Source organism: Syntrophomonas curvata (genome assembly GCF_052976825.1).
In genome coordinates this window covers 1,614,799-1,730,141 of record NZ_CM129641.1, presented here as the reverse complement: position 1 = coordinate 1,730,141, position 115,343 = coordinate 1,614,799, and the positions used below count along the sequence as shown (strand labels likewise).

Below are 115,343 nucleotides of genomic sequence, written 5' to 3'. Positions count from 1 at the left end.
GGCTCAGCAGGAGCTGCTGGCCATAGAAAAGCAGAAAATACGCATGTTGGAAAACCGCCAAGTAATTGCAAAAATGACCGTCGCCATTAACGAACTGGAAGCTAAAAGCAGTGAGATAAAAAAAGTAATGGATATTATTACCGGCATAGCCGCCCAGACCAATCTGCTGGCTCTCAATGCTTCCATTGAAGCCGCCCGCAGCGGAGAAAATGGAAAAGGCTTTCAGGTAGTGGCGGAAGAGGTCAGGAAATTGGCTGAAGCATCGGGGAAGGCGGCCTTTGAAATAGGCCAATTGGCGATTAATATTCAGGTGGGCGTAGCCCAGGTGATTAAAGAAGCTAACGCAGCCCGGCTGGCTGTTTCAGACCAGGAGAGGGCCATGGAGGAAAGCCGGAATTTCATTAAGATAGTAACCGACTGCTTCCGCGATATAACCTCTGATATGGAAGGCGTCACCAGCAGTTGCCGGGATATTAGCCGGGCGGTTGACCAGGTAACCGCGGCGCTGCAGGGGACCGACCTTATAACCCAGCATAGCAGTGCCAGGGCACAAGAGGTTTCCGTAATTGCCGACCAACAAGCCGTGTACATGGAGTCTTTACACAATGAAATGATTCGGTTTGATGGTATTCTCGCCAAGCTTAAGGATGCAGTCGGGAAATTTACCGTAAGTCCAATTGAGACGCAGAGATAATGGAGGTACGCAAATGAATACAGAGACTTCCGTGATCAGAAGAATTGCCCTTACCTATAAATTAAAGACCATGGCGTTTTCATCCATAACTGCCGGTATTATTCTGGGTTTATTACTGGCATATTTAGCAGATTGCTTTAATCCCCGGGGATTGACCGTATCATTTTTGTCCGCTTGCTTGGCCGGGCTGGTAGTAGCCTGGATCTCCACAACCAACAATGCGAGGAAGTTTATCTACCCAACCTGGTTGTTGGTGAAACAGTCGGAGCTGATTGCCAAAGGAGACCTAACTGCCGAGGTGCCCCCAAACCAGTCTATGGGGCAATTAGTACTCATGCGCGATGTTTTTAATCATATGGTAGAGGAACTGCGGGTGATTGGCAGTCAAATCAAAGAAGCCGGTCTTAAGATAGGCCATTCTGCTGACGAGGCTGTAAGAATAGCCGGCGTTACTTCGCATGGTATCAATACCATGACTGGCTTTATCAACGAAATCGCCCGGGGAGCCAATGACCAGGCAGTAAACATGCAGTCTACTTCCGAATCAGCAGCATTAATGGCAGAAGTAGCCCGCCAGGTTGCCGATAGCTCGTCAGTTGTTGCCCTTCATACTGAAGAGGCCGAAAACGTGGTAGCAGACGGCCTGAACAACGCCCGTTTCCAAAGGCAAAAGGTTATTGAAAGCATGGCTTCAATTACCCGGGTGAGCGAATCTATAAAGGAACTGGAAGAGAAATCGGCCATGATTGGACAGATTGTTGATGTCATAACCGATATTGCTGCTCAAACCAATCTGCTGGCGTTGAATGCCGCCATTGAAGCTGCGCGGGCTGGTGAAAGAGGACGAGGTTTTGCTGTTGTGGCGGAAGAGGTAAGGATACTGGCCGAAGAGACCTCCACCACTGCCCGGAGCATTTATGGATTAATAGAGGATATTCAAAACAGTACGGTACAGGTGGTGCATGATGTAGCTTTGGCCAGGGAAGTGCTGGAGAGTCAGACTGATTCCGTCTTGAATAATGAAAATCTGCTGCTTAGAATCAAGGAGCAGATAACACCGGTAAATCTGCAGGCTCAAAATACAGCGTCTGCCATCCGTGAAATTACGGATAGTACCGATATCATTAATAAAGAAGTCAGCAATATAGCCGCTGTAAGTCAGGAAACGGCAGCAGCCACTCAGGAGTTGCTGGCTTCCACCGAGGAGCAATCCAACAATATTTCAACCCTGATGCATTGGGTTAAGGAGATGTCCGGGCTGGCCGCCAAGCTGCAAAAACAGTCAAAAACAATAATACTTCCGGCCCATACCGAAGCTGAAACACCCTAGGAAAGATTAGATTTGTGCGTTGGTGGATGCTCTGTATTCAAACTCTCGTTAACGGGCTGGTCTATACTGTTCCTGAACTGCCTTACCCGCTCCCCGACACCCTGCTTGAACCCAGAGCATCCTATAGATGAGCTTCCTACGGACGAAGTTGGTTGAACTACATTTGCTGGGCCATTTTATCAAGCGTTTCGGACATTGCCCTAATTTCCTCGACACTGGCTGAAATTTCCTCTGTAGCCGCAGCCTGTTCCTGGCTGGCATCAAGATTAAGTTGACTTTTATGAACAGTATTGGCAACATTGCTCTTGATTTCGGTGATAAGCTCCCGAATACTTATTACCGTTTGCTTGGATTCATCGGACAGCTTTCTAATCTCTTCCGCTACCACTCCAAAACCACGTCCCGCATCTCCGGCTCTGGCTGCTTCTATGGCGGCATTAAGTCCCAGCATTTTGGTTTCATCCGCTATCTGCTTGATGAATGCCAGCACCTCGGTTATTTCATCTGCCAGCTTGTTAACCCCATCAATGGTATTATTCAAGTCTTGTTCATTAATATTGATTTGCGAAGCTGACGCAGCTAATTCTTGAATCACGGCTGACATCTCTTCCAGGCCGCTGGCCAGATTAGCTGCCAATTGGCGCAATTCCAGGGCCCTCTGCTTGGGCAGGATTATGTTCAGGGCAGCCACCACCTTGGTACTATCATCAGCGTCAAAGCAAGGGCTGCTCATTATTAAAACCGGTACCCCGTAAACACTTTTATTTACTTCGTTGACCGCCAGCTTACCTGTTTTAATAGCACTCCAATTCGCGGCCCAGCTTTCCTGTATGAGGTCGCCCACTTTTATGCTTGGAACATCAAACTGTTCTGAGGGTTGTCTATAAGCAACCTTCTCCAAGTCGCTCATATATAAAAACGCGCCCTCCGGAAACATATTAGCGATCATAGGGGCAAAATCATTAAATGAACGGGCGATGGAATGCAGTCGAGGAAGAATCAGTATCACGCTTCCAACTGCTTCTGCTTCATTATCATCCAAAATAGGTGCAGCATAGGTGTGTAATCTTATCCCATAGACGTTGCGTGGAATTTCGACTATCTCTTCCCGGCAGCTTTGCATGCATTTATAAGCCGCTCCGCCGGCTATAAGCCTACTGCCCGGGTTAAATTCCTCGACTTGCAAAACATCGGAGCCTGCGTTCCAGATAATTTTTTCCTGGTCAGATATTGCTGCCATGGCGCCGCCTGGAATTTTGCCGACCAGAAATGAGGAGACTTCTTTAAATACATCAATCTTTTCGATGGTTATAGCCACAGTTATTCCCCCTTACACTAGTTTGACTTTAAGCACTAATCCTTTCCGCTTTAAGGAATCCTCATTTCCTCCTTTCTGTTCCAGTCCGGTATCGCCAAAAGTCCAGCGGCTTTCAACGTTCAACCACAGCTAAAAATCAATTTTCTGCACCCCAGGCATCCTCCGCCGGCCTTTAAATTTCAAATACCTCAGGGAATGCCGGTGCCCTTTGAGTCTTTTTCCCGCTATGGCGAGTAGCATAAGGATTATACTTTTCCAAAAGAATCAGATTATATACTAATAAATTATACATCATAATACATTTCTTCCTAATAGGACGATAGGCCCTATATGTTAAAACTGCGGATTAGAGAGGATGGTTCTTTAGGCCCGCCGTCGGTTTTGACCAGTTTATCCGGCGCTATTATCTGGTAAATATAATAAACCGGGTGAAACAGGGGTTTACCTTAATAGGACTTTATCTCGTATTGTAAGCTATTCAAATAACTTGGTTGCTGAGTTATGCTTGGGTTTCCTCTGCTTTCCCATAGCTCTTGCGCCATGAACAATATGATTGGGAGAGGTATAATTAAATAAGGCCCCGGGAGCTATTATAATAGGAAGGTGAAATCATGGATGAACCAGCATGTACAATTGGGTGTGCTGCGGTTCAAGATATTCCAGCGATGATTAGTTTCGAAAAGAGGTATTTTGATACCTGCTGGCAGTCTAGGCCCAATACCCTAAAAAGTCTAATTGAAAAAAACCCGATGATGTTTCGATTATGTAAAGTGGACAATAACTTAAAAGGTTACTATGGAATTCTCCCGCTGCCCCATGACATATGGCAAAAAATTCTTAAAGGCCAAATTCTCGAAGAGGATGTTATGCCCTATATACTACCGTTTGAGGCCCCTGACGTTTACCTGTACGTTTATTCGGTAATCGTAGACCTGTCAGATAACCGGCATAAGAGCTATACCCGGGAGCTCATAAGCGACTTTACCCGGAATTTTATCCTGGGGCATAAATTTAAAGCGGTAGGAGCCTTTACCGTTTCCGAAGGCGGCAGGAGAATAGTGGAGCGTTCCAACTTTGTTTATAAAGGTGGCTTTCGTGGTAATAACGGCTTAGCTGTAAGGTCGTACGCCATAAAGAGAGAAAATTTAGTACAGCAAGTTCTAAGAATTAGAGGACAGGGTACCAAAAAACGTATCGCCTAAGAATAATATAATCTTACCGGTAAAAAGGGCTATCATTTGATGGCCCTTTTTTTCTTGACCTTTAAAGAAACTATTGGTATATCGGTTATGGTAAAGGCAAACACTAAAACATCATTTTATGTCCAATCGGAGGTGTCGTTGGTGATAAATAGTAATCCTCGGGAAATGTTCAACGCCTTTACCGGAGGGCTGCAAAGCATTTCTAAAACTAATGGTGAACAAGTAAGGGGGTTCATGGATTTGCTGGGGGCCTGTTACAAACCGGGAGCCCTGGACCTAAAAACCAAGGAACTCATGAGCGTGGCTATCGCCGTATACTGCCGCTGCGAATACTGTATCGTATTCCATGTCCATAAGGCTCTGGAAGCAGGCGCCGGTCGAGCGGAAATACTGGAAGCAGCTATGGTAGCCGTAGCTTTTGGCGGCGGACCTGCTATGACTTACTCGGTAACCCTGCTGAAAGAGAGTCTGGATGAATTTGAGCCCGATTTTACGAAATAAACCGATGAGAGAAAAATGGCGGCTATTAACGCCGCCATTTCCGCAATCAGTAAGATATATAATAATATTTCGGAAGCCTTCAGAACAATTGTATCGCGGTCTGAGCCAGGGCTGACAAGGGCGCCGGATAAACACCTATCAGCAGGGTAGCGGTGAGGCATATCCACAGTGCCACCCGGGTTGGGATATCGGGCCTAATAGGAGTCATATCATTGTTATCGCCAATATACATGGCTTTGGCTACCATCAAATAGTAGTAAACCGATACCATGCTCATTATCAAACCCACAAAAGCCAGCCAGAGATAGCCTGCTCCGATAGCTCCGGAAAAAAGATAGAACTTGCCTACGAACCCGGCCAGAGGCGGTATGCCCGCCAGTGATAACAGACAAACGGTCATAATGGCCGCCAGCATAGGCGAACGTTTTCCCAGGGCTTTAAAAGCCTCGAGGCTGGTACTGCCAGTCGCTACCTCCACTGCCGTAGCTACGGCAAAGGCTCCCAGGTTGGAGAAGACATAGAGCATGGCATAGAAGAGAACCCCTTTCAAGCCATATTCGTTTCCTGCTGCCATACCCACCAGGATATAACCGGCCTGAGCAATGCTGGAGTAGGCCAGCAGCCGTTTAATGTCGGTCTGTACCAGAGCCACCAGATTGCCCAGTACGATAGTAAAGGCCGCCAGTACTGCCAGCACCAGCCCCCACTCAAACTGGGGCAGGGGAAGGGCCAGCATAAATACCCGGACAAAAGCCGCAATTGCTGCCGCTTTGGAACCTACCGCCAGGAAAGCCGTGACCGGGATGGGAGCCCCCTGATAGATATCCGGTGCCCACATATGAAAAGGAACCAGCGAGATCTTGAATGCGAACCCTGCTATCATAAGGATTATTCCTGCCACCAGAGCCGGCTGGAATTGAATGTTGGCAGCAATTTCGCTGATAACCGTAGTCCCGCTCACTGCATAGACCAGGCTTATGCCAAAGAGCAAAACCGCAGAAGATATTGCTCCCAGGATGAGATATTTCAGTCCCGCTTCCACCGAAAGCTCATTGTTAAGCAAATAGGCGGTCAGAATATAGAAACTTATGGTCATAAGCTCCAGGCCAATATAGAGAGTTATCAACTCACCGGCTGAGGCCATTACCATCATGCCCAGAAGGGCAAAGACCAGGAAACTGTAGAATTCGTTAGCCCGCCGGTCAAAGCGTTTAATATAACCGGACGCGCTAAGGATAACCAGTAGACCGGCCAAAATGAACAGTATCTTAAAGAAACCGCCATAACTGTCTACCTGGTATACTCCGTTAAACAGCGCCTGTTCCCGGCCAAAGCCGCTGGTGCTAAGCAATAAGGCTACTACCAGTCCCAGGAAGGCAACCGTTCCCATAATCCCCTTGCCCTTATGGGGGAGCAACAGGCCAAGAACCAGCAGTAGAAGGCCCAGCAGGGCAATTTCCATTTCCGGTGCCAGCATGCCGATCTGCATTATAAAATCCCCCCTATCTGCATAAGCCCGGCCTGGGAAATCAGGCTGCCGACTCCGTTATTAATCAGATCCATCAAAGTGAAAGGCATTATTCCGCCGATAATTATAGCTGCCCCCAGCACCAGCAGGGGAACCATTTCCGGTCCTTGCAGATCCTGCAGGTGATCCCATTCCTTTTTGCGGGGACCGAACAGTACATTGCCCAGGGTGCGCAATATATACAGCGCGGTAAAGATGATGCCGGAAACGGCAATTATGGTAATAACCTTAAAAGCACCAAAGGCTCCGACAAAGATAGTAAACTCACCGATAAAATTAACCATGCCCGGCAAACCCAGGGAAGCCAGTCCGGCTATCATGAAGCCGGTAGCCAGACGCGGCATCTGATGGGCCAGCCCGCCAAAATCATCTACGTTACGGGTATGGCTCTTCTCGTAGAGATTGCCGATCATGGCAAAGAAGAGGGCTGCCATAACTCCGTGGGCAAACATCATAATTACCGCCCCGTTGATGCTGACCAGGTTCAAAGCGGCAATACCAATAAGCACATAGCCCATATGGCTGACGCTGGAATAACCCACGATATATTTCAGATCTTTCTGGCTCAAGCAGATGAATGCGGCATAAACCACATTGCCCAGGGCCAGAACCGCTATTATGGGAGCAATTACCTGAGCCCCGGCGGGAAGTATCATAATCCCAATCCTAATCAGACCATAGCCGCCGATTTTTTTCAGTACTCCGGCATGAATCATGCTGACGGCTGTAGGTGCTCCGGCATAACCGTCCGGCGACCAGGCATGAAAGGGAAACATCGACAGCAGGGTCCCAAAGCCAAGGGCCATCAGGGCAAAGACAAACACCTGGAAGCCTTTGGGAAAATCGGTTTGCGCCAGAGTCATTAGATCCATGCTGGGCACGCCGTTTATAGCCATGGACTCAACGAACAGCGCTATCAGCCCCACCAGCAAAAAGGCGCTCCCAATCAGCAGGTATATAGTCAGCTTCATACCGGCGTATTCCTTGGTAACCCGTTTACTGCTTCCCCACATGATTACCAGCAGGTAGATAGGGATGACTACCACTTCATAAAAAAGGAAAAAGATAAACAGGTCAGTAGTCAAGAAGGTCCCCATAACCCCGGTAATCAATATCAGCAGCAGGCTGAAAAACTCCTTCACCCGGTCACCGATTTTCCAGGAGGCATATACGGCGCTGAACCCAATCAAGGTAGTAAGCAGCAACAGGGGAATGCTGATGCCGTCAACTCCCAGGGCATAAGTGACCCCCAGGTCGGCCGTCCAGGGTATGCTCTCTATAAACTGGATGCCTCCCAGAGAACGGTCATAGCCGACTGCCACCCATAGCGACAGTATCAGGCTGATCAGGGTAGCAGCCGCTGCTACGTATTTAATAGCCCGTTCCCGCTCCCGGGGGAGGGTCATAATTATTATGGCGCCGATTAACGGCATAAATAAGGTCAAAGATAAAATCGGCCAGTTCATTTCTTCCACCCCCTACAACACGATAGCGAAACCGGCCATCATGACCAGCCCGATAATTATAATAATTCCGGCAAACATATACATGGCATAAGTCTGCACCTGGCCGTCTTCGGTATAACGCAGAACCTGCCCTGCCCTTCCGGTCAGGGCAGCGATGCCGTTGACCAGGCCGTTAACCACATAAACATCAAACCAGAACAAGACCTTGGCCGTTCCATCTATCAGGTGGTCTATCAGCCACTGATAAATCTCATCAATATAGTACTTGTGGTATAGCAACTGGTATAAACCGGTAAATCTTAATTTTACAGCTTCAATATCCACCATTTTCTTCTGGTAAACTGCCCAGGCCAGTATGATACCGGCCACCGCCACCAGAGAAGATATAACCATGATGCCCAGGCTGGGATGGTGGTGAACCGCCCCGGGATAGCTGACCCAGCGGGCAAAGACGTTGTTCATCAGCGGGGAACCTACAAAGCCGGCTATTACTGCCATAACAGCCAGTATTACCAGGGGCCCGCTCATTACCGCCGGAGATTCGTGCGCCTTGAGGCCGCCATCACCGGAGCCGAAAAAGGCTACGAAAATCAGCCTGAACATATAGAAGGCGGTCAGGAAAGCCACGATCGTGCCCAGAACATACAGTCCCAGGTGGCCGCTGGCATAAGCCCCCAGAAGTATCTCATCCTTGCTCCAGAAGCCCGATAGGGGAGGAATGCCGCTTAAGGCCAGGGCGCCGATAACAAAGGTCCAGGTAGTTACCGGCATCTTACCCGCCAGACGCCCCATTTTCCAGATATCCTGCTCATCATGCAGGGCGTGAATGACACTGCCCGCACCCAGGAAAAGCAGGCTCTTGAAAAAGGCATGGGTCATCAGATGAAACATACCGGCCGTCATGGCCCCGACCCCCATAGCCATAACCATGTAACCCAGCTGGCTTAAGGTGGAATAGGCCAATATGCGCTTGATATCGTTCTGCACTATGGCAATGGTAGCAGCAAAAAGGGCCGTGAATCCGCCGATAACAGCTATGGCCATCAAAGCCTGCGGGGTACTGCTGAAAATAAAGTAAGCCCGGGCAATGAGATAAACGCCGGCAGCTACCATGGTAGCTGCATGAATAAGTGCGCTGACCGGGGTAGGTCCTTCCATGGCGTCAGGCAGCCATACATGCAGAGGGAACTGGGCCGATTTGCCTACCGGGCCCGCCAGCATGAGAATCGCTATTCCGATTAAGATTCCACTATTGGTATAACCGGCGATTTCTCCTGCCAAGCCATTAAAATTCAGGGTTCCAAATAGAATCTGCAGGAAAAGGATACTTAAGAGAAACCCGAAATCTCCCACCCGATTGGTGATAAAGGCTTTCTTGGCCGCCTCTTTAGCCGAATTTCTTCCAAACCAGAATCCTATCAAGAGGTAGGAGGCCAGACCCACCAGTTCCCAAAACACGAAGATTTGTCCGAAATTATTGGCCAGAACCAATCCCAGCATGGAGCCGGCAAATACCGACTGATAGGCGTAATAACTGGCAAATCCCGGATCCCCGTGCATATATCCCAGCGAATAAATCTGCACCAGTAAAGCCACCGTAGTAACTACGATGAGCATTACGGCGGTAAGACCGTCCACCAGTATCCCCATATCCACCTGTAAACCAGGCATATTCAGCCAGCGGACCGCAGCTTCATACACCAGGGTACCTTCGCTGGAAAATACCGCCAGACTAACCAGCAGAGAAATAAAAAATGATATTCCTATGGCCAGGATGGATAGGGCCGCGGATAACCGGGGCCAGCGGTGCAGAAACAGTCCGATCACGGCAAAAGCAATGAAGGGCAGAACTGCTATTATCCAGGCATATTGTACACTTGTTTGCATCATTACTTTCACCGCCTTACCATTTAAGCAGATTGAAATCGTTCAGATCAACCGATTTCTTCTGCCTGAATATTGCTAAAATCAGAGCTAACCCAACTGCGACTTCCGCTGCCGCAACCACAATAATAAAAATTGCAAATAACTGACCTGCCATATGGCTGCTGGCTACGAATTTATTTACGGCAATAAAATTTATGTTTACCGCGTTAAGCATCAGCTCTACTGACATCAAAACTCCTACTGCACTGCGTTTGGATAAAACTCCATATATTCCGATGCCGAATAAAACGGCGCCTAACAGCAGGTATTCGGTCAGATTAATCATGTTCATCGGCTCCTTTCGCTAGAATAATCGCGCCCACAACTGCTACCAGCAAAAGGATGGCGGCAACTTCGAAAGCAATCGCATAATCACCCAGCAAGAGCCTTGCCAGCGCGCCCACGCCGTCTTCCGGCAACGAGCCTAAAGACTCCGGCCAGGTACTGCTGCCAATAGCTGCTCCTAAACCCAGAGTTACCAGCAAAGCTATAAGTCCGCCCCAGTATTTTTTCTTAGCGTGGGACAGGTTGGTTTCATCGGCATCCTTATCCATAACCAGCATGATAGCAAAAATAATAAGGACCGATATGGCGCCGGCATAGACCAGAATCTGTACCAATCCTAAAAAACCAGCCTCCAGTTGAAAATATATAGCTGCCACTCCTAAAAAGGAAAGAACCAGCGATAGGGCGCTGTGCACTATATTTTTAAAACCTACCACTCCTGCTGCGGCCGTTACCGTGATAAGAGCGGTGACTATAAAAACCAGATCCGCCAGGTTCATTCAGCGTTACCTCCCTCCGTTTTCGCCTGGTCTTTTTTCAACTCTTTACTAACCAGGGCCTGGGCTACTTTCCGAGCCTTGTCCTTATCATCTGCCATAATGGCCAGTATTTTTTCCGCCTTATTGCGGTCAGCTTGCAGCAACCGGGTCAGAACCTCAGCCTGTTCTTCGGTATCTACGTATTTTGCCAGCAGCTTCTGCGGGTTCTTGTCCAGTGCCGCCGTAAGAGCCTTAAGCTGTTTCTCCCTCCTGTCTTGAGCCTCTTGCCCGGCACTGCCGTCATCCGGGCCGGCTGAAAGGTCTGTGGCCGTCTGCTGCAGGTCCATTTCCGGAGGGCGGTGATAGACCGTCTTAATATCCTCCCGCCGGTAGCGGGAGAGTTCGAAATCATGGCTGAAATGCAGACAATTCTGGGTACAGGCCTCTACGCAGAGATTGCAGAACATGCAGTACTGGTGGTCAATAGTGTAGGACATCAATTTTCTCTTCTTGCTGACCTCATCCCGGGCATCTTCCAGACTCAAAACCCCGTTGGGGCAGGTTTTTACGCAGATTCCGCATACCTTGCATTTCTCAAATTCCAGGTAGAGGTGGCCGCGATAGCGTTCCTGCAGATAAGGCTGCTGTTCCGGATATTGAATGGTCAGCTTTTTGCCGAAATGGTGTTTTAACGTGATTCCTAAACCCTTGATTAAACCTTTGCCGTACATCTTAACACCACCCCATCCACTTAAATACATAAATACCTACGCCGGTAACCACAATATTGGCCAGGCTGACCGGAAGCAGAACTTTCCAGCTGAAGGACATCAGGTGATCCATTCTGATGCGGGGAAAAGTCCATTTAATCCACATGAAGATAAACATTATGATATAGGTCTTAATAATTATCCATAGCCAGGAAGGCAGCCACGGTCCCTGCCACCCGCCCAGAAACATGGTGGAAGCCATGGCCGATACCGCCACCAGGTTGGTGTATTCGGCCAAAAAGAACAGCGCCCAGCGCATCCCGGTATATTCGGTGTAGGCGCCGGCAGTCAATTCCTGCTCGGCTTCCGGCATATCAAAGGGACCGCGATTGAGCTCCGCCGTAGCAGCAATAAAATAGGTTATGAAAGCAATAGGTTGAAATACAATAAACCAGATATTGCTCTGAGCCGCTACTATATCCGACAGCCGCAGGGAACCGGCAATCATAATTACACCCAGCAGGGAGAAGGTCAGCGGTATCTCATAGCTGATCATCTGGGCCACCGAACGCATGGCTCCCAATAGAGACCATTTATTATTCGAGCCCCACCCCGCCATAAGCAGGGCTATAGTGCTCAACGAGCCCAGGGATATAAAATAAAATACCCCGATATTTAAATCCACAATCTGCATTCCGTCTCCCATGGGTATCACCAGGTAAAGCATTATAGCCACGGTAATAAAGAATAGCGGGGCGGTACGGAATATCCATTTGTCGGTCTGGCTGGGGATGATGTCTTCCTTGGTCAAGAGTTTTATGGCGTCAGCTATGGTCTGAAACACTCCCCAGGGCCCCAGACGATTAGGTCCTAATCGCAGCTGGATAAAACCCGATACTTTCCTTTCCAGCCAGATCAGAACAATGACATTTATGGTTACGATACCGGCGATACAGGCAAACTGAATTATCAAGAGTATCAGGTCTGCCCAAACCGCAGAAATCCCCAGGCTTTGCAGCCATCCCGTGAGGGCTCGGGCTATGTCTAAAAATAAGCTCTCCATTTGCAATCGCTCCTAAAAGTTATGATAGGGGAGTGACACCTGATGATTCAGGCAGCTCCCGTAATCTATAGAAATAAAGTACTGCCGGCCTTAACGGTCAGACTCGCCCAGTACCGGGTCCAGGGTAGCAATATTGGCGATTATGTCCTGCAGCAATCCTCCCCGGGAGATTAGCGGCAATACCGCCAGGTTAATGAATGAAGGAGCCCTTACATGCAGGCGGTATGGTTTTTCCGAGCCATCTCCGACGATATAATAGCCCAGTTCTCCTTTGGAAGATTCGATGCGGTGGTAAACCTGGGCGCCTTTTTCCGCTTTCAAAACCCGTGGGGTCTTGGCCTTGATTTCCCCTTCGGGCAGTCCGTTTAAAGCCTGCTCTATTATCCGGGCACTTTGGGCAATCTCTTCCGCCCGGACTATCATACGATCCCAGCAGTCGCCTTTCCGGGCTACCGGAACCTCGAAATCAAAACGGTCATAAATGCCGTAAGGTTCTGCCTTGCGGATATCGTAATCCACCCCGCAGGCTCTGAGATTGGGACCGCTGACCCCATAGGCAACAGCGTCCTGGGCCGTGAGACACCCAATCCCCTTAATTCGGGCCTGAAGTATCTCATTGCCAAAAATCAAGCCGTCATACTCTTTAAGCATAGCAGGCAGGTCTTTTAAGAACGAACGCACCGCCGGATAGAACTCTTCCGGCAAATCCTCGGCTACACCGCCGATACGCATATATGAAGCAATCATGCGCTGCCCGCTGGTCATTTCAAACATATCCATAATCCGTTCGCGGTCCCGGAAGCAGTATATCAGACCGGTAGTCGCACCCAGGTCCATAGCCAGGCTGCCGATAAAAAGGAAATGGGAGGCAATACGGGACAGTTCCGCCATTATCACCCGTATATATTCGGCTCTTTCCGGTACCTCAATACCCATCAGTTTCTCCACCGCCTGCACATATCCCAGGGTGGGCAGGTGGCTGGCTAAATAGTCCAGACGGGATGTGTAGGGTATGAACTGGGCATAGGTTTTGCTCTCGGCGATTTTTTCCACCGCCCGGTGGACATAACCCAGGTGGACAATGGCATCTGTCACTATTTCTCCGTCCAGAACTGCTTCCACATGCAATCCGCCGTGGGTGCTGGGATGTTGAGGCCCTATATTGATAGTCATAAGCTCGCTGGATAACAATGTTATCACCCCTTTATCTTAAAATCCTTGCGCAATGGGTGCCCTTCAAAATCATCCGGCAACAGTATGCGAATAAGATTGGGATGGTTTTGAAAACTAATGCCCATCAGATCGAATAGTTCCCGTTCCTGCCAATCGGCGCCGGGCCAAAGGAAAACGGCCGAAGGGAACTGAGCCTCTTCCCGGCTGACACTGCTCTTGACCATTATCTTGCGATTGTCGGGAATAGAATGAATATGATAAATCACTTCAAATCGGTCAGGATAATCCACTGCCGTCAAATTGGCCAGGTAGTTAAAACCATGAACTTCCTTGAGCCGGCTCAGAAGAGCGAGCAGGTTATCCGTTCCCGTACTTATACAGGTGTAGTGCTTATCCTGACTTATCTCAATGTTATCGCCCATGACCGCCTGTATATCTTGTAGCATCTGCCTCAACTTTTTCCCTCCACCTTTTTCTTAAGCTCCAGCAACCCATGAAACAGGGCTTCCGGGCGGGGCGGGCAGCCAGGAACAAAGACATCCACATCAAAAAGAGAGTCGCATCCTGGCAGTACACTGTAGCCATCCTTAAAAGGCCCGCCGCTGGTGGCGCAATTGCCCATGGCTACAACCCACTTGGGCTCGGGCATCTGGGCCCAAACCCTTTCAATAACCGGTTTCATTTTCAGGGTGATGGGCCCGGCTACGATCAATAAGTCGGCCTGTCTGGGTGACGCCCTGAAAACTTCGTATCCATAGCGGGCTATATCAAAACGGCTGGCACCAGCCGCCATCATCTCAATCGGACAGCAGTTGCAGCCATAGGTCAGAGGCCAGAAGGAGTGCGAGCGGCCCCAATTCCACAACTTGTCCAGGGTAGAGACAATAATATTGTTCTTCTCCAGAACTTTGATATCTTGTTCTAATGCCATTCCAACGCTCCCTCCTTCCAGGCGTACCAGAGGCCGATCAGCAGTATTCCTATGAACAGCAGCATTTCAATGAAGGCAAACAGGCCCAACTGATTAAACTTGACTGCCCAGGGAAACAGAAAAATAGTCTCTACATCAAAGGCCAGAAAAACCAGGGCATAGAGAAAATAATTAACCTTGAAACGGGACCAGGTACGCCCAATGGTATCCACTCCGCACTCGTAGGGCAGCAGCTTTTCATCGTCAGGCTTACATTTGGGTTTGGGGCGTACAGCCCAGGCCATACCCATAGCAGCCAATGGAAAGGCCATTGTGAGCATAAGGAAAATGCCAATGGTAGAATAATCAGACAACAACTTAAATCCTCCTCCAAAGGTGTCAGACACCATTTTTTCTTTTACTGCCAGCCTGGTTTCTTATCCTGTATGCGATAAAGCTATATTTTGTATATCATAACACCTCAGTTTATATCATAACATCTCCATAGCGGCCGGAAAACGGCTAAACATTGGTATATTGTATTCATAGCGGAAATTACTCGCCATACGGAGAAGTAAATGTGTGAAAAGTATTTTTAAGGAAGCAAAAATCCGATGGTTCTTCCTTTTTTAAACTCACCTCCTGCCTTCAGAATGATTTTTAGACCTTTATATTTTTATATAAAATTATGAGAAGCTTTTATGCAGAAAGCAGGTGTCCAGGCCGCAATTGACTGATGTTTGATTTCTTGGGCGCCACATGATAAATTCATTTTAGTATTATAACAAGGAACGGGATAAGTGCAAACAAACAGGGGAGATGGTGAAATACTGAGAATTACTTTAATAGCGATGAGTGTCCTGTTTATTGCCGCTATTCTTATCTTTACGGCATCTTTTGTTGCTGGTATCGTCTTTAATCGCCATGCCGCAGGGGAAGTAGAGGAACTGTTCGGCCAACTGAAAAGCGGAGGTGAAACAGTAGAAGATTCTGACCTTGCGGATTTACCCCCATGTGTTCAGAAATGGATGGAATATTCCGGGGTTGTCGGGCAACCGGAAATCCAGACGGTACGCATGAAAAAAAACGGTTTGCTGAGAACCAAACCAGGTCAGTCCTGGATGAAATTTAGTGATGAACAATACTTCAGGTTAGACGAACCGGGGTTCATTTGGAAGGCAAGAATTAAAGCGGCTCCGCTGATCTTTCTGATGGGAAGGGATAAATATTATGAAGGCCATGGCAACATGCTGATAAAATTCCTTGGGTTAGCCAAGGTTGCTGATGCCAGCGGGCCTGAAACGGATCAGGGTACTCTGTTGCGCTATCTGGCCGAATCAGTATGGTTCCCGTCGGCCGCTTTAAGCAGTTACGTTATCTGGGAGGAGATCGACGTCAACTCAGCCTGGGCAACTATGAACTACCGGGGTATAAGCGCATCAGGCGTATTTGAGTTCAACCAGAAGGGTGAGCCCGTAAGTTTTGTTGCCCAAAGATATATGGCAGCAAACGGGCAGTTTTCCCTGGAAACATGGTCGACCCATATGAAAGATTATGAGGCTTTCAACGAAATTAAAATCCCCGCTCAAGCAGACATAGTCTGGAAACTAAAATCGGGAGATTTCCATTGGTACCATGTTCAAGTCAATGAGGCGGAGTATAATAAGCCTTCGGTTTACTGATGCGTCATTCACCGCCAACCTGCCCCAAAGGCAACAAATGATCTTCAGCTTCAGCCAAGCCTGCCGTGGCTTCTGTAAGATTGCTGCCGAGATTTAAAATTTTCCCGTGCTATTCCAGTTTATTTGCCCGTATTTTTTCCTGATCATGCTTAAAAAAAACTGTACCTGTAACTTGTTTTTATATAGAATATAATTCGTCAAAAAAAACCGGTTTTCATACTGACCTTCTTTATACTTTGATTTTATTTTCATGGAGGTATCAATCAATGCAGGTTGCCCAAAGCATACGGGTGATGGATGTTGCCCAGGGGAAAGGCAGAGCGGATTTACTTATTAAAAATGCCCGGGTGGTAAATGTCTTTACCAAACAGGTAGAAGAAGTTGACGTTGCCGTTGCTGCCGGAACAATCGCCTGGCTAGGCCGGGAGGGTGAAAACGGTATACGGCCGGCCGCTATCGTTTATGATGCCGGCGGAAAATATTTAATCCCCGGACTAATCGACGCTCACTGCCATATCGAAATGTCTTTCATGTCTGCGGCACCCTTTGCCCAAACGATAATAGCCCATGGAACCACAACTGCGGTTCTGGATATGCATGACGTCTGTAATACCGGCCTTGACTGCATGCATAATTTTGCCCGGGAAGTAGCCGGCACACCTTTAAAAGCTTTCCTGATGGTTCCTCCCTGTGTACCGGGAACACCGAAACTGGAAGAAGCGGGAGCCAACATGACCCTGAAGGGCATGCAGGAGGCCTTTGCCCTGCCCCGCATCTGGGGAGTGGCGGAAGCTATGGATTTTAACCGCATTCTGGACAGAGAACCTGAGATAATGGCTATACTGGCCTGGGCCCGGGAAAAAGGCCTGCGTATCGACGGGCATTGCCCGGAACTTAGAGGCGATGATCTGCAGGCTTATCTGACCGCTGGGATACTGACTGACCATGAATCTGTTACTTTGGAAGAAATGCTGGAAAAATACCGCCTGGGGATGAAGGTGATTTTACGCCGGGGTTCCTTGGAAGAACCGGTTCGAGCCTCTGATTTTATCAATGCCCTGGCTGATACTTCCAATGCCTTGCTGGCGACTGACGGCTGTTTATACCTGGACGACATACTGGATTATGGCCACATGAACCGGGCCCTGAAGGCTATGGTGGCTGAAGGCGTAGACCCTATAACCGCTGTCCAGATGGGCACCATTAATGTAGCCCGGGCTTACGGTTTCGACCATCTGATGGGCGCCATCGCTCCGGGACGATATGCCGACATGGTCCTGGTATCAGACCTGAAGGATTTTGATATCGAGGCGGTGTTTGTAGACGGCCGCCAATTTGGAGCAGAAGATGCCCGGATTCCCCGCTACTCATATCCTCCCGAAGTTTTAAACACGATTAAGCTGGGACCGGTGACAGCCCAGACCTTTGCCATTACGGCTCCCGTTGCTGAAGGGAAAGTAACCGCACGGGTAATGACCATTATTGACGGAACCGTAGCTACCCGTGAAGATCATGAACCCATGGCGGTGATCAACGGTCAGCTCCAGCCGGATATTGACCGGGACCTTTTAAAAGTAGCCGTTTTTGACCGTTATCAGGAAAATGGCCGTCATGCTCTGGGAATCGTACGGGGCTTTGGCTTGAGGAAAGGCGCCTTTGCCGGCAGCATTGGACAGGACAGCCAGAACCTGGTGGTAGTCGGCGCCGATGATAAGGATATGGCCTTGGCCGTAAATGCCATCCGGGAAATGCAAGGCGGCCTGGCCGCGGCTGCCGATGGTGAGGTCCTGGCAAAGGTGGAACTGCCCATTGCCGGGATTATGAGCGACATCGACCCCCGTCAGCTGCAGAGGCGTTTTATGGAATTGCACCGGTGCCTGGGCGATATGGGCGGCAAACAGGTGAACCCTTCATTCACCCTTTCCCTCCTTTTAACCTGTGCAGTTATTCCTGAATTGAAAATCACTAACCGGGGCCTGGTAGATGCCCTGTCAGGAAAATTTGTATCGTTGATACTTTAATTTTTATCAGGAAAGGGTTGAAGAAATGACAGTCCAGGATATTGTAAGCATTATTGGTGCTCTATCAGATGCTATTGCCTCAGGTCTTATTGCGTTGTATTACGGGTTCCTGGCTTTCCCCACGGGCATAGCTTTTGCTTTAGCCGCTTTATTGGCATTGGGCTGGGGGTTGGTAACCCCCATATCCTTCCAGGCGGAAACCATTGTTTTGGCTGGAAGCATGGGGAGAAATCTCCGTGAACGGGTATCCATTGTTTTGCTCTGCGGAGCGGTGATGACTATTCTGGGTATTGGTGGTTTGCTGGGGGCTATTGTCGATTACATTGGCGAAACCATACTTGCTGCCATGCTGGCAGGGGTAGGGGTTATACTGGTCAGAACCAGTATAGACATTGCCAAAGATAACCTTAGAGCGGGTATTGCATCATTTATTTCGGCATTGCCGGTGTGGTTCCTGACTGAAAACCTGGCTTATACGGTTGTGGTGTCTCTGGTGATTGGGACTCTGGCCCATAACCTGATAAAGACAAGCTCTGCCGCCCCCGAAGCTGAGAGTCCGGAAGCTGCTCCCGCCCCCAGAACATTTGCGGATAACCTAAAAAGTCAGCTTATGCTGCAAAAACCGATCCTCAACTCCTGGCAGGTATGGAAAGCGGTACTGGCACTGGTAGCCCTGCAAATCGGCACTTATATAAGTTATGGCAGCATTACCGCATCAATGGCCGATACCGGCTTTTCGGTCGATAAGCTCACCATCATGTCCGGTTTGTCCCAGGTGGTGAGTTCGATCTTCGGCGGTGCTCCGCTTTCACCTATCGTTTCCATTACTGCTGTTGCCGACCATCCGGTCTTAGCCAGTGTTTTATTAATGGCAATAATGGCTCTAATCCTTTTGTTTTTCTTGCTGCCTAAAATGGGCAAATTTATTCCCGTGGGCGCCACAGCAGGGTATCTTTTTATAATCGGCGCCTTTATAGTAATTCCCGATAACCTGGTTGTGGCCGTACAAGGCGGGGATATGGCGGGAATAATGACCTTTATCATTACGGCGATATCCGACCCGTTTCTTGGCATGTTGGCAGGCGTTGTTGCAGGATTGGTTCTGTAGAAAATACGGAACGGCTTCGAGGTGATATAGGTGGCTGGAAAAGAACAAAAAACATATACCCTGGAGATCGCCGGTTTAAAGCGCCGGCTTCCGATAATCCCTATGAATGATAAATTAAGTATTGCCAGTTTTGTAATCCTGGGCGACACTGAACTGGTAGTTCGGGTGGCCCCGGAACTGGTTAAAAAATTGCCTCCCTTTGATGTGCTGTTGACTCCGGAGGCCAAGGGAATCCCCCTGGCCTTTGAGATATCGCGGCTGCTGGGCATAAATTATATTGTCGCCCGCAAAAGCGTTAAGGCCTATATGGCAAATCCGATAATAGAGGAAGTTAACTCCATTACCACCCAGAAGACCCAGATTGTATGTTTGGACGGAAAAGACAGCGAACAGATAAAAGGACGTCGGGTGGTTATTGTTGATGATGTAATCAGCACCGGGGAATCAGTAAACGCCGTCGCCCGGCTGATTGCCAAAGCGGGAGGGAAGGTTGCAGCCAAAGCCGCCATTTTGGCTGAAGGCGATGCAGCCGAAAATATGGATATCATCTATCTGGAAAAACTTCCGACCTTTCCGGTTTGTTAGAATACACACGGCTGATTCCTTTATGTGTTTAAAGCCCCGCTGAGAGACCAGCTCTCAGCGGGGCTGTTGCGTTCCCCCGTTTTAGGGTACCGGGAATCACCGCCGTCGGTTGCCAATATTGCTCTTACTGCTCTGCATGCAGAGCCCGGATAATTAAACTTGCCGCCTCAGCGCGGGTGGCCGCTGCCCTTGGTTTAAAGCTATTATCGGGATATCCGCTGATAACACCATGGCTTACAGCCGCAGCAACCGGTTCCAGTGCCCAGGAAGAAATGCTGTCCTGGTCGTTAAAAGCTCTGCTGGCAGCACCGGACCGACTCAGCCCGGCAGCCCTGACAATCATCAGCGCCATCTGTTCACGGGTAATCAGGTCATCAGGACCGAACCGGGCAGCGTCATAGCCGTTGACGATACTGTGAGCATTGGCAGTCGCGATGTAATCTTTCGCCCAGTGCCGGTTAATATCCGCGAACACTTTCCCGGTTCCGGGCTCCAGTTTGAAGGCCTTTACCAATACAGTAGCAAATTCAGCCCTGCTTATGGAATTATCGGGTCTGAATCTGGCATCGGGATAGCCTTTTACAGCATCCGCAGCTACCAATTGCCTGATACTGGCTTCGGCCCAGTGTCCTGCTATATCCGATAACGCCGCTTCTGTTGCAGCCGCTTTGGGCCCGGCGCTTTCCTTTGCCGTAGCAATAATGGCAAATCTAGTAAAGTGCTTCACCTCGCCACTCACCTTGCCGGCATCGAGGTCAGTTTTAACATTATCCAGTTTTATCCATTGGTTTTTGCCGGCGTCAAAGTAGAACAGAGCCAGATCATACTTGCCGGTGCCTGCTTTATTTTTATCAAAGCTAAGTATTATGGTAACTGCCCGGTCAAAATTACCCGGTTTATCTTTGCTGATATCTACTACGTCGCTTATCAGTTCACTGTTGGCAGGTACCGGTAGTCCTGTTTTACTCACTTTCTCGACTTTGACCCTAATATCGCTGCTGACAGCACTGGCCGGAATGACTATGCTGACACCGGCCTCGTTTACGGTAGCGCCATTCTTGCCGACCAAAATCCCAGAAGGAGCCGCGGTCCCGCCACCACCTCCTGATACTGCTGCTGGGGTCGGAGTATAGCAGACAAATTCAGTAAAGTGTTTGGTCCAGATGGCAAGACTTGAGCCGGAATCAATTTTGGCTTCCTGACCTGCCTGTAAGGTGCTGTCCGCTGCAGCTTGGGTATCGGCGGTCAGGGTTCTGCTAATGGGTATAAATACGCCGTTTCTAACAAAACCAGCAGCTTTGCCGGCTTGGCCGGGAAGCAATAAGCGCACAGCTTTATCGAAGCTTAGAGCAGTATCGCCAATGCCAACCTCTAATACTACCGTGGCTGTTCCAGATATGCTGGTGGAGGGCTGCGTTTTTACGGTTGGCAGGGCCAGGGTTCCATCCCATCCTGCCGGGCCGGTTACAGTTGTGCCTGCTGGAACGGATAATGCTATCTGCTGATCAACACCGCCGACGGGCCGGGTAGCTTCGATCTCCAGCCGGGGAACAATTGCCTGTATGGTATTTCCAGCCCCTGACTGGGTGGGAAATGTTACAGTGGGCCTATCCGCTTCCTTCGGTACATTAAATGCCAGGGTGACATTATTTATATCGGCCGGCGCAATGACCGGAACCTCAAAATTCTGATTGGCCGCGCTCACCGATACATTAGTGGTACTGCCGTCAATCTTTATCCCTGGAATAACTTCCTTGTTTACAAAGGTTATCCGGTAAATTTTCCGGGTAATTCCGTTTTGTGCTGTAACCGAGATCACAGCTGTCCTTTCGGCTTCTGTGCCGGATAAACTACTGGCTGGAGTTACAACGACAGTTGCTTCAGGGTCAGCCTTGGTGGCGGTAATGGTCGGGATTCCCCCGGTATAGTCTGAAGCCAGGGCCACACTGTAGCTTGTAATTGAAGAATCAAAGGCTGGCGCTAAAGTACCGGCACTGGCGCTTATGCCTTTCAATTCCGCATTGGCTGACTGTAAGGCTCCGCCCGGGATAACCTCATATCCGCTCCAACCGCTTACTTGCAAGGTGAGAGAGCGCTGGACGGCATCCCAGTTATAGCTGTTTATCCTGCCGGTAGGGTCAACCGGATTAGTCGCTCCAGCCGGAATTAAAACTACGGACTCTCCGCTGCTGGGCCAGTATTTAACTCCAGGAGCGATTGCGCTGTCAATATGATACAGGGTTAGGGTAGCCGGTTTATTAAATGATGCCAGGGCGTCGGCAGCAGTGTTGATTGACATCTTGCCATAGGCTATATCCAGGTTTTGCTGCAGGCGTTGCATGGCGGTGGCGGTAATCGGGTTAGCGCTGGCATCCAGTTCGCAAGCATTAATTGATTTTTCCGGGTTGCCCAGCGCCAGCCGGGCAATTTTTTTCTGGGGATTAATATTATCGTATTTTTCAAATATAAGTCCGTGTATCCTGGTGAAATCCTTGACAGTGCTCCAGTCGGTAGTTTCCCCGCCCAATCCGATGCCAAAATCTTTGGGGTTAATATTTATTACAGCCATCATAATTGCGGCCAGGGCCGGCTGCTGTCCGTTTATGTTGTTCATGATCATTATCGGACAAGGCCCGGCGGTGGTAAAACCTTCCGGTATTTGATAAGTGAGCGTCCAGAACCGGCCACCAGCATCCCAGTTAAGGGGAACCGGAGGACCGGGATTTATGGAACTAATATCAGCCAGGAGCTGATAGCCGCTAACCGGTGTGGGAAGATTGGCACCATTTTTAGGGATAAGCCTGATCTGTATATTTTGATTCCTGAAATAATAGTACACCCCCATGGAAGCGTCAGTCAGATTGCTGCCTGGCATCCACTGACCGTTGCCGTTTAAAACCTCGACCCGGAAAGGGGTATTGGGAACCGCGTCGCTAACCGTGGAAAAGTTCCAGCTTTCCTGTGCAGCCAAGGCTTTCCCGTTCCCGTCCTTCACACCTGTACCTACAGTTACAGTGTAACTGGTATGGACTTTTAAGCCCTGGGGGAAATTAATCTTAACCAGGGCGGAATCACCCTCAGCCAGGGATAGGTTGTAACCTCCTTCTACCGGGCTCCCATCGGCTTTGGTAACGGTAATAGCGGCCGGGTTTACTGTCGCCGCATTAAGATTGGCAGAAAACTTAATGTCAACCCGGGCCTGGAGCGGAATCTCGCTGCAGCCCTGACCGGGAGACCGGGACAATATCTGTAAGGCTTCCCCTTGCAGGGAGCCGACTGAACAATATACCCTGCCCACAAAAACAGTATCCCTAAAGAGATAAATGTTGTAGAGCTGCACAGGATTATTGCCCAGAGCCTGTAACCCTCCGGTGAGAGTCATCCTTATGTTGTTATCATCTATGGCTGTAAAGCTGGCGGTTTTACCAGTGATTTCATTGGACTGCCCGTTGCCGGCAGCAGTATATATCTTGAAGCTGAATTTATTGGCATCAAAGGCGGCTCCGATGCCATTGCTGTTGACAGTGAAACTGACATCATCAGTGGTTGAAGCCATTTGATGAGGTTCGGCCGCTAGCATGTTAGGTGAAATCCAGTGGACGGCATGAAAGGCAGCAGGGCTGTCGTTGCCTGTCTGCAACGGATATCCCGGACATTCCCAATCATAACTTGCCCCCGGGGAACTGTTAAAGAAATAACCTCCATGGCTATCAGGGATAACCGGCATCGGCGTTCTTCCTTCGTTGGTAACGCTGTACGCGCTTCCGTCAATCAATGGTTTTCCTGAATTATAATCAAAATAGTAGCTGACCTGGCTCTTATCGGTAAAAGTAAAGAGAACCAAATCATCGTTGCTGGGTTTGGCAGCCAACTGGATAGGCTGGCCGCCGTCAGTCAGCTGCAGACTGCAGGTTGCGTAATCATTAGGCAGGTTGGCCTTTTGCCAGAAGCCTAATGGCATGGTCCCTTCTTTCGTTGGAGAAAAGGCTAATTCGAAGAGGGTAGGGTGGGTAGTTATATTTCCGATATCATAATTGCCGGTATCCCCTATAATGACATTTCCGGTTAAAGTGACCGTAGCCTTTTTCCAGCCGTTATTTAAAACCGTATAATCAATATTTCGCCCGTTAAGGTCGGAACGCTGTGGGTCGTTAAAGATGGGATCTCCGACCAGAGTGCCGTCATATTGGATTTCAAAAATGGCGCCGGTAAAATGGACCTGCTCTACATTCACTGCCAGGTCAAGCCGTCCGCTTAATGGCGCCCTGTCCGATGAATAGGATACCGTCCCATTGCCGTCATCGGCAGGTCTCCTCCCATCGGTTGCTAGCCAGGCTTTTGCACTCCCCGGCGGCAATTCTGCCGATACTGAAGCTGTTCCAGCTGCAAAAGCCAGCAGGAATATGAATGTTAATAAGGGAAGGACTTTATTAATACTGCGTTTCTTCATTTTTTACCTCCTTATGGCTGATTATTTTCAGATAATGTTTCGCTTCATCAATTACACTGGCAATCAAGGAAATTCAACCTTGGTCTATAGCACCCCCTTTTAGAAACTCAACGGCAATCAGCCGGCAACATAACCGAGCCTTAAAAATATAGTTGAGCACCTACGGTCATATACCTGTTAATTTTAATTCAGGCCCCCAAATTATTAATCACCCCAGAGGGGTGATATCGCTTAAAAATCTGGATTATTGCTATTCCAGCAGGCGGGTGATATAATTAATCATCCGATTTCTGCTTGTTCTCTGTTCATGTAATCATCGTTTCCCAAGCCCAATCCCATAACGGTTTTATAATATGCCATGATGTAATGGCGATTCTTTTCATCTGCCGTTGAGGTTTAATCCGGAGAATTATAATGCAAAGATATGCGTTATCTGGCTTAGGTTTTATTATGGGCTGGCTATGGACCTTATTTCTGAACGGCCCCATTATATACAGGTTGTCTTTTGCAAAGGAGCAGGCGGAACAATTACTGTGGCTGTTTCTCCTGTTCAACTCCTTAGCTTTCCTGGCAACAGCTTTAGTGGCCGGGAAGGTATCCCGCTCGCGTTATGGGAGGCATATGCCTGAAATAGCTGCTATGCTGATGACGGTATCAACCCTGCTGCTTGGGGCTCCCCTTAACAAATGGCTAATAGTGTTAATCTGCGCTGGCGCCGGTCTGGGCTCAGCCGTACTAATCTGTGTCTTCGGCCAGATTTTTTCCTATTACAATAACAGACAAACAGCTTTCTGCTACTGCCTGTCAGTCTTGATCGGCAGTATTTTTTACTTGCCGGCTGTATATCTCCCCGCCCCAACAGCTCTGAACATAGCTGCTGCTATTCCTTGGGCTGCGCTTTTCTGCTATCGCATTAGTTTAAAGAACCTTCAGCATGAGAGCTTTCAATCTGCAGGCGCCGACCGTTGCCGGACCAACCCTATTCCTCTGACGGGCCAAACCATTGGGCTGATTCTGGTCTATTACCTGGCCGGGGGATTAATGTTTAAGGTGGTAAATCTGATACATACCGCGGATAGCCAGCAACTATTCGTTATAAGCAACTCAATTTACTGCCTGATCAGTCTATTGCTGGCTGGTTTAATTCTTTTCTACCGGTCAAATCCGAACCTCGGCCAACTATACCGTCCGGTACTGGCTTTGCTGGGTACGGCTTTTCTTTTATTGCCTTTTTTAAAACCTGATTGGCTGATAGTGTCATTTTCCCTGTTTCAGATAGGCTTTGCTCTTTTTGACTTATATATATGGCTTTTGCTTGGCAATATCTCCAAGCCCAGGTATGGGATGCAGGTATATGGGTGGGGGTTTTTCTTTATAACCGGTTCTATGATGTTGGCCTCTTTGGTATATAAGCTTATCCTGCCAGGTATAGCCCAAAACTCCGGCATGATAAGCATTCTTTCCATATCAGCAGCGATATTAATGCTGGCGGCTGCAGTTATTTTTCAGTCCAAAGAGCTTTTGCCTGATTCCCCCTTGCCACTGGCTGCAGCAACAGATACGGTTCCCTTTGGGGTAATCGATATTAATTCTCCAGCAGAAGATAACATAGGGGAGCCAAAACTGGAAAAAACATGGCCAGATACTGATTATAAAGAGGAGCAGCCTGGTAGAATGGCCCGTGAACTGGCGGAAAAATATAAGCTAACCAAACGGGAAGCTGAAGTGGTATTCCTTTTGGTCAGGGGATATAACAATCCTTATATATGCACCCAACTTAACATTTCTATAAATACCCTGAAAACTCATCTGCGTAATATCTATCGTAAAGTGGAAGTTAATGATCGCCAGGAATTACTACGCATGATTTACAATCAAGCATAGTATAAACCCCATAGCCAGCTTCCATTTACAGGAGTGCTATCGGCAGTATTAAAAAACGTTCATTATGAAAACGCCTTTTTTAGAACAAATTATATTATTATAATTGATTTAAGGTATAGCGCGATAGGAAAGGAAGATAGAATTGAGTTCACTGAAAATTTGTATTCTTGATGCTCTGACCCTTGGGGACGATGTCGATTTAAGCGTTTTTGACCGGTTGGGTGAGGTCAGTATCTATGACGCTACTTTGCCGGAAGAAGTGGTGGCGCGGATTCAGGACCGGGAAATCGTAATCACCAATAAAGTAGTGTTGAACCGTTCCAACCTGGAATATGCCCCCCAGGTCAAATTAATTTGTGTTGCTGCTACCGGTACCAATAACATTGACCTTAACTATACTCAAAGCAGAAATATAGCAGTAAGCAACGTGGCGGGCTACTCCACCCGCAGCGTAGTCCAGCACACATTTGCCATGCTGTTTTACCTTCTGCAATCACCGTCATATTATGATAGTTATGTCAAATCGGGAAAGTATGCGGAGAGTGGCATCTTTACCCATCTGGGCCGACCCTATTGGGAACTTTACGGCAAGACCTGGGGAATTATCGGTCTGGGTACCATCGGACAAGCAGTTGCTGGTATAGCCCGCGAGTTCGGCTGCCAGGTTGTATACTATTCCACCTCGGGGGAGAATCGCAACCCTAATTACAACAGAGTAGAACTGGAAGAGTTATTACAGGCAGCCGATATAGTATCTATCCATGCGCCCCTAAATAAACGGACATTTGACCTTATACACTATGAGCAGCTGCAGTTGATGCAGTCCCATGCCGTTCTTCTGAACCTGGGGCGGGGAGGTATAGTTAATGAAAGGGGACTGGCCCTGGCAATCGATGAAGGGCTGATAGGAGGTGCTGCCTTGGACGTACTGGAGCATGAGCCCATAGATAAAAACAATCCTCTCCTTACAATCAAGCGGCGTGACCGGCTTTTTATTACTCCTCATATCGCATGGGCCAGCCGGGAGGCGCGTCTTACTCTGATACAGGAGATTGTCAAAAATATCGAAAGCTTTATGCATGGAGTTCCCCGGAATATTGTCGGACAGGGAGGTTAACATAAAAAAACAGCACTTGATATGCCGATGCGGCAAATGAACGAGAGGACGGCTGTTAATGACCGTCCTCCTTTTATATAATCAAGAATCGTGTGTGCTTAGTATTCCCATATCCTCCGCTAAACCAACTGCCGGATAATATCATCCGGATCACCATGCATAAAATCAATAACCGGTATTTGAATCATGGTGTAGGCACCTGGCATCTGCTTGCGGCTGGCCCGGGCTGCCGCCACCATAACCTGGGCGGTTAGGGCAGGGTTGTTGATGCGCATGGAAAAACGGAGCATCTGATTATGGGTTGAACCTGAGACTCCCTTCCTTTCCATATCCACCCCGTGTCCTACATCAATCAGCTGATTGACATCTGCTACTTTAAAAACATGGGTTTCATCCTTCACAAAATAAGGATCGGTTTTAATCGCGTTTTTTATTGCCTCAAAGCTTGCTCCATCCTGCAATTGCACGTAAACCATACGCCGATGGACACCGGCTCCTACAGGCATAGTCATGGACAGGGCATCTTCAACTCCGGGCAGGTCGCGAACGGCAACGGTATGCCCCATGCTCATCCCCGGGCCAAAATTAGTGTAGCTCAGACCAGACGGGGTCATGAACTGAAACATGGTACGGATTATCGAATCTGTCCCGGGATCCCATCCGGCAGAGACTACTGCCACCGTATTGTTAGCCCGGGCAATCTCCGCCAGTTCCAGCCTAAGATCGGCAAGGTTTCCGTGAATATCGTAACAATCAACCGTGTTTATGCCCAGGGACAGTATTTCCCGGGCTATGTCAGGAACGGAGCGGGTGGGCGTACACAGTAATGCTATCTGCACCCCTTGCAGTTCCCGGATGGAGGTTACCAGAGGTATGCCCATCGCATCAAGTAATTTAACATTATCGGCAAAAGACGGCTTTTCCACCACCCCGGCTACTTCCATATCGGGCGCAGCCATTAGGGCCTCCACTGCAAACCTGCCGATATTTCCATAGCCGACAACTGCTACTCTTATGCTTTCATTCATCATTATTCACCACCAAGTTTATTATTTACATGTATAATTTAAAACAATCCGCAGGAATCAATCAATAGATATGACAAGTATACAGAGTGCACTTGGAACTGCTGTATTTTCACTTCCGAGCTTTTGGGCAGGAAGATTGATCCTTTTGTATCCACTTTCGCGCTATAATTAATTAAAAGTCTTTATTGTATTGCCAACCCGCCATTATTATAGGAGGTAACTCTGTGCCTGCAACCATTAGCTTGATTAATCTCAAAGGGGGAGTAGGGAAGACTTCCCTTACCGTAGCCCTGGCAGAATTCATGGCTTTGGAGCACGGGTTAAAAGTGCTGGTTATTGACCTCGACCCCCAGACTAATGCCACTGTCAGCCTGATGAACGAGCATGAATGGAAAAAACAGAATATAAAAGGGCAAACAATAGTACAGCTGTTTCGCGATCGCCTTTATGATATGCAGATCTTCTCGCCCCGCGAGGCTATTGTTCATAGCGTTTCCAATATTGGAGGCGGAATTGAGGGCCTGGATTTGCTGCCATCCAGCCTGGATTTAATTGATATCCAGGATGAGTTGATCAAAATCCCATCCCGGGGAATTTTTAGCCGGCGGCCCATCAGTATTCTGGGGGAAACATTATGCGAGGAAATCAACCGCTATGATATAGTTCTGATAGACTGCCCCCCCAACCTAGGGTTGATTACCCAGAACGGCCTCATGCTCAGCCAGTACTACCTTATTCCGGTCATTCCCGACGTACTGTCGACTTACGGCATACCCCAGATTGTTGCCCGGATTAACCGGTTGAAGACTGAGACTGGAGTTCAGGTAGAGCCCCTGGGGGTAGTAATCAACAATTATCGTATTAAAAACCCCATGCACCCCAATCAGGTACGGCTTTTGCAGTTAAATGCAGAAAAAATAGGCTATAACCGGGTTTTTTCCACCATAATACCTCAGAACGCACGATCTGCCAATGCCATGGATTACAGCCTGGCGGTCAAGAATCTAAAGGGAAAATACGATAACGGGGGTCCCTATAAGAGATATAAACAACTAACCGAGGAGGTATTGAGCATTGTCATCTCCTGATATGACTGCCGCACTAGCAGGATTCCTGCGTTTACTGGCCGAAGAAGTCGAAAAGAACCAGGCTCTGGCCAGGCGCCTGTCACTCCCTTTTCAGGACTGGTTAAACCAGCCGCTGGAAGCGAAAGTCTCCACCCGCAAAAAAACCGCTTCCAGTGTACAGATTCCGGAAGATTTCGACCCTTTTCGCATCTATCACGACCATGGCAGCGTAGGCCTCTATGCCGTTTTGCAAAACTATGACGCCGCCCAGTGCAAGGCTATACTCAGCTATTTTGCCCTGGACCCGGTTCGCAGCTACAGCCGCTGGCGCAAACAGGAACGGCTGGCTGATTTCATTGTCGAAAGGGTAAAAGCCATGAGCGAAAAGGGGAGAGTCTTCATGGGCTAGAATAAAGAGGCAGGCACTATTTACCAGTTAACGTCCTCATTGCCCAATGCTCCCTTATTTCAACTGTCCTGGATGATTACTGGTATAATCTTCAACTAGCCATCCCGGTTTCAATTCCATTAAGGTAAAGGAAAGGAGGTATGTATATGAAAAAAATTGTTGTTCCTTTATTAGCCCTTTTCCTGGTTCTGGTACCCATACATAGTCTCAATGCCGGGACAAGCCAGACATGCCAAGCCAAAACTACCCGGCTAGTATTGTCCAGGGACCCGATTTGTTGCTTGTCTACCGGTATAAAAAGCTGCAGCCCGGTTATTCGGGTTAAAAAGTGGACTAATAGTCTAAAATCCATCCAAATTCCGGCAATACATATTTACAATAACAGAGAGGGGACATGGGCGCGGATTCCTTCACAAACAGTACCGGTGCCCGGTAAGCCGGCAACCCAACCAAGTCCGGCGCCTACACCACCCCCCCCTACACCAAAACCTACACCCGTGCCCGCTCCGTCACCAACCCCCGCTCCTGCGCCGCAACCTGCTGATTTCTCGGCTATGCAAAAAGAGATGCTGGGCTATATAAATGCTGAAAGGAACAGTGCAAATTTGGCTCCGCTAACCCTTGATACCAAACTATGCCAGGGAGCCTATCTTAAATCGCAGGACATGGCAGTCAACGGATATTTCAGCCATACTTCACCTACTTATGGCAGCCCGTTCGAGATGATGAAGGATCAGGGAATTATCTACAGGTCAGCAGGAGAGAACATAGCTAAAAATACTAGCGTTAAAGGAGCCCATACTGCATTTATGAATTCAGCGGGACATAAAGCCAATATCCTTAACCAGGCATTTGCCAAGGTGGGACTTGGCTTTTACCAGGAAGGACAATATCTCTACGTTACCCAATGGTTCACAAACTAGTAACGGCTCCGGCGCTAGGTCCGATTTCTTGCCTGAGCCGATATCAGATCAACCGCAGGGGGCCGTTTAAAACGGCCCCCTGGTCATTGCCATCATTATCAACTCAAGTATCTGGGTTTTGCATCAAAGTCCGTTTTCAGGGAAATGTGTGCCCTAAATTTAAACAAAAATAATATTTTGAATTAACATTAATCATATTCAATAGATAATACCATAAAAAGTAATAGATGAAGAAGGAAAATGGTTATTTGGTGTCGAATTACGAAATATCAAAAAAGGTAGTTAAATAATTGCATATGACAGATGCAGGAGAACGGGAATAAATTCTCTACCGAAGGAGCAAATCGTTGGTGTACCACATTAACGACGAAACTTTCAGGTGAAAGGACTGCATTTGGATGCAACTCTGGAAAGTCCGACGGACACCGAAGGAGCAAGCCGTCAAGGTGAATCTCTCAGGTATCAGACAGAGCACAGGTTAAGATAACCTGTGCTCTTTTCGTACTTATTCCGGATTAGAGCTTTTAATTTCAAATTTAATAATGATTTAATGTTAGTTTAAATTACCGGGAGCTACATAAACGGGAGAAATAATTAAGAAGAAGGGGAAAATGAAAGAGAAGTGGATGAATACTGCGGGGTTCCGGCCGAGATCTCCAGAGAATGCCATCAAGAACCTGAAGTTATCAAGGGGACACCGCACAATGGGCCGACCCACCGGGTAAAACATCCCGAAATCAATGACGAAGAACTTATCGCTGTTACCTGGAGACAGTACCTTAAGAAAAAAGGGCTGAAGAAACAGCCTTAAAATCATCGGCCTGTTTCCCAGGCAGGAAACAGGTCAGTAAAACAAAGAGCGGGGTTTGTAAAATGAAAAAATTAGGCGTGATCGTTAACCCGGTTGCAGGTATGGGCGGAAGAGTAGGGCTTAAAGGCAGCGACGGGGACGAAATTCAGAAAAAGGCCCGGGAACTGGGAGCAAAACCGGAATCTCCCCTTAGGGCGATTGAAGCTCTAAAGGTTATAGCCAGACTTCAAGATCAGGTTGAGATTATTACCTATCCCCATGAGATGGGAGAAGATGAGGCTCGTGCAGCCGGCTTTGATCCCCGGGTTATTGGTTCTATAAACAGCGGCGCAACCAATCCCGAAGATACCATGCAGGCGGCGCAGGATATGGTGGCAGCGGGAGTCGACATCATATTGTTTGCCGGCGGGGATGGAACAGCCCGCAATATCTATACGGCAGTCGGCAGCGGCTCAGAGATACCGGTATTGGGCATACCTGCCGGGGTTAAGATACACTCGGCGGTTTACGCCGTGAATCCCAAAAGTGCCGGTGAAGCTGCCACCCTGTTTCTGGAAGGAAAAGCGGTTAATATCCGGGAAGCCGAGGTAATGGACATTGATGAAGATGCTTTTCGCGAAGGCAGAGTAAGCGCCCGGCTTTATGGGTACCTGAACGTTCCGGAAAACAAAAAGTATGTGCAAAATGTAAAATCCGGGACTCGTTCCGAAAAAGCCGAAATTGAAGGAATTGCCGCCGAAATAGCTGCCAACATGAAGCATGACGTTATTTATGTGATCGGTCCCGGAACGACTACCAGAAGCATAATGCAAAAACTTGATTTGCCCTATACCTTGCTGGGTGTTGATGTTGTGTTGAATAAGCAAGTTCTGGCCAACGATGTCAGCGAACAGCAATTATACGAAATCGTTGAAGGCAAACCGAGTCATATAGTGGTAACCGCTATTGGAGGGCAGGGACATATATTGGGCCGGGGCAATCAGCAGATAAGTCCACGGGTAATCCGCGATGTGGGTAAGGAAAACATTACCGTTGTGGCCAGTCGGGATAAGCTGGTCAGTATTATGCCAAGGCCTTTATTGGTTGATACCGGCGACCCCGAACTGGACCGGCAATTATCCGGATACTATCGCATAGTAACCGGCTGGCAGGACACTTTGATGTATAAAGTAGGGCTGGAGTAAGTTGAATAAGATTTGGGAGTGATATTTATGGCAAAGGGATTAGATCTATTCCAACAGAGTTCTGCCGGTTTTACCAGACAGATCAGCCCATGGGATACCGATGTTTGTCATTGCAGGTCTTTACTGGCTGGTGTCCTGCGCCATGCCCAGACAGGGAGGAGAATACATTTATATCAGCTCCGGCAAGTGGTGCTACCGGCAGCAGGGCAGTTAGGGCGGCTATTGAAAAACACCAGCCTATGCTCAGTCTCCATGGGCATGTTCATGGCTCTCGGGGAGTGAGCGGCATAGGGAAGACCGTATGTATCAATCCGGGCAGTGAACATGACCAGGCTCTTTTGGCGCCGTAATCGAAGTCAATTCCAGTGGACGTTATAGCTGAGGAAGGGGGCCGACAGATGAAAAACGTTGTGTTAAATGAGATAAATGCATCGGTGCAAACAACTTTAGGAGAACTGCTGAATGTGGCCGAGCTCAAGCAGGGGCAGATTTTAGTGGTGGGATGCAGTACCAGCGAAGTGCAGGGCGAAAAAATAGGAAAAGCATCAAGTATGGAGGTTGCTGAAGCCATCCTTGACGGTATTCTGCCTGTGATTGTTGAAAATGGAATATACCTGGCAGTTCAGGGCTGTGAACACATTAACCGGTCTCTGGCGGTGGAAGAGGAATGCGCAGAACGCCATGGTCTGGAAGTAGTAAACGTTGTTCCCCGTTTGAAAGCCGGAGGAGGGTTGGCTACTGCAGCCTATCATAGATTTAAAAACCCGGTAATGGTCGAAAGCATAAAAGCGCATGCAGGAATGGATATTGGCGATACATTGATTGGCATGCATCTTAAATCAGTAGTTGTGCCGGTCAGAACTGAAGTTAAGCAGATTGGCAATGCGCATCTGACAATGGCTCGCACCAGGCCGAAACTTGTGGGGGGAAAGCGGGCTGAGTATACTCCTGAATAAAGGTCGTTATGAATGTTATATAAAAGACACGACTTATAGTTATGCGGATACGAATCGGCAACCATATTCTGTAAGATGTTTTTATTTGTTTTGGACGCTGGGGCAGCCAACCTCTTGGTGCGATTTCTCAGGTCAAGGGCAGGGCATTGGTGATATCAACGCTCTGTTTTTTTTATTTCTAAAGTATAAGTATAAAGAGCATTTAAGTTTACTATGTTATTAGGTAAAAACTCCCCCAACTGTTACAAAAGCGATTTCACCCCCATATCCGCTTGTCTCAAGCAAAGTTTTCCATTATTATGGAATTGTTGTGGCAATAAACTAGAATCGGGGGTAGTAATTTAATGGCAGTAACAAAAATCGCAATCGTGGGTGCAGGCATTATGGGACGGGGGATAGCTCAGGTGGCCGCCGCGGCCGGTTACGAAGTCCAGCTTATGTCGCGTCACGCCGCCACAGTTGATAAAGCTCTCGCTGTTATAAAACATAATCTGCAGAAAGACCTGGAGCAGGCAAAAATATCCGCTGCAGAAGCAAAGGATATTTTTGAGCGGATTGATACTACTGACAATTTAGCCGAGGCGGTGGCCGAAGCTGACCTGGTAATTGAAAACGTTCCTGAAGTCATGGAAGTCAAACATGACGTTTTCCGCCAGTTAGATAGAGTTTGTCCAGATGACGCCATCCTGGCAACCAATACCTCGTCCAAGAGTATATCTGAGATTGCTTCCGTAACTTCCCGGCCTGACAAGGTTATAGGAATGCATTTTTTTAATCCTGCCCCTAAAATGAAACTGGTAGAAATCAATCGGGGGATGGATACCAGTGACGAGACTTATCAGGTGGCCGAGGAAGTTGCACGCCAGATGGGTAAGGAGCCTATCTGCGTAAATGAATCACCCGGGTTTGTGGTAACTCGCCTGAATGCTGTTCTGGCCAATGAAGCTTTTAAAATGGTTATGGAAGGTGTGGCATCTCCATCAGATATTGATAAAGCCTGCCGTCTGGGATTAAACTACCCCATGGGGCCATTTGAATTGGTTGACCTGGTCGGGCTGGACACCAGATTGCACATTATGGAAGAATTGCACCGAGTTCTGGGTGAAGCCTACAGGCCTTCACCTCTAATGGTTAAATACGTTAATGCCGGCAGGTTCGGCAAGAAAGCCGGTAAGGGAGTTTATGAATATAAATAGGAAGCCGGATATCCGGCAAACACTGATACATATACTGAAAGGCACTAGCCGGCCGAAATAATTACCAATCACCGGGAGTATTTTTTATATGAAAATAATCAGGATATTTTGCTTGTTAAGCCTAACTATTATGTTATTTAACGTAAGCCCGATCTCTGCCAGCGCCCACTCGGACACTAAGCCATACCCGGCAACCAACGGCAAAGCTGTAATTCTGATGGATGCCCATTCAGGCCGGGTATTATATGAGCATAACAGCCACGAACAGCTTCCACCAGCCAGTCTGACCAAGATAATGACTGGCCTGCTGGTGGTCGAAAACGGCGATCTGGAACAAAGAGTAACAGCCAGCGCACATGCAGCCGCAACTCCTGAGAGCACCATCTACCTGGAGCCCGGAGAAATTCTTACCAGAATGGAGTTATTGTATGCTGCCATGCTCCCCTCGGCCAATGATGCCTGCACCGCATTAGCCGAGAATGTAGCCGGGGATGAGGCCGGCTTTGTGGCCCAAATGAATAAACGTGCTGGCGAACTGGGCTTAAAAAACACTCATTTTGCCAATCCCCACGGATTGGAGGCCGAAGGCCATTACAGTTCAGCTTACGACCTTGCTCTGTTAACCAAACAGGCTCTATCCTATCCGTTATTTGCAAAGGTAACAGCAACGGAAAGAAAGGTTATACCCTGGGCTGCTAAAGATGAGGACCGGATTTTACTAAACCATAACCGCCTGCTCTATAATTACGATGGTGCCATAGGGGTAAAAACCGGTTATACCCGGCAGGCGGGGAATTGTGTGGTTGGTGCCGCCCAAAGGGGAGACATGGTATTAATCGCTGTTACCATGAATTCTCCTACTGTATACAGCGACTTACAGCAAATGTTGGACTACGGGTTTGAGCAATACAAGATGGTCACTCTGGGTAAAGTGGGTGAAGTTTCAGGTACGGTAAATGTTCTCCAAGGCACTGCCGCGAAGGTTAAAGCAACACTGGCCCGCAACCTCTCGATAGCTGCTGCCGATGAAGAAATCCCCTATCTGGCCTATAGCTTTGCCCTGAAACCGACTGCGGCCGCACCGGTAGAGCCGGGGGATATACTGGGAACATGCAGACTATATCTCAAAGGGGAGCAGATAGGCAGCATTAATATGGTTGCTGACGAAAGAATAGGCATCAAACACTCCTGGATGGAGACTTCCGCGCTCGGCAAGCTGGCGACTGCGGTATTCACTAAGTGGAGGTTGCTTTTATTCGGACTGATACTGCTACTGGTGATTTATCTATGCCGTAAAAGGCTGGAAGAAGCTTTAAAGCGACTCATTTTGTTTTTACTGCCCGCCAGAATAAAAGAGCAGCATAGGCGAAATTAGGAGGGGAGAAATTGACGGAATTATTCATAAACCTTTTCATCTGCGCTCTGATTTTTTTCTCGGGGGTATTAATAAAGTATTTTAAAGCTTATGATTTGATAGCGGGATATAACACTGCCCCGCAGGAGATACGGAAGCAGATAGACGCCAAAGCGTTAGGTGATTTTATCGGTCGGCAATTGATGATTGCAGCCTTCACTCCACTTTTGGGCTACGGGTTGAAGCAAGCCGGGTTTCTTTGGGGAACAGAAGCCGGGTTTGGGCTGTTGCTCATAATAATCGTCTATACCGCCGTGAAGGCCCGGAAATTTAGTCCTCCGCTTCCTGCTAACAGAGCCGCAAAGATATCTATCCTGGTTGGCCTTATTATTACCACAGCTGTCGGAGCCAGTATAGCTTGGACCGCTCTGCCTTCCCGTTTTAACCTGGAGAACGGTCAGTTTACCATAAGCGGAGCTTATGGAATAAGCGCAGCATACAGCAGCATTGAGGAGATTATGCTGGTACCTGCCATTCCATCCATAGCAATGAAGACCAATGGCCTGGATATGGGCCCTGTTTTAAAGGGGCACTTTCAACTGAAGGACAAACGCAAGGCGCTGCTCTTCCTGCGCTCGGCCGATGGGCCGGTACTGGTAATAAAGCGCCATACCGAAGATGAAATAATTATGATTAATGGTAAAAATGCCTCTGAAACCAGGTCGTTATACGAGAATCTGAATAATCGCCTTCAGCCTGATGAAATAACAAACTCAGGTGAGAAAAAAGAAGAAAATCCATTTACTGCCTTGTCATCGGATGAGCCTAAAATAAGCGTTGATGATTTTCAATACCCGTCAACCTACCCCAAACTGGAGATACTTTGCGGCAAACGGCAGTTAGCCTGGGTCAAAGGAGATTCCAACTTCACCGGTAAAGCAGGAGGGGTTATAGGCAATACTATGTTTGGAATGAATGAGGAACATACTGATTTGCTGGAGCCCAATACAGTAAAACCAGGGTCTGAACTGGTTTTTATAGCTGATGCCGTACCAGGGTTGGGCAATCCGCTGTTTGAACTGCAGCTCCTAGACCGGGATAATTCTTTGTCAGCCTACCCCCTTAATAAAAATACCATGCTGGTCCCTGGAGAAGATGGCGGGTATGTCTTTATCCTGTCCGCCGATTGGGGTAACGGAGATAATTGTATAACCTATTGGTTTAAAGTAACAGTAGAAAAATAAAGTCGAGGCTGGAGCCGACCAGGCGTAGCATCAAAGTCAGGAACCCGGCCGCCGGTTAAAACAGGATAGATATCAGGATATTAGGCAAAGCTAAGGGAAACGATTTAGAGGCAATGAGGTGGAACAGTGAACATAGTGCTTGATAATCTTGATATACTGTTCAGAAATCTGATTGCTGCTGGCATCTTATTCCTGGTTACCTTTGTGATCGGAAAAAAGCTGATATCCCAGCTGAATTTTTTTGATTTTATCGTAGGAATAACCATTGGGTCTATAGCAGCAGCTTTGTCAGTGGATAAGACCATTACTTATCCGCACGGGATCATCAGTCTTGTGATCTGGGGCATGATCCCGCTTATAGTTGCCGGAATAGCTCTGGCTGACATCAAGGCCAGACGAAGGCTGGATGGAGTCCCCACCCTCCTGGTTCAAAACGGTAAAATTTTGGAAGATAACCTTAAGAAAGAAAAATATCATGTAAATGATTTACTGGAAGAGCTGAGATTAAAGGGTGTTTTTAACCTAACCGATCTGGACTTAGCCGTTTTAGAAACCAGCGGCCAGATCAGTGTGCAACTCAAACCGGAAAAGCAGCCGGTCACCGTATCTGACTTGAATCTCTCCGCAACCCGCCATGGACTTTGGGCCAATCTGATAATTGACGGCAAGATACTGCACCAGCATCTCAGGCTGGTAAACCGTGATGAAGCCTGGTTAAGAGAGGAATTGAGAAAGCGGGATCTAGAGGATGTGAACCGGGTGCTGCTGGCGTCCATGGATGCGGACGGTAACCTTTATATTGATGTGAAAGACGACCAAATGGAACAATTTAATGTACTAAAATAAGATAGTCAACCGTAGCCCTGGTGACATCACCCTTCATTCTATTCGAGGCAGGGGAGTCAGCAGCCCGTTGCGCCATATAATAACTCAAATTAGCCTTTTAAGCCCACTGCCGGCACCTGCGTATCATATTTTCCGAACCAGTCTCTCCGAAAAAGGTAACCCGATACCTCCTTAAATGTGAGCTTTTGGCAGCCTCACAACCTGCAGGACCAGCACCGATAATCCGCAGCTTTTTTTACCCGATTGGCTTTAGACATTTCTTGCTATCCTCAAATTTCACGGCTGATATTAATAGTTACAAGTATATAACGCCATACTGTGCTATGGTTAAAGGGAATTGCGTATTATTGACGAACTATTTTATATAAAAATACGGGAACCGTTCTCTGCCCTGGTGACTAATGTTTTTTGCAAGTTGATACGGTCCTTTTCGTAAAGGTGGTCGATGGGAATAAATACAAAATTTATAACCGCAACACTTGATATGCTGGAAGGCATAGCAGCAGTTCACACCGCAGCATTCTCAGAACGTGAACCCATGACTATGTCGGTGAATTTTACCAAAGAGGAAATGTATGATTATTTCCTGAAAATTATTCCGGAAAGCATAGATTCCGGGCTTACAATTGCGGCAGTAGATGAAGATACTAGAGCCGTGGCAGGTGCAATCACTTGCTTTGATGCTTTTGCCGACTTTCCCCACATCGAATGGACAGCAAAGGAAATCGACGGGATTGGCAGGACAAACGCATTTTTTGAAGAGTTGGAAAAGCCATTGAACGGCAACCCGGTCTTTAAGCCTGGGAAATGCATTAGATTCATGTACATATCCACCGATGAGAATTATCTTAGAATGGGAATTGCCGAAAATCTTACTGCGGCTATGATCAACCGTGCGGTTGATTTGGGCTATCAATTAATTATAGTCGATGCCACCAACAGGAAATCTGCCGGTAACCTTGAGAAACTAGGCTTCCACCGGGAAAACGTATTGTCATATAACGAAGTGGAAAAGGACGGTGTAAGACCATTTGCAAATGTAGAGGGTGAGGGTATTCTATATTCGATGAATTTACCAGGAGGAGAAGCCAAATGAGAACATTTGATCTTTCCAATGCCCAGCTCCGGATACTCACCACAGAGATTGCCAATCCGGGTACTACAGCCTATATTGTACCCATCAGCGTTACATTCCCACCTGCCGATGAATCATATATTTTAGATGCTCTAAAATCAGTTCTTATAGGAAATATCAATATCCGGTTTACCCGGAATGATAATTTGGATGTAGTTCAATACATAAGTGAGGCGGATTATTCTGCCCTAAAATATGTGGACGTTGATGTACATAACCTGGAAACGGCTTTGAAAGAATCTGTATCAGAGGGATTTCCCACTATTTTTGATGTGCCTATGTACCGTTTTACCCTCATCAAAGCCCCTCATGAATTAATACTGGTGATTGTGCTGCATCACCTGATAGGCGATGGTACCTCGATATATATGCTTGCTGATAGGCTTCAAGAAGCGGTAAGATGCTTGAAAAACGGCGGTAAATACTCATTTAACGAAGCGGATTACCAACTGTACATTGAACGTGAGGCGCAATACCTAAACTCTCCGGAGGGCAAAAAGGATAAGGCTTATTGGGTTAATCAGTTTATGGATTTATCAGGCTTTATGCAGGCAATACCGGTTAGTGAGGAATTATCCATTGGCACAAAAATTATCGACCTGCCGGAGAAATTAATCGAGGGAATCAGTACAGTATGCAATAAATGCAATACCCAAATTTCACCTTTTGTTTTCGCCAGTGCGTTGGCGGCGGTATATCTTACGCGGGTTAATAAAGCTGAGGGAATAGTATTATCCTCAGGATACTCCGGCAGAAGCTTTGGCGAAGATTTAAATGATGCTATGGGCATGTTCGTTAATCTTTTGCCGCAAAAATATCCTTATAGTCCGGAAATGACATTTGTCCAGGTTCTGGAGAATGCAAAACTAACATTAAAAAGCGGATTAACCCATGGTAAATACCCCTTTAACCTTTACACCGAGGAGTTAAAACAAAATCACATAGATGCCGGTATGCTTTTGAATTACTCCATTGTCTCCAATTCATGGGAGTTTGATAATGTTAAAGTTTTGGAACTTAGCCATGGTGAATTCCCTTTGCTTATCAGGATTAATCCCGGCAGAAATGATAAAAACGGTCTGCAGCGAATCAGAATCGAGTATCGCCTTGATTGTTTTACCGATAAAAAAATCGATTCCTTGGCAGATGGCCTTTTGACTATGCTGGAGGATATTGTTAATAATCCCGCAACACCCTGCGGTAAGTTAAATCTGGTTGGTGAAGCGGAACGAAGGCTGATTGCCGACGGGATGGCCACTGTCCAAAATAGTTTTGCCTGTCAGGAAGCCCGGAAGTATTTTGAGAAAATATTTGCCGGCAACGAAATAGACTCCAACCTCATCCTGGACAAGCAAGGTGAAAAGGATGTGCCGGTCTTGGCTTCCTATACCTTGAATTGTAACCTGCCCCATAATAAAATCGTTTGGTTGGGAGCATTTGCCTATACTTTGGCCAAATACACCAATCAGGAAGAGGTAATTTTCTGTATTACTGTTGATGGGAAAGTATTGCCTCTTTACATGAATATAAACGAAACTCAGACTGCGCTTGAGTATTTGCAGCAGATAGATGATAATTTTGCCCTTACTCAAAAATACTCCTATTATCCATTCACCGAAATCAAGACCAATTATGCAGTCAGCTCTGATGTGATGCTGGTATGTGGTGACTCTAATGTTGACGAGCCTTTTAAGCTTAAGCTGAATGTATCTGAGTTCGGTATTACCGGTACATACAACGCGAATCTTTATAACCGGGAAACCATAGAGCGTTTTTCAACATCCATGTATGCGGTTATGATGGCTTTATCAGAGGGCCGGAGGCTAAGTGCGATTGAGATAATTTCCAGGAATGATATGGAGTTGGTGAATTCCTTTAACCATAATACCTTCCCGGTTGATCGGGAGTTGACCGTAGTAGATATGTTACGTTCCCAGGTGGCCAGGACCCCCAACCACACTGCAGTGGTATATGCAAATAATTCGTATACCTATCTGGAACTGGATCAGATTACGGATAAAATTGCCAAGCTTCTAACCTCCAAAGGCGCCGGTAGGGAACAGGCGGTAGGGATACTAATCCATCGCTCGGAGTTGATGGCGATTTGTTCAATTGGAGTATTGAAAAGTGGTGCGGCCTATCTGCCGCTTGACCCTAATTATCCGGCGGAACGGTTGGAATTTATGCTAAAAGATGCCGGTGCGAAAATCCTTATACGGGACGATGATTTATGTGATGAGACACCCAATTACGAAGGTGAAATGATTCCCACCAGTGCAATTTGGGATATGGAGGATTGTGAGGTTGAATTAGTACCACCAAAAGCAGAAGATCTATTTATACTTTTATATACTTCAGGCTCTACCGGTACGCCCAAGGGCTGTATGATTGAGCATAGAAATCTGGTCAATTTCTGTTTGTGGTATCACAATTATTACTGTGTAACGAGTGAGGATAAAAGCGCCGCCTATGCCAGCTACGGCTTTGATGCTTGCATGATGGATTTATATCCGTTTTTGACCCGGGGTGCTTGTGTACATATTATTCCGGAAGAATTGCGTCTGGATTTGACCGGACTTAATGATTATTTTGAGAAAAACGGCATTACCATAGCATTTATGACTACTCAGTTAGGCCGCCAGTTTGCTATGAGTATGGATAATAAAAGCCTCCGGCATCTATCTACTGGCGGCGAAAAATTGGTACCCTGTGCACCGCCGGATTTCAATTTTTATAATTTGTACGGACCCACGGAATGCACCATCCTGTCTACCGCTTTTTTAGTGGATAAGGAGTATGCCACTGTACCTATCGGCAAGCCCCTGGGCAATACCGACTTATATATTCTGGATAAACAGGGGAGGCAAATGCCGGTAGGAGTTCCCGGGGAGTTGTGTATTTCCGGTTATCAAGTGTCCAGGGGATATTTAGGCCGAGATGATTTAACCGCAGATAAATATGTGTCAAATCCATACAACAGGGCCAAGGGATATGAGCGCTATTATAAAACAGGAGACGTATGCCGCTGGCTGCCGGACGGCAATATGGAATTTGTGGGCAGACGTGATTTTCAGGTAAAAATTCGCGGTTTTAGAGTGGAGCTTACCGAAATTGAAGGCAAAATCCGGGAGTATCCTGGTATCCTCGATGGAACCGTAGTTGCCTATGACGAGGCCGGCGGCGGCAAATATGTAGCGGCGTATATCGTAGCCGACCATCAGGTTAAGATACAGGACTTGAATGATTTTATTGCCGAAGACTTACCGGTCTATATGGTGCCGGCTGTTACCATGCAACTGGAAAACATACCCCTCAACCAAAACGGCAAGGTAAACAAGCGGGCACTGCCGGAACCGAGCATGACATTTGAGGAAGCAGTTCCACCCCAGAATAAAATGCAGGCCAGGATTTTTACCTGCATCAAATCCGTGATCGGCAACGATGCATTCGGCATTAATACGGATGTATACCGGGCAGGTCTGACGTCTATCGGAGCGGTAAAACTAAATGTTATTCTGGCAAAAGAATTTGGTATTAATATAAAATCCCGAGATATTAAACATAATAACACGGTTGAAAAACTGGAACAGTTTATTCTTCAAAACAGCAGTACGGAAAAGGTATATGACAGATTATCTGAGTATCCATTGACCCAGACTCAAATGGGTATATATTTGGAATGCCTGCGGGATGAAAAATCTACTATCTACAACATACCTATGCTGTTTAAGCTGGGGCAAGGTGTGGATGCCAGGAAACTGGCTGCAGCTATTAAAACAGTGATTAATGCCCATCCGTATATAAAGTGCTATCTGAAAACCGATGCCAACGGTGACATCAAACAGGTCAGAAACGATGATTTTGAGTATGATGTGCCGATAATCAAAACCCCAGCTATCGAAGAAATAAAGCATACGCTGCTCCAACCCTTTGATTTCACCTCTGCACCACTGTTTAAATTTCTCATATACCAGACAGATATTGCCCAGTATCTGTTTATGGATATTCATCATATCATCTGTGACGGCAGTTCTATAGCAGTTTTATTCAGTGATATTAACCGGGCCTATAAGGATGAAGCCCTGGAGCAGGAGATTTATTCGAGCTTTGAACTTGCTCTTGATGAAATGGAATCCCGAGGGGGGAAAGAATACACTGATGCCAAAGCTTACTTTGATTCCATTTTTAAGGGTGTGGAGATCAATTCCTTACCGGCCCGGGATGCAAAAAGCGATGTAGAGCAATGCAAAACCCTGGAGCGGGTTGAAAAATTATCAATGGAGCAGATTGACGGTTTCTGCAAGAAAAACAACCTTACCCCCAATACCTTGTTTACAGGTGCCTTTGCTCATTTGTTAGGACAATACACCAATCAGGACGAAGCCTTGTTTACCACCATATATAATGGCCGCAATGATGCGCGAAAAGCCAATATGGTAGGTATGCTGGTCAAAACTCTGCCCGTTTATGCCAATATTGATGCCAGCCAGACTGTATCAGAATATTTAAAAACCATAAAGGAACATATTTTAGAGCTGATGGCCAACGACATATACTCCTTCGGGGAAATCAGCCGTACTTACGGAATTAAGGCAGATATATTATTTGCATATCAGGGAGAAGATTTTTCTGATTTTCAAATTGGGGGAAAGTCAACCGAGCAGGTATATTTTGAGGCAACAGACGCCAAGGCCCCCTTATCTGTAGATGTATTTGTCGAAGGCGGCAACTATCGTTTCATAACAGAATACCGAAGTGATTGGTATTCTGAAGACATGATTTCTGCCTTTATCGATGCCTATATTGAAATGCTCAAGAGTTTTTTGGAGGCTGAAACCCTGGCTGATGTGACCATAAGCTCAGACCAAGCTATGGCTTTATTGGACAGTTTCAACCAGACTGATTGGCCGGTAAGAGATATCCCGGTATCACAATTATTTGAGGAGCAGGCGGCACAACACCCCGATAAAGTGGCGGTAATTGCCTGTAATGAACAACTTACATTCAAGGAACTTAACGAAAAGGCTAATCGGGTGGCCAATTCCCTGATAGAAATGGGCATTCACAATGATCAGATGGCAGCTATTATGCTTCCCCGAACGGTAAATGTATACGTGGCCTGCCAGGGCGTAGTGAAATCCGGCGGTGCATTTCTGCCCATTGATCCGGAGTATCCCGATGATAGAATCGAGTATATTTTAGAGGACAGCGCCGCCCCCTATATTATAACTACCGAGGCGATTAAGAGTGAGCGCAGCAACATATGCTCTAATGGCAATTATAGGGTTGTCACCATCGAACAATTATTGAAATGTGATAATACCACAAATCCGGTGGTAGATATCAAGCCTCATGACATGTGCTATTGCATCTACACCTCAGGCTCCACCGGAAAGCCCAAGGGGGTTATGATAGAGCATACCAATCTGGTGCATTACTGTAATGCCAATCCCTTAAACCCGGAAATCATGTCCTATGTCAATAACGCCAGCGTATCTCTGGCCCTGGCGGCAATTACCTTTGATGTATCGATATTGGAGCAATTTGTGCCTCTGTTAAACGGCATCACCGTCTGCATGGCTAATGAGGAGGAAATCCATAATCCACTGGCGTTATCAGAATTGATTCTAAATAACCAGGTGGATATGATGACCTGTACACCATCATTTATCACCAACATTGTAGATGCACCTGAAATGCGTGAGGCGCTTCGTCAGATTAAAGCGTTTAATGTTGGGGCGGAATCATTCCCGGCCGCACTATACGAAAAGATTAAGGCCTTAGGTACGGATGCACATGTATTTAACGGTTATGGACCTACTGAAGCCACTATTGGTTGTACCTTCTGCGAAGTTTTGGGCGATAAAATTACCATCGGCAGACCTATGTCCAATGTGCGGATTTATATGATTAATAAAAGCCATAAAATACTGCCGGCAGGTGTTCCCGGCGAACTGGTGATTGCGGGTGCAGGCGTTGGGCGAGGCTATGTAAACAATCCGGAAATGACAGCAGACAAGTATATCACCTTAAAGGGCAGGCGAGCATACCGCAGCGGCGATTTGGCAAAGTGGAACTTTAACGGCGAAATTGAATTCCACGGAAGAATCGATAATCAGGTGAAACTGAGAGGACTACGGGTGGAATTAGGTGAAATTGAAAATGTAATGAACGATTACCAGGATGTACTATCCAGCATCGTGGTGGTATATGAAAACGAATCAGGACAATTCCTGTGCGGTTATTTTACCGCCCAGGGGATAGTTGACAAGGTATTATTGACGCAGCATCTGTCAGCTGCCCTGACTTATTACATGGTACCCAGTGTATTGATTCAGCTTGATAAGCTTCCGCTGACCAATAACGGCAAGGTGGATAAAAAAGCACTTCCTGAGCCGGATTTCGTAATGGCAGAGCGCGAATATATTGCTCCTGCCAATAAAACTGAATCAGATTTATGTGAGATTTTTAAATCTGTTTTGGGTTTAAACCAGGTCGGCGCAACTGATAACTTCTTTGAAATCGGCGGTACTTCTTTAAGTGCATCAAAGGTTGCCATGAAGTGTATGACCGGCGGCTACAACATTGTATACGGCGATATTTTCAAAGCTCCCACCGCCAGAGAGCTGGCAGCAACGACAGATGAGGGAGCCAGAGAAGAAATCAAAGCAGATATAATTACATCATATGATTATAGCAGGCTGGCGGCAGCACTGGCCGGAAACGATTTGTGCTATATTGACCAGGTGGAATATAATCCGGTCGGCAATATCCTTTTGACTGGTGCCACGGGGTTTTTGGGAATCCATGTATTAAAAGAATTTCTGGATAATTACACCGGTAAGGCTTACTGCTTTATACGCAAAGGCAGAGTTAAGAGCCTTGAGGAACGCTTGAAAATAATGTTGATGTATTATTTCGAGGATACCTATGAGGAATTATTCGATGACCGAATTATTGTAATTGATGGTGATATTACTGATTTGGACAGCGTTTTGGCACTGGAGCAATATGACTTTGATACGGTTATCAACTGCGCGGCCAACGTAAAGCATTTCGTAGTGGACGACACCCTGGAAAAGATTAATGTGGGCGGGGTGAAGAACTTGATTAAGCTTTGTCAAAAGACTGCAAAACGTTTGATTCAGGTATCCACAACCAGCATTGCCGGCGAGGGCAGCAATAATAGTCCGCCAATGGACAAGAGGATATTGGAAAGCGAACTGTATTTTGGACAGGGTCTGGAAAATGCCTATATACACTCCAAATTCCTGGCCGAACGCGCCGTTTTGGAGGCCATCAGCGAGGGACTGGACGCTAAAATAATGCGCGTGGGTAATCTAATGCCGAGATATTCAGACGGCGAATTTCAGATTAACTTTCTGACCAATAATTTTATGCAGCAGCTGCGAGGCTACAAGATTATCGGAAAATTCCCCATAACGGCAATGGATGTACCTGCGGAATTCTCTCCGATTGACTCTACTGCGGCGGCAATTATGAAACTATCCGGCACCAACAAGGAGTTTTCGGTTTTCCATCCCTACAACAACCATTTAATTTATATGTCTGACGTGATTTATGCTATAAACCAATATGGCTTTAGGATTGATGTGGTAAGTGAGGATGAATTTCAAAAATCAATGCTGGAAGCTATGCAGGACGAAAAACGTAATGAAGCTATTTCCGGGCTTATTGCATATTTGTCAAGCGATACCTTTAGCAAAATCTACCTGATTGATGCAAGTAACAAATTCACCACCGAAATCCTATACCGGCTAGACTACAAATGGCCTATCATAAGTGACGAGTATATGAAGCAGGCAATTAAAGCTCTGGATGGACTTAACTTTTTTGACCTATGATTAAGATATATTTAATGAACATATCCGAACTGGACCCTAATGATAGCAAATGGAAAAACTATGTTTCAGAAAAACGATATACAAAAATGAAAAGCTATCTGCAGAAAAAGGACAGGGCCCTGTCCCTGGGAGGTGAGCTGTTGTTGAACCGCGGTTTACAGGAGCTGTATCCCGATATAAAATGCCCTGTCACCTGCTCGGAAGATGAACATGGCAAGCCGTATTTGTCGGACCATCCCGATATATATTTCAATATCTCTCATTCCGAGGAATATGCAGTATGTGCTATTTCCGATGTACCGGTGGGAGTGGATATAGAATATTGCAGTGCTATCGATTTGGATGTTGCCGGTAGCTATTTCTTTAGCCGGGAATACGGATACATTCTGGAAAAGCCCGAGTCGGACCGCATCGATGCCTTTTATGATTTGTGGACTTTGAAGGAAAGCTATATGAAGGCGACCGGACTTGGCTTTCGGTTGGCGCTGGATGCCTTTTGCATTCATATGGGAGATAAAATAACAGTGGTACAGGACCGGCAAATACAGCCATACAGCTTTTTTCACACACAACACGGTAACTACAAGTTAGCAGTATGCTACCAAGACCGTAAGGCTGAATCCGCTGGCTTAAGCAGCTGCTCGGAACTATGGTAGACTATAAATATAGGGAGACAGGCAGGAATGAGATACCATGTTAATCTTGTAATATTTGACTTCGACGGCGTTATAATTGATTCCGGGCAGGACATAGCCGGTGCAATGCAGCACGTGTTAAAACAATTTAACCAGCCTATTCTGACCCGGGAGGAAATAATCAGCTATGTAGGTCACGGAGTGGGACACCTGATAAGAAACTGTTTTTCGGGCTGTGATGATGATACCATCGAACAGGTGATACCAATCTACCGGAAACACTATTTGGAAAATGCGGTAGTCGAGACCAGGCTGTATGAACACGTAGAAGAAACCCTGAAGCATATTAAATCCAGTGAAAGCACAAAAACAGCACTGGTAACCAACAAACCGGAAGATTTGGCCCTGAAAATCCTTGAGGTATTAGGCGTCAAACAATACTTTGACATGGTGGTCGGGCCCGAATCGGTAAAGAAAATGAAGCCTGACCCGGAGGGTATTATCCAGGTACTGGAGCATTTTAAACTACCAGCCCAACAAGCCATAATGGTCGGTGATTCTTATGTCGATGTGGAAGCGGGTAAGAACGCCGGTACCCTAACCTGTGGTGTGACCTATGGATTGGGTAACAGGGAAGAGCTCATCAAATCCTCTCCGGACATTTTTATAAGCGATCTGGCCGAGTTGTTGGAGCATATACAATAATTTCAAATAGCCTGGTAAAAAGTATGGGCTGGATCATTATTCCACTACCGGTATTTGTAATCTTTCAAAGACGGCTGAAGGCAAGTCCTGAGGCTTAATAGAACATTTATATGCCCGTGAAAGGTTTAAATAAATGACCTACAAAACCATAAGTGAGACCACCATCGCCGAAATAGTTATAAAAAAGTCCAGGTTTATTTGTATTCTGATGCCTCTGAATCAAATACAAGATATAGAGACCGGGCGTGATGAGGCTAAGCAAAAATATCCCGGGGCCAATCATTATTGTTTTGCTTATAGATTAAGGCAGGACGGCAGCCTGTTGGAACGATGCAGTGATGACGGTGAACCAGGGGGAACTGCGGGATGGCCCATGCTTAATGTACTGGCGCAGAAGGATTTAGAAAACATTATGGCTATTGTAGTCCGTTATTTTGGCGGAACCCTGCTGGGAACCGGCGGATTGGTCAAGGCATATACCCGATCTGTTCTATCAGCCCTGGATAAGGCCCGGATTATACACATGGAATACTCCCAAAAGATCATGTTGACCCTGGACTATAACTGTTATGGCAGTTTCGAAAAACATTTCCACAGTATCATAGCTGATATAACAGATATTCAATATGCCGACCATATTAAGTTGGAAATTTGGGTTGCTATCGATAAACTGGACGATTTTACAGCTAAAATTGATAACCTTGGCTCGGGAACGGCAACCATGGAACTATGTGAACAGGCCTTTATTGGCCGGAAACAGCGTTAGCTCCTGGACCGGCTGCCTGAAGCGGTTACTGGAGAATAAAGGTAAACTATTAAATGAAGGGAGACAGGCAGGATGAAATAATCCTACAGGGGCTTTTTTTAAGTAAGTAATAACTTGGTGGCGGTAGGGAGACATGGAGAGGAGAATGGGGAATGTTTAGAAAAAAATGGACTCGCATACTGATGATTCTGCTTTGCATATGGCTCATAACCTCGGTCTATTACTATACCCAACACAGAATCACCATCAACCGGTGTGCCCTGGATAAGGAAGTAACCGTGGACGGTATGGTTGTACAGCTGAATGAAATTGTATTCACCGACTTGGAAAAAAGCTTTACTCTGTTTCGTAATGAGCGTTACTACAAAACTCTTGCCAAACTACCTGTCTTTGCCCAGCAGGCTTACTTCAAGGTTTACACTTTTTACAGCAAGCCCTATAAAAAGCTGGAACACAATTACGATAACCGATTTGGAATAATCGAACTCAGGGGAACTTTGACTACTGACAAGTCAATTGATTTATTTCTTGACAGGATATCACTGGTCAATAAAGCAGGGTTGGAATTTTCGGGGCATCGTGGTATCGAAAACAAATCCGCGTCCACTTACAGCTTTTACATCGGGGGCAGATATTTTGTGAAAAATGATAAAACCGCTTACTTCATCATCAAGGATGAAAATGACGCTATCATCAAGTCTGTTCCTATAAAGCTGGAATGGCAAAGCAAAACCTATAATTACTTTAATCGCCCACCAAATAGACCGCTGTCCAAAATCTAGGATGATCCTTACATCAAAATTACGGCTTACAGGTTATTCAAGGGGGTATTTTACTGTTAAAAAGAACAACTATAGCGATATTACTGGTTTTATTAATCCTGACATTCGCTGGCAGGCATATTTTAAACCTATTTATGGGACATGATATTATAGCAGGTTTGGAAGGGCAAATATTTTTTCTGCAGAGGGAAGAAGGGGTATTAAACCTGTATACTGCTGACGCCGGGCTGGCTAATACCGACCTTGTATATAGCCATAGGGGTAAAGGAGAACCAAATAACAATATAATAGATTACAATTACGACAAGTCCCAAGACGAATTTCACTTTGTTGCCATGAAAGATGGGAGTTGGGGATTATACTCCATCAAAACCGGCGAGAAAAAGCCTCGTTTTATTGGAGATATTGAATCAGGGTCAGAAGATTTTATATACATAAAACCGGAAATCAACGGCTCTAAAGCAACCAATAAAATGGGCTCTCTCTATCTAGATAAAAACGGCCACGAAATACAGTTAAAACACTACTACGGCGTCTACGACAGCAAATTTTCTCCGGGTTACGTTCCATTGGGTTTTTCACCTGACGGTAAATATCTGCTGTACAGTTGGACAGGACATTGGACTCCTGCAGGAACGTTCTTTGAAAGCCTGGTTAATGAGAATATTGGCGGCGTATATGTTATGGATATAGGCAGCCGAAAAAGCAATTACTATATTTCCGGGCAAAAAATTCTGTGGGTTAAATAAATACCTTATTATCATATATCTAAATTAATTATCCTCCAATTTGTTCTATTCTCAATACACCCCTCCCATTTACATAGAACACCGTTTTAAGATAATACTTGAGTGTATGGTTATTTGGGTATATATGTATAATTCCGTTATATAACACTAATAGTGGAGGGAACTTATGAAGCTGGCGATTTTTGATTTCGATGGGACTCTATTGACGAAGGACACCCTGCCCTGTTTGGGTAAGGAATGGATCAGGCAGAAAAGATCGCTGATCAGATATGCGCTCGTTTATCTTTACATTATACCGACACTAGTCTGGTATAAAATGAGGATTATAAGCCGGGAAAAATTTAAAAATCTGGCTTTTGATAGATTTAATCTGATTTTTAAGGGAATGAGCAGAACACAGATAAATGAGTTTTTTCAAAACGCTTATCCTAATATTAAGGAGCTATTTAATATTACGGTGATAAATGAGATAGAAATGGCGCGGAAACAAGGCTTTCATTGTGTACTGCTTTCCGGGGCTTATGCTGATTTATTGCGGATAGTGGCCATGGATCTGGGCTTGGACACGGTTATTGCTGCCGAGCTGGCTTTTCAGAATGGCGTTTTTGATCATAATGGAGATATCCCTTTTATTACGGGAAAGAAAAAAGTAGCATTGTTACAGAATACATTTGCCGATAAAAATGTCGACTGGGAAGGCAGCAAGTGCTTTGCGGACAGTATGGCCGATATTGAGCTTATGCAACTAGTAGGAAACCCAGTTGCTATAAATCCTGATACCGGCCTCCTTTCCCATGCTCTTGATAACCACTGGGAAATTGCCGGTTGAATTTGACAGGAGAACTGGAGATTGAATATACAGATATTTGGCCTTAAGAAGTGTTTTGATACACAAAAAGCCGAACGATATTTTAAAGAAAGAAATATTAAATATCAATTCATAGACATTAAGCAGAAAAGTTTAAGCAAGGGTGAATTTGAAAGCGTAAAAAAGTCGGTCGGTCTTAATGATTTGATAAATCGTAACGCAAAAGAATATAAGCAATATAATTTGGATCGAATCGGGAGTAGCAGCATGCGCGAAGAAATCCTGTTCAACCATCAAAAGCTCTTTAATACACCCATTGTAAGAAATGGTAAGCAAGCTACTGTTGGCTATCGGCCTGAGGTATGGAAAGACTGGGAATAATCGTTATCGAAAAGCCTTCCAATGATCCAGTTAGGGTTGTCCTGTGATATAGCTCACGGTGGTAACGGTTGGGTCTTTCATGTTGCCTATGGTCACCATCTTGTAAGAAAGCTCACTCGGGCATACACATGTTGTTAAATCTGTTGAAATCAACCACAAGATATAGTATTTTTATTATGGATAGTTATGGATTGTGGAGAAAATAATGGGGGAATTGTAAGAGCCCCATCCATGCAAATCGGGCAGAAAGCAATTTATACTTAAGCAATTTGTTCTAATCCAGAAACATATAAATGCTTTGGAAAATGGTGATTTCTTGAACTGTTATCCTCACTTAAATAATATCTTTATATCCGAGCGCCTGAAGCGGCGGTTAAACGAAATAAATACTTATCCCATTACCACGGTCGTTGCACCCATGGGCTTTGGAAAAACCACCGCAATGAACTGGTGGTCAAAACGTCAAAAAAAAAGTCAAGCCGATGCCGTTATTCTACGTCAAATTATTGTTACGGACAGTATTACGGATTTTTGGATGGGCTTCTGCCGGGCCTTCAAAGGCTACCCCGAATTAACCGAACAAATGAAAGCTCTCGGGTACCCCCAGGATGCAAGTGCCATATCCATGCTGGCGGAGCTTTTGGATGATGCATTGTCACCAAGCGCCAGCCGAATTTACATAGTCATGGACGATCTCCATATCCTTCAGCAAAAACCATTGACACCGCTGTTGCTTTTTCTTTCCCGCAGCCTGCCGGACAGTGTTCATATCATTCTTCTGTCCCGCAATCAGATTTTTAACGAGGAGGAACGGATGCGCCTCGGTAATCTGCTGGGTGAAATTACTGCCGATGACCTGCGCCTCAGCCAACAAGAGTTGGCTGTCTATGCCAAACGCTGTGGACTTGAACCCTCGGCCGAGGAAATTAATGTCCTGGCTACGCTCACCGAGGGATGGATCTCCATGGTATATCTGAATTTCAAGGCCTATGCCCAGAAGGGATGCTGGCTATCCAGTTCAGCCGACATTTTTACGCTGATTGATCAGGTATTATTAAATCCGTTACCGGAACGTCAACGGGAATTTCTTGTTCTGATTGGCATGGCCGATGAGTTTACGGCAGATCAGGCAGCCTATATGTGGCAGCACCCGGATACGGTGAAACTTCTTAGTGCCCTTTCAAAAAACAATGCTTTTATAACCCGTAATGAAAACGGGATTTATCGCTGCCACCATATGTTGCGCCACTGTACCCGGCAGAAATTTGCCGAAAAGCCGGAAACCTGGCAGAGAGAAAATTATTCCCGATTAGGGCAATGGTATCTGGATCACGAAGAATATGTCCCGGCCTATTTCGCCTTCGCCAGTGCCCAGGATTGGAATGGTGTGCTCATAACATTGGAAAAGGATAAGGCAAAGAGTCTGAACACCGAGCACAGTCAGGAATTTTTCCGCTGGATCAAAACTTGTCCCGAAGAATATCTTTTAAGATATCCCATTGCCATCGTTGCGTGCATGGTCAAGATGTTTTCTTTTCATAATATCCCCGAAATCAAACGTATGAAGGGAATGCTTCTTAAGTCGCTGGAACAGGATACTGCTCTGAGCGAACAGGAACGCCATGATCTTTTGGGCGATGCCGAGGTATCAGAGAGCTTTCTTTGCTACAATAACATCTCGGCCATGAGTGTCCATCACCGCAAGGCCTGCGCATTACTTAGCCGCACCTCGCTCAGTATTGACCCCAAAGGCGCCTGGACATTTTCTGCTCCCTCCATCTTTATGATGTATCATCGCAGTGTAGGCGGCGCAGACAATGAAAATGCCGAGATGCAAGAGTGCATGCCCTATTATTATCAGGTGTCGGACGGACATGGCAACGGGGCGGAGCATGGGTTTGCAGCTGACTTGTTCTATGAACGGGGACAACTGACCGATGCCGACATCGCCAACCGCATGGCCATGGCGGCGGCCAATCAAAAAAAGCAGTTCAGTGTTATGCTGAATTGCAATTTTCTTTCTATGCGTATGGCACTTTTTAACGGAGATTTTGAAGCTGTAAAAAAACACAGTCTGGATTGTCGGGAATGGCTGCGCAGGGAGCGGCAGTACACACTCCTGAATACACTTGATATGTGCCAAAGCTTTCTCTATGCCCTGCTGGGACATCCGGAGGCTGCACCCAGGTGGATGGCTGAGGGACGGCTGCAGGAGGCCCTGGTCTTATTCCCCGCCACACCCATGCTCCACACCTTTTATAACCAGCTGCTGCTGGCCCAGGGAGAATGGACGCAGGTTCTGGCCAGGCGGGAGGAATGCGAAAATCTCTATGGTATTTACCACAATGTACTCTGTGAAATCTGGCTTCATATTCAGCTTGCCGCAGCCCTCGGGCAGATCGGCAGAAGCGAGGAAGCCCAAAAGGAGCTGCTAACAGCTCTGGACCAAGCGCTTCCCGATGGCATTGTTATGCCCTTTGCCGAAAGTGAAGGCTATATTGCAGATATGCTGAAGGAGCTTAAAAGCACGGGAGTATACGCCAAGGAAATTGGGTATATTCTGGCCCTGGCCGAGCAGTTTGGCGCTGCCAGGCAGAAAATACGCTGGGAGCACTTTGGCGAGCATGAAAACTATGGACTGTCCGATCGGGAACTGGAAATTGCCCGACTGGCAGCCCAGCGGAAAACTAATCTGGAAATTGCTGCAGAGCTGCATCTGGCCGAAGGAACGGTGCGCAATCAGCTCTCGCGTATCTTTGATAAACTCAACATCTCCGGCAGCAGCAAAAACAAACGCCTGGAATTGGAGAATTTACTGAAATTATAAAAATAGTGACAAATGGTCACACTACAAATTCAAAACGTCACTGTACAATGAAACGGTACAGTGGCGTTTTTTTATATTTAAGGGGGGGAAAACATGAAGGGAAAGCCCATTACCAAGGTCGAGCCGCTGGAAAACGGCATTTTGCGGGTAACCTTTGATACAGGGAACTGCGTGATGGTCGATATGAAGCCCAGCTTTGATATATTTCGTTTCGGAGCATTGCAAAACCCGGATATCTGGCGGAGTGCAGACACAGACGGCGGCTTTGTCCACTGGTACAAAAGCGGCTGCACCGCACCGGTGGCAGAGCTTGCCTACGACGAAATTATGAAAATGACTTTGGGAGAGTCTTATTGAGGTTAAAGTAAAAAATAAGACGTGCTATAAAAAGTCAATAGGTTAAAAAAGTTCTTTGACAATCACATAGAGATTCCGGTTACCCATTGGGGTTTGTGGGCGACCAGGTATAATTCGGGTCAAAGGGACGATTTTCTTTCCAAAGAGAATAGATCAAATGCACCAAACGCCGCGCTACAGCTCCGGTAGCCACACTCGAATGCTTGCCCTGGCTGCACTTCAATTCGTAAAAAGCTTTCAGTTCCGGATTGAATCTGCGGGCCGAAACGGCAGCCAGCCATAGGCTGTTGCGTAAAACAGGGGAGCCCCGTTTAGACATCCGATTACGGGTGCCCTCAAACTGACCCGAAGAGCGAACCGTAGCATCAATACCGGCATAAGCCACCAAAGCCTTGGCATTAGGGAATCGACTAATATCGCCCACCTCGCCAATGATGGCAGCAGCCAGTACAGGACCGATGCCAGGAATGGTCTCCAGAACATGGCGGTAAGGCGTATCAGGGCTGGGGCGCATTTCCTCCATGACCTGGTTGATGGCTTCCTCAATGACAGCGATCTGATCTTCAATGAATTCAACCTGTTCAACCATAAGGCGGAGTTCTAGAGTAAAAGCGTCCAAGGCCAGGTTAATCCCAAACGTACCCTTGGCCAAAGCCTGAATCTGTTCAGCCCGTTCTGCACCGAGGCGGCCGCGGGAGTGCTGCTTAAGAAAGCCAGTCAATTCTGAGATATCCAACTCGGCGATTTCCTCGGGTTCACAATAGCGCTTAAGCAATTCCTTGGAAGTGCGAATAAAGACATTAGAAAAGCACTTGGGGTATTCAGGAAAGATCCGGTCGAGGATACCAAGCACCCTGTTCTTTAAAGCGCCGATCTGGTGCACAAATTCAATTCGAATACGAGAGAGGGTTTGCAGCTTCATTACCGTTTCCGAAGCCAGATTGGCTTCAGGGGCAAGACCAAGACGCAGCATCTCAGCCAGGAGCAAAGCATCCTTCTCATCGGTTTTGATTTTGCGAATGTAGAGATTGCGCAGGGCATCAGACTGAATAGGATTAATAACGCTAACCTTATAGTCCAGCTCCTTAAGATGGCAATAGAGAGCTAACCAGTAATGCCCGGTAGCTTCCATGCAGAACCGAACTCCATCAGGAGCAACTTCTAAACCATTGATCGCTTGCAAAAGCTTTTCAAACCCCTTGTGAGTATTCTCGATAAAAATCTGCAAAACCGGTTTACCTGTCTCATCAACCAGGCAAAGCTCGTGACGGTGCTTGGCGATGTCAATGCCTGCATAGAACATACTAACCCCTACTTTCACAAAATACGGCAGGTTCCCTTTAGCCCCTACGAGCCTCAACCTTGCGCGTAACTCGCAGCATGCGGCAAGCCGCATCAACAACGTGCTCATTCGAGTCCTCTCATACGGGTGGGGCTTCACTCTTAATTTCGGGACAGAGCAATACTTCCCAAGGAGGACCTTCGAAGCCCCCTGCCTTTACGAGAATATTTATCCGAGTTACCCCGGAATTCCTATGTGATTGTCAAAAGAACTAAGCTTTTTGATTTAAGTACGTCTAACTACAATGTACAAGGAGGAGAATTAATATTATGCAAACCAAAAGAATCACAAACAAAGTTCTGTCACTCATGCTATCGGTGTGCATGCTGTTTAGTATGCTGCTGCAGGTAGCATACGCTGCTGAGCATACTATCAATATTACACAGCAGCCTACGTCATCTCTGACGGGGGTTTTTGGAGAAAGTCCCGGCACAATCTCAGTTGAGGCTACCACTACCAATGGTGCACCCATCACTTATCAATGGTGGCGTACAGTATCTGCATCTAACATGACAGTTGGGAATGGGACGAACACCTTCGAAATCTCTTCGGATCTTATACCCGGAACATATGAGTATTACTGCGAGTTAAAGGCGGACGGCTGTAATAAGATAGAAAGTGAAAGAACAACAGTAACTGTAAACAAAGCAACATATACCGGAATACAGTCGGATACTTTTTATGTAAAAGCTGATCAGTCAACACTGAACAATGAGTATACCTTGCCTAATGTACCCATGAGCGATATGACGTATACAATAGAAGACAACGGAGGCACTCTGGTTACAGGGACGAGTGAACTCAAGAGGGATGCATCCACTGATTGGAGATGGATATTGATCTTTAACACAGCTAGCAAGCCCACCGGTACAGAGGACAATATCAAACTCAAAATCAATGGAGGCAGTTGCTATAATGACAGTACCTTTACACTTACTGTGAAGGCAGGAAAGAGGCCTGTAAGTATTACCGGAATTGACGGAACTGATGCTGAATACTCAGGCGATCCACAGAAGGGCTATACCGGTGAGCCACAGACAGGCGGATTTACAGGAGCTTTGAACCATCATTATGAAGGTAGGAATACTACCGCCTACGATAGTGGAACAGCCCCTATAGATGCTGGGGATTATACTGTCACCTTATCCATACCGGAGGACGCAGATTATAGCGGTACAGAATCCATTGATTTTTCTATCAAGAAAAAAGAAATAAGTGTATTTCCCAGTAATTACACAATGGTTCAAGGGTCCGATTTTTCTATATTAGATCCTATCATTGTAAACTATATTGGTTTTGTGGCAGGTGATAATAGTAATAACTCCATATCTACGTGGGCAGTACCTAAGCTGAATGTAAATGATAGCAATACCCCAGGGGTAAGTGATATTGACTTTAAAACGGAGGCAACATTAGTGACGGAGAAAGAGAAGAATTACACTCTCAAGCATGAAAAGAGTGAACTTACCATACGAGCAGCTTTTTACGTTACAGTAAATGAAAGCTATGCACCTACGTCTGGCGCGGGCAGGTATATTTTAAATTGGTCTGTTAACATAGATGCAGGCACCCGTGACGGCTATACCTTTGTCAACTGGACTTCTCCCGATGGTGTAAGCTTTGCCAACCCAGGCAGTGCTTCAACTACCTTTACCATGCCCGGCAAAGACGTAATCGTTACGGCTAACTGGCAACAGGGATCACCGATAACAAAATATACCGTAATCTATAACGCCAATGGTGGCAGCTTATCACCTGCCAGTGCACAAACCGGCACAGACGGCAAGCTAACTGCTCTGCCCACACCGTCAAGAAGCAATCACAGGTTTGACGGCTGGTTCACGGCAGTAAGCGGCGGAACGCAAATAACCAAGGACTATGTATTTACCGCTAATACAACTATATATGCCCACTGGACTTATACCGGCGGTAGCGGTGGCAGCGGCGGTTCGTCATCCGGCAGTACTGTCCAACCTACTGCCCCGGCGGCAGACGGTGCGGTAAAAGTAAACTATACCGCATCAAATCGCACGGCAGTCCTTTCCCTGCCTGCGGCTAAAGTCAATGACATCATTGAAAACAGCCAGGGCGGCGCAGCCGTCATCGACCTTTCCAAAGTAAGCGGCATTACCGCGGCCCAACTTCCCAAAGCGGCTCTGTCAGCCATGAATGAAGCGGATCTGGACATTACGCTTAAGCTGCCTGCCGGAACAATTGCCCTGGACGAAGATGCAGCTGCCTCTATTCTGGAGCAGGCGACCGGCAGTAATTTGAGTATTGAACTGCAGCCAGCAGCGACAGGTTCACTTACCCCGGCCCAACAAGAAGCAGTCCGGAGCGGCGACCTGGTGCTGGACATCAATATTCTTTCCGGCACCCAGAAGATCAGCAGCTTTGACGGAACCCTTTCCGTCCAGGTAGCTTACAACGGACCCCAGCCTGTGGCCGTGTGGTACTTAAACGATAAAGGCGACCTGGAAAAAGTAAACTGCACCTTCAAAGACGGTATAGTCAGCTTCGACCTTGACCACCTCTCCCTGTATGTGGTGGGTCAGGATACTAAGGAAGCCGGCTGGAAAAATCCTTTCACCGACGTTCCCCCCGGCGCGTGGTACTATGACGCGGTGAGCTTCATCGCCGCAAAGGGCATCACCAGTGGCACAACGGCCACCACCTTCAGCCCCGATGCTACCTTAACTAGAGGACAATTTATTACCCTATTAATGCGCGCTTGCGACATTAAGCCTAATACTAATAATAACGATAACTTTAGCGATGCAGGCAACACTTACTACACCGAATACTTAGCAACTGCCAAACAGCTAGGCTTAACGAAAGGCATCGGGGATAATAAATATGCTCCCGAACAAGCTGTTACGCGACAAGAGATGTTCACCCTGCTCTACAACGCACTTAAGTCGCTTGACAAGCTGCCCGCTGGCAACAGCGGTAAGACCCTCGCGGACTTTACGGACGGTGCCGATGTGGCGAGCTGGGCAGGCGAAGCGATGGGCACACTGGTGAAATCCGGCACCATTTCCGGCAGCAGTGGCAAACTAACCCCTAATGCTACTACTACCAGAGCCGAAATGACCCAGGTGTTATATAATTTATTAGCTAAATAAAAAAACTAATCGGGGGCGTCAATGCCCCCGAAGTTCTTAGTGTTATTAGGTTTTTAAATCATTAACTTTAGAGTTACACCGGGACGGTTGGAGACTACCACCGTTTACACCGGGACGCTCATATTGTAACAGCAAAACTCACGAACTTGAACAATGGAGCCCGTTAGGAAAATCGTGGGTTTTTTTTATTGGATTCAGTATAATGAAATAAATGTATTGGTTCTTACGTCTGGTTTGTCTGGTAAGACAACGGTGTGAGAGCAGCTTTTTCCCCAATCAATATTTAAAGAGTATGAGTCTTTTTTAAGAAGAACGTCCCGGAGTAACGTCATGTCGCTTGCAGCCGAGCAAAAGAAGATTTATATGTACATATTTCGTCTGGGTGCAATACAGGCGTTATTGAAACCGCAATTAAGTCTTTCGAAACAAAAACCGGACAGATGATCGATTACGAAATAATGGTTTAAGAATAACAGTGGTTATGCGATAAAAGGCATGAGTGGGAAATTATGGATGTCCATACTGCTCTTGAAGAAGAGCTAACCAGGAAAAACAGATTTTAAAACACTATTACCGGAAATTGCTATTAAGGCGTAAATCCCAGAAGAAGCTGGATAAATTGGAACTGCCAGTGGAAGCGTATGCTTCAATTTTATTCGATGAGGCCGAACTCGAATTTGCTGAAAGTGAGATTATTCGGTTGCAATCCGTGCTGAAGATAAAAGAGAGTGATAGGGAAGATGCATCCAGAAAAGAGGCATCCGCAGGCACGGCACTCGCCAACGCCCTGGAAGAGGTTAAAAGACTGGGAGCCGAAAGCCCTCTTGCTGCCCAGGAAATCAAGGGGTATTTTGCAGCCCGAAGAAAGCAGAACAGGCAGCAGATCAATGAACTTGAGGCTGCTATTAACAGCATTTACCGGGAATTATCCCGTTACATAAGGGTTAGGGAGAATATTGATACAAACGGTTGACCTTGCCATAATTGAACCTGCTGCGGACTTTGTTCCGGAAGCGGATGTAATTACCCAGGCTGCCCGCTGGGAAAAGGATTTTCGCCAATTACAAAACGCCAACCTGAGGAAATAAAAACCAGTTGTTTCGGCGGCTGTATATTCACGCTTAAAACATAATATAGAAGTCTGACGGCGATTTTGAGATATTGCTATTTCAAGCCGCCGTTTTCCTTTTCAAAAAATCCAGGATTCGGAGGGTGTGTTAAAGTCGCCCATTTTTGGATACGGCGGTATCAAAGGACGATATCGCCGTGTTCGCAACCTGTCCGTCTTCTTAAAGTCGTTAAAAAAAAAGCAAATATCTGCGAAGCGGTGGAAAGTATCTTGAGGCCTTTTTGACAAATAAATATATACACATAATATCATATGATAACAAATGATATTATCAGTCTATACTTAAATTATGTAGCAGATAAATTTGATGTGAAAATTTTAACAATGATCAAAGATACCATTACCAATTTATACATGTTATGGTTTATATACAGATTAAAATTTCCAAGAGCGGGTTTTTCTCCTGAAGGTTCACCATATTTCTGCTTCTTCCGGTAGTTACTTGATCAAGCCTATTACCTCGGTCTTAACCGTGGACACTTCCATATATAAATTTTAATTGCACAGCCGGGAATTACCCACCGAATGATGGTAGTGACTGGTCATAGGCAACTGGATCTATTTTGTTTGCCCATATGAATATTGTCATAGCGGCAAATGATTACAGAAAACAGTGGCGGGTGTCTTGAGGCCTTTTTTAGTATATAAAAAATGAAGCTGTACTCAATTAATCAAGTGCTGAATTTGCGGTATCATTCGCTCCTGAAGCTGACGGATGCCTATCCTTATAGGGGGGAAAAAGAATGGTTTCCGAACAATTGACTACGAAAAAATTCTGTTCCCGTGATGATTTGAAGCAGGTGATTATCAATTCCTATGATGCGATATGTGTTTTTGACGGAAAAGGCAACATAATCCTATGTAATCCGGCCACAGGAAAACTGCTGGATGAAAGTCCCCAGGAATTAATCGGTAAAAACGTACGCCACTTACTGGAGAAGGGCCTTTATAGTCCCTCAATTGCCCTGGAAACGATTGAAAAACGCGGGGTAGTTACCGGGCTGATCAAAAACCGGTATGGCTCCAATATTATGTGTACCGGAACCCCGATTTTTGATGAAGACGGTGAAGTCTCACTGGTTATTGTTAATTCACGCGACCAGGACATAGTCGATAAATACCTGGAAGCCCTGGACAAAGAAACCCAAAAAGCTGCGCGTTATAAAACAGCGGCTGAGTATTTAAATGAAAGGGAACCAGGATCTATTGTAGCCGAGAGTAAAAAAATGAAAGAGGTAATTGATAACAGCGCCTATGTGGCTAAATCAGATAGTACGGTTATGCTGTTCGGCGAATCGGGCAGCGGCAAGGAAGTTGTGGCCAAGCACATACACCGCCATAGCCCCCGGGCTAGGGAGCCTTTTATTCCGGTCAACTGCGCGGCGATTCCGTCAGAGTTACTGGAATCGGAGTTTTTTGGCTATGTCGCAGGTGCTTTTACCGGAGCAAGCTCCAAGGGCAAACCAGGAATATTCGAAATTGCTCACAAAGGAACCCTGTTTCTTGACGAGATCGGAGATCTGCCTCTGACCATGCAATCCAAGCTCCTGCGGGTAATAGAAACCGGGCAGGTGCAAAGGCTGGGCAGTACCAGCCTATTCCAGACCGATATACGGTTTATTGCTGCTACCAATAGAGACCTGAAAGCCATGGTGGACCAGAAAACATTTCGCAGTGATTTATATTACCGCCTCAATGTCATTCCTATACATCTGCCTCCTTTGAGGGAACGGCCTGAAGATGTCATGGTCCTGGCGGAGAAGTTTTTGCAAGAGTTCAATCGTAAGTACGCCTTGAAGAAGAAGTTTATCCCCCACGCCGTACACTCTCTTTTGGCTTACAACTGGCCCGGGAACGTCAGGGAGCTTAGAAATGTGATAGAGAGGCTGGTGGTGACTTCCCCGGGCGACTATCTAGAGTTTGGAAATGACGCCCTATTGGGCAAAAAGGTTTCTTTCCCCGATGAAGATTCTTCGCCGACAGAGCCATTCCCGAATTATCATGGATCCTTAAAAAGTGTTTTAAAAAAGGTGGAAGAGGAGTATATCAATCAGGTTCTGGCTGAGTGCAATGGCCGTGTTGGTGAAGCCGCTCAGCGCCTGGGCATTCACCGGACTATGCTTTACCGCAAGACCAGAGCCAGAAACCCGCTTTAGGGCATGTAGTAATAACGCTACATGGTATCATAAATGCGACCGCAATTGGTAGATTTATTACAACCATAATCCGGTCTGAATATAGCCAGCACTAAGCCCGTGTACGCAAATAGCAAGCGAACACGGGCTTTTCTTATTCTTCAAGTTAGTTGGCATATCTTTTGCTTTGCTATAGACCAGGTGCACCCCATAAAAGCATAAGAAAGGGGGGATTTTATAGAGCAACCGGAAAATTGCGGATGAATAAATGAAAAATTGATATTTACTACTGCGAAGATGGTGGACTAACAGAAACCCGATCTTGGTATTTTACTGATAGCTTGATATATAAAATTCATTTCATTTAGGGCACGCCTAAAGTTTTAATCCATTGTATGAAAAAAGAAAAATCAGGAGGTTTTTATTTTATATGGCAAAGTACAACAATGTTTTTATTCCTTATGGAGGATATTATTCAACCCCATTCATCCGCTGGAACGGAGCGTTGAAATCAGAAAATCCGGTTGTATTAGGCGCTGCCACCGCCAGGCGCTGGGTTTTAGAAAAAGATATTCCCTACAATGAATTTGATTTTATGTATTATGGGCAGACAATATACTCTCAGAAGACATTTTTTGGACACGCTTATGCGGCTGCCGTCGTTATGAATCGTGAGAAAGAAATTCCCGCCATAGGCCTGAATCAGGTATGTACAACCTCGGTAACCAGCCTAGCCCTGGCAGCCAACGATGTGGAGCTAGGCAACTATTCAACATGCTTCTGCCTTTCCACTGACCGCACATCCAGTCATTCTTATATAATTTCACCCAACCCGACCAAAGGCAATCTGGACATTGAAAACGTTGTTCTGGATAACTTTGACCTGGATCCATCCCCTGGCGCAGGCCTGAAGATGTATCGCACCGCCGAAGCAGTAGCTAAAGAAAGAGGCATCACCAAAGAAATGTGTGACGAAATAGTCTTTATGAGATATGAACAATACAAAGATGCACTGAAAAACGATAGAGCATTCCAAAAACGTTACATGTTCCCGATTGAAATCAAACAAGGTAAAAAAATTGTAGTTATTGACGAGGATGCCGGAATCACGCCGACAACCTGGGAAGGCCTTCAAAAACTGAAACCCGTTGATGAAGGCGGAGTAGTAACCTATGGCGGCCAGACCCATCCTGCCGACGGCAACTGCGGAATTATAGTAACAACCAAGGAAAAAGCTGCTGCAATGAGCAAAGACAAAAATATTCCCGTACAGGTCCTGGGCTATGCATCAGTTCGTGTAGCTCCCGGACGTATGGCGGCTGCTCCTGCTCCTGCATTACAGGCAGGCTGTGATGCTGCTGGTGTAAAAGTCAGTGATCTCAGCCAGATTAAGACCCACAACCCGTTTGCCGTAAATGATGCAAATTCTGAAATCGTACTTGGTCTTAAACGTGAGCTTATGAACAATTATGGATCTTCCATGGTTTATGGACATCCCCAGGGACCAACCGCAGGTAGAGCAATTTGCGAACTTATCGAAGCTCTGGCTGTACAGGGCGGCGGTATCGGCGCATTTACCGGATGTGCAGCCGGCGATATAGCTGGTTCCATCGTAATAAAGGTGGGTTAAACAGTAAAACAAAAGATAGACTTCCAACGGGGCAAGTTGTGTGAGCCCATCGTTTTAAAAGGTGACAGGCTTTGCCGCCGAGTTGTCCAAATTGAGTTGGCAGGCCTGTGCAGAGTGTGCAGGAGCGCTTATATTTCTAATACGTGGCCGTAACAAAAAAGTGGAGGAGAATAAATAAAATGCATAAAAACTTGTTACATGAGGGAGGAGATGAATGATGTCGGCAAAGTGGGCAGATTTAGTAAAAAAACAGGCGCCATATTTGATTCCTAAATATGGGCCTTTGAGTGGAATGAGAATATTGCTTACCGGAAGTATTGTTGCCGCCCCCTTTGGCGCCCAATTGGCCGCCGACTTCGGAGCTGAAGTAATCCATGTGGAGATACCAGGGCTCGGCGACTCCTACCGCACCCAAATGCCGGCCATTACAAGCGAGGACGGCACCAAACAAATGGCGGCTGCCTTTTGTCAGAAGCGTAATGAATTAAGCCTGGCGCTTAATCTGAATATGAAGAAAAGCCCGGAGAGCTATGATATTTTCTGCGGGCTGATCAAACAATCCGATGTATGGCTGGAGAACGTGGTCTGGCTGGATAAACTGGGGATTGATCCTAAGGAAATGCTCAGAATCAACCCCAAACTGGTCATCGTCCATGTCAGCGGTTTCGGTAGACCCCAGTTCGGCGGCAATCCCGAAATATGCGACCGGCCTTCCTATGACCCTATCGGCCAATGCGAAGGCGGCCTGGCCAACATGGTAGGCTTCCCGGACGGCCCGCCGATTTACGGCCAACCCTTCCTCAGCGACTATCTGACCGCGGTTTATGCCTGGGGAGCCATGATGGCTGGCTACATCAATGTTTTGAAAGGCGGTATGGGCCAGGAAATCGACATCGCTCAGGTAGAGACTCAGGCCCGCAACCTGGACGATCACTGGGCATGCTACATGAACCTGGGAATTGAGAAAAGCCGCGTAGGCAACCGCGTACCCATCTTCCAGCCGGCCTCCATGCATAAATGCAAGGACGGCCGCTACGCCTTCATCGGCGCTTTCGGCAAGGCCGCTTATGACCGCTGCCTGAGAGGCTTGGGCCTGGATCCCGACCTGCCGGAATGGGATTGGGAGGCCTGTGGCCGGTCAAAGGAGGCCGTCGACTCTCCCCGGGGCCAGGCCCTGTATGCCTATCTGGAAAAGTGGTTCAGCGAACGTACCGCCCAGGAAGCCCAGGATTGGCTGTCCCAGCCCCAGTTCAAGACCCCGGTCGGCATCGTAAAAGCCCCCAAAGATATGTACGCCGACCCGCACTGGCATTCCCGGGTGGACAATTTTATCAAATACAAGGTTCCTGCCCTGGATGATAAGGAAGTGGAAGCGTTCGGCTTTGTACCTAAATTCATGGAGACTCCCGGCGAAGTATGGCGCGGTTATCCCGACGTCGGATATGACACGGAGAAAATACTCGGCGGACTTTTGGATTATTCTCCGGAAGAAATCGCAGCCATGCGGGGCAAAGGTGTTTTTGATTAATCAGGAAACTGCTTTATTAAAAAATGAACGGAGGTAATATCATGGCAATCAAGACAATAGGAGTATTAGGCGCCGGTTCAATGGGTGCCGGTATAGTTCAGACCGCTGCCCAGGCTGGTTATGATGTAATTATATGCGATATGGACATGGGTTTCATTGACAAGCAACTTGCCGGTGTCGATAAACTCTTAGCCAAAAACGTTGAAAAAGGTAAAATGGATCAGGCAACTAAGGATGCGGTGATGCAACGCATCACCAAGACTACCGAGAAGGCAGATTTGGCTGCTGTCGATTACATGATCGAAGTTATTGTCGAAGACGTTGATATCAAGAAAGCGGTTCTGGCCGAATTGGATGAAATCTTAAAACCCGACGTCATCCTGGCCAGCAATACTTCCTCCATATCTATATCCCTGCTGGCCGGCGCCACCAAACGCGCTGATAAATTCGTAGGCATGCACTTCTTCAACCCGGTTCCGGTTATGCGGCTGTGCGAGATCATCCGCGGCTACTCCACCAGCGATGAGACCGTCAGAATTGCCTCCGAACTGGCCCGGTCCTTTGGCAAGACCACGGTTGAAGTGAAAAAAGATACCCCGGGCTTCATCGTCAACCGCGTCATGATGCCGCAATTCCTGGAAGCCATCCGTCTGGTGGAAACCGGCGTAGCCACTCCGGCCGATATTGATACCGCAGTAAAACTGGGTTTGAACTATCCGATGGGACCCTTTGAACTGATGGATTTTACGGGAATAGATATCTCCAAGCTGGTTCTTGATGTTTTCTTTGAAGAAACCAAAGATGGGTTCTGGGCTCCGCCCTACACTCTCAAAGCCATTGTATCTTCGGGCAAGCTGGGCAAAAAGACGGGTGCGGGCTGGTATGACTATAACAAGTAATGTTTAGGCAGGAACGGTCTTTAAAATTACTTGTAGATTTATCTTCCGGGATAGGCCTGGTGTAATCCGCTTTAGCAGGAAACTATACAGGAAGCCTATATGCATCAGTAGCAGCAGCGCATTAAGTTTAATATTTATCGTATCTTAGACATATTTTAAAAGCCGGTGCAGGGAGTCTCTTTTCCCTGAAGGAATCTTTCCTTTTTGCCTCAAGAATCCGGGCTACTCTCTGCATGGCTTATTTTCTTACCTTGGACATTGACCAACTAAGGAAAGGGGAATGCTAATGTCTTATGAAGCAATTCAGGTAACTAAAGAGGACGGTATAGCTATGATTACCCTTAACCGTCCCCCTATGAATCCCCTGAACAGTGCGGTATTTGCTGAAATAGCCCGGGCGGCGGATGAATTTGCAGACGACAATTCCGTCAAAGTTGTGATTATAGCCAGTACGGGAGGTAAGGCTTTTGCAGCCGGGGCCGATGTCTCAGAAATGGCCACTTTGACTCCGGTTGAAGCCTATAGATTTTGCCAGGGTTCCAGAACCGCATTTTCCAAGCTGGAAAATCTGAATAAGCCGGTTATTGCCGCTATTACCGGAGTAGCTTTCGGCGGCGGCGTGGAGCTGGCTTTGGCGGCTGATTTCCGTATTGCGGCTGACAACGCTAAATTTGCCTTTCCCGAAACCGGGCTGGGTATTATTCCCGGCGGCGGCGGCACGCAGCGCCTTCCCCGTTTGATCGGCGTGAGCAAGGCCAAAGAATTAATGTTTACCGGCGACATTATTGATGCTGCTGAAGCCCTGAAAATCGGCCTGGTAAACCAGGTTGTAGCCTTGGACCTCATTAAGGAAGAAACATTAAAATTGGCCGGTAAATTGGCCTTCAAGCCTTTAATCGCCATTCAGATGGCCAAAACAGCCATAAATCATGGCGCCGATATTGATATAAACACGGGTTTGGAAATGGAAATCCAAAATTTTGTCATCGCCTTTGCCAGCGCTGATGGAAGAGAAGGAATCTCTGCCTTTGTGGAAAAACGCAAACCCAATTACACAGATAAATAACTCCCAGATAATTCTGGAAAATGAGAGGTGAATTTAAATGAATGACCTGCCTCAAGGAGGGAGTTTTCTTTTCAGCGAAACCGATCCCCAGAGTATATTCACCCCGGAAGATTTTACCGATGAGCATAAAATGATTTATCGGACTGCCTTGGGATTCGTTAATGATAAAATCCTGCCGGTTATGGACGCTTTGGAAGAAAAAAAAGAAGGACTTAACCAAGAGCTTCTTCTGGCAGCTGGTGAATTAGGTCTGCTGGGCACTGACGTACCGGAAGAGTATGACGGTTATGCCATGGACAAAATCAGTACCTGTATTATTGCTGAATGTATGGGTCGGGCGGGAGGCTTCGCCATGACCCATGGCGGTCAAACCGGTATAGGCCAGTTGCCTATTGTTTATTTTGGCAATCATGAACAAAAACTCAAGTATCTGCCGGGCATAGTAAGCGGTGAATTGGGGACGGCCTATGCATTAACTGAACCGGGAGCCGGTTCGGATGCTTTAGCGGCTAAAACTTGGGCCACCTTGAGCCCGGATGGCAAGTATTATATTCTTAACGGAACCAAACAGTTTATAACCAATGCTGCCTTTGCTGATATTTTCATTGTTTTCGCTAAAATAGACCGGGAGAAATTTACCGGCTTTATCGTAGACGCCGATTCGGAAGGCCTTTCCACCGGTCCGGAAGAACATAAAATGGGCATTAAAGGATCATCCACCCGTACCCTGATTCTTGAAGACGTCAAGGTTCCGGTAGAAAATGTCCTGTATGAAATCGGCAAAGGGCACCAGATCGCCTTTAACATTCTCAACATGGGCCGTTATAAACTGGGGGGCAACGCCACCGGCAACTGCAAGCAGGCTATTGAATTATCAGCCCAGTTTGCCGTGGACCGCAAGCAATTTAATAAATCCATTTGCGAATTTGGCTTAATCAAAGAAAAATTTGCTGAAATGAATACCAGGACCTATATTACGGAGAGTATAGTCTACCGTACCGGGGGATTGATTGACAACATCATTCACAGCCTGCCCGGTTATCCTAACCCGGAAGGACCGGTTGCAGTCAAGGGCATTGAAGAATATGCCATGGAATGCTCTATGAATAAAGTCTTCGCCACCGAGGTTCAGGCTTATGTCATGGACGAGGGAGTGCAGATTCATGGCGGCTATGGCGTAACTTCCGAATATCCTATTGAAAGATTATACCGGGATTGCCGCGTATACCGCATATTTGAAGGGACTAATGAAATTAACCGCACGGTTATGACCAGCACTCTGGTGCGCCGGGGATTGGCCGGTCAAATTCCTTTAAAGGAAGCTATCGCTTCTGTTCAGGCCAAGATAAACGCCGGAGTCCCGCTACGCAACGGGGTCGGCGACCTGGTTCAGGCGGCCAAGGATTTAACCCTTTTCGCGCTGGGGACAGCTATGGCAAAATATGATAATAAAATCCTGGGCTACCAGGAAGTCGTGGGGAAAATTGCTGATATGTCCATGGCTACTTTCGGCATGGAAAGCGGTTGGCTGCGCGCCCAGAAGGCACTGGTCCGCCAAGGTGAGGATGCTGCCAGGCTTAAACTGGCCATGGCCACTATTTTTGCCAGTACTGCCATTGGCAATATATTCAACTGGGCCCGGGAAGTCTTGGCGGCAGCAGCGGAAGGGGAGGAATTAGCCGGTCTCTATAAGGACCTGAATAAGCTTATACAGTATATTCCTCCCAATACTGTAGCTTTACGGCAGGAAGTTGCCGCCGCTGTAACAGCAGCTATCAAATATGTAGCTTAAAATAGGGTTATAATGACTAACTGTTTTCTAGATCAGAATACTGCATTATGAATTTACTATGGGCCATGATGACACACATTGTCGATAAGCAGCCAATTTTTATCCCCCTTATTCCCTGGCCCCGGTAATATTCAACCGGGGCCGCTTTTCATATTTTGGCCAAAGACATCAAAAACGGCTTTTAGAGACTAGGTGAAATCATTTACTTATTAAAAGGTGGAGAAAAACATGCTGAAAGAGAGGGTGATAATAAAAAAGGTGGGAAGCAACTTGTTTGGCAAAGAAGGAATTATAGTGGCAACCAAGAGTTTTATTGAAGGAGTGTATCTGGATGAAAAGAATATAGTCTGTAAAGTATTGAGCGGAGGAGATATCAGTGATTGGATACCGGATCGATACTTGGAGAGGAAGCACCAAGCATCCATGTTGAAGTCTTCCAGATCTATAGAGAGGTAGAGCTTTTGGACAATTATGGTGAAAACTCAACAAATGATTAATTTCAAAGTTTATCAATAACCAAATAAATTTATAGGGGGAATTACCATGTCAAACCAGCAAGAATCAGGGTGGGCTAATCCCATGCCCGCAGGACTTATAGCTCTATCCATCGCCGTTTTTATTTTTTATGCTATGTTCACTGGAAAAGTAAGCCATGAGGCATTGCCTATCGGGGGCATATGGTTGATATGCGGCTTCTTCGTACAGGTACTGGTAGGAATTATTGAATTGAGGGAAGGCAGCATAGCCGGTGGAAATACCTTTACCTGGTTTAGCGCCTACTTTATGCTTGCTACCGGTGTAGTTTGGCTATTTGAGTATTTTGCGGGAATACATGGATGGAAATTTGATCCTACTATAGCCGGTTGGTGTTGGCTGGCTATGACTATTGTTTTGTGGCTGCAGTTCCCCGCTTTTGCCAAATCCATGCCCCTTACGGTGTTTATTGTAATATTCATTATGAACCTTGCTTTACCTTTTATAGTCGGGTTAAATTTGGGACTTCTGGATGCCCAAATATATGCGCCGCTTGCCGGCAATATGGCTGGCCTGGCCGGATTGTTCGCCCTTTACTCAGCCGCCGCCTTAGTAAATAACGCCATTTTGGGCCGAGAGCTATTGCCCTTTCCGGGCCCGATTGTGAAAGATAAAACACCATCCCAAAATCTGCCAGCTTAGTTTCATCCTTATATATGTGTGGTTTAGGTTTTGCATGGAGTACAAAGTTATTAGATTCTGAAGGCTGCCAAATGGGATAGAAAAAGGAATGTGAAGTGAACATTGCTATATAAATTCCGATAATGCTAAACCGGGACTGCTTTTTTGAATATTACTTTTAGCCAGTGTACGGCTTCTTTGGGCTTATGAACCTCAACGTAGATTGAGGAGAAGAAAAATAACTAAGAAGTAGCGTATGCAACAAATTTTGCATTTAAGGCCATTCTCTTTATGGATAATTTTTTCGAGATTTATCTACGTTTAAGTCATACGAACCTTTTATTTTGGGGTAATTGCATTAATCAGATCTGCAAAAATATTGATTTAATATCTTAAAGCGAAATGGCAATAAATACCCTGTATTTTGGGGATATGGCATTCGTTGCAAGAATTCCTGCAGAAAATTTATTGATATAAATATAACAGAATAGTTAAGTTGGCATGAGATTTGCATATATCTAGGCCAAAGGAGATATTACTGTATCACGGCAGCAGCTTTTCCCTTATTATATCGGGCAACGGTATTGCCGTTGCCCCGATTTCTCATTATCAAAAGGGGAATTTATTGAACAATAGAGTTTTATCCAGTTTATGATTGGGCTTTCTAATTTACCAATCTATTTTGGGGCAACGGGTTCACTCATCGTCATTACTTTCAGAAGAGATTTTAAAAACCGGTGAAGACTCAAGTCTCATAATTATTTTAAATAAGTGTCAATTTTAATTAAACCCCCTTATTTTACTGGACAACGAGGCATCGCCCGTTGTCCAGATTTTATCTATCCCCCTGATTCCCCTTTAAAAACAAACGGAACTCGTTTATAAGGATACAACAACCATCATATATCCCCATTGCCGGAATAAATTTAGCGGACTGTGATTTATGGCCGCTCATCAGAGAAGACAATACGAGTCTTTAGCAAAATGGATTTTCTAAAAGTAGAAACAATTCGTTTTTGAAAGAATAAAAAGGCGGAATATGCCAGTATTATTTTATCAAGCCCCAGGACAAGGGGCTTTTTTTAGGAGTATAAAAGTGGCATGAATTTTGCTTTAAAAGCTTGCAGAGGGAAAGAAAATAGAGAGAAAAAAATATTTAGGGGGGGGATAGCCTTGAAAGACAACCAAGGCTTTAGTTTGGAATGTGTAAAAAACCACATTATCGAAGATCCCAACGTTGCTATTATGGCTATCGACAATAAATGCAGGCTGGTTTTTGCCAACAATACTTACTTGCGGGTTACCGGTTTTCATAGACAAGACATAATGGGACGGCATATCGAAGATTTCAATCCCCTGGGGAGAACGCCGGAAGTGTTGAGGACGGGTAAAGCGATAAAAGCTTATTTCATGCCCCTTAATGGCCAAAATACTATTGCATCTTCTTACCCGGTTATTATTAATGGTGAAGTAATCGGAGTTATCGGCCGCAGCCTTTTTCTGGAGATAAACGATGCCTACAATATTGCCAAAATGATGGATACATTAGAAAATGATATCCGGTCCTTTAAAATCAGAGAACAGAATCACCAAAGGACCAGCAATGATTTTTTTAATATAATAGGCGAAAACGCTTCTTTTCGAAAAGTCAGATCTTTAGCCCAAGCTGTCGCCCAAACCGATTCTACCATCCTGATTACCGGCGAAACCGGAACCGGTAAGGACCTTTTTGCCCGAGGGATACATCTATTCAGCAGCCGGGGGCAGGAACCTTTCGTTCGCGTTAACTGTGCGGCCATACCTGAACAGTTACTTGAGTCTGAACTGTTTGGCTACGAAGAAGGCACTTTTACGGGAGCGCTTAAGGGGGGCAAGAAAGGAAAATTCGAGTTAGCGAATCAGGGGACAATTTTCTTGGATGAGATAGGTGAAATGCCACTTTCGATGCAGTCAAAACTACTGGTGGTGCTGCAGGAAAAAGAAATAGAACCATTGGGAAGTCAGATGAACCGTTCTAAAAAGATTGATGTGAGAATAATAGCAGCCACGAACCAGAAACTGGAGGGAATGGTCGAGGCAGGATCATTCCGGCAGGATCTTTATTATCGGCTTAATGTAATCAATTTGGAAATTCCGCCCCTGCGTAATCGCAAAAACGATATCGGTTTATTGTCAGAATCAATCCTTAAGAAAATAAACCAGAGAATGGGAACCGAGATTCATACTATTGATCCTGAAGTTTATCAGGTTTTTATGGATTATAGTTGGCCAGGCAATGTCAGAGAATTGGAGAATGTTATCGAAAGGGAAATTTGAATTGGCGGATAAAGGTACTATTTTCCTGGATGAAATAGGGGAAATGCCGCTTTCAATGCAGGCAAAATTATTGGTTTTTCTGCAGGAAAAGGAGATTGAACCTTTGGGGAGCCAATTCAGCCAGCCCAAAAAAATTGACGTAAGAGTAATTGCCGCTACAAACCAGGATTTGAAGAAGAGAATTTCCGAGGGACATTTTAGACAAGATCTTTATTTCCGACTTAATGTAATCAACTTGACCCTTCCTCCTCTCCGAAAAAGAAAAGACGATATTGCTCTATTAACCGGTGAACTGTTTAAAAAAATAAATAGAAGACTGGAAACCCCGATAAATAACATTGAACCCGAGGTTATTAATCTTTTTTGCGATTATGATTGGCCGGGAAATGTAAGGGAACTGGAAAACTTTATTGAGAAGACCATCATAGTAGCAAATATGGAAGGTTACACCTCAATTAAAGTGGAACATATTTTAAAGTTGATAAACAAGCTGACTCTCATTCCAGCGGCTTATCCCGAGATTGAAACACCTGCCCAAGCCGGATACAACCTTCCGACTATGAAAACCTACCTTAATTTATGCGAAAAAAGGCTTATTAGGGAAGCCTTAAAAGATATGAAGGGTGACAAAAATGCAGTAGCTAAAGCCCTTGATATACATATATCCGCCCTGTACAAAAAGATCAACAAATATGGATTAAATAAAGAAGAGAGCCGTTCTCCTTAATTACTAAAAAATTTAATCAATTATGTTACGTGACCCAAATGAGAACTTATATCGTGAAATAGCCAAGTATGCTTCAAGTATGCTTGAGGTATGATAGTTTGGCATGAATTTTGCTTAATAAAGTTAATAATGGAACTGAGTGATATTTCAATAATGCCCAATGATTATTACCTTTAGAAACAAAGCTGTGATTATTAATCTCATCATATGAATCTGTTCTATATATATTATTGTCCGTCTTAACCGCTTTTAATAAATGATGAGTGTTTAGGGGGGATAATGGTGAATGATAATGACTTGAGAAGAATTGTGAATGAGATTGAAAATATGCCTTTCCTTAAGTATTTAAGCTTAAAGGTGAGTCGCTGGGAGCCGGGAAAGTGTGAATTGTTTATTCCGGCAACAGGGAAGTTCATTAATAGGCTTGGGGAAATTAATTTGGGCGTTTGCTCTATATTATGCGAAGCCGGTTCTTATATTGCAGCATGCACTGATTCGCTCGAAGGAAAACATCCGGTAATATATAGCTCGAAAGTATCATTGCTGCACCCAAAGGTTAGTGGGGCTATTTATATCAGTTCAGGTTTTATGGAGGGAGAAACAGATCGTTTGATTGAATCGAAAGTTGTGGATGAACAGGGCAAGCTGATTGCTCTTGCCACCAATCGCTACCTGCTTGTGGTTGATATTCGAGTCAATTAATGCTTTCAATGAATTTAATTACAAGTTTAGTTCATTAGTTAAAAGGTGATAGTCATGCTGAAAGAAAAAGTAATAATAAAATCCGGAAAAGAGATCTATAGGGTTGATGCATTCCAGAACGGTTGGGTAATAGCTGGATCCTTATTTTAACATACGTTTTAAGATTTTGCCGATGGGGCCTTTAGGTAATTCTGGTAAAATTTCAACCAAATGCGGCACTTTATAGGCGGCCATGCGTTCTTTGCAAAAATCAATCAATTCTTCTGCAGTCATTTGTTCGTTCTCCTTGAGAGCGACATAAGCCTTGGGGACTTCATTTTTAAGCGGGTCCTTTTGCCCTAAGACCGCAGCTTCAAGAATTTTAGGGTGCTGGTAAATAACGCTCTCCACTTCCCGCGGATAAATATTGTATCCCCCGGAAACGATCATGTCTTTCAAGCGGTCAACGATGTAAAAATAGCCGTCCTTGTCATAGTATCCCAAATCACCGGTATGGAACCATTCCCCGTCGAAGGCCTCCTTAGTAGCTTCGGGCATTTCCCGGTAGCCTTTGAAAATACCCGGGCCTTTGACTAAAATTTCGCCGGTTTCCCCGGGAGGAAGGACGGAGCCGGATTCATCGACTATTCTGATCTGGATACCGTAGGCAGGCTGTCCAATGGAGCCGTTACGTTTGTGCCCCAGGCGGTTGTAGGTGACAATGGAACTGGTTTCCGTGGCTCCGTATAGCTCACAGAACCCCACTCCCAGCTTCCGTTCGATCTCCGTGATATGTTCTACCGGCATGGGGGCTCCAGCACAGTGCACCAGGCGTAATGAACCTACATCATATTCCTGGCGGTCAAATTGCTGCAGCATGTACATAAACATAGTGGGCACCCCGGTAAAGTGCGTAACTTTATAATGTTCTATCAGTTGTAAGGCGGTATGGGCACCGAACCGGTTCATGGTAATGATGCCTGCTCCGGCATGAAATGGCCCCAATACGGAAAGGACAAAGCATATATGACAAAACGGCGCTCCGGTAAGCAGCAGATCTTTGTCGTTGATAAGAAGGGCACTGGAGCTCAAGGCGCCTATAGCTTCCAGATTGCCATGACTCAACATGGCTCCCTTGGGATTCCCGGAAGTCCCGGAAGTATATACTAAACTCCCCAAATCTTCGGGGGTGCATTCTACCATGGCCAGATCTTCAGAACCTTCCATAATCAATGCATAAAAATCAAGACAGTTCGCTACCGGGTAGCCTACGGTAATGATGGTTTCCAGGTGAGGGAATTCATCATTATTAATCTTAACCAGATTATTTTCAATTCCTGGGGAGGCGCCAATTAAAACCCTGGCCCGGGAATTTTTCAGAATATAAGATATTTCCCCAGTCTTGAACAGGACATTAAAAGGTAAAATCACAGCTCCGATTCGGGTTACGGCAAAGTAGGCGAACAAAAACTCGGCAGAATTAGGAAGATAAAGGGATACGACATCACCTTTCTTAATCCCTAAAGACAATAGGGCATTCCCCAGCTTGTTGACTATTTTATCAAACTCAAGCCAAGTGAAAACGGTGCCGTCATCCCCACAGATAATTGCCTGGTTGTGGGGTTGGATAGATGCATGGCGCTTAATAAGATGGGATATATTCATATAAGAATTTCACCTCGTATAATTATGAAGTACAGTATGGTTGGGCGACATTACTGGCCGAGATGTATAGGGTCAAAGGCTTCCGACCTTTTAAATGCCTGATTTGCAGTAGGAGCAAAACTCATGCCAAGAAGTTTAATTAATAAGCATATTTCCCGATAGAATCGAAAAGACCGATTTCACCGGGAATAAATAATGAAATCGGCCTTGAACATGTGACTTGAATATTTTTTAAATACGGAGATGGATGCAGCAGGTCTACCAAGGAAGTTGCATTCTGAGTACATTGAAGCGAAAATACTACACAGGACGTGGGACCAATTCCCATTTTATTTCAACACAAAACCTCGCTATTTGTTGCGATTTAGCGAGGTTTTTATGTAAGGAGACGTATCAGGAAAAACCGGTCCTTGATCGGTAAATTTTTTGCCTGCTGTAAAGAAAAAGCTTAACAAATATTAGCTAAAATATATTGCGGCATTGACAGATTAGCTAAATATATACATAATAAACGTATGTATAGCTAACATGGAGGTGATATGATGAGGGTTCCATCGACAGAAGTTCAGAATAACTTTGGCAAATACTTGAAATATGTTGAGGTCAACGAAGAAATCATCGTAACCAAAAATGGAAAGGACGTTGCCAGGATATTACTGTGCGATGATCAGAATAGCAGCCTTGCGGCGGAAGGCGCGGCAGAATATCAATCCCGAGAGGGCCGGGTGACCTATGAGGAATTTCTGGAACTTGTGGAAGCTTCCGAGCAGCGGTTTGAGCTGATTGACGGAGTCATATACAATCTCGCCTCGCCCTCTTATGGGCACCAATATGCAGTTCAAGAAATATTTGGCACATTTTACAACTGGTTTAAAAATAAAAAGTGTATTCCTCTCACTTCGCCCTTTGATATTACCCTTTTTAAGGCAGAGGACAATATTTGCGTTGTTCAGCCGGATATAGTCGTTATCTGCGACAGGGATAACATGGATAAAAAAGGTAATTACAAAGGAGTTCCCACTCTGGTGGTGGAAGTTCTTTCGCCTTCCACCAGAAGCAAGGATATGCTTAAGAAGCTGGAGCTTTACAAGCAATGCGGCATCAAGGAATACTGGATGATTGATCCCAAAAATAATCTGATATATGTTTATATTCTTGATAAAAATGAAATAGCCGATAGCATAGCCTTTCAGAAAGGCGCTCATGAATATGCGGAGTCGGTATGTTTCAGCGGCTTGAAGGTGGCCTTGGCGGATGTGTTTTTGTAGAGCATACATCCGACTGGTATCTATTGAAGATCACCGAAAAAAATGATGTTAACAGGTAGCTTCATGCTAGTTTACATAATGTTCATTATCGGAAGTATAAACAAATAGTAAAAACATAACCGAACCTGGATAATTCAGGTTCGGTTATGTTTAGGGGGATTTATTATGCTCTTTTACGCTCGGGATATTTTGCCCGTTGCTCCCTTGATATCCCGCGTATATTACTGACAAAATCAAGGAACTGTTTTTTTATACCTGTCATAAGCTCATTATTACGCCATACAGCTTTAATTTTCCATTTGGTTTTTAGATTTTCCACATTAACCTTAAACAGGCTTCCTTCATCCAGTTCTCTTTGCACCACTGATGCCGGCATCAGAGCTACCCCTTTGTGGTTGATTACGGCCTGTTTAATAGCCTCGAAATTATTAAACTCCGTAACCAGGTTGAAGTCAGCAAATGAAAGGTCTAATTTTTCCAGGCTGGAATCAATTATATTTCTTATACAGGAACGTTCTTCACGAGCAATAAAAGGTTCAGCCATAAGTTCTTCAACCGTTATTGCTGTTCTCTTGAGCCACTTATGTCTGTGGGGCACTACCAGCACCAAGTCATCGCTATAAATATCAATAGCACTTAGACATTTATTTTCCTCTGGTAACTCACCATCAATAATACCAATATCCAACTGCTTCTGTTTCAGCTTATTGATTATATCTTCAAAATGAGCAACCTCCAGACGTAAACAAGCCCTGGGATGAAGCTCCTTAAAGCTGATTACTATTGAAGGCAGAATATAATTACCTGCTGTATCACATGCGGCAATATTTATTATCTCTTTACTATGGCCCTTTATCTTGGCCAATTCCTGTTCCATTTCTTCATATAGGGCCAGGATTTTGTCCCCGTATTCAAAAAATTTCTGACCCGCTTCGGTAAGCTGGACACCATGGTTATGGCGTTCAAAAAGGGCTATATCATAATTCTGCTCCAGAATTTTTATCTGGGTGCTGATTGCCGGTTGTGTGAAATTAAGTTTTTTTGCGGCTTTGGTGAAGCTTTTAACTTCTGTAATAGTTTTAAAGATTTCAAATTGTTCAATGTTCATAAAAATTCCCTCCGTATTTCCTGCTGCGAATGTTATTATTTTCACTAAATCGTTCTTCTTATATAATATCAATTTATGAGATTAAATCAAGATGTTTGGCACGATTTTTGTCGCAATATACATTTATTTTTGGGAACGCCGTTTTGTTCGTTTGTTATCTCCTGTTTGATTTGCTAAAATTTATCCAGCAAATATAGGAGGATTAGGCTATGTATGTAGTTTATGGATGTGTCGAACTGTTTCTACCCTACTGCTTGTCTTTAAAAGAAAAACGCAAGATTATTCATGGGTTAATATCCCGGATAAGAAAGCGTTTCAACGTTTCTATCAGCGAAGTTGCCTTTCATGATTTGTGGCAGAGAACAGCCCTGGGCTTTTCAGCCGTAAGCCATAATAGTCCTGAGTTGGAATTAATTATTAATTCCGTCAAAGAAACCTTTCTCGATTACTCTTCAGATACGGAAATGACTGTATTTAACTATGATATTATTACTTGCCCAAATACCCATTTTATGTAATTGTTAATAATTACTAGGTTTTTTTGGCAGGACTGCGTATTTTTATGTAGAATTTTGGTGGTGTTTACTTTTCTGTAAGAAAAGATATTTTAAGGAAAGGAAGGATTAAAATGAAAAGAGTAAGCACCAATATTGTTCGCGCGTTCACGCCATTCCTACTCCTGGCCTTTTTAGTGTCAGCAGTTTTGGCAGCGCCAGCGCCGGCGGAAGCAAGCACCCGGGAGAAAGTGGTGTTAGCAGGAGGTACAGCTTATGCCACTAATATGTACATAATTAGAAGCGGAAAGCCAGGACCGGTAGTAATGATTGTCGGAGGAGTTCACGGCAATGAGCCCGCCGGATACATAGCAGCAGGTAAAATGATAGATACCGAAATCAAGAAGGGCACCTTATTGGTGATACCCAGGGCTAATCGCCTCGCGATAGAGCATAAAACTCGTTATTATGGGGGCCATGGCGATTTGAATCGCGACTTTCCCCAAGGCAAGAACGAGTCGGCGGATGGAACTCTATCGCGGGCTATCTGGGCAGCGGTAAAAAAATACAATGTTGACTACCTTATGGACATGCATGAAGGCTATGATTATTACAAAAACAAATCAACCGGCTCGGTGGGCCAAAGCCTGATTTATTATCCGAACAGTTATCTCAAACCTAAAGTAAGTTCTATAGTTAATACTCTCAACGGAAAGATCAGCACTAACTATAAGGAGTTTTCTCTTTTACAGTATCCGGTTAAAGGTAGTCTGGCACGAGCCAGTGCACAGTACCTGGGAACCAAAAGCTTTATTTTGGAAACCTGTACCAAAGTCAGCCTGTCAACCCGGGTTGGGTATCATCAGCAGGCAGCCAGTATCCTGCTTGAAAAACTGTATATGTTATAAACACTAACGCATAACCTGGCTTCTTCTGACCTGAGCAGAGGTAATGATTCTGCCTCGTGAATTGTTACCTCTCGCCGGGCCGGAAATACGACTAGTCGCTCCTATACGAACCCCGCCGGTCCCTCCTCGTCTACTAATGCCGCTACGGGTCCCGGTATTGTAAGATCGGCTATTAACCCGTGTAGCCATTGGGGGACGCGGAGGTTGATTTCTAGCCACCCCAGCTCCGGAACGCTGGGAGTAACCTTCGCTGGAACTTCTAAGTTGCCGTCTGGGGGTGGCTTTAAGCTTCCAGGCTTTACGAAAATCAACCTTCTCGTTCCAGGTTATTTGAGAGGATATCATTTCCACCAGTACTTGTAATTGCTCCCGGTATTCGTTATACATTTCAGTTCTTTCTATATCCACCCACAGTTCAGGAAATATAGGACGGAAATAATCCTGGTCACCTCCGTAAAACGCTCTCTGGGCCTCCGCTGAGTTAAGGAAGTTTTTTGACAGGACATGATATGAGCTGGCCACTATTTTGGCCAGGCACAAAACCGCAGTAGTAATTTGTTGGGAAACTAGCCAGCTTGCCGGAGTACGGTATTCGAAACCGCCATAGTCTTTTAAACGGTAATCTCCCAAAAACCCGTATCTTCTTCTTCGTCGTGCCGCCGGCCCCGGTTCTTCGAGCAGAAATATGGGGATGGCAACATAGTTGTCCAAGGCTCTTATTATACTGGCATTGAGGCGGGTATTACTAAAATGTAAATGACCCCCAATGGAATAGGCTCCGCCTGGTTGACTGCCAGCCAGCCATTTTACATTCTGATATGGTGCCATTCTACTGGCCGTGTCCAGCGCCTGTTTTATGTTGTTGCTTAACTTCAGCGGGCAGGAGCTAGGATGAGGCCTGATCTCGGCTACTGGCCGTTGCTGACGATTAGGCATACGGATATTATCGCAGCCGACCAGACCGTCCCGGGGAAAAAACTGCGAAGCTGATAGCATCCGGTTGGTTTTGGAGTTAAATATCATAAATTCAGGATCGGCACCCAACTTAACGTTTCTGGTAGGCAAGGTTTTATCAAGTGAATAGATTTCGTCGATTTTCTCCAAGAATTCTTCTAGATCGCGATTTCGCATAACCGGCGAAGGTTCTACCCCAATCACCCTCAACCTGCGCCGGGCAGTATAAGCCAGACGCACCACACCTATATCCAGGCCCAGGATTAAAAATATGCGTTTAGCCAGTTCCGATAATTTAGGATTGTCGCTTTCCCTTACATACTTTGGCTTGTAGCTATTGCGACCATGGTAAACCAAGCGTATTGATACGATGCTGAGATCGGATATCAATACCTCATAACTCCTTATTATCCCTTCTTCATCCCCGATATAGCCTATATTGTTCGCTTTTAGCATCTCCGCTGTAATCTCTTTGTCCAGACAATTATTTACCGCCTTAAATGTGTTTATGCTCTTTTTAATACCTGACTCTGGGTCAGGTATCTTAATCAACAGATAGTTTAATCCGGCTATAGAAATGTCGTCTATTTTTACCCGGCTGTAAGCCTTGTTTAAGTATGAACACATTCGCTCTGCACTCGCATTTTGCTGGTAAATAAGTTGCACATTCATATAATTACCTTCCTCTAGTCGGGTTTTCTGTAATGTAAATAAAATAATCCATCAGGTTCTGCCAGTGAGCATTACGTATGTCATTTTCATCAAAGCTGGCCGGCTTTGAATTTATCTCGATAATCGACATGCGGCCATTCTTGTCTACCCCAATATCCAACGACAATACCGCTAGGGATAATTTTAGCTCCTTCTCCAACACCCGGGGCACCTGAGCCCTTATTTCTTCCAATTGTTCATCTATTTGCTGTCTGGTCATACTGTTGGCGCCAAATACCTCATTCATTACTTCCATATAGGAGGCAGAGCGCCCCCCATTGGGAATATGGGTAACAAAACGATTTTTTCCGGCTATTCGTACGGCAACTCCGGTGAGCACCCATTCACCTGTGCCATTCTTTTGCAACTGGGTCCGCAGGTCAAAAATTTGCCCCTTGTAACGCGCCAGTTCTATACCTCTTTGAACCAAATAGGCGTTGTTCGATAAAAATGCCAGCTGGCGATAGAGGGAGTCCGCCGAAGAACATTCCTTCCATGACATCGCTCCTTTTTTGGCTACAGCATAAGCATATTGACCATGAGGCAGGCGCTTGACCTTGATAATCCCTTTCCCCAAACTGCCATAGCTGTATTTCAAAAATACTTCCGGATATTTACGGATCATAGCTAACAGTGACTGACGGTTGAAGCGTGCTGTTTCGGGCAGCCATTTGGCTGTACTTCTTCTGATTCTAAGAGCTTTATAGACCTCCCACTTGTTGAGAAAACGAGAGTTAAACAGGTATATAGCATGGTCTTTGTCCAGTTTCCTGAGCAGATGCTTCACGTGTATCTGTGATTCAATGTTTCTAAACCGGATACGGTTATAGACAATATCGGGAAACGGGAATAATCCCCTCTTCCATACCTTGCCGTTCCAGGTATATCCTCGAATTCTTCTCTGTTTCCAATAAACATCCCGGGCAAAAAAGAAATAGATGGCGATGTTGTTTTTCTTGCCGTAACTAACCATTTCTTTAAATAAGCGTGATCGCTCTCCCCCGGGAAGACCTTTTTTATTTGCGGTTGTCAACACTCCCACTATAACGGGGCGCTTCTTTAACTGCTCCTGCTGATTGGGCAGAGTACCACTGTGCAGATGACCTGACGGCTCCTGAACATTCTTCAGCCTGACCACCCCTTTTGTCTTTATATAATCCATAATATGACCAATATAAACAGTGAGTGTCAGGGGGACACTTCTTGCCATAAATAAAAATGCCGACCAATGGCCGACATTTGGGTTTTCGCAAAATATTATTATATTTCTATGCATTTTACAGCGACAGAACTAACCTATATATTGAAGCGGAAATGTACGATATTGCCGTCCTTAACCACATATTCTTTGCCTTCCAGACGGAACAGCCCTTTCTCCTTGACCGCATTCATACTTCCCAGGTTCTTCAGATCCTCGTATTCGACGACTTCGGCCCGTATAAACCCCCTTTCAATATCGGAATGAATCTTGCCAGCAGCCTTGCGTGCTGCCGTACCTTCTTCAACGGTCCAAGCCTTGACCTCATCCTCCCCTACGGTGAAAAAGGATATCAGACCCAGGCGGTGGTACATGCTCTGTGATATCTTTACTATTCCTGATTCCTCAATACCCAGTTCCTGCATAAAGGCTTCTTTTTCTTCCCCATCCAATTCGGCCAGATCCCTCTCGATGCCGGCCGATATCTCCACCACCGGCAGGTTGTGCTGAGCCGCAAATTGCATAACCGCTTCCCTCTGCCGGTATTCTTTCTTTATGAGGTCATCTTCAGATATATTAAGGCATACAAGTACCGGTTTGGTGGTTAAAAACTGGTAGGTATTTAATATCTCCTCTTCTGCGGCATTCAGTTCCACGGCTGACAACGGAATTTCATTCTCCAGAGCTTCCTTTAATCTATCCAGCAGGGCCAGTTCATCGAGAAAATTGTTCTTTTTCTTATTGGAACTGATCCTTTCTATCCTTTTTTCGATTAAATCAAGATCAGCCAGTAAAAGTTCATAGTTTATGGTTTCTATATCCTTTACCGGATCGATATCGTTATCGAAGTCTGGCACAGTTTCATCTGTAAAAACCCTGACCACATGCAGGAGGGCATCAGCCCGGCGAACGGTATCCAGGAAAACGCCGGCCGTTTTTTCTGCCCCCGGAGCCAATCCGGGGATATCCACTACCTCCAGTTGAGCATAGGTGGTTTTTTTAGGCTTATACAGCCCGGACAAATAATCTATGCGACTGTCCGGAATTTTTGCCATGCCCAGATTTGCTCTGGCGGTATTGTTATTTCTATTGGGGCTTTCAGTTAACAGTTCAAAAACGGTGGTTTTACCAACCAGGGGCAAACCTATTATTCCAAGTTGCATCTGTATATCCTGTCCCTTCATTAATATATATGGTTGATTGGCAGCGGGAAACTGTCGCCGCACTTGGTTTACATAATAATTGATACGGTAAACTATTATCGATTTAGTATTATTTCAAGGTTATCTCCGATAATGCCAATATGATAAACAATCCGGTTACTGCCAGGCTTATCACCTGTAGCACGTATCCACCGGTACTGCTGAATTGGAACAGCCTGCCCGCATTGCCAATGTTGAAGAAAAACAGAGCAACAGCCAGAACCAATAGCAGAACAGTGAAATCAGGAGCGCCGGAACCGGGGAAGCATAGGGCCAGGTATGCTCCAAATCCCACTAGAAATATGATGTTTAAACGAAATAGGATGTGATAGAAATTATCATCCTGCATGCTTTCGCCTTTAATATCCGGATCCATAGTATCCATATTGACCTTTTCCACCGGCTTGTGCGCTTTCTCAGCCATCACCTCAAGCATGCTCTTAAGCTCTTCCTCTGCCGGAGTGATGCCGTAAAAGCCCTTGCTGCTCTTTATATAGATAAATCCTTTCCAGGGGTCGGTGGCGTACATCCTGGCAGTCCCCAAACCCTTGGCCGCATATAGCCCTACCATATAGCCGGGCCAGCTCATGCCAAAAATTGAATACAGATTGCTCTGGCCTTCGACTTGGATTATGTTTTCAATCTCCTGCCAGGCAATATGAATCCTGCGCAATCCCCAATTTATGACCAGTCCGTCGCCTTCGATGCGGTAACCCAGGTTGAAGGCGCTAAATAGTAATACTATATATATAAATAGGAAGAGATACGCCGGTATATATAGCAATAATTTAAGGGTAGTGTCTTCAGGCCCCAATGAAAAACCTATCCCCCAGAATGAGAAGCCAAAGACTACCAAGCCCATTAGTATCCCAAAACTTATTCCCCGCAACTTTTTTACCATAACCCCACCCCTTCATTTCTAATATTGGTAAAAACCACGTCCACTCTTTTTACCATAATACCCTGCCCTGATCATGGTTGAAAACACAGTATGGGGCCGGTATTTTGTGTCCCTGAATTCATGCCAGAATACTTCCAGGATGGAGGAAATGGTATCCAGCCCAACCCTATCCGCCAATTCCAATGGTCCTTCCTTCATACCGGCACCAAGTTTCATCGCCAGGTCGATTTCCTCAATACCTGCCAAACCATCACCATAGGTGAATATGGCTTCATTGATATAGGGAATTAGAATACGGTTGACAATAAAACCAGGACTTTCCCTTTTCACTTCTACATAATCCTTGCCCATGGTTGCCACAAAGTCAGCCGCTTTAGCAATAGTCTCATCCGATGTTTCCATTCCCCTTACCAGTTCCACCAAGCGATTGGAAACTACCGGGTTAAAGAAGTGCATTCCCAGAATCTTTTCCTGTCTTCTGGTGGACGCAGCAATTTCTGAGATAGACAGAGTCGAGGTGTTGGTGGCCAACACCGTATGAGCTGGACAAATATTGTCCAGCTCAGCGAAAATCTGCTTCTTTACCGCCATGTTTTCCACTACCGCTTCAATGACCAAATCAGCTTCGCGCAGATCCGATAAGTCGGTTGTACACTGAATTCTTTCCATAATCTCTTCTTTAGCTTTTGCATCTATTTGCTCCCGGTTAATCATCTTATCCAGATTTTTGGCAATGGCCTGTAATCCATCCCTAACCAATCCCATCTGCAGGTCACGTAAGATTACCGAGTATCCCCCCTGGGCAGCTACCTGCGCTATTCTGGCCCCCATCAATCCGGCCCCAAGAACCGCTACCTTTTCCACCTTAATTGACCCCTTCCCGATATCATGATAATCCCATGTTTAATCAATTAACTATCGCCGAAACTGATCCCTATTGCTCTGGCCGCATCTACGATGTTGCTGTCAGGCGGCACTAGTCTGATTTCTTTTATAGCCTCCTGTAAATCTACGGTTCTTATTTCTTTGCCCTGTAGGCTGACCATGGTTCCGTATCTTCCTTCCATAAAGGCTTCCACCGCTGCCACCCCATAACGAGTAGCCAGGATGCGGTCATAGGGTATCGGCCCCCCACCCCGCTGCAGATGGCCCAGCACCGTTACCCGGGTTTCTATATCGTGAAGCTTGCTCTCAATCTCTTCAGCCACCTTCTGCCCGATTCCGCCGAGTCGAATGGGGTCATGGCTTTCAGGCACTAGGCTGTGAACTACCATTTCCCCTCCGGCATTATGAGCACCTTCGGCCACCACTATAATACTGAATTTTTTCCCCTGCCGGAAGCGCTGCGCGATCTTGGCTACGATAGCGTCTATGTTGTACGGTATCTCCGGTATAAGTATGACGTCGGCGCTGCCTGACATGCCGGCATGCAGGGCTATCCACCCGGCATATCTTCCCATAACCTCCAAAATCATTACCCGGTGGTGGGATTCGGCGGTGGTATGGAGCTTGTCCAGGGCTTCGGATGCGGTATTGACTGCGGTGTTAAAGCCAAAGGTAACATCTGTAGCCGATAGATCATTATCAATAGTCTTGGGAACTCCTACAATTTTAACTCCTTTTTGATAAAATTTATAGGCGATGTTGAGGCTGCCATCGCCGCCAATAACGATTAAACCGTCCAGCCCCAGGTTCCTGATGTTGCTGACGGCACGATCCGATTGGTCGCTGGCCTGCTCTATCCCCTTTACCGTAGTCATAAAATTAAACGGGTTGTCCCGATTGGTCGTACCCAGTATGGTGCCTCCGGTGTGCCCGATACCGGATACCCGACGCAAGTCGAGCTGAATATAATTATTCTCCACCAGCCCCCGGAAGCCATCAATGAAGCCGATAACCTCCAGTCCATACTTTAGAACAGCCGTCTTGGTTACCGCCCGTATCACTGAATTTAAACCGGGACAGTCACCACCACCGGTTAATACACCCAGGTGATTAACTCCCATTTTTTTCTTACCCTCCTAGCATAAAATGCAGTTTATTTTAAAACCGAATTAAGCAATAAGGTGGGATAACCCACCCTGCAATCATTTTTATCTTTTCCTATTCTCTACTTGAAGCCCTTTTCCTTCACAAGCCGGTTATTTAATATTAAACCCGGCCAAATAGCTCGCATAGGCCAGCGGCCTTTTAAAGGTATTTCTGACTATTGCAGGAGAAAATACGGTTTCGGTTGTTTTCCTGGGCTTGGAATTAACTTCGATCAGATAGAGGCGCCCATTACGTTCAATCCCTATATCCATGCCCAACTCACCGAAAGTACTGTTGTTATCGTTTTCCAGAGTACTGGCCACCATTTTGCACAATAGCCGTATTTGTTCGTGCTTGGAATCAATCACGTCACTCTTTTTAAATATATGCTGCAGTACCTTAAGACTTTTTTCCACCCGCCCCCCGCTGCTGAGGTTAGAAATACTGCTTCCCCGCGGAGCAATACGACAGAATTTTTTACTAATCTGCCATTCACCGCGGCCGTTTTTCTGATATATTATGCGCAGGTCAAACGTGGCCCCCCGGTATTTAACTAGTTCCAGACCTTGTTGTACTATATAATGCCGGTCGTCACGAAACTTCTTCGTCTTATTCATAAGTTCTGCAGCACTATGGGCCTGGCCTCGCAAACGCTTACCCCTATATATAACGTAATTGAACTGTCCTCGATTAGAGGTTACTTTTATTATACCCTTACCCAGGCTCCCATTGCTGGGTTTTAAAAATAGTGTACGGTGTTTTCTCAACATTTCTTCCAGATTGTCATGGGTCAATTCCCGGGTCTCGGGCAGGTAGTCATTTAACAGGGGATTAGTGGTCATGATCTGGTGCACATTCCACTTATTCAGGTAATGGGGATTAAAATAATGCAAGTATGGCATCTGCATTAGCCTGATTTTAGCATATTTCACACTGTTGCGGGCTTCAGCCGAACGGCTGTGAATGCGGTCATACACAACGTCCGGGATGGGATAGAGAGCCGATTCCCACCTGCCTCGGGTAGCGGAAAACTGATGGTAAACATATCCCCGGCAAGTATTAGTTGCCCAGTTTATGCCGCTGGGGGTAAAAATGTATACCTGTCCGGGAAAGGACTTGCTCACAATGCTAAGGTAGATGAGTTCTGCCTGCAGGCTGCGCGGGTCTACTTCTTCACGGCTGGAGCCCGGGATATAGGTAGCCATTATGCCAATGGTAGGGCCCAGATGTAATGTTTTCTCTTCCGGCTGGTAACGCACCTTTAGCCCTTTGCTTTTTTTTATGTGTAAGGCCTGAATCAGTTCCGGGGAAAGCATGTAATTTCCCCTCCCCGTATCATGGATCTGCAGCCTGCTTTTCACCATCAGAGCACCAACCCGAACTGTAATCAGCGGTTCCACCACTATACCCAGTTTTTGCACCAGTGTACGCGAGATGGAGATTCTGCCTGCCGTTTTCAATCTTCTACCTCTCCTTTTACTTAGAATCCTGCCAGATATCTGGCATATAATAGTGGGGTCTCTACAGATTTAAGGCGAGTTTGTTTCTCTCCAATCAAGGAAAACACATGCCGGGCAGGACGCAGGTTGGCTTCAATAAACCATACCTTCCCGAATCTGTCTACACCGATATCTATTCCCATTTCCCCGCAATTGCCCAGATACTCTTCTACACTTTGAGCAGCATTGTTGCACACGAATATTATTGTTTCTATAATCTGGTTAACCTGCTTGCTGCCTGTAAAAGCCTTGTTGAGTACAGTCTCAACTTTCTTGCCGCTACCGCCGCTGCTGATGTTGCTGGTTATGGCTCCCGGTTTGCCAATCCGACAGGCCATTCCGGTTACCTCCCACTTGCCGTTATGGTTCTTTTGCACCATGACCCGAATATCAGCAATTCCCCCTTCATTTCTTAAGAGGTTGATTTCTTTCTGTACCAGGTAGCTTCTCCCCGCCATCACCGGACGCAACTGTCTTTGCAGGTGCAGCAGATCGGAGGCGTTGCCTTTGCATAAGCTTCCGTTAGAATGATACTGATAACAATAACCGGGGGATTTCTTATTTTTACTTACTCTAATGATATTCTTGCCCTGGGTGCCGTTTACTGGTTTAAGATAAACGGCCCGGTATTTCTTGACCATTAAATCAACCTGCCGAAAACTGTTTATCAGTCTGGTCTCAGGTAAATATGGCACTAATTCCGGATTTTTTTTAAAAAGGCGATAAGCTTCCCATTTCCCTACCATGGGTGGGTTAAGTATCTGTACCCCTAATCGGTTAAGCCTGCGTCTGCTTTCAGCTCTGCTGGCGACCCAGAATTTACTTCTGGGATAGATGACATCCGGCATCGGAAATCTGCCGCGTTGCCATCCGTTTTTACCGTGAAAGTATCCGTTAATCACTTTTTTATTCCAATCAATGTCGGCAAAATAAAAGGCGAAACATATTTGACCCAGTTGACGGCCGCTGGCCATTATTTCTTGAAAAAATGTGGTCTGGCTGCCAAAGGGTCGATTTTTACTATCCTGCTTGGGGGCTATGATTCCAACCACCGGTCCGACCCGGATCTCATCCTGCTCAAACTTAACTCCGTATTTGCGGTTTTCATGCAGAAAACTTTTTTTTATGAGCACCGGATGCATGGTGAGAGTCTTTTTATCAATACGTGATGTGCTTATCCTGGTCTTTATGTTACGGCTGCTTTTTCCCACCCCCAGCCTTAGCATCTGGTTATACCCGTAATCGGTATGACCGGCTAGATCGGCACTGATTAATAAACAATCCTGATCCAGTTGTGGGTCTGCCTTGACAATTGCCATCATAAAATCGTTCATTTATTTGTCTCCGCCGTAAATGTTTTGTATCATATCATATGTAAAGTGCCAAATCTTTGCTAATACTTTACGTATTTTCTTACCTCTCCATGGTACTATCGATTGGACAGATTGAAATTAAGGAGATGGATACGGGTGAAATTGGTCAGCGCTTGTTTGTGCGGAGTTAATTGCAAATATAACGGTAAAAATAATATAAACCTCTATTTTATGGAGTTGCTGCGGGAGGGCGAAGTCATCCCGGTATGTCCTGAGCAATTGGGAGGTTTGCCCACCCCCAGGAAGCCTGCAGAAATATTAGGCGGATCAGGCCAGGATGTGCTGGTTGGTAACAGCCGGGTTGTTACCCGGGATGGGCTTGATGTTACCGAATACTATATTAAGGGAGCCTATGAAACGCTTAAGATAGCCCAGTTGGCAGATGCAGATACGGCAGTCCTGAAAAGCCGCAGCCCTTCCTGTGGAAACGGATATATATATGATGGCAGTTTTAGCTATAAGACCCGCAAGGCTGACGGGGTCACTGCCGCCCTTTTGAAAGAAAACGGCATCAGGGTGACAGATGAAGATGATTATATGGAAAAGGGAGTGTGCCAGGATTGAAAGCCATAAGTCTTTTTTCCGGGGGTCTCGATTCCCAATTGGCAGTCATGCTGATTAAGAATCAGGGTATTGAGGTTATGGGGATTAATTTTGTCACCCCTTTTTTTGGTGCCGATCCCGCCGTTTTACAGGCCGCCCGCAATCTGGGAATAGAGCTTATTACCATGGATATCAGTGACGAGTATATACCTGGTGTTTTAAGGAGTCCGGTATACGGCTACGGCAAGAACCTTAACCCCTGTATCGATTGTCACGGTTTTATGCTGCACAAAGCCGGAGATTATATGGGACAGGCAGATGCTTCATTCCTGATAACCGGGGAAGTCGTAGGCCAGCGCCCTATGAGCCAGAACAAATCTGCTCTTAACGCCGTAGACAAAATTTCCGGTTATCGGGGTTTTATTGTAAGGCCTCTGTCGGGTAAAATACTGCCCCCTACTGAACCCGAACTAAGAGGATGGATAAATCGGGAAGCGCTGTTGGACATCAATGGACGCGGCCGCCATGTGCAGATGGAACTGGCAGAGAAATTTGGAATTAAGGACTATCCTTCACCAGCAGGGGGATGCCTGTTAACTGAACAGAATTTTGCCCGCCGTTTGAAAAGGGTTTTAGAAAGGGACAAGGAAACTCGCGCGGAGGAAATGGAAATACTCAAGCTGGGCCGTCATTTTATAGTGGGTGATGACAGGCTGCTGGTAGTAGGGAGAAACCAGTCTGAGAACAGAAAAATTCAGACCAATGCCTGGCCGGAAGATTTGCTGATGAAGGTAGCTGACCGTCCCGGCCCGCTGGGTCTGCTGCGCTACGGTAATTATAGCGAAGACCTGATCGCTTATGCTGCTGCTGTAGTAGCCCGGTACAGTGATGCCAAAAATTTAAATCTGGCCCGGGTAAAGGTATTTAAACCCGGAGATGAGGAAAACCATACTATTATAGAAGTCCCCCCCCTAAAACCCGAACAAACCCCACCGGCAGTATAAAAACAGGGCGATACTGGTATGGCTAACCATAAGTGCCTCGTCTGTAAAGAAAACTATAAATAGTATTTTCCGGTCATTTCTGTCACATTGATCCGTATCACCGCTGTTCCGTTAACCCTATTATTGGGGATTTCATTGTTTGCCAGATAAGGTGTATATTTTTCCGCGATTTTTCTCAGCGCAATTCTTTTTTCCTCGATATCATCCACGATCTTGGCAGTACCGGAGATAATCACACTTTCGTATTTTGTGTTTGTGTCGCATGGTTTTCCATTCGGGTTCAGCAGCAGCTTATCCATTTCATAAACAGAAAATCCGACTCTGGAATCGCGGGCAATATTGTCGAGCTTTTTGCCCTTCGGCAACCCATGGATAAAGACGGCGTCACCGCAATAGACAAAATGGATCGGGGTGCTATACGGTGTGCCATCGGGATTCAGTGTTGCCAAAGTGCCGGTTTGCGCTCGCTGAAGCAAGTTGTTTATCTGTTGTTCGGTCAAAGGGTGTGTTTTCATGCGGTGCTGCACAATATATCCTCCTTATCATACCTTCCTTTTTATGCAAAAATACTGAGGTCGATTTGATCGAACATGGCGCGGTAGCCGTTGATGTCGGGGTGACCGCCATCGGCCAGCAGCAGTTCGCTTTTCAAATTGCCGTTTTCATCGTAAAAGGCAGCGGCAAAGTCTATCACCTCAAGGTCATGTTCCCGGGCATAGTCCTTCATCCACCGGCGAATCCGCATAATTAGTTTCTCCCAGTAGGGTTCGTCAACTGCAGTAGGTATTCCCAATATAACTTCAATACCTGCCTCCCGGGCTTTTTCTATCATCTCGCGCAGGTTCCAGCAAATCCGGTCAAAAGACTCTGCACAGATTACATCATTAATGCCGCCCATAATAATAAGGTGGGTGGGATTATGTTTCGAGACCGAGTTTTCAAAACGTCCAATCATGTCAGTCGTGGTATTTCCGTTAATACCCTGGTTGATTACCTCTACACCCAGGGCTTGTTGCAGCATACTCACCCAGGATACCCGCGGCCCAAAAGGGAAACCGTAGGTTATGCTGTCGCCCAGGCATACGATCTTCATCTTCTTCTGCGATTCCACAAAACATCACTCTCCTGAATTTCCGAAATAACCCGGAAAAATATGTGGTTAAATAGCCCGATATAATCCTGATTCGGCTTCTTCCACCCGGCCATCCCTTATCAGCCGTTCCAGGTGCTTTATTACCATCAGTTTTTCCCAGAATAGAACATAGGGGGTAGGGTGCTGCAGATAGATCAGATGCTGGTCAGCAATTTCGTCCACTCCGGCAGCATCCTTTATCAGGTATTTATATATCCTTTCCTCACGCCTATATATACGGTTTTTAAACTCGGTTAATCGGGGTACAACATCATCATAAAGTCGTTTAATATGACAGGAAGTCATTTGTTTCGGCTTCAGTGCTATTACCCGCTCGATTGAATTCAGCATATCATCCGGACTGGAGAATACTTCTCCATACCACGGGCCTGCTTTAGTAAGGCATATGTCTCCGGAAAATAAAAGCTCCTCCTCCGGAAACCAGAAGACACAGTGCCCGGGCGAATGTCCCGGGGTGTGCAGAGCCTGTACCCTGGTGTGCCCAAGGTCAAAAAGGGTCTGGTCACTGAATTTATTATCTATCAGTTGTATTCCATGAAATTGCTCCTCGCTTAATCCCAGCATCATCCCCGACTTTATGAAGTCGTCACCTGGCATCAGATCCAGCCAGCGGTCAATGGAGTTATAGCGGATAAAGTTTTCCATGTTTTCCAGGGCAGGAAAATCAAGTTCATGGATATACTTGCTCGCTCTGGTAAAATACCCATTACCGCGGGTATGGTCAAAATGATGATGAGTATATAGGACTATGTCTACGCTTTCCGGCTTAATTTTTTCCAACGATTTGCGGTTGGCACCGGTGTCAATAATTGTTCTAATATCATCGTCGATAAACAGACAGTTACAATAGGTGAACCCGGTTTCACTTATAATCAGGCTAATCCGGTCATTGATTTTCAGCACTGTTCTTCCCCCTTATAAGAACAGCCACTTTATATTTTTTCTATCTCTCTATCTAATGTTTTTCTTCTACCCGGCAGGAGGAATTTATTGGCCCCGCTGGAATAGATAATCTTGTTTTTTTCTACCTACCTGAGCTCTTTTCCAGTCTGCGAATAATATCATTCAGCTTGTTGATGTTTTCGCCATACCCGGCCCAGTCTCCATCCTTCAAGCGCTGGTTGGCCTGATCGTAATACTGTCTTGCCAGCTTTGCCAACTCGGCGACACTATCGGTTCCGGCATCAGCTGTCTGAGGTGTTTTAGTATCGATATCGGTCGAAATGCTTGATGGTTTTTTATCAAATAACTTGATCAACGCCTGTTCCAAAGACGTTTCCATCACTATTTCGTCGCCGAATCCGGCAATAACCCTTTTAAGTTCCGGTATCCGGCTATTTTCAGCCTGCAGATAGAGGGGTTCAACATAAAGCAGGGAATTATCCATGGGTATAACCAGCAGATTGCCGCGATATACCCTGGAACCCTGCTGGTTCCACAGGCTCAGCTGCTGCGAAATCTCGGTATTCTGATTTATCCTTGATTCCAGTTGTTCCGGACCGTAGACAGTCTCCTGCTTAGGGAAGTTATATACCAGCAATTTGCCGTAATTGTCCCCGTCCATACGGGCGCACATCCAGGCAATCATATTGGGACGGCTCTTAGGGGTGAAAGGCAGCATCAATATATACTCCGATTGCTCCGATTCCGGCAAACGCATGATGATATAGTACGGCTCCATAGTCTGCTGTTCGTTATTGACTACTTCTTTGGGTATAAGCCAAGGGTCTTCTTTGTTATAGAATACATAGGGATCGGTCATATGATAGGTCTTATATATTTCCGCCTGTACCTGGTACAAATCAACCGGATAGCGGACATGAGCCCGGAGGCTGGCGGGCATCTCCTGCAGGGGCTGGTACATCCCCGGGAATATGCGGCTGAAGGTCTTAATTACAGGGTCCGAGGAGTCAGCCATATAAAAAACAAGGTCTCCGGTATAGGCGTCGCAGGTTATTTTAACCGAATTGCGCAGATAATTGTTGCCCATGCGGTCAAACGGCTGGGCATAGGGATAGCGGCTGCTGGTGGTATAGGCGTCCAGTATCCAGAATAATTTTCCCTGGTCATCAATTACTATATAGGGATCACCGTCAAAGCTGAGATAGGGAGCGATTTTTCTAGTACGCTCAAGAATATTGCGGTTCATCAATATCTGGCTGTTATTGTTTACCTCAGTCGAAAGCGCCATTTTGTAATCTTTGAGAACCCAGCTGAGAATCAGCCTGCGTCCGAAAGAGTTGATCTTAAGCCCATTTTCCCCTTCATAATTGGAATATACGTTGGTATCTCCGGACGGATAATCGAATTCTTCTTGCTTGGTATTTACGATCACATAATCGTCAGTGCGTTCGCCGAAATATACCTCGGGACGTTTTACCTTCAGCGAAGTGGCAAAGCGGGGCGGTATGTCCTTGATAAAGAAATTGGGAAAGCCTTCCTGGGCGACTTCATTGACCGGGCTCGCCACCACGCCGTAGCCATGAGTGTACATCAGTTTCTGATTTACCCAGGTTTTGGCCTCGGCATTGAGATTATCCTGTTCCAGTTCCCGGGCAGATATCATTACCTGGCGGTATTGACCATCAACCATATAGCGGTCGATGTCCATATCATTAAAAACATAATAGGGTCTCAGTTCCTGCAGGCTTTTATAAGTATCCGTCAGCGGCTGCCAGTCCCAAAGACGTATGTTGGTAATGGTATCCTGATTATTGGGGTTGTCAATTTTAAGGTCGAAGTCTACGTTAAACTTGCGGTTCTCTACTTTATCCAGGCCATAAGCCTGACGGGTATATTTGATGTTGGATTCGATATAGGGCCGCTCCCGGTTAAATTCGTTGGGCTGCACCACCAGCTTTTGCAGCAGGGCAGGATAAACCCCGTTCATGACTATCGCCACTGCTATCCAGGCTCCGATGCTTATGAGTATCCAGTTCAGCCTTTTAACAAAGATATTAGCCAGTATCATTGCTGCCACCAGCAGGGAAATAATCAGGAGAACCTTATAGGCCAGCAGTTTGGCATGAACATCGGTATAGGTTGCCCCATATACGATGCTGGAGGGGGAAAATAACAGATCATAGGCTGATAATTTGTAACCTATGGCCTTCAGGCCAAAAACTGCCGCCAGCAGTAAAGCCACGTGGCTTTTGGCAAAGGTAAACTGCCTCCAGTCCCCGAACAGCAGCTCGGTAGAGGCATTTATCATATAAATAAAGCCAACTGCCAAGGTGGTCAATATCAACACCATCATGAGGATGCCATAAACAAAGCGGTAAAAGGAAAGGTTAAAAAAGTAGAAACCGATGTCCTTGTGGAATAGAGGATCTGCTGTACCCATAGGTACACGGTTGATGAACTGCTGCACCACTATCCAATTGTCGGCGGCGGTAGAGCTTACCATTAGCGCTGCCAGTACGCTGATGCCCAGGAATATCCATCTGGCGGTCTTGCCTTTAAAAAATCCTTTTAAGGGATTTCTTTCTTGGTCCAGATAAATAATCTCCCGGCCTTCGTCATTTTCATCCGGCCGCTCCTGTTCCCCCAGATGTCTGCGGGTCAGCTTCAGGTTAAAGTAAAACACTGCTAAAGTGACAAGAAAAACTACCAGGTAAACACCTATACGATTAAGCAGCAGGGTCTTAAAAACTTTACTGAAACCTACCGAGCTGAACCAGAGCCAGTCGACATATAGTGCAGCCAGATAGGACAGTATCCCCAAAGCTACCAGAAATAATACTAGCTTTATGGTGCTCCTGTTAGACCTGGTTCCCATTAATGAACCCCTCCCTTTCAATCCATTAATATCTATAATAACTTATTCCGAATAGATCGGCTTCAGCAAGGTCTCCTTCCGCAGTTCGGGGCAAGTACACCCCTGTTCCGGAGAAAGCCGGTATAAAAACCGCAAAAGGATTCTTCCCATAGCTATACCTTCATTATAGTATATATCAGCCAGTTCTTCGTGCCGCCACGGAGCAACTATACCCTCGGCATAATTCACCACCAGATAAAGCCCGGCATAGCAAGCGCCTATTTCCCTTGCCAGATAGACTTCAGGGCAAATACTCTGGCCCACGACATCGCCCCCGCCCATTTTGTAGAAATTTACTTCGGCCGGGCTTTCAAAATGTCTGCCGTCGGTGTTGACATAAACACCCCGCTCGAACACCCGCCCCGGCCAGTCTTTTTCCGCCGTCTGGCATAATGTTTCCCTCATTGCGGGGCAGATAGCCTCCCGCATAACCAACAGGTGGCGCTCATCCAGGCCCACATCCTTGCGCATGGAAAAATCCATGTAATCATCGGGGATAAGCAGGTCGCGGGTCCTTAAAAGGTGGTTAATAGCCCCTACCCCGCCTTCGGCCACGATTTTTTTTACTCCGGCGGCGCGCAATACCCAAAATACCTGACGGGAAGCATCGGCACGGGTAACTCCTTTGCGCCAGCCGTGCATACGGCAGGTTAATACCCGCCTATCACCATTTTCCCCTTTTATAATCAACTCCTTGAATTCAGGGCTCAACCCCCAGGGGGTGCTATAAACCAGGTTCCGGTCTGCGACCTGCACGTAATCCAGGCCCAGGCTCTCCGGCAAATCTATATTCAAGGTGCTGGACCCGCCGATCAGGGCAAAGTCACATTGCGGTACCGGCATGGCGATTTACTCCTTATCTAATATTCCTCCAGTATCCGGTAAGCGGTATCCCGCAAAGCCGGTTTCCGGCCTGCAGCCCGGATCAGGGCGATCATTTCCTCTTTGTTCATTTTATAAGCCACTCCCGCCGAGCGCACCACATTTTCCTCAATCATTATACTACCCAGATCATCTCCCCCAAACAAGAGGGAAAGCTGACCAATCTGTTTCCCCTGGGTTACCCAGGAACCTTGAATATGGTCGATATTGTCCAGGTAAAGACGGGATAAGGCCAGAAAACGCAGGTAAGCCAGCGATGATATCTTTTTGCCCATTAATTCGTTATTGCCCGGTTGGTAAGTCCATATGATAAACGCCCGGAAGCCTCCGGTCTCGTCCTGGAGCTTTCTTATCATATCCAGATGGTAGAGGCGATGCTGCAAACGCTCCACACTCCCCATCATCATGGTGGCGGTAGTCTTCATGCCTATCCCATGGGCAGTCCTCATTACCTCCAGCCATTGCCGGCTGCTGATTTTATGGGGACTTATATACTGCCTGACCTCATCGTGCAGTACTTCCGCTCCTCCTCCGGGCAATGAATCCAGGCCGGCCGCCTGCAAACGGAGCAGGGTCTCCCTTACCTCCAGGCCTGACCGGCGGGCAATATAAGCTATTTCCGGTGCGCTCAGGGAGTGTATTTGCACCGGATAGCGGGCCTTTATGCTGCGAAACATTTCTTCGAAAAATTCAACATGGAGTTCCGGGTTGAGCCCTCCCTGAATCATTAACTGTGAAGCGCCCATTTCAATAGCTTCTTCAATTTTGGCAAAAAGGGCCGCCTTATCTATTACATAAGCATCGTCATCATTCTTATGGCGGTAGAAAGCACAGAATTTGCATTGACAGGTGCAGATATTAGTATAATTGATATTACGGTCAATGACAAAAGTCACTCTGTCATTAACAAAACGTCGGCGCCGCACCTGGTCGGCAGCCTGTCCCAGAGCAAGAAAATCCGCGTTTCCATCCAGGAAAACAAACTCCTCCGGGCTCATACGCCGGCCCTCTGCTATTTCTTTTAATAAATCCCTGCTGTTCAAATTGACCTCCTAAACTATAAGCCTATAATTTCGATTGGAGGTACTTCATCAATCAGGCCCTGGTTTTTGGCTTCCTTATAATATTGCAGCAGTCCTTCCTGTTTGCGGGGGTCAAAATCAAAACGCAGGCTGTTAAAATATTCTACCAGATAATCAGAGCTGAAGTCCTCCCACTGGGAAGCCTTGGACGCACAGTCCTGGATGCATTCCAGACTGAATTTGATGGAATCGGTGAAGGTGTCCCGGATAAGTTTTAATTCATCCCGATGGCTATGGGCAAAATCACGGCGAATCGCCCAAACCGCAAAAACCATGGGTAAGCCGGTAAAATTCTTCCACTCCTGCCCCAGGTCATATATATGGAGCCGGTCGTAAGTTTTATAGCGGGCTCTTAATGCGTCGTCGCCGATTAACAGAGCCGCATCCGCTTCCATCAGCATAGCCCCCAGTTCCGGCGCCGACTGGAAATATTCCGGGGAAACGTTGTAGTAACGGGCCATCAGAATACGCAACAAGGCCTGGGAGGTCCTGGATATGTTGGTCAGGGCAATTTTTTTATTATGCAGCCTATCGATGGGCAGGCGTGAAAACAGATAAATACTTTTGACCTCGCCATCGCAGCTCACCGAAATATCGGGCATTAAAACATAATCCCGATAATTGCGGGCATAAGCTATAGATGGAATAGGTGCCAGATCCAGCAGATTATCGGCCAGCATGCGATTAAGATCGGTAGGATTACCCTTTATCAGCTCTATTTCCAGTAAAAATTTTTTCTCGATCAGACCGTAAAAAAGCGGGAAACAATTTATAAATTGAATATGCCCGACTCTTGGCTTCATATTAATATGCTCCTTTTAAAATATCTCTATGATATTATAGAGAGTATCACGTTCCACCGGGGTGTATCCACTCTCCCGGATTAATTCGACAATGGCCTGCTTGTCTATTCCTTTTTCGGTATTGGCGCCGGCCGAGTGCATTATCCTCTCTTCTATAACCGTGCCATCCAGGTCATCGGCTCCGAATTCCAGGGCGATTTGGGCCAAAGGAATCCCCAGCATGATCCAGAAGGCTTTGATATGGTCGATGTTATCCAGCATCAACCGAGATATGGCCATAGTTTTGAGATCATCCAGGGCGCTGGTTCTCCCGATGTGGCTCAGCCTGGTATTATCCGGCAAAAAAGGCAAGGGGATAAAGGATTGAAAGCCGGGAGCAGTATCCTGCAATTCCCTCAGGCGCATAAGATGATCGACCCGATCCTCAATACTCTCCACATGTCCGTAGAGCATAGTGCAGTTGGTTTTGATACCCAGTTCATGCGCCGTCTGGTGTACCCGCAGCCAGTCGTCGCTCATGGCTTTGCGCGGGCATAGTTCACGGCGGATATCGTCATTGAACACTTCCGCCCCTCCCCCCGGCATCGAACCTAATCCGGCCTCTTTCAGGGTGGATAAGACCTCCCGCACTGAAAGGCCGCTGATTTGGGCAAAATAGAATATCTCCACCGCCGTGAACCCCTGTATATGGATTTGCGGATAAGCCTCATGCAAACGTTTCACCACTTCCACATAGTAATCAAAGGGTTTACTGGGATGCAGCGCACTCACTACATGGAATTCGGTTATGCCGTAACCAACCGCCTCCGCTCCAAAGGCAAAAGCTTCCTCCGGACTCATGACATAGGGACCGCTTGTGCCATTTTCGTCGACCCCGAACGCACAGAACTTACACCGGGATACGCAGATATTGGTCAAATTGATATGACGGTTCACGTTAAAGTATACATACCGCTGCGACGCCTCTATCTTTTTAGTCCGCGCCATGGCGCCGATAGCCAGCAGATCATCAGAATGATAGAGATAGACTCCATCTTCTTTATTCAACCTGATTTTCTGCTTAACCTTCTCCCCTATTTCCTGCAATCTTTTGTCCATCGTTCATCTCCCCGCTTATACCCGGTACGCGCTTTAAAAGCTTGCCATGCGAAACTCAATGATTAGAGCAACGCTTAATTGGAGGTTTTCCGCCAGATTTCCAAAAGTAATAATGAAATTATACCAGATTTCCTTATAAGGGCATAAGGTAGTGGGGATATTTAATACACTTAAGTCAGACTGATTTCCATATATCTCTTCGCCGATAGCCTAACGCCACTACCCATTAAGCAATAAAAATAGCCTTAAGACTCATCATCTCAAGGCTATGGTCACTGCTGGCATATTACTTACTCTCTCGTTTCTTCATTTGCAGATTGTATTTAAAAAACTCCACCGGGTCAATATCTTCACTAAAGGTTAGCGCCCAGTCCAAACGCTTAATAACTTCTTCCGTGCTACCTGCTCCAGTATAAATCAAAGGGTCACATGAAAGCTTCTCCAGGAATACGGCCAGTTCCAGAGCCATTTCTTCGATTTCCCCCAGACCTTTTTGCAAACGCAGCAGGTCTCGTTCTTTTTTTAACTCCTGTACCTTCTGGTATATATCGGTGGTAGTATCTTTTATAATTCCCGACGGCAAAAAGTTAGTCATTTCAAGACTCCCTAATTTTCAGGGTAATGATATCTTATTCGCTGTTTTTGTCCTCTATCCTCTTTTCAATTATTTTTCCAGAGCCAGGCTTACCAAATGCTCTATCAGATCTTCATAAGATATACCCACAGCCCTTGCAGCATCGGGAACCAGGCTCATATCGGTCAGTCCCGGTATGGTATTGATCTCCAGAATATAGGGACGGCCCTTATGGTCCACCATAAAATCTATGCGGGCAAATCCCCGGCAAGCAACTGATTTATAGGCCTCTTCGCTTATCCTCATTATGGTGTTCTGCAAGTCTTCATTAATCCGGGCGGGGATAAGATGCTCGCACATACCGGGGGTGTATTTGGATTCATAGTCATAAAACTCGTTGCTGGACGTTATTTCAATAATAGGCAATACGCAAGGATTCTCATTTCCCAGTACGCTGACCGTCAGCAGAGTACCATCGATATATTTCTCAATCAAGACATCCTGATCATATTGAAAAGCTGCTTCTATCGCAGGCAAAATATCGCCCTCTTTTTTAACGATATAGGTTCCGATACTGGAGCCCTGGGTGGCAGCCTTTATCACCATGGGTAAGCCGAACTTCTTCACCAGAGAGCGGACCACAAACGCGGCCCGGTCAAAAGTTTTTTTCTTCATAATGATAAAATCAGGGGTTGGAAGACCTTCATAGCTCAGCAGTTTCTTGGTAATAATCTTGTTCATGCAAATTGCGCTGGCGGCCACCCCCGAACCAGTATAGGGTATGCCCAGCAGATCAAGATAACCCTGAACGGTACCATCTTCCCCGTTTCTGCCATGCAGGGCTATAAAGACCACGTCAGGAGCTATATCCGCTATCCTATTAAGGTTATCCCTCTTGAAATCCAGGGCCTCAACCTGAAAGCCTTTCTGTTCCAATGCTCTACATACATTTTGACCACTATTTAATGAAACCTCTCGTTCTTCGGAAGTGCCCCCCATGAGCACCAGCACCTTGCTCAAATGAATCCACCTGCCTTAGTTTTTAATAATTACTCTCTCACTTTATAATTCTGTCATCTCTCCATTAATATTCCATCATTTTCGCGTATATTACTCACCAGTGCATAATCCAAGTTAAATGATACTGCTAAACAACAGCAGGTTCAAGAAATACCCGATTAAGTGGTTAGGGCAACAATTACCCATATTATCCTTGAAGGATGGCCTTTTTTATGCTAGAATATGTTTTGCTATGAAACGCAGGGGAGTAGCTCAATTGGCAGAGCATCGGTCTCCAAAACCGAGGGCTGGGGGTTCGAGACCTCTCTCCCCTGCCATATGAAATCAAGAAGCCACGCAGGTTTGCGTGGCTTTTAGTTTTTAATATACTCTATAGCCGTTAGCGCTGGATGCATTGCCGGCATATAGCTTACAACTATATATCATCATAGTTAATAAGTGTTACCCTATATTGCTCAACCGATAATATAATTACTTCAACCCACCGGGCAAGAAAGGGGCAGCATTATGAAAACAGCAGTTATAGGATATCCGAGGATAGGAAACTCCAGAGAGCTGAAATTTGCATTGGAAAGTCATTTCAAAGGTGAAATAGCAAATGAAAAGCTGCATGCAACGGCAGCCAAACTTCGCCAGGCTCATTGGCTTAAACAGGTCGAGAGCGGAATTGATTTCATCCCGTCAAACGACTTTTCTTTTTATGATGGGATGCTGGACACGTCTTTCATGCTGAATGTAATTCCCCAAAGGTATAAAGACCTGAAGCTTGATCCCCTTGCAGAATATTTTGCCGCCGCAAGAGGTTACCAAGGTGCAAATGGTGATGCCAAGGCACTCACTCTTAAAAAATGGTTCAACACCAATTACCACTACCTGGTACCGGAGATAGAAGATGCTGCGGAAATTAAGCTGGTCGGCAGAAAGCCATTCGATGAATTCCTGGAGGCAAAAGCAGCCGGAATTAAAACCAAACCGGTTATCATTGGTCCCCTTACATTTATAAAGCTTGCGAGTTTCACGGGAAAGAAAGGAGCATCTGATTTCGCCGGCAGCATTATCAAAGCATACTCTGAAATACTCATGGAGTTCGATAAACTCGGCGCTGAATGGGTGCAGTTTGATGAACCGGTACTTGTAACCGATATGACGGCCCTTGATATACAGCTGTTAAAAAGCCTTTACAGCCCAATACTCAATGCCAAGGGAAGCATCAAGGTGCTTTTGCAGACCTATTTTGGCGATGTGCGTGACTGCTATGCTAATATTGCATTGCTTGATTTTGACGGTGTCGGCCTGGATTTCATCGAAGGGCAAAAAAACCTCGAACTTTTGGAACGTAATGGCTTTCCAGCTAGCAAGACCTTATTTGCCGGGGTTGTGAACGGAAAAAACATCTGGAAGAACAATTATGCAGCAACACTTCCGATGATTAAAAAAATCACAGGCTATGCAGTCAGCGCCGTAATATCGACCTCCTGTTCCCTTGTCCATGTTCCCTATTCGCTTAAAAACGAATCCCGGCTGGACGACAGCTATAAGAAGCATTTTTCCTTTGCGGAAGAAAAGCTGGCCGAACTTGCAGATTTGAAACTCCTCATTGAAGAGACTGATAGCGGCGATAATCCAAAATACCTGGAAAACGCCAAGCTATTTAATGAAAATTTTTCTGACCCCGATAACACGGTTGGAGAAAAGCTTGCGGCACTTACTGAAAGGGATTTTATAAGGCTTCCTATATATAAAGAGCGCGGGAAGATCCAGCAGCAAAAACTTAACCTGCCGTTACTGCCCACAACTACAATAGGTTCTTTCCCCCAGACGGCTGCGGTAAGAGCCAATCGTTCCTCATTTAAAAAAGGGGAGATTACCGAGGAACAGTATAAAGCCTTCAATAAAAAGAAAATCCAAGAGTGTGTCGCCCTGCAGGAAAGAATCGGTCTTGACGTGCTTGTTCACGGCGAATTCGAGCGCAACGACATGGTGGAATATTTCGGTGAAGCCCTGAACGGATTTCTGTTCACCGAAAAAGCATGGGTGCAGTCATATGGAACACGATGTGTAAAACCGCCGATTATATGGGGTGATGTTTCACGTTCAAATCCCATAACCGTTGAATATTCAGTCTATGCCCAGAGCCTGACCGCCAAGCCGGTCAAAGGGATGCTTACCGGTCCGGTAACGATACTCAACTGGTCTTTTCCCCGTGAGGATATTTCCCTGCAGGAAGCCGCCTTCCAAATCGCGCTGGCAATCCGGGAAGAGGTCCTGGATCTTGAAGCCAGGGGCATAAAAATAATCCAGATCGACGAAGCGGCACTGAAAGAAAAGCTTCCCCTGAGACAGGCTGATTGGCACAAAGAGTACCTGGACTGGGCCATACCGGCATTCAGGCTGGTTCATAGCGGGGTTAGGCCGGAAACCCAGATTCACACCCATATGTGCTACAGCGAATTTGATGATATTGTGGAAGAAATCGATAATATGGATGCTGATGTTATAAGCTTTGAAGCTTCCCGTTCCAATCTCGGCATAGTCGACGTATTAAATTCCTGCGACTTCAGGACAGCGGTAGGCCCAGGCGTCTACGATATTCATTCCCCCAGGATTCCCGCTGTCGGCGAAATCAAAGCGGCCTTGACCGGGATGCTGGCCAAAATAGCAAAAGAAAAACTATGGGTAAATCCTGACTGCGGTCTGAAAACCAGGGAGGAAGCGGAAACGGTTTCGAGCCTTAAGAACCTGGTTATGGCCGCTAAAGAAATCAGGGAAAGTTTAACGATATGAAAACATCAGAATTATTCAAAACAAAAACCGTGCTGTCCTTTGAGGTTTTTCCACCCCAGAAGACGTCTTCGCCGGATACGATCTATAAAACGCTTGACCAGCTTAATGACCTTTACCCCGACTTTATCAGCGTAACCTACGGAGCAGGCGCCAGTGACAACAGCGCTTCCACTATCGCCATTTCATCGGCCATAAAAAACAGGTACCGCCGGGAAGCGGTGGCCCATCTGACCTGCATCAACCAAACCAGAGAAGACGTGCTGTCTTTGCTGCAGCAGTTGGAGGCCAACCATATCGAGAATATACTGGCATTAAGGGGCGATCTCAATCCCTCCGTTTCTCCCCAACAGGAGTTTAAACACGCCAGTGATTTGATCGCTTTTATTAAGGAGCACGGTGATTTCAATATTGTCGCGGCCTGCTATCCTGAGGGGCACGGAGAAGCATCCAGCATAGCTGCAGATATAAGGAATCTGAAAATAAAAGTCGAGACCGGCGTAGACCATCTGATCTCCCAGCTGTTTTTTGACAACAATTACTTTTACGCTTTTCTGGAACGGGCGGAATGCGCAGGTATAGACGTACCTATTGAGGCCGGGATTATGCCGGTGGTAAATAAAAAGCAGATCGAACGGATGGTAACCCTCTGCGGGGTTGATCTTCCCAAAAAATTCACCAAGATGATGGAGCGCTACGAAAATAAACCTGAAGCGATGCGGGATGCCGGGATAGCTTATGCCGTCGATCAAATTGTAGATCTTGTTTCCCAAGGCGTTGACGGCATCCATCTTTATACCATGAACAACGCCTATATTGCCCGGAAAATCAGCGAAGCGGTAAAAAGTTTGCTGGCTTCCCCGTAATGAAGACCGGTTGGTTCCGGTTTGCTTTATGACAAAACAGTAAATCCATACTCGGCGATGAGTCTTTTCAGTTCATCAATATAACTGGCCGCAAAGCGGCTAAGGACTGCTTTGGAGTTTGTTATCCAACCGACAGTCATTTTTTCCTTAGTTTCCAATGGAATCGAGATTATGCTGCTGCCGTTTAAATCACTGCTCAATACACCCGTGCATATGGTGTATCCGTTCAATCCGATCAGCAGATTAAACAGTGTCGCACGGTCGCTGACGCGGATGCTTTTCTTATGATAAACGGCGCTTAATATTTCCTCCGAAAAATAAAACGAGTTAAATTCTCCTTGTTCAAAGGACAAACACGGATAATCCTCCAAATCCTTCAGGGTGACGAAGCTTTTTACCGCCAGTGGATTTTCCGAACTTATAAAAACATGGGGGTTTGCCGTAAATAAAGGATTGAACGTGAGGTGATTTTCACGCAGCAGTTTCGTAATTACCTTTTCATTAAACTCATTTAAATAGAGGATGCCTATCTCGCTGCGCATATTTTTAACATCTTCAATAATTTCATAGGTACGGGTTTCACGCAGGGTAAATTCGTATTCATCCACATCGGTCTGCCGAACCAGGTTTACAAAAGCATTCACTGAAAACGCATAATGCTGGGTAGAGATAGAACATAATTGTCTTGACGGTTTTTTATCTTTGTAGCGCTGCTCCAAAAGCTCAGCCTGCTCCACAACATTTCGTGCGTAGGAAAGAAATTCGGCCCCATCGGTAGAAAGCGCTATCCCTTTTGCCGACCGGCTAAAGATTTCGATGCCAAGCTCTCCCTCAAGCTCCTTTATGGCATTGGAAAGACTGGGCTGGGAAATGAAAAGCTGTTTTGCGGCTTCACTGATGGAACCGCATTCCACCGTTTTAATTACATATTTTAATTGTTGGAGCGTCATTTTACTCACCTGCCAACCATTTTTTATTAACAGCTCAACTTTGGTGGCTGCGTAACCGGGTAGTTTATCATTCTGCAGATGGCGCGGCCTTCTTGGTATGCGCCCGTTATTTTCTCCTCCTCAAGCGATAAAAAACCCAATCCCCTGGTTGACCAAGCAGGTTACAAACTCCGCCATGCTCTGCGGCGGTAGGGGATTCTGGTCAAGCAGCCATTTACTGATTACTCCAATGCTTCCTGTTACCACATAAGTATAAATGTATTCCGCTGTATTATCATCCACTTGCCTGTTTTTCTGCCACTCGAAAACCACCCTGTCTCTTAGCAGATGAAATATATTGGTCCGGAAATCCATATCCCCGTTTTCACCAAGCAGTACACGGCATAATTCTTTGTTCTTCTCGATGTATTCCAGTATCCTGAATATCATTGGCAGCAGGTCCGTTTCCCCAGTCTCAATATTAAAATTGTCGAGATATGAATTAATATCTGTAATTAATTCCGTTTCTATCTGTTTGAGGAGGTCAAACTGATCGGCATAATGGGCATAAAAAGTCGCTCGGTTAATATCCGCATATTCGCAGAGCTCTTTAACGGTTATTCGGGATATCGGTTTGTCATGCAGCAGCTTGATCAAGCTATCGCGCAGAACCATTTTTGTATATTTCACACGTCTGTCACCGGGCATATGACTTTCCTCCAAATTTGCTTGATATGCTATATTTCATACAATCAGACCCAATCTGTCGATGATACGTCAATCAATAACAATCTGTCGGTTGATTATATTACACGAGTTTAATATACTAAAATCACGAAAGATAATCAACAAATTGTTTAACAAACTGAAACGGAGGAAGAACAATGGCCGTAAAGTACCTGGTTACAGGAGCCGCAGGCTATCTGGGATTAAGCATAGTCCTGGAGCTTTTGGCGCAAGGAAAGAGTGTGCGCGCCCTTGTTCTTCCCAACGATAAAGCGGCAAGGCATATACCCGCACCGGCTGAAATAGTCGAGGGGAATCTATTAAGCCCTGATGATTTATGCAAATATTTCCATGTTCCCGAAGGCACGGAAATGATTGTCATTCATTGTGCCGGAATAGTGTCTACCGCATGGAATTACAGTGAGCAAATTTTCAACGTTAATGTACGCGGAACCCAAAATATCGTAAACCAGTGCATAAAGTCGAAGGTAAAAAAGCTGGTGTATATCAGCTCGGTTCATGCTATTCCGGAGCTTCCAAAAGGGCAAACCATTACTGAAATAACTGAATTCAACCCCGACAAGATTATCGGAGCTTATGCCAAAACCAAAGCGCGAGCTTCGCAAATTGTAATGGACGCAGCTAATGGCGGGAAATTGAATGCCATCATCATCTTCCCCTCGGGCTTGTGCGGCCCGTATGATTACTCCATGGGATATTTAACCCAGTTCCTGCTCAATTGCACGAAAAACAGGCTGCCTGCCGGAATCGAGGGAGGATATGATTTTGCCGACGTAAGGGATGTCGCCAAAGGGGTAGTGGCTGCCTGTGAAAAAAGCGTAAGCGGCAAAAGCTATATTCTCGCCAATCGCTATGTGCCCGTTAAAGAAATTTTTCAGTATGTGCACGAACTGACCGGAGCACGGCTTGTCAAGCATATGCTGCCTCTATGGACGGCCCGCCTGTTGCTGCCTTTCTTCGGCGCATATTACCAAATAAAAAACCAGACGCCTTTGTTCACCAAATACTCTCTTCTTACACTGACAAGCAACTCGAACTTTTCAAGTGAAGCGGCAAAGCGCGAGTTCGGCTACACAGTCCGCCCTTTCCGGCAATCGGTTGCCGACACGCTTCAATGGCTGAAGACCAAGGGAAAGATATAACGAGGAATACCCACTAATTATGTGTCATCAGACAGACCGAACAAATCGCCTTTTCTACCATCCAATTATTTATCACCAATTTACATATGCTGCCGCTTTTACCAGCCTTTTCATATCTCTGAGTCCTATTTTCCCTTTAAAATATTGACCTTCCTCGTTAATTCTTGCAACAGCTTCATGCAAATCTTTGGGATCAGCCTCAGCAATCGATTTTGCATTCCAATAGCCTGCATCAACCAGTACCTTTGCAAATACCGGATTTACCCACTGGATTCTTGTGAGGCCAGCTAAAGTAAATATTTTGTCTGCAAAGTCTTTTTCAAGACCAATGGACTTAATCAATTCCTCGCGCTTACTTGGTAATTCCAAGGCCTCATAAAGTAAAACCGTATTCTTGTAGCCATTGGCTTCTAATTTGGTTATTTGACTTCTGCCAAGCCACACAAAAGCGCTTACGGGAAATGCTTTGGGGAAATAGCTCTCAACTTCTCTTCGTAATAATGTTAAGTAATCAACGCTAATTTCAGTTTTTTCAGCAAAAGGCCCAATATTTTTTGAGTTTTTTACAGCTTTGCGAAAGTCGGCTAAAGTCAAGACTCCATTCATTTTAAGCTTGCTGAAATTCTCCTTAATATCTTCCAACAGCATACTACGGCTTGGTACTAAGTCGGATTCGGTTATTCTGATCAATAGATCATCAAGTCTTACTTTGCTCGCATCGATATAATAGGACATAATTCACCCCCCTTTATATATACAAATATCATATTTCCTTTTACAGTTCCATAATCCTTCCCAATAAAACCCTGTATCCATTCGGGCTGTAATTCCACCCGGCATTGCGTCCTCGGAACGGATAGCCCAAACGATCCGTTTGTTCCGTAAAACCCAGGGTGTCGCCGTTCGGGAGGTTAGGAATGCCCATTGCAATCCTTCGCCGGAACTGACGTATCTCGTGTTCACCAGGGCTATGGCCCTACCGCTATAATAATGTCACAATCGCCTCACCCCCGCCTGTTTCAATATACCCGGACAAGTTGATCCCGATCCGCTATATAGCAGTGGACCTACAGCCCTGAAAGCCATTTTTCCTGCTCGGAGGCAGTCATCCCGTCTAAAACACCGCGCAAGACTTGAAATGGACTTTTCATACAGCCTGACGCCCCGGTAGCGGCAGCACAATTCTCAGGGTAAATATCTCGCCCTTGCCTCAAAGGAGCAGTATCCGTTATATTCCTCAGCGATCATGGTCATGCTTTTAATCCCAAAGCCATGCCCCTCACTGCGGCTTTGCGGCAGACCGTTCTCCATTTCCGCCTTACCTGTGAAGCTGTTCTCAATAAAAATCAGCAAATAATTTTACACTCTCGGAATAAATAAAAAATGAGCAAGGCACTCTACGGATTCGGACGTAGGATGCCTTGCTTTATTTGCGTTTCGCTCGGTTAGATTTAGTGATTGTAATTACTAATTACAGAAAAGAGGATTGCAGGCAACCTCCACTAATTTGAAGCCGCATATATATCTGCAGTTATACAAAGGTAGTAGGAAAGCCCAAGTTGCTGACTTTCGAGCATGTTCCTATGGAAGTCATCCTCCAAAAAGAACCTTGCTTGAGCTGCGAAGGATTTAGCATCAATATTATGTCCACGGTTATTTAAAAACGCAATATGATTTTTCAATAACTGTTGCACTCTCTTATCGTTTGCTTTCCAGCCATTTTTCAGGGCATCTGATACGTTGATAATAAACTGTTTTGCTTCTCCCGCTTGTTCATTTAAATTATCAACTTGAGCATCCTCTACTTTCGGCAATTTGTATCCATATTTGTCTTTAATGTATTTGCTCTGTTCCGAAAGTGCGTTTTCCCATTCCTCATTGTTAAGGCCGTTAAACATCGCTGATTTATCCATGATTACTCCTTTCTTGGCGAGGACAATCGAATCTCCAATAGTCTTTAGCAAACAGTCCAGTCTCTGCTTGCGCGCGATGAGCAGTTCCTGCTGTTCAGTCAAGCATACTAGTCGACTCGGTTCATCCTCCAGTGCTTTTTTGATATCGTTAAGCGAAAAATCAAGCTCACGGTAGAATAATATCTGTTGCAAACGCTCAAGTTCTTTTTCCCCATAGAGACGGTAGCCGGCATCTGTTATCTCACAGGGCTGCAATAAAGCAATTTTATGGTAGTGATGGAGTGTTTTTATAGTGACTCCTGCTATTTCTGCAACTTCTTTAACCGTGTACAGCATAATTGTTCACCTCATGAATAATCATGAGCCCTCCTCCAAGGTAAGAGTCAACGGTTTTAATAAAACTTTTCATTTACAGGGTACCTGTGTTAAACATTTTAAACAAATGTGTTGGAATTTACCTACTAATGCCTTTGTTATCAATGATTTTGAGATATAGATTGCTTTTATCATGTAAAAAATTATCCTTTCTTATATAAACTTAAGGCCTATTGATTTTAAAGTGCAGTATTGGAAAAGGTCTGCCCTGTTCATCAAATTCTGACCGTCCTATTACTTTACAGCCCAGATAATTATAAAAGCCCACCCCTTGTGTATTTTGCTCATTTACATCTACATACTTAGCGTCCAAATTCTGTACGACATAATTAATGAGCTTTTTGCCGATTCCCTTTCCCCTTGCACTAGCATGAACAAACAGCATTTCAATTTTGTTATCCTCGATACCGATAAATCCTTTTTTTGTACCATTTTCATCACAAAAACAGTATAAATGTGTAATGCTCAAAATAGCCTGTTTTACTTCCGGTATTAAAGATTCAAAATCTCTTTCTGTCAAAAATAAGTGTGTTGCCCGCACAGCTGATTCCCAGATATCAAGCAGCCGGTTTACCGTGTCGGAATCTCGTGCCGTAATAGTCATTATGTTTTTCATAAAATACTATTTCTCCCCTGTATAATTACTATTTAATCTAAACCACCTTGTAAAATAATCCGTTTACAGTTATAACTCATTTTTCTTATGAAATGATTCAACAACTGCTATTCAATCTTTTTCTACACCATAGAGTTGTCCGCATGCAGCGCTTATGTCAGAACCAAATTGTGTTCTCATGGCCACACTAATACCTTCCGCATGTAAAATATCACTAAATCTTTTTATAGTGCCTCTGTCAGATGCTGCAAATTTTCGTGACGTTTTATCTGTAGAATTATATGGAATAAGATCCACATGATACAAATGTGCCCATGATCCACGGTTCTGCAACAGGTGTACCAAAGCTTTTGCGTGATCCACCGAATCGTTTTACACCATTTAGCATGATATAGGCAAGAAACAATCGCCGCCCGGTATGCCGGATATGATTATCCAACGCTTCCATTACCTCATGGAGCGGAAAAGAACGATTAACAGGCATCGCTCCGCTGTTTTTCAAAAGGCGAGTGCAGCGAAAAGGCCAAATTAATTTGAGGGAATTCATGCGTCAGCCGCTTGATGCAATGTTCAATGCATCAAACACGTTTGAATCTGTAATTTCATCGGCAGTCATATTGCGTTTGTGACCAATAGTTCCCGTCGCACAAAATTGGCAGTCAAAACCGCAGCCGCACTGGGACGAGATGCAAAAAGATTCCCACCCCTTTTTGTAATGTAGATTTACCATTTCCACGCGGTTGCCATCCGGCAGTGAAATTAATATTTTATCCGCTTGTCCTGACGTCTGACACGCAACCGGTACCGTGCAGCAGATAGATGGGCCCGAAGGTATCTATCAAAGTTTTTTTCAACTTTAAAGGCAGTGTGCTCATACTTTCAAAAGTTGAAATGCGTTGTGAAAAGATTGCTTTTATAATTTGCTCATAGCGATAATCCGGTAACTTCATATCCGCTATAAGCCGTTTCATTGCTTCATATTTTGAATAGTTCATGTAGGCTTTCCTCCTCTTGAAAATCGAAATCATCAAGAAGCAAAACCAGCATGAGCGGCGGTTATTCCCTATTACTCCATGCAAAGACCGCCAGCAGCATCTGGCTTTGCATGGAGCTCGTCATGAGTAACGGCAATTTTATAGCTATTCATGGTATTATTGCTGTTTAACTGAGTATTATCATTATAAAATATCGGCAACATATCCGTCTTTCGTCTTTGAAAACACAACTTTAGATGGGAACATGTTCTCGCCCATATTTGCTAAACCAACAAAAGTCATCGCCCATTCAGATAACTCTCTTGGAATTCGATAGCATTTTACTTCGTCTTCTTCTACAATCGTAATTACTGGAATCATTTCTTTACTTAAGCCTACTGATAATACATCGAGGGTTTGGTGTCCGTTTTTTATTTCAAGCAAAGGTTGCCTGTCAATGTCGAAGTAAACCTTTGCACCTCGACGATTTATTACAAAACCATTAGATAAGTCATTATCTGTAACAGCATCAATTGGCAACGCCGGTATTTGCCTGCCGTTTCTCATCTGTTCAAAATGCTCAGCAAGATGTTCACAACAATAAGCGTTGAAATACTCACCTTGCATATCAAGGTCTTTTTTTATATCTTCCACCGATTTAAAATGATTCATGAAACCTAAGAGAGCCATGAACACAATCAAGTCGTCCGGGTATGTTACGGCAAACGCCTTATACCATGCCTTGTTCAATTCAATGGCCACTTGGTGCAATTTCTTGTAAAGGGCAAGCTGTCGCTCATTGACGACGAACCAGCTCTTATTGAGAATCTTCTTGTTTATCAGTTCTTCAGGCGAAGCATATTCCAGTGCGCTATGTAGTGCCTTAAGCAACTTTGAAATGATGCCTGCCAACATATCAGCCATACGAATTCCGCAGGAAGTCAATGAGTCTGCCTCGGAAACTGAGCATACACCCACTCGTTCAGCGGCTTTTACCGTATTGCTATTTTCGCCTTCCTTGTCTATGGTAATCGAATAATCATGAATTCCTTTTTCATCCAGAAATTTTCTGAATCCCACGAAAGCAATATCATAATTCCAGTCAATTGTTTTAATCGTGGACACGTCGTCCAAGAGCAAGAGAATTTGGCTGAATTGCTCGATCTCCTTTTGCTTCAGCGTTTCGTTTGCCTTATCTTTTTCGATTTGGGCTGTAAAGAAGTCTTTCAATAAGCCAATAAGTTCACCTGTATTATTATACATCCCCGCCATAATTTCGCTTGGCTGATACAAGACTATTGCCTTCGTAATGGAATATTTCATCGCATCCATATCCACGAAAAGGCTGTTTTCGTAGTCCTCAAATAGCTGACGAATGATGTACTCGATTTTGCTTGTGACAGCATAGTAGACAAGGATTCTTTCATCGAACAGCGTCAAGAAGTCCTCTAACAAGGAGAGGTTGTCAGCGTTCAAGGAGGCAAAACCACTTTTTAGTTGGCTTTGCTTGATAGTAGTGCTTTTTAGTTCGCCGTTTGACTGCCTGTGCTGATACTTAGACTCAAACGCTGCGTATCTTTCATACAAGCCTGCCTGATTGTTGGAGAGCCAGCCAACGACAACCGCAATAAAGCTGTCGAAGTAATTCTCCGCAGTAATGGTTTTGTGGTTGATTTTCCGGCTATGCTCAGATTCATCATAGTAAAAACTGTATTTGCTCATCGGCTGCCTCCTTTCGCGGCGTGGTAAATCATCATTAATTGCTTTACTTTGACGGCATATATCATTTCCCCTGATAACTTATCAAGCACATATTACCAAAGAAATTGTTGATTATCTATCTGATTAGTTCCCACGCATACGCCAAAATCCAAAAAACATCTATCCTGTCCTCTCACCAAGTCCCAAAAAGCCAAAACATCTATTCTGTCCTATCGCCAAAGCCCGGTATCAATCCTGTTCTCCCGCGAACGGAATCTGCCCTCATAGACTGATTTCCTCGCATAAGCAAAAAACCGTTCTGAGTGTACAACTTGAAAATCCGGAAACCACAGAAATGCCTTATTTACTGGGTTTTCCGTACACTCACTCTTTTACCCTTGACATCAATACTACCGTCTCCACGTGCGCCGTACGAGGAAACATATCCACAGGTTGCACTTCCAAGGGGTTGTAGCCTGATGCCTTGAACAGTGCCAGGTCACGGGCCAGGGTGGATGGGTTGCAGGAGACATAGATGATTTTGGCGGGGTTGCTGGTTATGACGGCATCTATGACCTGCCTTTGACAGCCTTTGCGGGGAGGGTCTAATATGACCAGGTCAAGTGATTTACTAAGCGAAGGCAGTACCTCTTCACAATTGCCGGTTATAAATTCGGCGTTAAAAATATTTTTACGGAAGGCATTAAACCTTGCATCTTCAATGGCGGATTTATTGCTTTCAATTCCGGTTGCTGACGCTGCCCGGGAAGCCAGATTAAGTGCGATGGTGCCGGTGCCGCAATAAGCATCCAGAACTACTTGCGAACCGGACAAACCAGCTTGCCCCTTTATGATTTCCATCATACGGTCGGCCTGCTGCTGGTTTACCTGAAAGAAGGACTCCGGAGAGATTCTGCATTTAATTTCCCCCAACCTGCCTTCCAGGTATTTTGAGCCACTGGCATGAGTTAAGGCCTTATCGTTACCCAGACTAAAATATATGGAATTAAATGTTTTACTGAGTTT

97 protein-coding genes, 1 tRNA gene, 1 pseudogene and 2 riboswitches (2 of these 101 only partly in view) are annotated in these 115,343 nt (G+C 45.8%); of the genes and pseudogenes, 55 read left to right on the top strand and 44 right to left on the bottom strand.

The genetic code is table 11. The annotated features are described in order from the left end of the window. Positions 1-694 carry the 3' portion of a methyl-accepting chemotaxis protein gene (locus ACU70B_RS07705; protein ID WP_447182989.1) on the top strand. The gene continues 611 nt to the left of window position 1, outside the view, so the window shows 694 of its 1,305 coding nt (coding positions 612-1,305); the start codon falls outside the window, past its left edge; the stop codon is at positions 692-694. Between the two features lie 13 nt (positions 695-707). Next, positions 708-2,024, top strand: a complete 1,317-nt coding sequence (locus tag ACU70B_RS07700; RefSeq protein ID WP_447182988.1) for a methyl-accepting chemotaxis protein — start codon at positions 708-710, stop codon at positions 2,022-2,024. A 157-nt stretch (positions 2,025-2,181) separates the two neighbouring features. Here ACU70B_RS07700 and ACU70B_RS07695 read toward each other — a convergent pair whose 3' ends face one another. Further along, on the bottom strand, positions 2,182-3,342 hold the full coding sequence (locus ACU70B_RS07695; RefSeq protein WP_447182987.1) for a methyl-accepting chemotaxis protein: 1,161 nt from the start codon (positions 3,340-3,342) through the stop codon (positions 2,182-2,184). 611 nt (positions 3,343-3,953) lie between these two features. Between ACU70B_RS07695 and ACU70B_RS07690 the strand changes: the two genes are divergently transcribed. After that, positions 3,954-4,544 (top strand): Rossmann-fold NAD(P)-binding domain-containing protein, encoded by a 591-nt coding sequence (locus ACU70B_RS07690; protein ID WP_447182986.1) that lies wholly within the window; start codon positions 3,954-3,956, stop codon positions 4,542-4,544. Positions 4,545-4,685: 141 nt separating this feature from the next. After that, the gene (locus ACU70B_RS07685; RefSeq protein WP_447182985.1) at positions 4,686-5,045 is read left to right on the top strand and encodes a carboxymuconolactone decarboxylase family protein; all 360 of its coding nucleotides are present in this window, start codon (positions 4,686-4,688) and stop codon (positions 5,043-5,045) included. 79 nt (positions 5,046-5,124) lie between these two features. Here the strand turns inward: ACU70B_RS07685 and ACU70B_RS07680 are convergent, their stop codons facing one another. The 11 genes from ACU70B_RS07680 to ACU70B_RS07630 all read right to left on the bottom strand — a co-directional run bounded on the left by ACU70B_RS07680 (position 5,125) and on the right by ACU70B_RS07630 (position 14,995). Next, on the bottom strand, positions 5,125-6,534 hold the full coding sequence (locus tag ACU70B_RS07680) for an NADH-quinone oxidoreductase subunit N (protein WP_447182984.1): 1,410 nt from the start codon (positions 6,532-6,534) through the stop codon (positions 5,125-5,127). After that, on the bottom strand, positions 6,534-8,039 hold the full coding sequence (locus ACU70B_RS07675) for a complex I subunit 4 family protein (RefSeq protein WP_447182983.1): 1,506 nt from the start codon (positions 8,037-8,039) through the stop codon (positions 6,534-6,536). The genes ACU70B_RS07680 and ACU70B_RS07675 overlap by 1 nt, the downstream gene beginning before the upstream one ends. A 12-nt stretch (positions 8,040-8,051) precedes the next feature. Next, on the bottom strand, positions 8,052-9,929 hold the full coding sequence (nuoL, locus tag ACU70B_RS07670; protein WP_447182982.1) for an NADH-quinone oxidoreductase subunit L: 1,878 nt from the start codon (positions 9,927-9,929) through the stop codon (positions 8,052-8,054). 13 nt (positions 9,930-9,942) lie between these two features. Next, entirely contained in the window at positions 9,943-10,251 is a 309-nt protein-coding gene (gene nuoK / locus ACU70B_RS07665; protein ID WP_447182981.1) for an NADH-quinone oxidoreductase subunit NuoK, read from the bottom strand. Further along, complete coding sequence (locus tag ACU70B_RS07660; protein ID WP_447182980.1) at positions 10,244-10,750, bottom strand: NADH-quinone oxidoreductase subunit J family protein; 507 nt, start codon at positions 10,748-10,750, stop codon at positions 10,244-10,246. Before ACU70B_RS07660 ends, nuoK begins: the two co-directional genes overlap by 8 nt. Next, positions 10,747-11,460 (bottom strand): 4Fe-4S binding protein, encoded by a 714-nt coding sequence (locus ACU70B_RS07655; protein WP_447182979.1) that lies wholly within the window; start codon positions 11,458-11,460, stop codon positions 10,747-10,749. The genes ACU70B_RS07660 and ACU70B_RS07655 overlap by 4 nt, the downstream gene beginning before the upstream one ends. Position 11,461: 1 nt before the next feature. Continuing rightward, a complete protein-coding gene (nuoH, locus tag ACU70B_RS07650) occupies positions 11,462-12,502 on the bottom strand; it encodes an NADH-quinone oxidoreductase subunit NuoH (protein ID WP_447182978.1) in 1,041 nt (346 codons plus the stop codon). Positions 12,503-12,592: 90 nt separating this feature from the next. Continuing rightward, positions 12,593-13,699, bottom strand: coding sequence for an NADH-quinone oxidoreductase subunit D (locus ACU70B_RS07645; protein ID WP_447185728.1), 1,107 nt, complete (start codon positions 13,697-13,699; stop codon positions 12,593-12,595). Beyond that, positions 13,699-14,121: an NADH-quinone oxidoreductase subunit C gene (locus tag ACU70B_RS07640; RefSeq protein ID WP_447185727.1), complete on the bottom strand. Its 423-nt coding sequence runs from the start codon at positions 14,119-14,121 to the stop codon at positions 13,699-13,701. The genes ACU70B_RS07645 and ACU70B_RS07640 overlap by 1 nt, the downstream gene beginning before the upstream one ends. A gap of 5 nt (positions 14,122-14,126) precedes the next feature. After that, complete coding sequence (locus tag ACU70B_RS07635; protein WP_447182977.1) at positions 14,127-14,606, bottom strand: NADH-quinone oxidoreductase subunit B; 480 nt, start codon at positions 14,604-14,606, stop codon at positions 14,127-14,129. Then, complete coding sequence (locus tag ACU70B_RS07630) at positions 14,597-14,995, bottom strand: NADH-quinone oxidoreductase subunit A (RefSeq protein ID WP_447182976.1); 399 nt, start codon at positions 14,993-14,995, stop codon at positions 14,597-14,599. Before ACU70B_RS07630 ends, ACU70B_RS07635 begins: the two co-directional genes overlap by 10 nt. A 390-nt stretch (positions 14,996-15,385) precedes the next feature. On the opposite strand from ACU70B_RS07630, the gene ACU70B_RS07625 reads away from it, so the two are divergent. The 4 genes from ACU70B_RS07625 to ACU70B_RS07610 all read left to right on the top strand — a co-directional run bounded on the left by ACU70B_RS07625 (position 15,386) and on the right by ACU70B_RS07610 (position 19,981). Continuing rightward, complete coding sequence (locus ACU70B_RS07625) at positions 15,386-16,267, top strand: DUF6544 family protein (protein WP_447182975.1); 882 nt, start codon at positions 15,386-15,388, stop codon at positions 16,265-16,267. 266 nt (positions 16,268-16,533) lie between these two features. Further along, positions 16,534-18,288 carry an adenine deaminase gene (locus ACU70B_RS07620; protein ID WP_447182974.1) on the top strand — a complete coding sequence of 585 codons (1,755 nt, stop codon included), beginning with the start codon at positions 16,534-16,536 and terminating at the stop codon, positions 18,286-18,288. Between the two features lie 25 nt (positions 18,289-18,313). Beyond that, complete coding sequence (locus ACU70B_RS07615) at positions 18,314-19,396, top strand: NCS2 family permease (protein ID WP_447182973.1); 1,083 nt, start codon at positions 18,314-18,316, stop codon at positions 19,394-19,396. A 30-nt stretch (positions 19,397-19,426) separates the two neighbouring features. Further along, a complete protein-coding gene (locus tag ACU70B_RS07610; RefSeq protein ID WP_447182972.1) occupies positions 19,427-19,981 on the top strand; it encodes a phosphoribosyltransferase family protein in 555 nt (184 codons plus the stop codon). Positions 19,982-20,105: 124 nt separating this feature from the next. Here ACU70B_RS07610 and ACU70B_RS07605 read toward each other — a convergent pair whose 3' ends face one another. Further along, positions 20,106-24,431, bottom strand: a complete 4,326-nt coding sequence (locus tag ACU70B_RS07605; protein ID WP_447182971.1) for an S-layer homology domain-containing protein — start codon at positions 24,429-24,431, stop codon at positions 20,106-20,108. 621 nt (positions 24,432-25,052) lie between these two features. Here ACU70B_RS07605 and ACU70B_RS07600 point away from each other — a divergent pair. Then, positions 25,053-26,315: a LuxR C-terminal-related transcriptional regulator gene (locus tag ACU70B_RS07600; protein WP_447182970.1), complete on the top strand. Its 1,263-nt coding sequence runs from the start codon at positions 25,053-25,055 to the stop codon at positions 26,313-26,315. A gap of 151 nt (positions 26,316-26,466) precedes the next feature. After that, entirely contained in the window at positions 26,467-27,432 is a 966-nt protein-coding gene (locus ACU70B_RS07595) for a D-2-hydroxyacid dehydrogenase (protein ID WP_447185726.1), read from the top strand. A gap of 119 nt (positions 27,433-27,551) precedes the next feature. On the opposite strand, the gene ACU70B_RS07590 is transcribed toward ACU70B_RS07595, so the two are convergent. Beyond that, entirely contained in the window at positions 27,552-28,463 is a 912-nt protein-coding gene (locus ACU70B_RS07590) for a diaminopimelate dehydrogenase (protein WP_447182969.1), read from the bottom strand. A 221-nt stretch (positions 28,464-28,684) separates the two neighbouring features. Between ACU70B_RS07590 and ACU70B_RS07585 the strand changes: the two genes are divergently transcribed. The 22 genes from ACU70B_RS07585 (at position 28,685) to ACU70B_RS07480 (ending at position 55,460) form a co-directional block, all read left to right on the top strand. Continuing rightward, positions 28,685-29,548 (top strand): ParA family protein, encoded by an 864-nt coding sequence (locus ACU70B_RS07585; protein WP_447182968.1) that lies wholly within the window; start codon positions 28,685-28,687, stop codon positions 29,546-29,548. Further along, on the top strand, positions 29,535-29,936 hold the full coding sequence (locus ACU70B_RS07580) for a hypothetical protein (RefSeq protein WP_447182967.1): 402 nt from the start codon (positions 29,535-29,537) through the stop codon (positions 29,934-29,936). The genes ACU70B_RS07585 and ACU70B_RS07580 overlap by 14 nt, the downstream gene beginning before the upstream one ends. A gap of 146 nt (positions 29,937-30,082) precedes the next feature. Continuing rightward, positions 30,083-30,859, top strand: coding sequence for a CAP domain-containing protein (locus tag ACU70B_RS07575; RefSeq protein ID WP_447182966.1), 777 nt, complete (start codon positions 30,083-30,085; stop codon positions 30,857-30,859). A 296-nt stretch (positions 30,860-31,155) separates the two neighbouring features. Next, positions 31,156-31,260, top strand: a riboswitch (glycine riboswitch). 3 nt (positions 31,261-31,263) lie between these two features. Further along, positions 31,264-31,331, top strand: a riboswitch (glycine riboswitch). Positions 31,332-31,481: 150 nt separating this feature from the next. After that, on the top strand, positions 31,482-31,670 hold the full coding sequence (locus ACU70B_RS07570; protein ID WP_447182965.1) for a hypothetical protein: 189 nt from the start codon (positions 31,482-31,484) through the stop codon (positions 31,668-31,670). Positions 31,671-31,732: 62 nt separating this feature from the next. Next, on the top strand, positions 31,733-32,854 hold the full coding sequence (locus ACU70B_RS07565; RefSeq protein ID WP_447182964.1) for an ATP-NAD kinase family protein: 1,122 nt from the start codon (positions 31,733-31,735) through the stop codon (positions 32,852-32,854). Between the two features lie 27 nt (positions 32,855-32,881). Further along, entirely contained in the window at positions 32,882-33,136 is a 255-nt protein-coding gene (locus tag ACU70B_RS07560; RefSeq protein ID WP_447182963.1) for a hypothetical protein, read from the top strand. Between the two features lie 116 nt (positions 33,137-33,252). Next, on the top strand, positions 33,253-33,810 hold the full coding sequence (locus ACU70B_RS07555) for a TIGR01440 family protein (protein ID WP_447182962.1): 558 nt from the start codon (positions 33,253-33,255) through the stop codon (positions 33,808-33,810). Positions 33,811-34,154: 344 nt separating this feature from the next. Further along, positions 34,155-35,006 carry a 3-hydroxyacyl-CoA dehydrogenase family protein gene (locus ACU70B_RS07550; RefSeq protein ID WP_447182961.1) on the top strand — a complete coding sequence of 284 codons (852 nt, stop codon included), beginning with the start codon at positions 34,155-34,157 and terminating at the stop codon, positions 35,004-35,006. An 88-nt stretch (positions 35,007-35,094) separates the two neighbouring features. After that, on the top strand, positions 35,095-36,381 hold the full coding sequence (locus ACU70B_RS07545; RefSeq protein WP_447182960.1) for a D-alanyl-D-alanine carboxypeptidase family protein: 1,287 nt from the start codon (positions 35,095-35,097) through the stop codon (positions 36,379-36,381). An 11-nt stretch (positions 36,382-36,392) separates the two neighbouring features. Then, positions 36,393-37,604, top strand: coding sequence for a DUF3784 domain-containing protein (locus tag ACU70B_RS07540; RefSeq protein WP_447182959.1), 1,212 nt, complete (start codon positions 36,393-36,395; stop codon positions 37,602-37,604). Between the two features lie 126 nt (positions 37,605-37,730). Beyond that, the gene (locus ACU70B_RS07535; protein ID WP_447182958.1) at positions 37,731-38,450 is read left to right on the top strand and encodes a DUF421 domain-containing protein; all 720 of its coding nucleotides are present in this window, start codon (positions 37,731-37,733) and stop codon (positions 38,448-38,450) included. Between the two features lie 445 nt (positions 38,451-38,895). Beyond that, the gene (locus ACU70B_RS07530; protein WP_447182957.1) at positions 38,896-39,546 is read left to right on the top strand and encodes a GNAT family N-acetyltransferase; all 651 of its coding nucleotides are present in this window, start codon (positions 38,896-38,898) and stop codon (positions 39,544-39,546) included. Next, positions 39,543-47,450 carry a non-ribosomal peptide synthetase gene (locus ACU70B_RS07525; protein WP_447182956.1) on the top strand — a complete coding sequence of 2,636 codons (7,908 nt, stop codon included), beginning with the start codon at positions 39,543-39,545 and terminating at the stop codon, positions 47,448-47,450. Before ACU70B_RS07530 ends, ACU70B_RS07525 begins: the two co-directional genes overlap by 4 nt. A 14-nt stretch (positions 47,451-47,464) precedes the next feature. After that, on the top strand, positions 47,465-48,106 hold the full coding sequence (locus tag ACU70B_RS07520; protein WP_447182955.1) for a 4'-phosphopantetheinyl transferase family protein: 642 nt from the start codon (positions 47,465-47,467) through the stop codon (positions 48,104-48,106). A gap of 27 nt (positions 48,107-48,133) precedes the next feature. Further along, positions 48,134-48,790 carry an HAD family hydrolase gene (locus ACU70B_RS07515; protein ID WP_447182954.1) on the top strand — a complete coding sequence of 219 codons (657 nt, stop codon included), beginning with the start codon at positions 48,134-48,136 and terminating at the stop codon, positions 48,788-48,790. Between the two features lie 133 nt (positions 48,791-48,923). Beyond that, complete coding sequence (locus ACU70B_RS07510) at positions 48,924-49,556, top strand: YigZ family protein (RefSeq protein ID WP_447182953.1); 633 nt, start codon at positions 48,924-48,926, stop codon at positions 49,554-49,556. 152 nt (positions 49,557-49,708) lie between these two features. Then, complete coding sequence (locus ACU70B_RS07505; RefSeq protein WP_447182952.1) at positions 49,709-50,338, top strand: hypothetical protein; 630 nt, start codon at positions 49,709-49,711, stop codon at positions 50,336-50,338. 158 nt (positions 50,339-50,496) lie between these two features. After that, positions 50,497-51,087: a hypothetical protein gene (locus ACU70B_RS07500; protein ID WP_447182951.1), complete on the top strand. Its 591-nt coding sequence runs from the start codon at positions 50,497-50,499 to the stop codon at positions 51,085-51,087. 166 nt (positions 51,088-51,253) lie between these two features. After that, positions 51,254-51,916, top strand: a complete 663-nt coding sequence (locus ACU70B_RS07495; protein ID WP_447182950.1) for an HAD family hydrolase — start codon at positions 51,254-51,256, stop codon at positions 51,914-51,916. Positions 51,917-51,937: 21 nt separating this feature from the next. Continuing rightward, entirely contained in the window at positions 51,938-52,276 is a 339-nt protein-coding gene (locus tag ACU70B_RS07490) for an arsenate reductase family protein (protein ID WP_447182949.1), read from the top strand. A gap of 442 nt (positions 52,277-52,718) precedes the next feature. Next, a complete protein-coding gene (locus tag ACU70B_RS07485; protein ID WP_447182948.1) occupies positions 52,719-55,103 on the top strand; it encodes a winged helix-turn-helix domain-containing protein in 2,385 nt (794 codons plus the stop codon). Positions 55,104-55,196: 93 nt separating this feature from the next. After that, positions 55,197-55,460 carry a DUF2442 domain-containing protein gene (locus ACU70B_RS07480; protein WP_447182947.1) on the top strand — a complete coding sequence of 88 codons (264 nt, stop codon included), beginning with the start codon at positions 55,197-55,199 and terminating at the stop codon, positions 55,458-55,460. A 79-nt stretch (positions 55,461-55,539) separates the two neighbouring features. Here ACU70B_RS07480 and ACU70B_RS07475 read toward each other — a convergent pair whose 3' ends face one another. Next, a complete protein-coding gene (locus ACU70B_RS07475; RefSeq protein ID WP_447182946.1) occupies positions 55,540-56,763 on the bottom strand; it encodes an IS110 family RNA-guided transposase in 1,224 nt (407 codons plus the stop codon). Between the two features lie 308 nt (positions 56,764-57,071). On the opposite strand from ACU70B_RS07475, the gene ACU70B_RS07470 reads away from it, so the two are divergent. The 14 genes from ACU70B_RS07470 to ACU70B_RS07405 all read left to right on the top strand — a co-directional run bounded on the left by ACU70B_RS07470 (position 57,072) and on the right by ACU70B_RS07405 (position 75,006). Continuing rightward, a complete protein-coding gene (locus tag ACU70B_RS07470; protein WP_447182945.1) occupies positions 57,072-59,927 on the top strand; it encodes an S-layer homology domain-containing protein in 2,856 nt (951 codons plus the stop codon). Positions 59,928-60,546: 619 nt separating this feature from the next. Next, positions 60,547-60,900: a hypothetical protein gene (locus ACU70B_RS07465; protein ID WP_447182944.1), complete on the top strand. Its 354-nt coding sequence runs from the start codon at positions 60,547-60,549 to the stop codon at positions 60,898-60,900. Further along, positions 60,884-61,015 (top strand): hypothetical protein, encoded by a 132-nt coding sequence (locus tag ACU70B_RS07460; protein WP_447182943.1) that lies wholly within the window; start codon positions 60,884-60,886, stop codon positions 61,013-61,015. The genes ACU70B_RS07465 and ACU70B_RS07460 overlap by 17 nt, the downstream gene beginning before the upstream one ends. Positions 61,016-61,799: 784 nt before the next feature. Beyond that, positions 61,800-63,212, top strand: coding sequence for a sigma-54 interaction domain-containing protein (locus tag ACU70B_RS07455; RefSeq protein WP_447182942.1), 1,413 nt, complete (start codon positions 61,800-61,802; stop codon positions 63,210-63,212). A 409-nt stretch (positions 63,213-63,621) separates the two neighbouring features. Continuing rightward, positions 63,622-64,821, top strand: a complete 1,200-nt coding sequence (locus tag ACU70B_RS07450) for a thiolase family protein (RefSeq protein WP_447182941.1) — start codon at positions 63,622-63,624, stop codon at positions 64,819-64,821. Positions 64,822-65,035: 214 nt separating this feature from the next. Next, positions 65,036-66,349, top strand: coding sequence for a CaiB/BaiF CoA transferase family protein (locus ACU70B_RS07445; RefSeq protein WP_447182940.1), 1,314 nt, complete (start codon positions 65,036-65,038; stop codon positions 66,347-66,349). Between the two features lie 41 nt (positions 66,350-66,390). Beyond that, on the top strand, positions 66,391-67,248 hold the full coding sequence (locus ACU70B_RS07440) for a 3-hydroxyacyl-CoA dehydrogenase family protein (RefSeq protein ID WP_447182939.1): 858 nt from the start codon (positions 66,391-66,393) through the stop codon (positions 67,246-67,248). A gap of 286 nt (positions 67,249-67,534) precedes the next feature. After that, positions 67,535-68,314 carry an enoyl-CoA hydratase/isomerase family protein gene (locus ACU70B_RS07435; protein WP_447182938.1) on the top strand — a complete coding sequence of 260 codons (780 nt, stop codon included), beginning with the start codon at positions 67,535-67,537 and terminating at the stop codon, positions 68,312-68,314. 37 nt (positions 68,315-68,351) lie between these two features. Next, positions 68,352-70,106, top strand: a complete 1,755-nt coding sequence (locus tag ACU70B_RS07430; RefSeq protein ID WP_447182937.1) for an acyl-CoA dehydrogenase FadE — start codon at positions 68,352-68,354, stop codon at positions 70,104-70,106. Between the two features lie 228 nt (positions 70,107-70,334). Then, positions 70,335-70,562 carry a hypothetical protein gene (locus tag ACU70B_RS07425; RefSeq protein WP_447182936.1) on the top strand — a complete coding sequence of 76 codons (228 nt, stop codon included), beginning with the start codon at positions 70,335-70,337 and terminating at the stop codon, positions 70,560-70,562. 87 nt (positions 70,563-70,649) lie between these two features. Beyond that, on the top strand, positions 70,650-71,282 hold the full coding sequence (locus tag ACU70B_RS07420; protein ID WP_447182935.1) for an acetate uptake transporter family protein: 633 nt from the start codon (positions 70,650-70,652) through the stop codon (positions 71,280-71,282). Positions 71,283-72,434: 1,152 nt separating this feature from the next. Then, positions 72,435-73,577, top strand: a complete 1,143-nt coding sequence (locus ACU70B_RS07415; protein WP_447182934.1) for a sigma-54 interaction domain-containing protein — start codon at positions 72,435-72,437, stop codon at positions 73,575-73,577. Then, positions 73,555-74,304: a sigma 54-interacting transcriptional regulator gene (locus tag ACU70B_RS07410; RefSeq protein ID WP_447182933.1), complete on the top strand. Its 750-nt coding sequence runs from the start codon at positions 73,555-73,557 to the stop codon at positions 74,302-74,304. The genes ACU70B_RS07415 and ACU70B_RS07410 overlap by 23 nt, the downstream gene beginning before the upstream one ends. A 279-nt stretch (positions 74,305-74,583) precedes the next feature. Continuing rightward, on the top strand, positions 74,584-75,006 hold the full coding sequence (locus tag ACU70B_RS07405; protein ID WP_447182932.1) for a PaaI family thioesterase: 423 nt from the start codon (positions 74,584-74,586) through the stop codon (positions 75,004-75,006). A 141-nt stretch (positions 75,007-75,147) separates the two neighbouring features. Here the strand turns inward: ACU70B_RS07405 and ACU70B_RS07400 are convergent, their stop codons facing one another. Further along, positions 75,148-76,650 (bottom strand): class I adenylate-forming enzyme family protein, encoded by a 1,503-nt coding sequence (locus ACU70B_RS07400; RefSeq protein ID WP_447182931.1) that lies wholly within the window; start codon positions 76,648-76,650, stop codon positions 75,148-75,150. Between the two features lie 542 nt (positions 76,651-77,192). Between ACU70B_RS07400 and ACU70B_RS07395 the strand changes: the two genes are divergently transcribed. After that, positions 77,193-77,918 (top strand): type II toxin-antitoxin system prevent-host-death family antitoxin, encoded by a 726-nt coding sequence (locus ACU70B_RS07395; RefSeq protein ID WP_447185725.1) that lies wholly within the window; start codon positions 77,193-77,195, stop codon positions 77,916-77,918. Between the two features lie 163 nt (positions 77,919-78,081). Here ACU70B_RS07395 and ACU70B_RS07390 read toward each other — a convergent pair whose 3' ends face one another. Continuing rightward, a complete protein-coding gene (locus ACU70B_RS07390) occupies positions 78,082-79,026 on the bottom strand; it encodes a LysR family transcriptional regulator (RefSeq protein WP_447182930.1) in 945 nt (314 codons plus the stop codon). Positions 79,027-79,235: 209 nt separating this feature from the next. On the opposite strand from ACU70B_RS07390, the gene ACU70B_RS07385 reads away from it, so the two are divergent. Beyond that, positions 79,236-79,544: a DUF503 domain-containing protein gene (locus tag ACU70B_RS07385; protein WP_447182929.1), complete on the top strand. Its 309-nt coding sequence runs from the start codon at positions 79,236-79,238 to the stop codon at positions 79,542-79,544. Between the two features lie 110 nt (positions 79,545-79,654). Next, entirely contained in the window at positions 79,655-80,428 is a 774-nt protein-coding gene (locus tag ACU70B_RS07380) for a M99 family carboxypeptidase catalytic domain-containing protein (RefSeq protein ID WP_447182928.1), read from the top strand. A gap of 3 nt (positions 80,429-80,431) precedes the next feature. Here ACU70B_RS07380 and ACU70B_RS07375 read toward each other — a convergent pair whose 3' ends face one another. The 8 genes from ACU70B_RS07375 to ACU70B_RS07340 all read right to left on the bottom strand — a co-directional run bounded on the left by ACU70B_RS07375 (position 80,432) and on the right by ACU70B_RS07340 (position 90,258). Continuing rightward, positions 80,432-82,054 (bottom strand): putative amidoligase domain-containing protein, encoded by a 1,623-nt coding sequence (locus ACU70B_RS07375; protein WP_447182927.1) that lies wholly within the window; start codon positions 82,052-82,054, stop codon positions 80,432-80,434. A 4-nt stretch (positions 82,055-82,058) separates the two neighbouring features. Then, the gene (locus tag ACU70B_RS07370) at positions 82,059-83,303 is read right to left on the bottom strand and encodes a YheC/YheD family endospore coat-associated protein (RefSeq protein WP_447182926.1); all 1,245 of its coding nucleotides are present in this window, start codon (positions 83,301-83,303) and stop codon (positions 82,059-82,061) included. Between the two features lie 86 nt (positions 83,304-83,389). After that, a complete protein-coding gene (gene ychF / locus ACU70B_RS07365) occupies positions 83,390-84,454 on the bottom strand; it encodes a redox-regulated ATPase YchF (RefSeq protein WP_447182925.1) in 1,065 nt (354 codons plus the stop codon). 109 nt (positions 84,455-84,563) lie between these two features. Further along, positions 84,564-85,394, bottom strand: a complete 831-nt coding sequence (locus ACU70B_RS07360; RefSeq protein WP_447182924.1) for a PH domain-containing protein — start codon at positions 85,392-85,394, stop codon at positions 84,564-84,566. Between the two features lie 18 nt (positions 85,395-85,412). Next, positions 85,413-86,258: a 3-hydroxyacyl-CoA dehydrogenase family protein gene (locus ACU70B_RS07355; protein WP_447182923.1), complete on the bottom strand. Its 846-nt coding sequence runs from the start codon at positions 86,256-86,258 to the stop codon at positions 85,413-85,415. Between the two features lie 47 nt (positions 86,259-86,305). Beyond that, positions 86,306-87,400, bottom strand: coding sequence for a 6-phosphofructokinase (locus tag ACU70B_RS07350; protein ID WP_447182922.1), 1,095 nt, complete (start codon positions 87,398-87,400; stop codon positions 86,306-86,308). 135 nt (positions 87,401-87,535) lie between these two features. Next, on the bottom strand, positions 87,536-88,885 hold the full coding sequence (locus tag ACU70B_RS07345) for a YheC/YheD family endospore coat-associated protein (protein WP_447182921.1): 1,350 nt from the start codon (positions 88,883-88,885) through the stop codon (positions 87,536-87,538). A 20-nt stretch (positions 88,886-88,905) separates the two neighbouring features. Beyond that, on the bottom strand, positions 88,906-90,258 hold the full coding sequence (locus ACU70B_RS07340) for a YheC/YheD family endospore coat-associated protein (protein ID WP_447182920.1): 1,353 nt from the start codon (positions 90,256-90,258) through the stop codon (positions 88,906-88,908). 135 nt (positions 90,259-90,393) lie between these two features. Here ACU70B_RS07340 and ACU70B_RS07335 point away from each other — a divergent pair, with 135 nt between their 5' ends. Together ACU70B_RS07335 and ACU70B_RS07330 are read left to right on the top strand one after the other, a co-directional pair. Then, positions 90,394-90,861: a 2-thiouracil desulfurase family protein gene (locus tag ACU70B_RS07335; RefSeq protein WP_447182919.1), complete on the top strand. Its 468-nt coding sequence runs from the start codon at positions 90,394-90,396 to the stop codon at positions 90,859-90,861. Continuing rightward, a complete protein-coding gene (locus tag ACU70B_RS07330) occupies positions 90,858-91,844 on the top strand; it encodes a tRNA 4-thiouridine(8) synthase ThiI (RefSeq protein ID WP_447182918.1) in 987 nt (328 codons plus the stop codon). Before ACU70B_RS07335 ends, ACU70B_RS07330 begins: the two co-directional genes overlap by 4 nt. 53 nt (positions 91,845-91,897) lie before the next feature. Here the strand turns inward: ACU70B_RS07330 and ACU70B_RS07325 are convergent, their stop codons facing one another. The 10 genes from ACU70B_RS07325 to ACU70B_RS07280 all read right to left on the bottom strand — a co-directional run bounded on the left by ACU70B_RS07325 (position 91,898) and on the right by ACU70B_RS07280 (position 102,264). Then, entirely contained in the window at positions 91,898-92,371 is a 474-nt protein-coding gene (locus tag ACU70B_RS07325; protein ID WP_447182917.1) for a pyridoxamine 5'-phosphate oxidase family protein, read from the bottom strand. 29 nt (positions 92,372-92,400) lie between these two features. Continuing rightward, entirely contained in the window at positions 92,401-92,955 is a 555-nt protein-coding gene (locus tag ACU70B_RS07320) for an SGNH/GDSL hydrolase family protein (RefSeq protein WP_447182916.1), read from the bottom strand. Positions 92,956-93,003: 48 nt separating this feature from the next. After that, positions 93,004-93,900, bottom strand: coding sequence for an MBL fold metallo-hydrolase (locus ACU70B_RS07315; RefSeq protein ID WP_447182915.1), 897 nt, complete (start codon positions 93,898-93,900; stop codon positions 93,004-93,006). A 121-nt stretch (positions 93,901-94,021) separates the two neighbouring features. Then, entirely contained in the window at positions 94,022-96,775 is a 2,754-nt protein-coding gene (locus tag ACU70B_RS07310; RefSeq protein WP_447182914.1) for a UPF0182 family membrane protein, read from the bottom strand. A gap of 42 nt (positions 96,776-96,817) precedes the next feature. Next, entirely contained in the window at positions 96,818-97,657 is an 840-nt protein-coding gene (locus tag ACU70B_RS07305; protein WP_447182913.1) for a phosphorylase family protein, read from the bottom strand. Between the two features lie 17 nt (positions 97,658-97,674). Then, positions 97,675-98,739, bottom strand: a complete 1,065-nt coding sequence (mqnC, locus tag ACU70B_RS07300) for a cyclic dehypoxanthinyl futalosine synthase (RefSeq protein ID WP_447182912.1) — start codon at positions 98,737-98,739, stop codon at positions 97,675-97,677. Between the two features lie 14 nt (positions 98,740-98,753). Further along, on the bottom strand, positions 98,754-99,581 hold the full coding sequence (locus ACU70B_RS07295; protein ID WP_447182911.1) for a menaquinone biosynthetic enzyme MqnA/MqnD family protein: 828 nt from the start codon (positions 99,579-99,581) through the stop codon (positions 98,754-98,756). 15 nt (positions 99,582-99,596) lie between these two features. After that, on the bottom strand, positions 99,597-100,679 hold the full coding sequence (gene mqnE / locus ACU70B_RS07290) for an aminofutalosine synthase MqnE (protein WP_447182910.1): 1,083 nt from the start codon (positions 100,677-100,679) through the stop codon (positions 99,597-99,599). 286 nt (positions 100,680-100,965) lie between these two features. Beyond that, positions 100,966-101,274 (bottom strand): hypothetical protein, encoded by a 309-nt coding sequence (locus ACU70B_RS07285; protein ID WP_447182909.1) that lies wholly within the window; start codon positions 101,272-101,274, stop codon positions 100,966-100,968. Positions 101,275-101,343: 69 nt separating this feature from the next. Further along, entirely contained in the window at positions 101,344-102,264 is a 921-nt protein-coding gene (locus ACU70B_RS07280) for a D-alanine--D-alanine ligase (RefSeq protein WP_447185724.1), read from the bottom strand. Positions 102,265-102,514: 250 nt separating this feature from the next. Here ACU70B_RS07280 and ACU70B_RS07275 point away from each other — a divergent pair. The 3 genes from ACU70B_RS07275 (at position 102,515) to metF (ending at position 105,920) form a co-directional block, all read left to right on the top strand. Next, positions 102,515-102,590: transfer RNA gene (locus ACU70B_RS07275), tRNA-Trp, on the top strand. Between the two features lie 190 nt (positions 102,591-102,780). Beyond that, positions 102,781-105,057, top strand: coding sequence for a 5-methyltetrahydropteroyltriglutamate--homocysteine S-methyltransferase (metE, locus tag ACU70B_RS07270; protein WP_447182908.1), 2,277 nt, complete (start codon positions 102,781-102,783; stop codon positions 105,055-105,057). Continuing rightward, on the top strand, positions 105,054-105,920 hold the full coding sequence (metF, locus tag ACU70B_RS07265; RefSeq protein ID WP_447182907.1) for a methylenetetrahydrofolate reductase [NAD(P)H]: 867 nt from the start codon (positions 105,054-105,056) through the stop codon (positions 105,918-105,920). Before metE ends, metF begins: the two co-directional genes overlap by 4 nt. 26 nt (positions 105,921-105,946) lie before the next feature. Here metF and ACU70B_RS07260 read toward each other — a convergent pair whose 3' ends face one another. Then, positions 105,947-106,870: a LysR family transcriptional regulator gene (locus ACU70B_RS07260; protein ID WP_447182906.1), complete on the bottom strand. Its 924-nt coding sequence runs from the start codon at positions 106,868-106,870 to the stop codon at positions 105,947-105,949. A gap of 120 nt (positions 106,871-106,990) precedes the next feature. Then, positions 106,991-107,557 carry a TetR/AcrR family transcriptional regulator gene (locus tag ACU70B_RS07255; RefSeq protein ID WP_447182905.1) on the bottom strand — a complete coding sequence of 189 codons (567 nt, stop codon included), beginning with the start codon at positions 107,555-107,557 and terminating at the stop codon, positions 106,991-106,993. 176 nt (positions 107,558-107,733) lie between these two features. Here ACU70B_RS07255 and ACU70B_RS07250 point away from each other — a divergent pair, with 176 nt between their 5' ends. Then, positions 107,734-108,738, top strand: coding sequence for an NAD-dependent epimerase/dehydratase family protein (locus tag ACU70B_RS07250; RefSeq protein ID WP_447182904.1), 1,005 nt, complete (start codon positions 107,734-107,736; stop codon positions 108,736-108,738). A gap of 72 nt (positions 108,739-108,810) precedes the next feature. Here ACU70B_RS07250 and ACU70B_RS07245 read toward each other — a convergent pair whose 3' ends face one another. The 7 genes and pseudogenes from ACU70B_RS07245 to rlmD form a co-directional block, all read right to left on the bottom strand. After that, complete coding sequence (locus tag ACU70B_RS07245) at positions 108,811-109,473, bottom strand: DUF4332 domain-containing protein (protein ID WP_447182903.1); 663 nt, start codon at positions 109,471-109,473, stop codon at positions 108,811-108,813. Between the two features lie 450 nt (positions 109,474-109,923). Further along, the gene (locus ACU70B_RS07240; protein WP_447182902.1) at positions 109,924-110,091 is read right to left on the bottom strand and encodes a GHKL domain-containing protein; all 168 of its coding nucleotides are present in this window, start codon (positions 110,089-110,091) and stop codon (positions 109,924-109,926) included. A gap of 149 nt (positions 110,092-110,240) precedes the next feature. Continuing rightward, positions 110,241-110,987, bottom strand: coding sequence for a MerR family transcriptional regulator (locus tag ACU70B_RS07235; protein ID WP_447182901.1), 747 nt, complete (start codon positions 110,985-110,987; stop codon positions 110,241-110,243). A gap of 202 nt (positions 110,988-111,189) precedes the next feature. Further along, entirely contained in the window at positions 111,190-111,642 is a 453-nt protein-coding gene (locus tag ACU70B_RS07230) for a GNAT family N-acetyltransferase (protein ID WP_447182900.1), read from the bottom strand. A gap of 111 nt (positions 111,643-111,753) precedes the next feature. After that, positions 111,754-112,637 (bottom strand): annotated as a pseudogene (locus tag ACU70B_RS07225) (radical SAM family protein). Between the two features lie 183 nt (positions 112,638-112,820). Then, positions 112,821-114,338: a hypothetical protein gene (locus tag ACU70B_RS07220; RefSeq protein WP_447182899.1), complete on the bottom strand. Its 1,518-nt coding sequence runs from the start codon at positions 114,336-114,338 to the stop codon at positions 112,821-112,823. 363 nt (positions 114,339-114,701) lie between these two features. Next, positions 114,702-115,343: the 3' portion of a 23S rRNA (uracil(1939)-C(5))-methyltransferase RlmD gene (gene rlmD, locus ACU70B_RS07215; protein ID WP_447182898.1), read on the bottom strand. Its footprint extends 624 nt past the window's final position; 642 of the gene's 1,266 nt are visible here — the last part of the coding sequence; its start codon lies beyond the right edge, outside the window; the stop codon is at positions 114,702-114,704.

Excerpts from the sequence above, each read along its gene's own strand:
- ACU70B_RS07700 (WP_447182988.1), top strand. The coding sequence starts at position 708 with ATGAATACAGAGACTTCCGTGATCAGAAGAATTGCCCTTACCTATAAA.
- ACU70B_RS07690 (WP_447182986.1), top strand. The coding sequence starts at position 3,954 with ATGGATGAACCAGCATGTACAATTGGGTGTGCTGCGGTTCAAGATATT.
- ACU70B_RS07680 (WP_447182984.1), bottom strand. The coding sequence starts at position 6,534 with ATGCAGATCGGCATGCTGGCACCGGAAATGGAAATTGCCCTGCTGGGC.
- ACU70B_RS07675 (WP_447182983.1), bottom strand. The coding sequence starts at position 8,039 with ATGAACTGGCCGATTTTATCTTTGACCTTATTTATGCCGTTAATCGGC.
- nuoL (WP_447182982.1), bottom strand. The coding sequence starts at position 9,929 with ATGATGCAAACAAGTGTACAATATGCCTGGATAATAGCAGTTCTGCCC.
- nuoK (WP_447182981.1), bottom strand. The coding sequence starts at position 10,251 with ATGATTAATCTGACCGAATACCTGCTGTTAGGCGCCGTTTTATTCGGC.
- ACU70B_RS07660 (WP_447182980.1), bottom strand. The coding sequence starts at position 10,750 with ATGAACCTGGCGGATCTGGTTTTTATAGTCACCGCTCTTATCACGGTA.
- ACU70B_RS07655 (WP_447182979.1), bottom strand. The coding sequence starts at position 11,460 with ATGTACGGCAAAGGTTTAATCAAGGGTTTAGGAATCACGTTAAAACAC.
- nuoH (WP_447182978.1), bottom strand. The coding sequence starts at position 12,502 with ATGGAGAGCTTATTTTTAGACATAGCCCGAGCCCTCACGGGATGGCTG.
- ACU70B_RS07640 (WP_447185727.1), bottom strand. The coding sequence starts at position 14,121 with ATGCTACAAGATATACAGGCGGTCATGGGCGATAACATTGAGATAAGT.
- ACU70B_RS07635 (WP_447182977.1), bottom strand. The coding sequence starts at position 14,606 with ATGGCATTAGAACAAGATATCAAAGTTCTGGAGAAGAACAATATTATT.
- ACU70B_RS07630 (WP_447182976.1), bottom strand. The coding sequence starts at position 14,995 with ATGGTGTCTGACACCTTTGGAGGAGGATTTAAGTTGTTGTCTGATTAT.
- ACU70B_RS07620 (WP_447182974.1), top strand. The coding sequence starts at position 16,534 with ATGCAGGTTGCCCAAAGCATACGGGTGATGGATGTTGCCCAGGGGAAA.
- ACU70B_RS07615 (WP_447182973.1), top strand. The coding sequence starts at position 18,314 with ATGACAGTCCAGGATATTGTAAGCATTATTGGTGCTCTATCAGATGCT.
- ACU70B_RS07605 (WP_447182971.1), bottom strand. The coding sequence starts at position 24,431 with ATGAAGAAACGCAGTATTAATAAAGTCCTTCCCTTATTAACATTCATA.
- ACU70B_RS07600 (WP_447182970.1), top strand. The coding sequence starts at position 25,053 with ATGCCTGAAATAGCTGCTATGCTGATGACGGTATCAACCCTGCTGCTT.
- ACU70B_RS07590 (WP_447182969.1), bottom strand. The coding sequence starts at position 28,463 with ATGATGAATGAAAGCATAAGAGTAGCAGTTGTCGGCTATGGAAATATC.
- ACU70B_RS07575 (WP_447182966.1), top strand. The coding sequence starts at position 30,083 with ATGAAAAAAATTGTTGTTCCTTTATTAGCCCTTTTCCTGGTTCTGGTA.
- ACU70B_RS07565 (WP_447182964.1), top strand. The coding sequence starts at position 31,733 with ATGAAAAAATTAGGCGTGATCGTTAACCCGGTTGCAGGTATGGGCGGA.
- ACU70B_RS07560 (WP_447182963.1), top strand. The coding sequence starts at position 32,882 with ATGGCAAAGGGATTAGATCTATTCCAACAGAGTTCTGCCGGTTTTACC.
- ACU70B_RS07555 (WP_447182962.1), top strand. The coding sequence starts at position 33,253 with ATGAAAAACGTTGTGTTAAATGAGATAAATGCATCGGTGCAAACAACT.
- ACU70B_RS07550 (WP_447182961.1), top strand. The coding sequence starts at position 34,155 with ATGGCAGTAACAAAAATCGCAATCGTGGGTGCAGGCATTATGGGACGG.
- ACU70B_RS07545 (WP_447182960.1), top strand. The coding sequence starts at position 35,095 with ATGAAAATAATCAGGATATTTTGCTTGTTAAGCCTAACTATTATGTTA.
- ACU70B_RS07530 (WP_447182957.1), top strand. The coding sequence starts at position 38,896 with ATGGGAATAAATACAAAATTTATAACCGCAACACTTGATATGCTGGAA.
- ACU70B_RS07525 (WP_447182956.1), top strand. The coding sequence starts at position 39,543 with ATGAGAACATTTGATCTTTCCAATGCCCAGCTCCGGATACTCACCACA.
- ACU70B_RS07520 (WP_447182955.1), top strand. The coding sequence starts at position 47,465 with ATGAACATATCCGAACTGGACCCTAATGATAGCAAATGGAAAAACTAT.
- ACU70B_RS07515 (WP_447182954.1), top strand. The coding sequence starts at position 48,134 with ATGAGATACCATGTTAATCTTGTAATATTTGACTTCGACGGCGTTATA.
- ACU70B_RS07510 (WP_447182953.1), top strand. The coding sequence starts at position 48,924 with ATGACCTACAAAACCATAAGTGAGACCACCATCGCCGAAATAGTTATA.
- ACU70B_RS07505 (WP_447182952.1), top strand. The coding sequence starts at position 49,709 with ATGTTTAGAAAAAAATGGACTCGCATACTGATGATTCTGCTTTGCATA.
- ACU70B_RS07495 (WP_447182950.1), top strand. The coding sequence starts at position 51,254 with ATGAAGCTGGCGATTTTTGATTTCGATGGGACTCTATTGACGAAGGAC.
- ACU70B_RS07485 (WP_447182948.1), top strand. The coding sequence starts at position 52,719 with ATGAACTGGTGGTCAAAACGTCAAAAAAAAAGTCAAGCCGATGCCGTT.
- ACU70B_RS07480 (WP_447182947.1), top strand. The coding sequence starts at position 55,197 with ATGAAGGGAAAGCCCATTACCAAGGTCGAGCCGCTGGAAAACGGCATT.
- ACU70B_RS07475 (WP_447182946.1), bottom strand. The coding sequence starts at position 56,763 with ATGTTCTATGCAGGCATTGACATCGCCAAGCACCGTCACGAGCTTTGC.
- ACU70B_RS07470 (WP_447182945.1), top strand. The coding sequence starts at position 57,072 with ATGCAAACCAAAAGAATCACAAACAAAGTTCTGTCACTCATGCTATCG.
- ACU70B_RS07455 (WP_447182942.1), top strand. The coding sequence starts at position 61,800 with ATGGTTTCCGAACAATTGACTACGAAAAAATTCTGTTCCCGTGATGAT.
- ACU70B_RS07450 (WP_447182941.1), top strand. The coding sequence starts at position 63,622 with ATGGCAAAGTACAACAATGTTTTTATTCCTTATGGAGGATATTATTCA.
- ACU70B_RS07445 (WP_447182940.1), top strand. The coding sequence starts at position 65,036 with ATGATGTCGGCAAAGTGGGCAGATTTAGTAAAAAAACAGGCGCCATAT.
- ACU70B_RS07440 (WP_447182939.1), top strand. The coding sequence starts at position 66,391 with ATGGCAATCAAGACAATAGGAGTATTAGGCGCCGGTTCAATGGGTGCC.
- ACU70B_RS07435 (WP_447182938.1), top strand. The coding sequence starts at position 67,535 with ATGTCTTATGAAGCAATTCAGGTAACTAAAGAGGACGGTATAGCTATG.
- ACU70B_RS07430 (WP_447182937.1), top strand. The coding sequence starts at position 68,352 with ATGAATGACCTGCCTCAAGGAGGGAGTTTTCTTTTCAGCGAAACCGAT.
- ACU70B_RS07425 (WP_447182936.1), top strand. The coding sequence starts at position 70,335 with ATGCTGAAAGAGAGGGTGATAATAAAAAAGGTGGGAAGCAACTTGTTT.
- ACU70B_RS07420 (WP_447182935.1), top strand. The coding sequence starts at position 70,650 with ATGTCAAACCAGCAAGAATCAGGGTGGGCTAATCCCATGCCCGCAGGA.
- ACU70B_RS07410 (WP_447182933.1), top strand. The coding sequence starts at position 73,555 with ATGTTATCGAAAGGGAAATTTGAATTGGCGGATAAAGGTACTATTTTC.
- ACU70B_RS07405 (WP_447182932.1), top strand. The coding sequence starts at position 74,584 with ATGGTGAATGATAATGACTTGAGAAGAATTGTGAATGAGATTGAAAAT.
- ACU70B_RS07400 (WP_447182931.1), bottom strand. The coding sequence starts at position 76,650 with ATGAATATATCCCATCTTATTAAGCGCCATGCATCTATCCAACCCCAC.
- ACU70B_RS07395 (WP_447185725.1), top strand. The coding sequence starts at position 77,193 with ATGAGGGTTCCATCGACAGAAGTTCAGAATAACTTTGGCAAATACTTG.
- ACU70B_RS07390 (WP_447182930.1), bottom strand. The coding sequence starts at position 79,026 with ATGAACATTGAACAATTTGAAATCTTTAAAACTATTACAGAAGTTAAA.
- ACU70B_RS07385 (WP_447182929.1), top strand. The coding sequence starts at position 79,236 with ATGTATGTAGTTTATGGATGTGTCGAACTGTTTCTACCCTACTGCTTG.
- ACU70B_RS07380 (WP_447182928.1), top strand. The coding sequence starts at position 79,655 with ATGAAAAGAGTAAGCACCAATATTGTTCGCGCGTTCACGCCATTCCTA.
- ACU70B_RS07375 (WP_447182927.1), bottom strand. The coding sequence starts at position 82,054 with ATGAATGTGCAACTTATTTACCAGCAAAATGCGAGTGCAGAGCGAATG.
- ACU70B_RS07370 (WP_447182926.1), bottom strand. The coding sequence starts at position 83,303 with ATGGCAAGAAGTGTCCCCCTGACACTCACTGTTTATATTGGTCATATT.
- ychF (WP_447182925.1), bottom strand. The coding sequence starts at position 84,454 with ATGCAACTTGGAATAATAGGTTTGCCCCTGGTTGGTAAAACCACCGTT.
- ACU70B_RS07360 (WP_447182924.1), bottom strand. The coding sequence starts at position 85,394 with ATGGTAAAAAAGTTGCGGGGAATAAGTTTTGGGATACTAATGGGCTTG.
- ACU70B_RS07350 (WP_447182922.1), bottom strand. The coding sequence starts at position 87,400 with ATGGGAGTTAATCACCTGGGTGTATTAACCGGTGGTGGTGACTGTCCC.
- ACU70B_RS07340 (WP_447182920.1), bottom strand. The coding sequence starts at position 90,258 with ATGAACGATTTTATGATGGCAATTGTCAAGGCAGACCCACAACTGGAT.
- ACU70B_RS07310 (WP_447182914.1), bottom strand. The coding sequence starts at position 96,775 with ATGGGAACCAGGTCTAACAGGAGCACCATAAAGCTAGTATTATTTCTG.
- ACU70B_RS07305 (WP_447182913.1), bottom strand. The coding sequence starts at position 97,657 with ATGCCGGTACCGCAATGTGACTTTGCCCTGATCGGCGGGTCCAGCACC.
- ACU70B_RS07295 (WP_447182911.1), bottom strand. The coding sequence starts at position 99,581 with ATGAAGCCAAGAGTCGGGCATATTCAATTTATAAATTGTTTCCCGCTT.
- mqnE (WP_447182910.1), bottom strand. The coding sequence starts at position 100,679 with ATGGACAAAAGATTGCAGGAAATAGGGGAGAAGGTTAAGCAGAAAATC.
- ACU70B_RS07285 (WP_447182909.1), bottom strand. The coding sequence starts at position 101,274 with ATGACTAACTTTTTGCCGTCGGGAATTATAAAAGATACTACCACCGAT.
- metE (WP_447182908.1), top strand. The coding sequence starts at position 102,781 with ATGAAAACAGCAGTTATAGGATATCCGAGGATAGGAAACTCCAGAGAG.
- metF (WP_447182907.1), top strand. The coding sequence starts at position 105,054 with ATGAAAACATCAGAATTATTCAAAACAAAAACCGTGCTGTCCTTTGAG.
- ACU70B_RS07260 (WP_447182906.1), bottom strand. The coding sequence starts at position 106,870 with ATGACGCTCCAACAATTAAAATATGTAATTAAAACGGTGGAATGCGGT.
- ACU70B_RS07255 (WP_447182905.1), bottom strand. The coding sequence starts at position 107,557 with ATGCCCGGTGACAGACGTGTGAAATATACAAAAATGGTTCTGCGCGAT.
- ACU70B_RS07250 (WP_447182904.1), top strand. The coding sequence starts at position 107,734 with ATGGCCGTAAAGTACCTGGTTACAGGAGCCGCAGGCTATCTGGGATTA.
- ACU70B_RS07245 (WP_447182903.1), bottom strand. The coding sequence starts at position 109,473 with ATGTCCTATTATATCGATGCGAGCAAAGTAAGACTTGATGATCTATTG.
- ACU70B_RS07235 (WP_447182901.1), bottom strand. The coding sequence starts at position 110,987 with ATGCTGTACACGGTTAAAGAAGTTGCAGAAATAGCAGGAGTCACTATA.
- ACU70B_RS07230 (WP_447182900.1), bottom strand. The coding sequence starts at position 111,642 with ATGAAAAACATAATGACTATTACGGCACGAGATTCCGACACGGTAAAC.
- ACU70B_RS07220 (WP_447182899.1), bottom strand. The coding sequence starts at position 114,338 with ATGAGCAAATACAGTTTTTACTATGATGAATCTGAGCATAGCCGGAAA.